The 115,343-nt window shown below is 71.5% G+C and carries 21 protein-coding genes and 2 pseudogenes (1 of these 23 running past the window's edge); 18 read left to right on the forward strand and 5 right to left on the reverse strand.

The features are described 5' to 3' along the window. Window positions 1-7,002: SDR family NAD(P)-dependent oxidoreductase (locus ACFVXC_RS31505; RefSeq protein ID WP_389912107.1), on the forward strand; the 7,002-nt coding region annotated here is incomplete at its 5' end. Window positions 7,003-7,097: 95 nt separating this feature from the next. On the opposite strand, the gene ACFVXC_RS31510 is transcribed toward ACFVXC_RS31505, so the two are convergent. Then, complete coding sequence (locus ACFVXC_RS31510; RefSeq protein ID WP_389912110.1) at window positions 7,098-8,666, reverse strand: ArnT family glycosyltransferase; 1,569 nt, start codon at window positions 8,664-8,666, stop codon at window positions 7,098-7,100. A gap of 262 nt (window positions 8,667-8,928) precedes the next feature. Between ACFVXC_RS31510 and ACFVXC_RS31515 the strand changes: the two genes are divergently transcribed. From ACFVXC_RS31515 to ACFVXC_RS31535, 5 genes are read left to right on the forward strand one after another with little or no spacing between them, the layout of a single operon-like run. Continuing rightward, entirely contained in the window at window positions 8,929-10,365 is a 1,437-nt protein-coding gene (locus ACFVXC_RS31515; RefSeq protein WP_389912113.1) for a class I adenylate-forming enzyme family protein, read from the forward strand. Between the two features lie 59 nt (window positions 10,366-10,424). Further along, complete coding sequence (locus tag ACFVXC_RS31520) at window positions 10,425-11,393, forward strand: ACP S-malonyltransferase (RefSeq protein ID WP_389912116.1); 969 nt, start codon at window positions 10,425-10,427, stop codon at window positions 11,391-11,393. Next, a complete protein-coding gene (locus ACFVXC_RS31525) occupies window positions 11,393-12,664 on the forward strand; it encodes a cytochrome P450 (RefSeq protein ID WP_389912118.1) in 1,272 nt (423 codons plus the stop codon). Before ACFVXC_RS31520 ends, ACFVXC_RS31525 begins: the two co-directional genes overlap by 1 nt. 44 nt (window positions 12,665-12,708) lie before the next feature. Beyond that, window positions 12,709-13,827, forward strand: a complete 1,119-nt coding sequence (locus ACFVXC_RS31530) for an agmatinase family protein (RefSeq protein ID WP_389912121.1) — start codon at window positions 12,709-12,711, stop codon at window positions 13,825-13,827. A gap of 41 nt (window positions 13,828-13,868) precedes the next feature. Further along, on the forward strand, window positions 13,869-14,618 hold the full coding sequence (locus ACFVXC_RS31535) for a thioesterase II family protein (protein ID WP_389912124.1): 750 nt from the start codon (window positions 13,869-13,871) through the stop codon (window positions 14,616-14,618). A 175-nt stretch (window positions 14,619-14,793) separates the two neighbouring features. Here the strand turns inward: ACFVXC_RS31535 and ACFVXC_RS31540 are convergent, their stop codons facing one another. Continuing rightward, complete coding sequence (locus ACFVXC_RS31540; RefSeq protein WP_389912126.1) at window positions 14,794-15,051, reverse strand: hypothetical protein; 258 nt, start codon at window positions 15,049-15,051, stop codon at window positions 14,794-14,796. 217 nt (window positions 15,052-15,268) lie between these two features. Here ACFVXC_RS31540 and ACFVXC_RS31545 point away from each other — a divergent pair, with 217 nt between their 5' ends. Then, entirely contained in the window at window positions 15,269-16,525 is a 1,257-nt protein-coding gene (locus ACFVXC_RS31545) for a sensor histidine kinase (protein WP_389912129.1), read from the forward strand. Window positions 16,526-16,678: 153 nt separating this feature from the next. Then, window positions 16,679-17,341, forward strand: a complete 663-nt coding sequence (locus ACFVXC_RS31550; RefSeq protein WP_389912132.1) for a response regulator — start codon at window positions 16,679-16,681, stop codon at window positions 17,339-17,341. On the opposite strand, the gene ACFVXC_RS31555 is transcribed toward ACFVXC_RS31550, so the two are convergent. Continuing rightward, window positions 17,331-18,629, reverse strand: coding sequence for a sensor histidine kinase (locus ACFVXC_RS31555; RefSeq protein WP_389912135.1), 1,299 nt, complete (start codon window positions 18,627-18,629; stop codon window positions 17,331-17,333). The genes ACFVXC_RS31550 and ACFVXC_RS31555 overlap by 11 nt on opposite strands. A gap of 231 nt (window positions 18,630-18,860) precedes the next feature. On the opposite strand from ACFVXC_RS31555, the gene ACFVXC_RS31560 reads away from it, so the two are divergent. Genes ACFVXC_RS31560 through ACFVXC_RS31570 form a run of 3 tightly spaced genes read left to right on the forward strand, consistent with a single transcriptional unit; the run spans window position 18,861 to window position 23,289 of the window. Further along, complete coding sequence (locus ACFVXC_RS31560) at window positions 18,861-19,415, forward strand: PH domain-containing protein (protein WP_389912138.1); 555 nt, start codon at window positions 18,861-18,863, stop codon at window positions 19,413-19,415. Continuing rightward, window positions 19,412-21,028: a PH domain-containing protein gene (locus ACFVXC_RS31565; RefSeq protein WP_389912140.1), complete on the forward strand. Its 1,617-nt coding sequence runs from the start codon at window positions 19,412-19,414 to the stop codon at window positions 21,026-21,028. Before ACFVXC_RS31560 ends, ACFVXC_RS31565 begins: the two co-directional genes overlap by 4 nt. A 47-nt stretch (window positions 21,029-21,075) precedes the next feature. Further along, window positions 21,076-23,289: an MMPL family transporter gene (locus ACFVXC_RS31570; RefSeq protein WP_389912143.1), complete on the forward strand. Its 2,214-nt coding sequence runs from the start codon at window positions 21,076-21,078 to the stop codon at window positions 23,287-23,289. 92 nt (window positions 23,290-23,381) lie between these two features. Here the strand turns inward: ACFVXC_RS31570 and ACFVXC_RS31575 are convergent, their stop codons facing one another. Continuing rightward, complete coding sequence (locus ACFVXC_RS31575) at window positions 23,382-23,618, reverse strand: DUF5988 family protein (protein ID WP_389912146.1); 237 nt, start codon at window positions 23,616-23,618, stop codon at window positions 23,382-23,384. Window positions 23,619-25,340: 1,722 nt separating this feature from the next. Between ACFVXC_RS31575 and ACFVXC_RS31580 the strand changes: the two genes are divergently transcribed. The 7 genes and pseudogenes from ACFVXC_RS31580 (at window position 25,341) to ACFVXC_RS31610 (ending at window position 115,187) form a co-directional block, all read left to right on the forward strand. Next, complete coding sequence (locus ACFVXC_RS31580; RefSeq protein ID WP_389912148.1) at window positions 25,341-38,378, forward strand: type I polyketide synthase; 13,038 nt, start codon at window positions 25,341-25,343, stop codon at window positions 38,376-38,378. Window positions 38,379-38,431: 53 nt separating this feature from the next. Then, on the forward strand, window positions 38,432-57,709 hold the full coding sequence (locus ACFVXC_RS31585; RefSeq protein ID WP_389912151.1) for a type I polyketide synthase: 19,278 nt from the start codon (window positions 38,432-38,434) through the stop codon (window positions 57,707-57,709). Window positions 57,710-57,839: 130 nt separating this feature from the next. Next, entirely contained in the window at window positions 57,840-82,673 is a 24,834-nt protein-coding gene (locus ACFVXC_RS31590) for a type I polyketide synthase (RefSeq protein ID WP_389912153.1), read from the forward strand. 113 nt (window positions 82,674-82,786) lie between these two features. Then, entirely contained in the window at window positions 82,787-102,913 is a 20,127-nt protein-coding gene (locus ACFVXC_RS31595; RefSeq protein WP_389912155.1) for a type I polyketide synthase, read from the forward strand. Between the two features lie 48 nt (window positions 102,914-102,961). Continuing rightward, window positions 102,962-113,506 (forward strand): annotated as a pseudogene (locus tag ACFVXC_RS31600) (type I polyketide synthase); the annotation flags it as partial. Between the two features lie 192 nt (window positions 113,507-113,698). Continuing rightward, window positions 113,699-114,367 (forward strand): annotated as a pseudogene (locus ACFVXC_RS31605) (alpha/beta fold hydrolase); the annotation flags it as partial. 61 nt (window positions 114,368-114,428) lie between these two features. Continuing rightward, window positions 114,429-115,187: a thioesterase II family protein gene (locus ACFVXC_RS31610; protein ID WP_389912158.1), complete on the forward strand. Its 759-nt coding sequence runs from the start codon at window positions 114,429-114,431 to the stop codon at window positions 115,185-115,187. 150 nt (window positions 115,188-115,337) lie between these two features. Here the strand turns inward: ACFVXC_RS31610 and ACFVXC_RS31615 are convergent, their stop codons facing one another. After that, window positions 115,338-115,343, reverse strand: the end of a protein-coding gene (locus ACFVXC_RS31615) for a response regulator transcription factor (RefSeq protein ID WP_389912160.1). Its footprint extends 648 nt past the window's final position; the window shows 6 of its 654 coding nt (coding positions 649-654); its start codon lies off the right edge, out of view — the gene reads right to left on this strand; the stop codon is at window positions 115,338-115,340.

The following is a 115,343-nucleotide window of genomic DNA, read 5'->3' on the forward strand; positions in this document are numbered from 1 at the left end:
GGTCTTGCTGGGACGTCGTTGGCGTGGGGTTTGTGGGCGTCGGAGCAGGGGGGTATGGCTGGTGCGTTGGGTGAGGGTGATATTGGCCGGATGAGCCGGGCGGGTGTGTCCGCGCTGTCGGCTTCGCAGGGGCTTGCGTTGCTGGATGCGGCGTTGGTGGCGCCGGATGGTGCGTTGGTGCCGATGAAGCTGGATCCTGAGGTCCTGCGGGCGCAGTTCGCGGGCGGCGAGGTTCCCCACCTCTTCCGCACCCTCGTCCGAGGCTCCGTACGCAAGGCGGCGAGCACGGCGGCCGCGGCACCCTCCGGCGGCCAGGGGGAGCGGTCCCTCGCGGAGCGCCTCGCCGCTCTCGATGCCGGTGAGCGTGGGCAGGCGCTGGTCGACCTCGTACGCGCCGACATCGCCGCCGTGCTCGGCTATCCCTCGCCCGATTCGGTCGACGCCACCAAGGCGTTCAAGGAACTGGGCTTCGACTCGCTCACCGCCGTCGAGCTGCGCAACCGCCTCAACACGGTCACCGGGCTCCGCCTGCCCGCCAGCCTCATCTTCGACTACCCGACCCCCGTGGCCCTCGCCGGGCACCTGGAGACGGAGCTCATCGGGACGCTCCCGGAGAGCGCCTCGTCGAGCGCGGCCCCGGACGCCTCCCGCACCGGCGCGCGTACCGACGACGAGCCCATCGCCGTCGTCGCCATGAGCTGCCGCTACCCCGGAGGCGTGCGGACCCCCGAGGACCTGTGGCACATGGTCTCGTTCGGTGAGGACGGCCTCTCCGGCTTCCCCACCAACAGGAACTGGGACATCGACGCCCCTGCCGACCTCCAGGGCGACGAGGGGCCCGCGTACATCACGACCGGCGCCTTCCTGCACGACGCCGATCAGTTCGATCCGGCGTTCTTCGGCATCAACCCGCGTGAGGCGCTCGCCATGGACCCGCAGCAGCGGCTCCTCCTTGAGACCTCCTGGGAGGCCTTCGAGCGCGCCGGGATCGTTCCGGCAACGCTGCGCGGCAGTGCGACCGGAGTGTTCGTGGGTATGTCGTCGCAGGGCTACTCGGCGACCCTGAACGGCGCCGAGGGCGTCGAGGGCTACGTCATGACCGGGGACGCGGCGAGCGTCGCTTCGGGCCGCCTCTCGTACTCCTTCGGTCTTGAGGGCCCGGCGGTCACCGTCGACACGGCCTGCTCGTCCTCCCTCGTCGCGCTGCACCTGGCGGTACGTGCGCTGCGCCAGGGCGAGTGCACGATGGCCCTCGCGGGCGGAGCGGCCATCATGCCGACGCCCACCTCCTTCGCGGAGTTCAGCCGCCAGCGCGGCCTCGCCCCCGACGGCCGCTGCAAGTCGTTCGCCGCCGCCGCCAACGGCACCGGCTGGGGCGAGGGCGTCGGCATGCTCGTCCTGGAGCGGCTGTCGGATGCGCGCCGCAAGGGGCATCAGGTCCTCGCGGTCGTACGCGGTTCGGCCATCAACCAGGACGGCGCGAGCAACGGCCTCACCGCCCCCAACGGCCCCTCCCAGCAGCGCGTCATCCAGGCGGCCCTCGCCGACGCACAGCTGGCGACGCGGGACGTCGACGCGGTGGAGGCGCACGGCACCGGCACCATGCTGGGCGACCCGATCGAGGCACAGGCCCTCATCGCGACGTACGGCAAGGACCGCCCGGCCGAACAGCCGCTGTGGCTCGGTTCGTTGAAGTCGAACATCTCCCACACGCAGGCCGCCGCCGGTGTCGCAGGCGTCATCAAGATGGTGATGGCGATGCGGCACGGCGTGCTGCCGCAGACCCTCAACGTGGACGCGCCGACACCCGAGGTCGACTGGTCGGCCGGTGGCGTCGAGCTCCTCACCGGCAACCGCGCCTGGCCGGAACGCGACGGAGCCCCGCGCCGCGCGGCGGTCTCGTCCTTCGGCATCAGCGGCACGAACGCACACGTGATCGTGGAGCAGGCCCCGGAAGGTCAGGCCCTGGAAGGTCAGGCCCTGGAGGTGCGGGGGCCGGATGCCGTGCCCGCTCAGCCCGCCGGGCCGCAGGTGGTGGCGGGGACGGTGCCGCTCGTACTGTCCGGGCGGACCCCGGACGCCGTACGAGGCCAGGCCGCCCTGTTGCGTGCACACCTCCTGGAACGCGAGGAGGCGGACCTCACCGCCGTGGCCCGGTCCCTCGCCATGACCCGGTCGCGGTTCGAGCACCGGGGCGTCGCCCTCGGCGCGGACCGCGATGAGCTGCTCGCCGCTCTCGACCGGCTCGCTCAGGGCGACACGAACGCCCCCGGCGCGATCGAGGGCCGCACGGGCACCGGCGTGACCCGTCCGGTGTTCGTGTTCCCCGGGCAGGGTTCGCAGTGGGCCGGGATGGCCGTTGAACTCCTGGAGTCCTCCCCGGTGTTCGCCGGGCGGATGCGGGAGTGCGGCGAGGCGCTGTCGGAGTTCGTGGACTGGGATCTGATCGAGGAGCTGAACGGCGACCACTTCGATCGTGTCGATGTCGTCCAGCCGGTTCTGTTCGCGGTGATGGTGTCGCTGGCCGCTGTGTGGCGTGCGGCGGGTGTGGAGCCCGCTGCTGTGGTGGGTCACAGTCAGGGTGAGATCGCCGCCGCCTGTGTGGCGGGTGCTCTCTCCCTGGAGGATGCCGCCCGCGTGGTCGCCCTGCGTAGCCAGGCGATCCTGGAGCTGTCGGGCAAGGGCGGAATGGTCTCCCTCGTGCTGCCCGAGGACGAGACCAGGGAGATCCTGGCGGAGTGGGGCGATCGCATCTCCGTCGCCGCCGCCAACGGTCCTTCCCAGGTGGTGGTGTCCGGTGAGCCCGAGGCCCTGCGCGAGCTCGTCGCACACTGTGAGCAGCGCGAGATCCGTGCCCGTACGATCCCGGTGGACTACGCCTCGCACTCCGCGTACGTCGAGGCGATCGAGAGCCACTTGGCGGAGGCACTCGCCCCGGTGGCCCCCCAGGCGCCGCAGGTTCCGGTCTTCTCGACCCTGACCGGCGACTGGCTTGAGCACGCCGACACCCCGATGGACGGCGGCTATTGGTACCGCAACCTCCGTCAGACGGTCCTGTTCGAGCAGGCAACGCGCGGCCTCCTCGCCGACGGCCACAACCTGTTCCTTGAGATGAGCCCGCACCCCGTCCTCACCGTCCCGGTGCAGGCCACCATCGACGACACCGACCAGTCCACCGCCGTCACCCTCGGCTCCCTGCGCCGCGACGAAGGCGGCGCCCACCGTCTCGCGCAGTCGATCGCCGAGGCCCACGTCAACGGCGCCGAGCTGAACTGGACGAACCTCTACCCCGAGACCCTGCCCGGGGACCGGGCCCGCACCGTCGACCTGCCCACCTACGCCTTCCAGCGCCAGCGCTACTGGCCACAAGCGGCCGCCCCCGGCGTCGGGGACGTCGCGTCGGCCGGGATCGAGGCGGCGGGTCACCCGCTGCTCGGCGCGTCCGTGGAGCTCGCCGACTCGGACGAGCACGTCCTCACGGGGCGGCTCTCCCTCCGTACGCAGCCGTGGCTGGCCGACCACGCGGTGGCCGACACGGTGCTGCTGCCCGGAACCGCCTTCCTGGAGCTCGCGCTGCGGGCCGGGGACGAGGTCGGCTGTGGTCTCGTCGAGGAACTCGCCTTGGAGGCACCGCTGGTCGTGGCCGGCGAAGCGGCCGTGACCCTTCAGGTCTGGCTCGGTGCCCCGGACGACTCGGGGCGCCGACCGGTGACCGTGTCCTCGCGCACGGCGGGCGCCACCGGCGGCGTCTGGACCCGGCACGCGAGCGGCACCCTCGGTGCGTCGGACGTGTCCGACGCTTCCGACGACCTGACCGTCTGGCCGCCCGCGGGGGCCGAAGCCCTGGACGTCGAAGGGTTCTACGACCGGCTCGCGGAGGCCGGGCTCGGCTACGGACCTGCCTTCCAGGGGCTGCGCGCCGCCTGGCGGGGCGCCACGGGAGGCGCGGGCGCGACGGATCCGACCGTCTACGCCGAGATCCACCTTCCCGAGTCCGAACACCGCGACGCCCAGGCGTACGGCCTGCACCCCGCGCTCCTCGACGCGGCCCTGCACGCCGTGGCCCTCGCGCCCTTCGACGACGCCGACGGGGTGCGCCTGCCGTTCGCCTGGAGCGGCGTCTCGCTGCACGCGGAAGGCGCCACGACGCTGCGGGTCCGCGTCACGCGCTCCGCGACCGGCGGCGGTGTGGAACTGCTGCTCGCCGACGACACCGGAGCCCCCGTGGCCCGGGCGGACTCCCTCGAACTGCGTCCGGTCGACACCGGGCAGCTGCGCGCGGCGTCCGGAGCGGGCCATCACGACGCGCTGTTCCGCGTCGAGTGGACAGCCCTGCGGACCCCGGCCGCGCCGACCGCGCTCTCGTGGGCGGCGGTCGGCCCCGACGGACTGAAGCTGGCCGCGCGACTCGCCGCATCAGGTGCGGGCGCGGCCGTGGACAGCTACGCGGACCCGGCGGCGCTGCGTGCGGCGCTCGACGCGGGCGCGCCCGTGCCCGGGACGGTCCTCGTCGCGTTCGACCCCGGCCCCGACGCGGACGTCGCGGACACGGCACGCGCAGGGCTGCACCGTGCTCTCGGTCTGATCCAGACGTGGCTCGACGACGAGCGCCTCGCCGAGTCCCGCCTCGTCCTGGTGACCCGGGGCGCGGTGTCCGTCGACGGCGGCGACGTGCGGGACCTCGCGCACGCCGCGCTGTGGGGCCTGACACGCTCGGCGCAGTCGGAGAACCCCGGCGGCCCCGGGTTCGTCCTCGTCGACCTCGATGACTGCTCCGGCGCCGACGCGGAGGCCGCGGGCAGGCTCTTGTCCGCCGGACTCGCGCTGGAGGAGCCGCAGCTGGCGGTACGGGGCGGCGAACTGTACGCACCCCGCCTGGTCGCGGCGCCCGCTGCGAACGCGACGGCTTCCCCGGATGCGACGGCCGCCCCGGGCACGGTGGCCGCCACGCCCCTCGACCCCGAAGGCACCGTCCTGATCACCGGCGCCACCGGCACCCTCGGCGCCCTCGTCGCCCGGCATCTGGTGGCCGAGCACGGTGTCCGGTACCTGTTGCTCACCAGCAGGCGCGGCCCGGACGCGCCCGGCGCCGCGGAGCTCGTCGCCGCGCTCGAATCCCTGGGTGCCGAGGTGCGGCTGGCGGCCTGCGACGCGGCGGACCGTGATGCGCTCGCCGCCGCTCTCGGCACGGTCCCGGACGCGCACCCGCTCACCGCGGTCGTGCACACCGCAGGGGTCCTCGACGACGGGATGATCGGTTCCCTCACGCCGGAGCGCATCGACGGGGTACTGCGCCCCAAGCTGGACGCCGCCCTCAACCTCGCCGAGCTGACCGAGGGGGAGAACCTCGCGGACTTCGTACTGTTCTCCTCGGCTGCCGCCACCTTCGGCGGCCCGGGACAGGGCAACTACGCGGCGGCCAACGCCTTCCTCGACGCGTTCGCGCACCGCCTGCGCGCCGAGGGAGTCCCGGCCACCGCGCTCGCCAGCGGCCTGTGGGCCCAGAGCAGCGAGATGACCGGGCACCTGGACGCGACGCAGCGCGGCCGGATATCACGCGGCGGAGTCGTGCCGCTGACCTCGGCGGAGGGACTCGCGCTCTTCGACGCGGGCCGCACGTCCGGGCTCGCGCAGGTCCTTCCCATACGCCTGGATCTGGCGGCGCTCCGGGCGGGCGCGCGGTCGGGGGTGCCGCCGCTGCTGCGGCGGCTGGTGCGGGTCACGGGCCGGCGCACCGCCGTGGGCGCGGCGCCCGCGGTCGCTGGAGCCGGGGCCCTGCGCCGTCGCCTGGCCGCGACGGAAGCGGCCGAACGGCCGCGCGTCCTGGCCGCGTTGGTGCGGGAGGAGGCCGCGGCGGTACTCGGCCTCGAATCGGCGGAGCACATCGAGGACGAGCGCGGCTTCCTGGAGATCGGCTTCGACTCCCTCACCGGCGTCGAGCTGCGCAACCGCCTCATGGCCGCAACGGGCCTGCGCCTGCCCGCGACCCTCGTCTTCCAGAACCGCACCCCGAGGGCCCTCGCAGAGCGGCTCGCGGAGCAGCTGGGAGAGCAGCCGGTGGAGGCGGCGCCCGTACAAGGCGAGTCCCGGAGCGACGCACAGCAAGGAGAGCGGACCGGGCAGCCGGAGACGGCCCCGGCCACCCAACAGGCGCCCGCCGCTCCTGCGGCCCCCCGGCCCGCCACCGGCCTCGCCGAGCTGTACGACGAAGCGGCCCGGCAGGGTCGCGCCGACGACCTGATCCCGGTCCTTCGGACGATGGAGCGGTTCAGGTCCTCGTTCACCGATGAGTCCGAACTCGCCGAGCCCCGCGCCTCGTTCCCGCTGTCCCGGGGGCCTGAGCCGGTCGGAGTGGTCCTGTTCACCTCGTACATCGGCCGCTCCAGCGCGTACGACTACGCACGCTTCGGCACGTACTTCCGGGACCGGAGGGACGTCAGCGTCATCACCCACCCGGGCTTCCTGGAAGGGGAGTTGCTGCCCGCCGACAAGGAAACTCTCGTGCGGCTGCACGCGGACACCGTGGAGCGCGAGGCGGGCGGCAAGCCGTACGTGCTCGCCGGGCACTCGTCGGGCGGGCTCGTCGCGCACGCCGTGGCGCGTGAGCTGGAGAGCCGGGGCGCGGGACCGGCCGGTGTGGTCCTCGTCGACACGTACGTGGACGAGGCGGCCCTCGGCGACATGGCCGCCGCGATGGGCCAGCAGCTGAGCGACCGCTACGACAGCGTGCCGGGCGCGGCGGACAACGACTGGGGCGATGCCTGGGTCACCGCCATGGCCCGTTACATGTTCCTCGGTCTGCTGCCGGAACCCCTGAAGGCGCCGACGCTCCTGGTGCGGGCCGGTGAGCCGATCATGGAGTGGACGCAGGAGTACGACTGGCGGCCCTCCTGGAAGCTGGAGCACACCGCGATCGACGTGCCCGGCAACCACTTCACGGTCATGGAGGAGCACTCACGGAGCACCGCGCGGGCCGTGGAGGAGTGGCTGGACCGGCTCTGACCGGCCGCCCGTGAGGGCCTGCCCGTGACTGCCCGCTCATGACGAAGGCCCGCCCCCACAGTGGGGGCGGGCCTTCGTCATGAGGTCGGAAAGGGTCAGGAGAGGTGCCCGTAGCCGGGCCAGATCTTCGACCAGGGCTCCCGCCGGCCGTCCAGGACCCACACCGGCACGCCGTCGACGTAGCTCTCGCCCTCGCCGCCCGCGACGGTCGCGGCCTTGTGGATCCGCGAGAAGTACGGCTTGAGCTTCGCGACGTCCGAACCCACGTACAGGACGGGCCCCGAGGAATCCGGCGGCGCTCCGAGGTACCAGTAGCCGCGGTGGCCGCTGTACGCGGACGGCAGGCCACGGTCGGCGCCGAAGTAGTCGACGGCGCCCGCCTCCTCGTAGTACTGCGTGACGACGACGGCCCGCTTCCGCTCGTCGGCGGGCAGGTCGTCGTACGCCTTCTCGACGGCGTCGATCAGGTGCGGCCAGCGCAGCGTCTCTGCGGAGAGCGGGTTGTTCTCGGGCTGCTCGGTCTTCGTCACCTGGGAGACGGGATAGACGGGCAGCGAGAGGGCGAGCGTCACCAGCGCGGTCACGCCGAACGCCGGCCAGGAGGCGAGCCACCGCCACCAGCGCCTGCCGCCCCCGCCTTCGAGGGCCACCGTGCCCGCCGCCCACAGCGGAGCGAACACGCCCACCACGTAGGCGGGCCGGCCCCCGGTGACGAGGAACAGCGCGGTCAGACCGAGGAACGTCCACGCGAGGAAGCGGTAGGGCGCGAAGTCGGGGGAGCGCAGGAGACGGATCAGGCCGTAGACGAGGACGACGGTGAAGACACCGCCGGACAGCACGATCAGATACGGCAGGAAGCCTGCGCGGCCACCGAGGATTCCCTCGGCGTCCAGGACCGAACGCATCTCCAGCTGCGGCCAGCCGTTCTGGGCCTGCCAGATGAGGCCCGGCACCGACGTGACGACGGCGACGGCCGCGCCGATCCACAGCGTCCTGCGCCGCAGCAGCTCACGCGGTCCCGCGGCGAACAGGGCCACGGCGAGCACGATCCAGTACCCGACGATGAGGTACTTGCCCTGCAGCGCGACGGCCGTGACCAGGCCCGCCCACAGCAGCAGCCGGTCGTCGCGGGACCGCACCCAGCGGATGAGCAGCCAGTTCACCACCGTCCACAGGAACAGGTCGACGGCCATCGTGGACAGCGCGTGCCCGCTGATCAGAACGGCCGGGGCGAAGCCGTAGGCGGCGGCCGTCAGGAGCTGTGCGCGCCGTCGGCCGCCGAACTCGCGGGCGGTGAGGGCCGCGACGAGGACGCCCGCCACGGTGAGCAGCGCGGGCAGCAGCCGCAGTGCGAAGAGCGAGCCGCCAGAGATCGCGTCGATGGCACGGGCGAGCAGCGGAAGCAGCACCGGCTGGTCGGCGTACCCCCAGCTGAGGTGCTGCCCCGCGCCGAGGAAGTAGAGCTCGTCGCCCTGGAATCCGTACCGCGTGCTGACCAGCAGCAGCGCGAGGCCGGACGCGCCGGCGACCGCGCCGGCCCAGCGTCCGGCGAAGGGGGACAGGCCGGTGGAGTCCTGCTCCGGGGGCGCCGTCGTGGATTTTTCGGTGCGCGCCGTGGATTGCGCTGCGCCCTGCACTTCGTCTATTTCTGTATGCGCCGTCATATCCGCCGTCCTGCGGGGGAAAGGCGGCGGGCCTGCCGGTGTGTGGAATTCACCAGAACCTCCGCGGTTACGTAGACCGGTACAGGCTCGAAGGTAGTGCCTGGGGTGGGGGTCAAGTCCATGCAGCAGGGCGGTAATTGGGCAGCTCAGGGGCGCTAGGGGATAGATAGGGGTTCTGTTCGAAGCTAGCGGCGAATAGCTTTGCGGTGCTCGACATTTTCGTGCCTGCTGATTCTCTGAACCGGGAAAGGGGGCGGCTCCGATGACACCGAGAATCTTCACGGGGGATTCGGCGCGGACCTTCGCTGAATTTGAACAGGACACATTGCGGGTCGCGATGGTTCTGCGGGCTGAAGGCATCCGCCCGGGAGACCGGGTACTTCTCAAGGCCGGCAATTCGGCAGCGTGGCTGAACGCGTTCTTCGCGCTGATGCACGTCGGCGCCTCGATCGTCCTCGTCGACCAGCAGGAGCACGCGAAGGAGACGGCCCGCATCGTCGGGCGCACCCGCGCGCGCCTCTGTCTGTACGACGACGACGCGCCCGTGCCCGCCGATCAGGACGAGGCCGTCTATCTGTACAAGCTGCTCGTCGAGGCCGCGGGCCTCGTCCCCACCGAGCAGGCCCTCGACTTCACCGCGTGGTGCGCGCTCCCGGACGGACTGATCATGTGGTCCTCCGGTTCGACCGGCACCCCCAAGGGAGTCGTCAAGAACGGCGGCCGCTTCCTGGAGAACCTGCGCCGCAACGCCGCACACATGGGCCACGGCCCCGACGACGTGCTCCTGCCACTGCTGCCCTTCGCGCACCAGTACGGCCTGTCGATGGTCCTGATCGCCTGGCTCGCCAAGTCCTCCCTCATCGTGGCGCCCTATCGGCGGCTCGACCGCGCCGTCCTCATGGGCCGCCAGTGCGGCGTGACCGTCATCGACGCGACGCCCGCCACCTATCGCAGCATCCTCAACCTCGCCCGCCGCAAGGCTGAGGTGGCCGCCGCCCTCGGTGGTGTCCGCATGTTCTGCAGCGGCGCCGCCCCTCTCGACCCGGCCCTGTCCGACCAGTACGGCGACTTCCTCGGCCACCCGCTGCTCGACAGCTACGGCAGCACGGAGCTCGGCAACATCGCCTTCGCCACCATCGACGACCCGGTCGCGTGCGGCCGTGTCATGGACGGCCTCCAACTGCTCGTCTGCGACGACGACGGCAACCGGCTCCCGGCCGGAGAGCTGGGCGAGATACTCGTCAACACCCCCGACATGATGGCCGGTTACCTCGCGGAGGACGGCACCATCGCCCCCGTCGAGCAGGGTTGGTACCGCACCGGGGACCTCGGTCACCTCGACGCGGACGGCAACCTCTTCGTCGCGGGCCGCAAGCTCGCCGTGCACCGCATGGGCTACACCCTCTACCCGGAGATCATCGAGCGGAAGGTCGCCGCCGCGGGCTGCGCCACCAAGGTGATCGCGTTGCCCGACGAGGCGCGCGGCGCCGAGCTCGTCTTCTTCGTCGAGGACCCCGCCGACCGGCCCACCGCCCACTGGCGCGCCCTCATCAAGGACGCACTGCCCACCTACGAGCACCCCAACCGGATCGTCGTCATCGACAGTTTTCCCCTGAACCGCAACGGCAAGCCGGACCGGCGAGCCCTCGAACAGCGCGCCGCGGAGCGCACCGAGCCCGAACTCGCCGCGTCCGCGTGAGCGTTCACTCCACTTCGCATCAGCTTCGACCCAGCACGCAGGTACCCGTGAGGACCCCGATGACGACCGAGCCGACCGATCCGAACGAGCCGACCCGCAGTGCCGTGGTGTTTCCGGGCATGGGGCCCGCGCGCTTCACCGACGTGGGCAAGTTCATGATGATCGACCCCTTCGTCCGCAAGCGCCTCGTCGAGGCCGACGAGGCGCTCGGCCGCTCGGTCCTCGACGGATTCCGTGCGGAAGGCGACGACTTCGGTGTGTTCGCGCAGATCGCGTTCTTCGTCAACTCCCTCTCACTGGCCGACCGGGCCCGCGAGACCCAGGGTCTCGACCCGGACTACTGCGTCGGCTTCAGCTTCGGCCAGAAGGCCGCCACGGCCTTCAGCGGCGCCCTGCCGTTCGCCGAAGCCGTCCGCCTCACCGCCGAACTCGCCAGTTGCGAAAGGGAGTTCTTCGAGGAGCAGCATCAGGAACTGGTGACGCTCACCATCACCCGCGTACCCGAAGAGGCGCTCAGCGAGATCCTCGTGGAGCTCACCGAGCGCGGTGAGTTCCACGAGGTCTCCGGCTACCTCGACGAGGGCATGTGGATGATCACGCTCCGGGAGCCGGTGCTCGAGTCCTTCCAGCGGCGCATCAGCGCGATCGGCGGCTACTCGCTCTACTCGATGAAGCCGCCCGCGCACTGCCGCGTCCTCACCGACCTGCGCGCGCGAGCGGAGGAGAAGGTGCTCGCCGGGTTCGAGATCGGCGCCCCCGAACTGCCGGTCGTCGCCGACCACGACGGCTCCCTGGTGACCACCGCCGAGCAGCTGCGCGCCATGCTTCTCACCACCTTCGACCACCCGGTCCGCTGGCCCTCCGTCGTCGAGACGCTGCGGGCGCGGGGGGTGGGCACCGTCCATGTCACCGGGCCCGACCGGCTCATCCACCGACTGGACTCGACCACCCGCAGCTTCGAGGTCGTGGCGCTGGGGCCGCAGCAGGCGCTCAGGCCCGCCAGGACCGCCTCTCGCAAGGAGCAGTGATGGCCACGCTGATGGACAGCAGGACGGCCGGCCTGAAGTTCAGCGCCAAACTTGGCGCGACCCGCGCCTTCCTGCACGCCTTCGGTCTCTTCGGTGACCCGTTCACGCGGCTCCTACAAGGGCAGCAGGACCCGTACCCGCTGTATGCGGCGGTACGGAAGCGCGGCCCCCTGCACCGCAGCCACCTCGGCACCTGGGTCACCGGCAGCCACGAGCTCGGCAGCCGTATCCTGCGGGACCGCTCGCTGTTCCTCAACCGTCGGCAGGGCGGCGTGCCCGGCCACGAGCTGATGGACGAGATCCCCTGGGACAGCTCCATCCTCGGCCTCGACCCGCCCGACCACACCCGCCTGCGCCGCCTCGCGCAGCCCGCCTTCGGGCCGAAGATGATCAGCAAGTACCGGATCTCGGTGGAGAAGCTCTGCCACAGCCTGCTCGACAAGGCCGCCGCCTCCGACGGCTTCGACCTCATCGAGGACTTCGCGGGCCCGCTGCCGCTCCTCGTCATCGGTGAGCTGCTCGGCGTCCCGGAGGAGTACCACGACCGGTTCATCCACGCCGGACGGAAGGTCGGGCCCGTCATCGACGGCGTCAAGTCCCTCAAGATGGCGCGGGAGTTCAGGTCTGCCGTCGACGACCTCGACCAGGTCTTCACCGAGCTGATCGCACTGCGCAACCGGGAGCCCGGCGACGACCTCATCAGCCGGCTCACCGCGGCCGAGGGCGAAGGCAAGCTCACCACCGAGGAACTCCTCGCGTTCTGCACCGTGCTCGCCGTCACCGGCTTCGAGACCACCACCAACCTCATCGGCAACGCGGTCCTCGCCATGACCGGTGACCGCGCCCAGTGGGACCTTCTGCGCGACGACCCGGACCTCGCGCCGCGCGCGGTCGAGGAGACCCTGCGCTACGACTCGCCCGCCCTGCAGGCACAGCGCGTCCCGCACGAGGACACCGCCCTGCACGGCCACCACATCAAGGCCGACAGCTCCGTGGTCGTCCTCATCGGCTCCGCCAACCGCGACCCCGAGGTGTACACCGACCCGGACCGCTTCGACCTGACCCGCGAGGACCCCGCCGAACACCTCTCGTTCTCCGGCGGCATGCACTACTGCATCGGCGCCCCGCTGGCCCGCATGGAGGGCGAGACGGCGCTCCGCGTCCTCGTGGACCGACTTCCCGACCTGCACGTGGCGGGGCCGGTGGCGCGCCGCAGCTCGCCCGTCATCAGCGGCTGCGTCCGCCTGCCGGTCACCGCGAAGCCCCGCTGACCTTCCCGTACGACCGCGTACGACCCCTGTATCCGAGGAGAGAGATGAGCGAGACACCCGAGTCCGAGGCCTGGCGGCGGGAGGTCGATCGCTCCACCTTCCCCCGGCGCGAACCCGGCCCGATCGACCTGCGCCGCTACTACGTGCAGCCGTCCTACTCGGGCGTGCCCACCTTCATGGGCGTCCCCCTGGCCCTGAACCAGGAGGACCTGCGGGCCGGAGGCGTCGACGTCGCCGTCGTCGGCTGCCCGGTCGACGTCTCCAGCGGGCACCGCGGCGCCGCCTACGGGCCGCGCGCGATCCGCGCGGACGAGAGGTACCTGTACAGCACCCCCGAGGGCTTCGTGCACTCCGCGACCCGCGTCAACCCGTTCAACGTCCTCAAGGTCGTCGACTACGGGGACGCGGCCGTCGACCCCTTCGACATCACCCGGTCCATGGAGCCCATCCGCGGGCTCGTCCGGGAGATCGCCGAAGTGGGCGCCAAGCCCGTCGTGCTCGGCGGCGACCACTCGCTGCTCTGGCCCAGCGTCGGCGCCCTCACCGAAGTGCACGGCCGCGGCTCGATCGCCGTCATCCACTTCGACGCCCACCCGGACTGCCACGAAGAGCTGTTCGGGCACCGTGCCACCCACACCACGCCGATCCGCAGACTGATCGACGAGGAGATGGTGCCGGGCCCCAACATCATCCAGGTCGGCATCCGCACCATCTCGGGCCCCGACGACCAGCTCTTCAACTGGATGCGACGGGCCGGAATGCGCTCCCACTTCATGGCCGAGATCGAACGCATCGGCTTCCCCGCCGTGATCGACAAGGTCATCGAGGAAGCCCGCGCCGTCGCCGACCACGTCTACCTCTCGCTGGACATCGACGTCCTCGACCCGGCCTTCGCGCCCGGCACCGGGACCCCGGAACCCGCGGGCCTGACCACCCGAGAACTCTTCCCCGCGCTGCGCCGCATCGCGCACGAGACGAACCTGGTCGGCATGGACGTCGTCGAGGTCGCCCCGCACCTGGACGCGGGCTACTCCACGGCCATGAACGCGCGTCGCGCCGTCTTCGAGGCGCTCACCGGGCTCGCCCTGAACCGCATCAAGATCTCCAGCAAGAACTACGCGAACCCGATCGTCGCCGGTGAAGTCCGCTTCCCGCTCGGCTAGCCGGGCGTACGCCCCCTGATGACCATGGATGGAACACCCTCATGACGACAGTCGCCTCCGCCGACCTGTGGGTCCGCGGCTACCACCCGGCTCCGGACGCCGAGCGCCGCCTGGTGTGCTTCCCTCACGCGGGCGGCTCGGCCAGTTTCTACTTCCCCGTCTCCCAGGCGCTGAGCGAGGTGGCGGACGTCAGCGCACTGCAGTACCCGGGCCGCCAGGACCGGCACACGGAGAAGGGCATCGACTCCATCACCGAGCTCGCGGACCAGGCCGCCGACGCCCTGCGCGCCCTGGACGACGAACGCCCGCTGACGTTCTTCGGCCACAGCATGGGAGCCGTACTCGCCTTCGAGGTGGCCCGCCGCTTCGAGCAGGACGGGCGCGGACCCGTGCACGTCTTCGCCTCCGGCCGCCGCGCCCCCTCCACTCACCGCCCGGAGAACGTCCACCAGCGCGACGACGACGGCATCATCGCCGAGATGCGCAAGCTGAGCGGCACCGACCCCAGGGTCCTGGGCGACGAGGAGCTGCTGCGCATGGTGCTGCCCGCCATCCGCAGCGACTACACCGCCATCGAGACGTACCGCGCCGAGCCCGGCACCCGCATCGGCGCCGATGTCACCGTCCTGGTGGGCGACGACGACCCGCGTACCAGCCTCGACGAGGCACGGGCGTGGGAGCAGCACACCACGGGCGCCTTCGACCTGAAGGTGTTCCCGGGCGGCCACTTCTACCTGACCGACCAGGCCCCGGCCGTCATCCAGCTCCTCAAGGCGCACCTCGCCGCGTAGCCCGCACGACAAGTGGGGCGGCACGACAAGTGGGGCGGTCACCCGATTCCGGGTGACCGCCCCACTGTTGTTCTCCCGCTTCCCTGAAAAATGGTGTTTTCCCGCTGCCCTGGAAAAGAATGAACCCGGTGGCCGATTACGGGGGAAATCGGCCACCGGGAAATTATGGGCAACGTTAGCTGTGCACCGATTTGCGCGAGCGTGAACTCACGCTGAACGCGAGGATGATCAGGCCCACCACGCCGATCGCCAGGCTCACCCACGAAGGGGCGTCGTCACCCAGCAATGCCGTGACACCGAATTTTGTGTCCCAGATCCGCTCAGTCAGGAATGATCCGATTCCCTGAACGGCCAGGACGATGCCGACCCACAGCATGTCGCTCCTCAATAAGTTCTGTTCCGGTGACCAAGCTTGCGCTTCAACATGCATCATTCAACCGCTCCTGGCACCCTGCTGTGCAGAGGGAAACGTTGGCACCCGTACCGACGAAAGTAGCGGGTGGTAGTACCGGTTCCGCATCTCGTGGACCTGGCGTGCACCGGCCCGAGGTGCAAGGCACCCGGTGCGGTGGGGGCGCGAGACGGTCTAAGCTCTGCACGACCACAGCACAGCACAGCACAGCGTGGAGCCGACATGCACGGGGGTGCGCTTGTCCACGAAGAACTCGTCGTGGCGGGTGTCTGCCTTTGACGTGGGGCTCCTCATCGCCCTGGTACTGCTCAACGTCCTCGTCGCCGTGTGGAACGGATCCCGGACAGACGGCCACCCCGACTGCGGCCCGTGGGCCGGCCTCGTCCTGCAGGTCCTGGTGTTGCTGACCCTGCTGGTGCGGCGAAGGCGCCCCCTGATGGTCCTGACCGTGGCGCTTGCGGCCTCGGTGACGATGACCGTCTCGGTGTGGCTCGCTCCCGGACTCCTGGTGACATCGGTCGACGGAGCGGGCGTGTGGGTGCCGCTCGCGGCGCCGTTCGCCACGTACAGCGCGGCCGTCTATTCGTCGCGTTCGCGGGTGGCGTGGGTGTTGACGGGGTTGCTGACGTTGGTGGCGACCCGGTTGTGGGAGTTGTCGTTCGCGGTGGCGGCGTCGGGGGTGTTGCTGACAGCGGTGCCGGGGTTGCTGGGGATGTATGTGGGGGCGCGGCGTGGGTTGATCGCGGCGTTGACGGAGCGGGCCGAGCGGGCGGAGCGGGAGCAGTTTCTGCTGGCGGAGCGGGCGCGGGCCGAGGAGCGGGTGCGGTTGGCGGGTGAGATGCACGATGTGGTGACGCATCGGGTGTCGTTGATGGTGTTGCAGGCGGGGGCGTTGCGGGTGTCGTCGTCGGACGAGGTGGTGCGTGCGGAGGCGGAGGTGTTGCGGGCCGCGGGCTGCCAGGCGCTGGAGGAGCTGCGAGACGTGGTCGGGGTGTTGAGGTCCCCGGAGAGCCTGGAGGCTTTGGAATCGGCGGAGTTGGTGATGCCGAGCGCCGGAAGCGCTGTGGGGGCGGCCGGTGGTGTGGAGGCTGAGGGGTTGCGGCTCTCGGTGCTCGTGGAGGAGTCCCGGGCCGTGGGCGTCGATGTCGAGTTCGACGAGGTCGGGGACCGGTCGGTGTGGTCACCGGTGGTGGCGCGTACCGCGTACCGGGTGGTGCAGGAGGCCCTGACGAACGTACGCAAGCACGCGCCGGGCAGCTCGGTACGGGTGGAAGTGCGGCACGGGAGCGGAGAGGTGCGGCTGCGGGTGGCGAACTCGGCAGCCGGTGGCTCGGTGGACACGGAGTTGGCGTCCAGCGGCTCGGGAAGTGGCCTCAAGGGTTTGTGCCAGCGGGTCGAACTGGTCGGTGGCACCTTCGAGTCGGGGCCGGTCCCCGGCGGTGGCTTCTCCGTGGAGTCCGTCCTGCCGGCGGAACGCCGCACCGATGTCTCATGACCCTGATCGCGACAAGTCGGACCTGGCCAGGATCTCGTCGGTAGTGGTCGTGCGGCTGCCGGAGGTCCCTGCGACGATCCCGAGCCGGATATGACCTCGCCCACGTTCACTCGAAGATGATTAGCGGGACAAGTCTTAGGTAGACTGCATGACATGGGGCGCAAAGTCGTAAAGGTGTTGGTCGTTGATGACGAGCCCATGGTCTGCGCGCATTTGAGAACGATTCTCGGATCCGCGGAAGATATCGATGTCGTCGCTGAAGCCCACGACGGTGCGGCCGCCGTGGAGAGCGTCGTGCGGCACCGACCCGATCTCGTTCTCATGGATCTGCGGATGCCGGGGGTCGACGGCCTCACGGCGATCGAAGGCATCATGAAACTCGATCAGCCACCGAAGGTCGTGGCGCTCACCACATTCGACGCCGATCAATACGTGATGCGTGCCCTGCGCAGCGGGGCCAGTGGATTCCTGGTGAAATCCACGCCCCCCGAGCACCTCATCGGCCTGGTCCGCGTCGCCGCCGACGGGCACACGGTTCTCTCGCCCGTCGCCATGCGCCGCATCGTCGCCTCCTCCTCGGACGAGGACGCGGCACGCGAGCGCGCCAAGAACCTCATCGGCAAGCTCACGGAGCGCGAGACGGACGTGCTCACCTGCCTCGGCGAGGGCCTGTCGAACGCCCAGATCGCCACGAAGCTGTTCCTCAGCGAGGCGACGGTCAAGGGCTATGTCTCGCGCATGCTCGTCAAGCTGGAGTGCACGAACAGGACGCAGGCAGGGCTCCTCGCCTACGACGCGGGGCTCGTCACCCGCTGAGCGCGGTCGACGACGAGGAGGACGACCCCGACGGCTTCTCGGGATGGATCCACGTCTCCGTCGTGGGTACATAGGCGGGCAGTACGGATTCGATGCGGAAGCCGCTGCCCGTCGGCCCGAACTCGAAGGTTCCACCGACCAGTTCGACCCGTTGCCGCAGCCCCTTCAGGCCACTTCCCGAACCGCTGGACGCCAACTCCGTGTCCAGCGTCCGCGTCGCCGCGGAGTTGGCCACCCGAAGACGCACCCGTCCCGTCTCATAGCGCACTTCCACCCGTACCGAGCTGCCCGGCGCGTGCTTGCGTACGTTCGTCAGGGCCTCCTGCACCACCCGGTAGGCGGTACGCGCCACCACCGGTGACCACACCGACCGGTCCCCGACCTCGTCGAACTCCACATCGACGCCCACGGCCCGGGACTCCTCCACGAGCACCGAGAGCCGCAACCCCTCAACCCCCACAGCGCTTCCGGCGTTCGGCATCACCAACTCCGCCGACTCCAACGCCTCCAGGCTCTCCGGGGACCTCAACACCCCCACCAAATCCCGCAGCTCCTCCAACGCCTGGCAGCCCGCGGCCCGCAACACCTCCGCCTCCGCACGCACCACCTCGTCCGACGACGACACCCGCAACGCCCCCGCCTGCAACACCATCAACGACACCCGATGCGTCACCACATCGTGCATCTCACCCGCCAACCGCACCCGCTCCTCGGCCCGCGCCCGCTCCGCCAGCAGAAACTGCTCCCGCTCCGCCCGCTCGGCCCGCTCCGTCAACGCCGCGATCAACCCACGCCGCGCCCCCACATACATCCCCAGCAACCCCGGCACCGCCGTCAGCAACACCCCCGACGCCGCCACCGCGAACGACAACTCCCACAACCGGGTCGCCACCAACGTCAGCAACCCCGTCAACACCCACGCCACCCGCGAACGCGACGAGTACACCACCGCCGAGTAGGCGGCGAAGGGCGCCGCCAGGGGTACCCACACTCCTGAGCCGTCTCCCGATGCCACCAGGAGTCCGGGCGCGAGCCACGCCGACAGCGTCATCACCACTGATGCCGCCGCCGCCACACCGAGCACTGTCAGCGGCCACACCCGCCGCACCACCAGCGCCAACACCATCATCACCTGAAGACCAAGCCCCGCCCATGGACCAAACAGGGGATGGTCTTCACGGGGGTAGCCGCTCCACACGGCCACGAAGATGTTCAGCACGATGAGAGCGGCGACGAGGATGGTGTCCTGAACGGCGCTGCGGCCCAACCATCGAATCGGCCATTTCACGGCGGTCACCCTACTGGCGCCCACGCGCCAAGGGTCCATATGTGCGCCATTGGTCAACGTTAAGCGTACGAAAGTGGGTAGTGCGGCCCCGAGGTTGCAACCTTGGTCGCTTCCACTCCACACGAAGCGCTCTGTCTGCCCTCCCATCCCGCTTGTTTGGCTGGTGGGACACGGATCAGGAACAGCGAAGGCGCCCGAAAACGGGAATGGGCGCAGAGGGGCGGAGGAGCAGTGCCACAAGAGACGCGGCAGCCACTGCGAGGCGGCGTGGGGGAGGCGGCTCTTGATGCCGCCCCGCAGCGCCGCCCCGGACTGCCGCGGCCGCGGTATAGCCTCGACCGCCGCGCCGTCTACTGGTGGATGACGCAGAACCTCCTCGTCGTCGTGCCGGTCCTGGCCGCGCTCGGGGCGGCCACGCTGTTCCCCGACACCCCCTCCTGGCTGCGGCTCGTCTTCGCGGTGCTGTGCCCGCTCGGCCTCGGCTATGCCCTGCTGACCCCGTGGTGGCGCTACCGCGCGCACCGCTGGGACGCGGGCAGCGAAGCGGTCTCGGCAAGGTCGGGGTGGCTCACCCGGGAGTGGCGGGTGGTGCCCTTCACCAGGATCCAGACCCTGGACACCAAGAGCGGCCCGCTCCAGCACCTTTTCGGTCTCGCCGCGGTGACCGTGACGACCGCGTCGGCCGCGGGCCCCGTCACCATCGACGGCCTCGACCAGAAGCTCGCCGCCGACATCGTCGAGCGCCTCACCGAGCGCGTCCGCGCCCTGCACGAGGACGGCACATGAGCCGTCGTACGCAGGCGCCGGCCGCACCCCACCCGGCGTACGAGGCGCGCGAAGAGGCCGAGATACCGGCCCAGGAGACACAGACGCGGGCCGAAGAGCCGTGGCAGCGACTGCACCCGCGCATGGTCGCCGTCAGCGTCAGCTGGCTCGTGGGGCCCGCGTTCCCGCTCGTCGCCGCCATGGTCCTCGCCCGGGACCTGCTCAACACCCATGCCTGGATCGTCCTCGGCTCGTACATCGTGGTCGCGGGCGTGCAGGCGGGGCACGAGTGGGTGCGCTACCGCACGACCCGCTACCGGGTCACCGGCAGCACGGTCGAACTGCACGCGGGGCTGCTGTTCCGCACGAAGAAGTCGATCCCGCGTGACAGGGTGCGCAGCGCCGACGTGACCGCCAACCCCGTGCACCGGCTCTTCGGCCTCGCCGCCGTGAAGATCGGCACCGGGCAGCACCAGAGCCCGGGCGAGGACGCCGAGCTTGTCCTCGACGGAATCTCCCGCGAACAGGCCCTGGAATTCAAGGTGCTGCTGCGGCCGGGCGCGTACGGGGCGGTGCGGGAGAGCGGGCAGGAACAGGCGAGCGGGCAGGAACAGGCGAGCGGGCAGGCGCTGCCCGTACCGCTCGCCCGCATGCACTGGTCCTGGGCCCGCTACGCGCCGCTGACGTTCACCACCCTCGCCGGGACGGTGACCGTGGTCGCGGGCGGGGCCAAGCTGCTCGATCTGCTCGGGCTCGACGTGACCAGCGGGCCTGTCGCCAGGTGGAGCTGGGACCGTCTCTCGGCCCTGCCGGTCGGACTGGCCGCCGCCCTCGTGGTGGCCGCTCTGCTCGCCGTGGGTGTGCTGGCCTCGCTGGTGGTCATGGGCGAGGCCTGGTGCGGCTTCCGCCTGGAGCGCGAGCCCGGTGGCGCCCTGCACATCACGCGCGGCCTGCTCACCTCCCGTTCGGTATCCGTGGAGGAGCGGCGGATCCGCGGCGCCGAGCTCACCCAGGCACTGCCCCTGCGCCTGGCGGGGGCGGCCCGCCTGAACATGCTGGCCACCGGGCTCGACAGGGGCGCGAACCGCCTCACGAACCCCGCCCAGCTGATGCCTCCCGCCCCCCTGGACGCCGCGCACCGGGCGACAGCGGACGTGCTCGACGAGCCACGTTCGCCCATTATCGCGGCGGCGCTGTGCGGTCACCCCCGGCCCGCGCTGCGCCGCCGTCTGGTGCGCGGTTGCCTGCTGGTCCCGGCCGCGGTGGCAGCCCTGGCCGGGACCGGCGTGGCGGCCGGGCTGCTGCCCTGGTGGTCCCTCGGGGCCGCGCCGCTCGTCGTGCCCTTCGGGGCGCTGCTCGCCCTGGACGCCTACCGCTCCCTCGGGCACGCGCTGCACGGGGAGTACCTCGTGGTGCGGCAGGGCACCTTCATCCGCCGCTCGGTGGCGCTGCGCCGCGACGGGATCATCGGCTGGACCGGCAGACAGTCGTACATGCAGCGCCGAGCCGGTCTTTTCACGCTGAGCGCCACCACCGCCGCGGGCAGGGGCGCCGTCCGGATACCCGACATGGACGTGGCCGAGGGGCTGCGTTTCGCCGAGGAGGCCCGCCCGGGGCTCGTCGGCTCCCTCTAGACACTCACCGCCTGACCTCTGGACCTCTAGATCTGTTGGAAGGAACCGTGTTCAAAGCACTAGGACGTTTCGTCGTCGGCCATCGCTGGCTGGTGATCCTCACCTGGCTCATCGCCGGGGCCGCCGTGATCGGCTTCGCCCCGTCCCTCACCACCACGTCTGATCAGGCGGAGTTCCTTCCCGGTCACTACGAGTCGATCCAGGCGCAGAAGATCCAGGAGAACGCCTTCCCGAAGGGGTTCAGCCCCTCCGCGATCGTGGTCGTCACTCGCGAGGACGGCAAGCCGCTGTCCGCGGCCGACTCCGCGAAGGTCACCAAGCTCGGCAAGTCCCTGGAAGCCAAGAAGTACGACAAGGTCGAACAGGTCGTCACCACGCCGCCGTCGCCGCACAAGAAGGTGCAGACGGTCATGGTGTCGATGGCCGACGTGAAGGCGGGCGACAAGAGCCAGCAGCACGCGGTCGAGGACATGCGGGACGACCTCAAACCCCTGGTCAAGGGCACGGGGTTCAAGACCGGAGTCACCGGTGACGCGGCCACCCAGCTGGACAACGAGGAGGCGTCCAAGGAAGCCGACGGGCTGATCTTCCTCGGCACCATCGGCCTCATCATCGTGCTGCTGACGATCATCTTCCGCAGCCCGACCATCACGATTCTCACCATCGCGGGGATCACCCTGGTGTCGCAGGTGGCCAACGGCCTCATCGCGACCTGCGCGGAGGTGTTCCACCTCAAGGCCGACAGTTCGGTGTCGTCCCTGCTGATCGTGGTGCTCTTCGGCGTCGGCACCGACTACATCCTGTTCCTGATGTTCCGCTACCGGGAACGGCTGCGGCTCGGCGAGGACCCGAAGACCGCCATGATCTCCGCGGTCGGCCGGGTCGGCGAGGCCATCGCGTCGGCGGCCGGCGCCGTCGCTGTCTGCTTCCTCGCGCTGCTGCTCTCCACGCTCAGCTTCCTCGTGTCGATGGGCCCGGCCCTCGCCATCGCCATCGTGGTGACGCTGATCGCCTGTCTCACGCTGATCCCCGCGATCGTCTCCCTGATGGGCACCAAGGTGTTCTGGCCGTCCAAGTCGTGGCGCCACGAGCCGCGTGCCGCGCGCTTCGGCGCGATCGGCAACGCGGTCGGCCGCCGCCCCGGCCTGTTCGTGATCGGCTCCGGCCTGCTGATGATCGCGGTGGCCATCGGAGCGTTCGGCTACAAGCCGACGTTCGCCTCCGACGAGTCCGCGACGTCCACCAAGGAGTCGCAGGTCGCCCTGCACGCGATGAGCCAGGACCTGCCGGCGGGCAGCACCAACCCCAGCAGCGTCCTGATGCGTTCCACGAAGGGCGAGAAGCTCAAGCCCGCGGACATGACCGCCTTCGTGTCAAAGCTCAAGCAGGTCAAGGGAGTCGGTGACGCCTCCCGCACCCAGCTCAGCAAGGACGGCAGGACCGCCGAGTTCAACGCCGTGCTGAAGATGGACCCCAACGGCCGCGAGGCCATGGACATCGTCCGCGGCCCGCTGCGCACCACCGCCCACGAGGCGGCACCGGCCGGTACGGAGACGAAGGTCGGCGGCATCACCTCCGTCTTCGTCGACATCAACAAGGCCGTCAACCGCGACTTCTCCGTGGTGTTCCCGACGGCGGCCGTGCTCATCATGCTCATCCTCGGACTGCTGCTGCGCAGCGTCGTCGCACCGATCTATCTGATGGTGTCCGTGGCGCTCGGCTTCGGCGCCACACTCGGCGCGACCGTGATCCTCTTCCAGCAGATCGAGGGCAAGTCGGGCCTGACCTTCTTCCTGCCGGTGATCATGTACTTGTTCGTCGTCGCCATCGGCACGGACTACAACATCCTGATGGTGGCGCGACTAAGGGAGGAGGCGAAGGAAGGCCTCAGCCCGCGGGAGGCCACCGCGAAGAGCATCCAGCACGCCGGGCCGACCATTGCCGCCGCCGGTGTGATCCTCGCGGGCACCTTCGCCTCGATGCTGCTCGCCAGCGACACGTCGCTCTCCCAGATCGGGTTCGCGGTCGCCTTCGGCATCATGATCTCGTCGTTCGTGATGGCGATGTTCTTCACGCCCGCTCTCACCGCCCTGTTCGGCAAGGCCGCCTGGTGGCCGCGCCGCATCCGGCCGGACGCCCCGGTCAATGATCAGGATGACCCCGGTCGGCGGGCCCCGCACCACCCGGCGGACCCGGAGCAGGTGCCGGCCCAGGGCGGGTCCCCGTACACCCCGCACTCCTCGTACGACCGTCGCGACTGACGGGTCGTCCGCGCACAGGACTGTGCCCCACCACTCGCGAGGAGTGGTGGGGCACAGTCCTGTGGGGGGCTCCGTACGAGTAGTGGCCCCGGCTACTCGGCGATCTTGGTGCGGCCGACCCAGCGCAGCTTCAGGGGGTCCGCGGTCTGGTCGCTGAACTCGTAGTGCTCGTATCCGTTTTCGAACCGGATCTTGATCTTCTCGGGGGAGCAGATCACCTCACTGAGCTCAGCGAGGACGACGACCGAGCCGGAAAGGCTGTGGGGGCCGCCTTCGAGAAACACGGATTCAGGCGTGACGGCGGGGGAGTTGCTCTTGATTGCTCGCACGGGGCACCTCTCTTCTTGGAACCTCGATCTCGCCCATATTGTTCTGCGCCACAGTGCCCCTCGGAAAGCCCCGAGACACCCCTACGCCACCCCTGCTCTCGCCTCGGCTTGTGAACGTGATCAGGTAATCCGGCGGATCAAGCCAACTTGGCCTGTAAGCTTCCAAGTCACCTGCGACCCGTTGTGGCGGGCGGCCCCGTTTCGTCAAGCGCACGACACCTGAGTGCAATGTACTTACGTTATCGGCCGGTGCGAGTGCGGGCGTGTGAGGTGAAGCACAGCGACTGTGCGTGAGCCCGAAACGGACAGAATGCGGAGCGCGTTCGCGGTGAAACGGGCACGGCTATCCCGTGGTTGCCGGAGACCGGCGGCGGAGTTCGGTGCGTTAATTACTCCGGAGTCAGACGTAGCGGACGCGAACTGCGGAGATCGATGCCAGGTGGCGGAGGTATCAGGCATTCGCGGGGGCATATACGCGGGCGCAATCACCACATCGGAAAGCGCTTCCTGTGCGTCAGCGGAGAAGTGGTTTTCGGCTTCCGCCGACCACATCAAGAGCGTCTGGTGCGGGCTACACCCGCTCGGATACTGTTGGGCCGAGCGCGAAACCATGGGTATCGCGTTTGATCCGACCATGTGCCACCCGCCCGTAGGCTGATCCGGTCTTCTCGGAGTTCGCTTGCTTGGTCCTCCGTATCGACCCCGGCGACTGCGCGGGTCCTATGTGAAGGAGGGATAAGCATCGGCTAGCCATGGCGCGGGTCCCGGCACTTGCGGGAGTACCGCCGCGGCTGCCCGCGTGAAGACCAGGAGGGCCGCACCTGCGCCCGAGCGCAAGTCGCCGTTCTCCTGAGCGTCTTATGTTGTTCTCCAGCTCTCGGCTGTCGGGTCGCCAACACCGGCCTTCGCCTATTCCGTTCCCGGGTGGCGTCCCGTGGAGACGGCCGGGGATTTGCATCACTCTTCCCTACGCCCTCACAGCCATACCCACGCTGGTTCTTCCCTCACCGTTGTTGCCTCCCCCACTCAGCCAACGGAGTCTTGAGTGGTGTGACAGTCGCCGCCCCGACAGGGCGGCGTGACTGCCCCCTCCGATCCTGTGCCCGTCTCCGGGTCATTCCTGTGTTTCCCAAGCCTGTTCCGCCGGCGTTTCTATCGCCGGGCGGCGTATCGGCGTACCCGTACGAGCTTCGGCGTATGCGGTTGACGAGTCAGTTTCAGCCCCTTATTCATTCGGTGTTCCAGAGTGATCGCGCGCGGGGGCCGGACTGTTAACGGACCTCATATGGCTGGATTGCGACGGCCGCATGACGAGTTGGTGCTGCACGGGCGGTTCCGCCAATCCGCTATTCCATGTGCGGACTTCCGCTGCACGATAGGGCAAAAGTCGCTGCACGATGAGGCAAGCGCTGCTCGGCGACTCGGCAAGCGGCGATCCAACCTCTCTCCCTGGTGCGTTAATAACGCGGTAAATTTTGGAAGTCCGCACGGTAAATCGCGTGAGTCGGAACGCCCCTGACCCGCGCCTACGCAGGCTCTGCGAACGTTTTGCGCCTGCGACAGACCGAAAATAGACCGCAGTTGACATTTTCCGGATAGCTGGCTTTGACTTGCGCTCGTTGTCGCGGCGAAGTGGCCGAGAAAATATCGAGCCGATTCAGGCCAACCATGCATGTTTCCAGTTTCAGTTCCAGTGGATGACTGACGAAGGCAGAGGCTGCCATGCGCTTATCAGAAGGGGTGCACACCGGCACTGTCGCCGTCATCGGGGCCGCGTCCGCGGCACCGGTGCGGGCGGAGCGCGATCACGGTGTACTGGCCGAGCTGACCGGTGTGCCGCTGCTCGCGGACCGGACAGACGAACTGGAGTCGGCGTGGACGGCCTGTGAGGACGCGGGTATCGGCGCGGACGAACGGGCAGGTGTCGGTGTCTATCTGGCCGCCGGCACCGAGGGCGAGGACGACGCGGTCGAGCTGGCACGCGTGCTCGGCATGCACGGTCCCTGCCGGACCGGACACGACCCCCTCGCCGATGCCGTAGCCGCCGTGCGTTCCGGCGAGTGCGACCTGGCGCTTGCCGGGGCGGACGGTGCCTTTGCCGTACTCACCCGCGGGGACGGCGCACGGGCGGCGACCTTCGGCTACCGGCTCGACACCGACCACGAGTGGTGCGACGGCGTTGCCGCTCTGGTCGAGGCCGCGCTGCGCGCGGGCAGGCCCGAGCCCGGCCGACCCGCACCGGACGGGCTCGCCGTCCCGATCACGTTGTCGGCGCACAGCCATGACGCGCTGCGGGTGCGGGCCGCCGACCTGCACGCCCTGATCGAAGCCGAACCGAACCTGCCGCTCGTCGACCTAGCCTTCTCCCTCGCCACCACCCGGCCCGCTCTCGCCCGGCGTGCCGTGCTGGTCGGCGGGGACCGCACACGGCTCGCCGGGGAACTGCTCGCCGTCAGCGAGGGACGAATACCGGTGCCGGGGCTCGCGTCCGGGATGCCGGCGCGGGCCGCGGCCGACGACATCGCCTTCGTGTTCCCCGGTCACGGGCCGCAGTGGCCGGGCATGGCCGACGAACTCATGCGCACATCAACGGTGTTCGCCGAGCAACTGCATGCTTGCGCGGAAGCCCTCACGCCGCACGTGGACTGGCCCGTCCTCGACGTCCTGCGCGGCAGGACCGACACACCCTCGCTCGACCGGCCGGACGTGGCGCAGCCCGCGCTCTGGGCGATGATGGTGTCCCTGGCCGCGCTGTGGCGGTCCTGGGGTGTGGCGCCAGGCGCCGTGATCGGCTCTAGCGTCGGCGAGATCCCGGCCGCGACGGTCGCCGGCGCGCTGTCCGTCGAAGACGGTGCCCGGGCAGTGGCGCTGTTCAGCCAAGCACAGGTCCACCTGCTCGAACGCGGCGTGATGCTGTCCGTGTTGGCGTCGGCCGACGAGGTGCGCGAGCGCCTGACCCGCTACGAGGGCCTCGACCTTGCCGCCGTGCACGCCCCGGGCTCGGTCCTGGTCTCCGGCACCGAGGAGGAGGCCGACGCACTCCTGGCCGAACTGACCGCCGACGGCATCAGGGCCAGAGGCATCGCGATCCGTCTCGCGGCCCACGGCCGCCAGGTCGACTCCGTGCTCGACCTGATGCGCGAGGGCCTGGCACCCATCTCGCCCCGCCCGACGGATGTGCCGATCTACGCGGCCACCACGGGCGCGCGGGTCGATCCGCTCACGCTCACCGCGGACCACTGGTGCCGCAACCTGCGCGGCACGGCGGACTTCGAGAGCGCCACGCGCGCCGTCCTGGCCGCCGGGCACCGGCTGCTGCTCGAGTCGAGCCCCCACCCCGTGCTGACCAGGGCCGTGCAGGAGACCGCTGAGAACGTCGCCGTGGAGGCGGCCGTCGTCGGCACGCTGCGCAGGGAGCGCGGCGGCGCCGACCAGATGACCGCCGCGCTCGCCGAACTGCACACGCACGGCGTACTCCCCGACTGGAACGCGGTGTTCGCGGGCCGGGACGCACGCGCGGTGCCGCTGCCCGCCTACCCGCTGCACACGGCGCCCGGTGACGTCCCCGCCCCCACTCTCGCCGACCGGCTCGCGGCCGCTCCCGACCGCACCGAGTTCCTGCTCGACCTGGTCCGTGCGCAGCTGGCCACCATCGTCGGGGACGCCGCGCCCGCCGCCGACGCGGACGCGCCGCTCCTCGAACTGGGCCTGGACTCGGCAGGCGCGGTGACACTGCGCAACCTGCTCAACGCGGCCACCGGCCTGAGCCTGCCCGTGTCGGCCGTGTTCGACACCCCGACATGCCGTGGCCTCGCCGAGCGCATCGACCGTGTCCTGCTCGGCACCCCCGCCGAGGACGACAAGGCGCTGGCCTTCGCGACGGCCGGGGACGACGATCCGATCGCCGTCGTGGCGATGGGCTGCCGCCTGCCCGGCGGCGTGCACAGCCCCGACGACCTGTGGGAGCTGCTCTCCACGGGCGGCGACGGCATCACCGCGTTTCCCACCGACCGTGGCTGGGACCTGGACGGACGCTACGACGAGGACGCCGAGCGGGCGGGCGGCTACTACCAGCGCGAGGCCGGATTCCTGCACGACGCCCACCAGTTCGACCCGGAATTCTTCGGCATCTCGCCTCGCGAGGCGCTGGCCATGGATCCGCAGCAGCGGCTGCTCCTGGAGATCTCCTGGGAGGCGATGGAGCGGGCAGGCATCGACCCGGCAGGGCTGCGAGGCAGTCAGGCAGGCGTGTTCGTCGGCGCGATGACGATGGACTACGGGCCGAAGCTGCACGAGGCCCCCGCGGACCTCGAGGGCTATCTGCTCACCGGCAACACCGCGAGCGTCGCGTCCGGCAGGCTCTCCTACTCGTTCGGGTTCAACGGGCCCGCCGTCACCCTCGACACGGCGTGCTCGTCGTCGCTGGCCGCCCTGCACCTCGCCGTGCAGTCGCTGCGGCGTGGCGAGTGCCCCATCGCCCTCGCGGGCGGTGTCACGGTCATGCCCTCGCAGGGCATGTTCGTGGAGTTCAGCAGGCAGCGCGCGCTCGCCCCCGACGGGCGCTGCAAGGCGTTCTCGGCGAGCGCCGACGGGTTCGGCCTCGCCGAGGGCGCCTCCATGGTGCTCCTCGAGCGGCTGTCCGACGCGCGCCGCAACGGGCACCCCGTACTCGCGTTGATCAAGGGCACCGCGATCAACCAGGACGGCGCGTCCAACGGCCTCACCGCCCCCAGCGGGCCCGCGCAGCGCAGGGTCATCCGGCAGGCGCTCGCCGACGCGGGCGTCCCGGCGGCCGAGGTCGACGCCGTCGAGGCGCACGGCACCGGCACCCGACTCGGCGACCCGATCGAGGCCGACGCCCTCCTTGCCACCTACGGCCGCGAGCACCCCGCCGACAGGCCGCTGCTGCTCGGCTCGGTGAAGTCCAACATCGGCCACACGCAGGCGGCTTCCGGGGTCGCGGGCCTGATCAAGATGGTCCTCGCGCTGCGGCACGGCGTACTGCCCCAGAGCCTGCACATCACCGAGCCCACCCCGCATGTGGACTGGACATCGGGCGCCGTGTCACTGGTCACCGAGACCACGCCGTGGCCCGAGGTCGGGCGCCCCCGGCGGGCCGCCGTGTCCTCGTTCGGCATCAGCGGCACCAACGCCCACGCCGTACTGGAACAGGCGCCCGACGAGACCCCGGTCGAGCCGCTGCCGACGTCCGAGCCCGCCCCCCTGGTGTTCTCCGCGCGTACGGAGGACGCCCTGCGCGCCCAGGCAGCACAACTGGCCACGCCCGCGGAGGCATTGGCGCCTGCCGATGTGGCGGGTGTTTTGTTGTCGCGGTCGGTGTTCGATCATCGGGCTGTGGTGGTGGCGGGTGGTTCCGAGGCCCTGGCGGCGGTGGCCGGTGGTGTGGAGTCCGCTCGTGTGGCTGTTGGTGTCGCGCGGCCTGTGGGCAAGGTGGCGTTCGTGTTCCCGGGCCAGGGTTCGCAGTGGTTGGGGATGGGTGCGGAGTTGGCGGAGTCGTCGCCGGTGTTCCGTGCGTCTTTGGACGCGTGTGCCGAGGCGCTTGCTCCGTATGTGGACTGGTCGTTGCATGACGTGCTGGCCGATGCCGCCGAGTTGGAGCGGGTGGATGTCGTGCAGCCCGCGTTGTGGGCGGTGATGGTGTCGCTCGCGGCGTTGTGGCGTTCGTACGGTGTGGAGCCGGATGCGGTGGTGGGCCACAGCCAGGGCGAGATCGCCGCGGCTCACGTGGCGGGGGCGCTGTCTCTGGATGATGCCGCCAAGGTGGTGGCGCTGCGTAGTAAGGCGATTCTGGCGCTCTCCGGTCAGGGCGGCATGGTGTCGCTGGCGGTGTCGATCGATGCCGCGCGTGAGCGGATCGCGCGGTGGGACGGGCGGATATCGGTCGCCGCGGTCAACGGCCCGCGTTCGGTGGTCGTGGCGGGTGACGCCGACGCACTGGACGAGCTGGTCGAGTCGTGTGCGGCTGATGAGGTGCGTGCGCGCAGGGTGCCGGTGGACTATGCCTCGCACTCGTCGCATGTGGAGCGCATCCAGGATGAACTGGCGTCTGTACTTGCGGGGGTTGAGCCCCTGTCGGCGGATGTGCCGATGCTGTCCACCGTCACCGGGGAGTGGTTGACCGGGACCGAGGTGGGTGCCGATTACTGGTATCAGAATCTGCGCAACACCGTGCGGTTCGAGGAGGCCACGCGCGGTCTGCTCGACCATGGCGTCGGCGCGTTCGTCGAGTGCAGCCCCCACCCCGTCCTCACCTTCGGGGTGCGCGAGACGCTGGACGCGACCGATGGTGACGCCGTCGTCGTGGGCACCCTGCGCCGCACCGACGGTGGCCTGGACCGGTTCCTGCTCTCGGCCGCGGAGGCGTACGTGGAGGGCCTGCCGTTCGAGTGGCGGCAGACGGTGCCGGCCGGACAGCACGTGGACCTGCCCACCTACCCCTTCCAGCGCCGACGGTTCTGGCTGGAGGAGACGGCCCGCCCGACGGGAGCCGTTGACCCCGCCTTTGAGGAGTTCTGGTCCGCGGTGGAGCGTGGCGACCTCGCCACCACCCTTGACGTGCCCGCCGACGCGCCGCTGACCGACATCCTGCCGAGCCTGGCCGACTGGCGGCGCCGCAGGCAGGAGCGGTCCACCGTCGACGCGTGGCGCTACCGGGTCACTTGGCACGCGCTCGGCACAGGCGTCGCCCCGGCCCTGGACGGCACCTGGCTCGTGGTCGGCTCGCCGTCCGAGGCGGAGCACCCGTGGCGTGCGGCGGCCGTCGAGGCCCTGCGCGCCCATGGCGCCGATGTCCTGGAGTTGGCCGGCACGGTGGAGTCGCTGCGCGCCGTGGACGTCGAACCCAGCGGTGTGCTCTCCCTCTTGGCCCTCGACGAGCAGCCCGACCCCGCGTCGCCGACCGTCCCGATGGGCCTCTCCGGCACGCTGGAGCTGGTACGGGCGCTCGGTGACGCCGGGATCGACGCGCCGCTGTGGCTGGCCACGACGGGCGCGGTGTCCGTCGGCCGGTCCGACCCGCTGACCCACCCTGCGCAGAGCCAGACGTGGGGCCTCGGCCTCGCCGTCGGCCTGGAACACCCCGGCCGCTGGGGCGGCATCGTCGACCTGCCCGTGACCCCCGACGCCAGGACCGCGACGAGGCTCGTCTCCGCCCTGGCCGGTCTCGCGGACGAGGACCAACTGGCGATCCGGGCCTCCGGTTCGTCCGTACGACGGCTGTCCCCGGCCCCCGCACCGGCGGCGACAGCGGAGAGCTGGCGCGCGAAGGGCACCGTACTGATCACCGGTGGCACCGGCGCCATCGGCGGCCACGTGGCCCGCTGGCTCGCGGGCAACGGCGCGGAGCACATCGTGCTGACCAGCCGTAGTGGCGCGAGCGCACCCGGCGCGCAGGAACTGGAGGCCGAGCTGACCGGGCTCGGTGTCAAGGCGACCATCGCCGCCTGCGACGCCGCCGACCGAGCCGCGCTCGGCGACCTGTTCGCCCGGTTCGACGCCGAAGGCACCCCGATCCGCTCGGTCTTCCACGCGGCGGGCACCGTCCCGTCGCTGCCGCTCGCCGACACGGACACCTCTGACCTCGCCTACGCCCTGGCGGCGAAGGCAGGCGGCGCGGCCCACCTCGACGAGCTGTGCGCCGGACGCGAGCTCGACGCGTTCGTGCTGTTCTCCTCCGGGTCCGCGGTCTGGGGCAGCGGCGAACTGGGCGCGTACGGCGCCGCCAACGCCTTCCTCGACGGCCTCGCGCAGCGCCGCCGTGCCGAAGGACTGCCCGCCACCTCGGTCTCCTGGGGCATGTGGGCGGGCGGCGGCATGGTGACCGGCGACCTCGACGACCAGCTGCGCCGCCGGGGTATGCGCCCCATGCGGCCCGAACTCGCGGTCGGCGCGCTCGCCACCGCCCTCGCGACGGGCGAGACGACCCTGACGGTCGCGGACATCGACTGGGCCCGCTTCGCCCCTGGCTTCACCGCGGCCCGCTCACGCCCGCTGATCAGCGACATCCCCGACGTCGTCGCCCTCGCCGCGCAGGACGCGGAGGAACAGCCGGCTTCCGGCGGGGCGCTCGCCGACCGGCTCACCGGGCTCGCCGAGGCCGACCGGCAGCGGCTCCTGCTCGACCTGGTACGCGGCCACGCGGCGACGGTGCTCGGCCACGAAGGGCACGACACCGTCGCGCCGGACCGGGCTTTCCGCGAGCTGGGCTTCGACTCCCTCACCGCCATCGAGCTGCGCAAGCGACTCAACACCGCCACCGGCGTACGGCTGCCCGCGACCGTCGTCTTCGACCACCCGACGCCCCAGGCGCTGGCCGACCACCTGTACTCCGTGCTGCTCGGCGAGCGGCAGACCGCCGCGTCCACCGCGTTCGCCGGGACCGCGCCGAGTGCCGCCGACGACCCGATCGCGGTGGTGGCGATGAGCTGCCGCTACCCCGGTGGCGTACGCGGACCCGAGGACCTGTGGTCGCTCGTCCTGGGCGGGCACGACGCCGTCGGGTCGTTCCCGGACGACCGGGGCTGGGACACCGACCGGCTGTACCCGGCCGACGCCCAGGCCCAGGGCCGCAGCAGCACCCTGGAAGGCGCCTTCGTCGACGACGCGGGAGGGTTCGACGCGGGCTTCTTCGGCATCGCACCGCGCGAGGCCCTCGCGATGGACCCCCAGCAGCGCCAAGTGCTCGAACTGGCCTGGGAGGCCTTCGAGCGGGCGGGCATCGACCCCACATCGGTACGCGACAGCCTCACCGGCGTGTTCGTCGGCGCGTCACCGCAGAGCTACGCGGGCACCCTGGAACAGGCGACCCCCGAGATGGACGGCTACCGGCTGACCGGCGACGCGCTCAGTGTCGTATCGGGCCGGATCGCCTACTCGCTCGGCCTGCGCGGCCCCGCCGTCACCGTGGACACGGCATGCTCGTCCTCCCTGGTCGCCCTGCACCTCGCGGTGCAGGCACTGCGGTCGGGGGAGTGCTCGATGGCCCTGGCGGGCGGCACGGCGATCATGGTGACGCCGACGGCCTTCGCCGAGTTCAGCCTCCAGGGCGGCCTGGCCCCCGACGGCCGGTGCAAGCCCTTCGCCGACGCCGCGGACGGCGTCGGCTGGGGCGAGGGCGCGGGCCTGATCCTCCTCGAACGGCTCTCCGACGCACGGGCCAACGGCCACGAGGTGCTCGCCGTGGTCCGGGGCTCCGCGACCAACCAGGACGGCGCGTCGAACGGTCTCTCCGCCCCGAGCGGGCCCGCGCAGCAGCGGGTCATCCTCGCGGCACTCGCGAACGCGGGCCTGTCCACCGCGGACGTGGACGCCGTCGAGGGCCACGGCACGGGCACCCGGCTCGGCGACCCCATCGAGGCGCAGGCACTCCTCGCCACCTACGGTCAGGACCGCCCCGCGGAGCGGCCGCTGCTCCTCGGCGCCCTGAAGTCCAACATCGGCCACACCCAGGCCGCTTCGGGCATCGCGGGCATCATCAAGATGGTGCAGGCGATGCGGCACGGCGTACTGCCCCGCACCCTGCACCTCGACCGCCCCTCCGAGCACGTGGACTGGACGACCGGCGCCGTGGAGCTCCTCTCCGAGGTGCGTCCGTGGCCGGAGGCGGGCCGCCCCAGGCGCGCCGCCGTCTCCGCGTTCGGCGTCAGCGGCACCAACGGCCACGTCATCCTCGAAGAGGCCGACCCCGTACCCCCGGCTCCCCTCGACGAGCCCGACGGCCGGACGCTGGCGTGGCCGCTGTCCGCCCGTGACACGTCCGCGCTGCGCGAGCAGGCCACCCGCCTGGCATCCACCGTGGACGAGCGGCCCGACCTCTCGCCCCTGGACGTCGCCGCGACCCTCACGGCAGGGCGGGCCGCACTCGACCACCGCGCCGTCGTGCTCGGCACCGACACGGCCGAACTGCGCGCCGCACTCGACGCGCTGGCGGCAGACACCGAACACCCGGCCGTGGTGCGGGGCACACCCGACGGCGGCAGGCTCGCCGTACTGTTCTCCGGCCAGGGCTCCCAACGCATCGGCATGGGCCGCGGCCTGTACGAGACGCACCCCGCCTTCGCCGACGCGCTCGACGAGGCGTTCGCCCAGCTCGACCCGCTGCTCGCCGTGCCGCTGCGCGACGTGGTCTTCGGCGACGACCAGGCCATGCTCGACCGCACCGAGTACGCCCAGCCCGCGCTGTTCGCCGTCGAGGTCGCGCTGTACCGGCTGTGGGAGACCTGGGGCCTTGCGCCCGACGCGCTCGCGGGCCACTCGGTCGGTGAACTGGCCGCCGCGCACGTGGCGGGCGTCTTCTCGCTGGCCGACGCCTGCACGATCGTCGCCGCGCGCGGCGCGCTCATGCAGGCGCTGCCCGACGGCGGCGTCATGGTCGCCGTGCAGGCCACCGAGGACGAAATCACGCCGGAGTGCTCCCAGAACGTCGGCATCGCCGCCATCAACGGCCCGAACTCCCTGGTCCTGTCCGGCAGCGAGCTGGAAGTGCTCGGCCTCGCCGACCGCCTCAAGGCACAGGGGCGCAAGGTGACCAGACTGCGGGTCAGCCACGCGTTCCACTCCCCGCTGATGGAACCGATGCTCGCGGAGTTCCGCGGCGTCGTGGCGGGCGTGACCGCCAACCCGCCCGCGCTGCCGATCGTTTCCACGCTGACGGGCGCGCCGGTCGACGCCGAGGAACTGACGTCACCGGACCACTGGGTACGGCACGTGCGCAGGCCCGTGCGGTTCGCCGACGGCATCACGGCGCTCGTCGCGCAGGGCGTGACGACCATGGTGGAGGTCGGCCCCGGCGGCGCACTCGCCGCGATGGGCCAGGACAGCGCCCCCGACGCCGTGTTCGTGCCGACGCTGCGCTCCGAGCGGCCCGAACCCGACGCGCTGACCCTCGCCGCCGCGCGACTCCACGTCCGGGGCGCGCGATGCGACCTGACCGCAGTACTCGGCGGCCGAGGCAACCGCGTCGACCTGCCCACCTACGCGTTCCAGCACGACCGGTACTGGCTGACCGCGGCTGTCGCGCCCACCGGCGACGGGGCGACGACGGCCCTCGGTCTGGCCACGGGCGACCACCCGCTGCTCCGCGCGGCGATCGCGCTGCCCGACACCGGCGGCGTCGTGTTCACCGGCAGGCTGTCCACCCGTACCCAGCCCTGGCTCGCCGACCACGGCGTCGGCGACCGGGTGCTGTTCCCCGGCACCGGCTTCCTCGACCTCGCCCTGCACGCCGCGAGCCACTGCGGGCTCGACACGGTCGAGGAACTGACCCTGCACGCCCCGCTCGTCCTGCCCCAACACGGCGGCACCGCCCTGCGGGTCGCGGTCGGCGAGGAGAACGACGGCGGGCGCAGCATCCGGATCCACTCGCGGGCCGAGGACGCCGACCGGGACACACCATGGACCGAGCACGCCACCGGCGCGCTCACGACGGGCGACGCCCCGGCGACCGAACTGGCGGCGTGGCCGCCGCAGGACGCGACACCGATGGACGTCGACGACGTCTACGACCGCCTCATCGAACTCGGCTACGGCTACGGGCCGGTGTTCCGCGCGCTGCGCGCGGCCTGGCGCCTCGGCTCCGACGTGTACGTCGAGGTGTCCCTGCCCGACGGAACCGGTGGCGAAGGCTTCAGCGTGCACCCCGCCCTGCTCGACGCCGCCCTGCACGCTCCGGTACTGCGCGCCCTCGACGAGATCGGCGGCGGCCCCCGGCTGCCGTTCAGCTTCACGGGCGTACGACTGCACGCCGTCGGCGCCTCGACGCTGCGGGTGCGCTGGTCGCCCACCGGGCAGGACCAGATGTCCCTTGCCGTCGCGGATCCGGCCGGCAGGCCCGTCGCGACCGTCGAGTCGCTCGTGATGCGGCCGGTCGACCTGAAGAAGACCGCGTCGCCGACAGCGGACGCCCTGTTCGCGATGGAGTGGACGCCTGCCGACGGGACCGGGGACAGGCCCGTCCGGCTTGCCGTGCTCGGTGACGAGGACCTTGGTGAGTACGGCCTCGGCGTCGACGCGCCGACCGTGTCCGACTTCGGCGCCCTCGACGGCGTCACCGACCTGCTCGCCCTCTGCCCCCGGCCGTCAGGCGCGGACGGGAAGGCGGCGCGTGAGACCGTCTCCTGGGCGCTGCGACTGGCCAAGGAGTGGCTCGCCGACGAGCGGACGGCCGCAGCGCGCCTGGTCTTCGTGACCCGTGGCGCTGTCGACACCCAGTCGCCCGACCCGGCGCAGGCCGCCGTGTGGGGTCTCGTGCGGACGGCACAGACCGAGAACCCAGGCCGGTTCGCGCTGATCGACCTCGACGCCGCGGAGTCCGCGCCCGCCGTACTGACCGCGCTGGCCCACGAGGAGCCCCAGGCAGCCGTGCGCGCCGGCCTGGTCACCGTGCCCCGGCTCACCCGTGCCACCGCCGACAGCCCGCTCGCCCCGCCCGCCGAGGGCCCCTGGCGCCTCGACATCCGGCCGCGCGGCTCGCTGGACGACCTCACCCTGGTGCCGCACCCCGACGCCCTCGCACCCCTCGCGCCCGGCGAGGTACGCGTCGCCGTCCGCGCGGCGGGCCTCGACGTCCACGACGTGCTGAGCACCCTCGGTGACCACTCCTGCGGCGACATCGCGGGCATCGTGACCGAGACCGGCGCCGAGGTGACCGACCTGACGGTGGGCGACCGCGTGCTCGGCACGGCCACCCAGGGCTTCGGGCCGCTCGCGGTCACCGACCGCGGGCTGGTCGCCCCGGTGCCCGCCGGATGGTCCTTCGCGCAGGCAGCAACCGTACCGATGGCGTTCCTCACCGCCCACTACGCCCTGCGCGACCTGGCGGACCTGCGCCCGGGCGAGTCCGTGCTCGTCCATGAAGCGGCGAGTGCCGACGGCATGGCGGCCATGCAACTCGCGCGGCACTGGGGCGCGGAGGTCTACGCGACCGCGAGCCCCGCCGACTGGGACGCCCTGCGGGAGACGGGCGTGCCCGACTCGCATCTGGCTTCCTCGCTCGACACCGACTTCGCGGCGAAGTTCGACGCGGAGACTGGCGGCAGCGGCGTCGACGTCGTACTGAACCCGCTGGCGAGGGAGGCCATGGACGGCCCCCTGCCCGCGCGGGAGTTCATGGACGCGTTCCTTCGACTGCTGTCCGACGGAGGGCGGTTCGTCGAGCCCGGCACAGCCGACGCCGGCGAACCCGACGACCTGCCGCCCGGCGTCAAGTACGCGACGTACGACCGGACTCAGCCAAGCCCCGAGCGCGCCCAGGAGGTGCTCGTCGAGGTGCTCGCACTCTGCGAGACGGGCCAGTTGAGCCCCCTCCCGGTGCGCGCCCGGGACGTCCGCCGCGCCCCCGAGGCGTTCCGCGACCTCAGCCGGACCCGGCACGCGGGCAAGGCCGTCCTGACCGTGCCCACGCCGATCGACCCGGACCGCCCGGTCCTGGTGACCGGCGGACTCGGCACCCTCGGCGCGCTGGTGGCCCGGCACCTCGTCGCCGACCGGGGCGCACGGAATCTCGTGCTGGCGGGACGCAAGGGATCGGCCACCGAGGGCGCGGAAGAACTGCGCGACGAACTGGTGGCCCTGGGCGCCGAGGTGTCCCTGGCGGCGTGCGACGTCGCCGACCGCGACTCCGTGGCGGCGCTCCTGTCCTCCCTCGACCGGCCACTCGGTGCGATCGTGCACGCGGCGGGCATCGTCGACGACGGCGTTCTCGAATCGCTGACGCCCGCGCGGATCGACCGGGTGTTCGCCCCGAAGGTCGACGGCTTGCAGCACCTGGACGAACTGACCAGGGACGCCGACCTGTCCGCGTTCATCGTGTTCTCATCGGCGGCCGGCCTCATAGGCAGCGCGGGCCAGGCGAGTTACGCCGCGGCGAACGCGGCACTCGACGCCTTCATGCGGCGCCGCCACTCGCTCGGCCTGCCCGGTGTCTCGGTCGCGTGGGGCATGTGGGCGGCCGCGAGCGGCATGACGGCAGAGCTCGACGCGGGTGACCGGGCCCGGCTCAGCCGCTCCGGAATCCGCGAACTGCCCACCGAGGACGCCCTCGCGCTGTTCGACGCGGTCGCGGACGACGGCCGCACGCCACTCGTGCCGCTCCTCCTCGACACCGCCGCGCTGCGCGGACAGGCGGCGGACGGCACTCTCGCTCCGGTACTGCGCGCTCTGGTCCGCGCCCCGGCCCGCCGCGTCACCACGGCGGCACCCGCCGCGACCACGACGTTCGCCGACACCATCGCGGGCCAGTCCGCGGCGGACCGCGAACAGACGGTTCTCGACCTGGTCCTCGGACAGGTCGCGGCGGCGCTCGGCCACTCGACCGACACACACATCGAGCCCGGCCGCCCGCTGCAAGACCTCGGGTTCGACTCGCTGACCGCGGTGGAGCTGCGCAACCGGCTCACCTCCGCCATCGGACTGCGGCTGCCCTCGACACTCGTCTTCGACCACCCGTCGGCCGCCGCGATCACCCGGCATGTGCTCACGCTGCTCCCGCGCACCGAGCACGAGCCGGAGACCGGCGTCCTCGAACAGCTCGACCGCCTGGAGAGCGCACTCCTCGCCCTCAACGACGGCGCCGCGACAAGCGACGGCGCCGCCACGAAGGTCGACCTGCGGCTGCGTGCCCTGCTCGCCAGCTGGAGCGACGCGCGGACCGGTGACACCGACGAGGACGACGCGTCCGACCTCACCTCGGTCACCGACGACGAACTCTTCGGCTACCTCGACGACGAACTTGAGACCTCGTGACCGGGTCGGACCACAACGAACTCGCCCGCCCCGCCGTAAGGAGCACACGCACGATGCAGAACGAGGACAAGCTCCGCGATTACCTCAAGCGGGCGACCACCGATCTGCGCACCGCACGCCGACGCCTGCGAGAGGTCGAGGACCGCGAGCAGGAGCCCATCGCCATCATCGGGATGAGCTGCCGCTACCCGGGCGGCGTCGAGTCGCCGGAAGACCTGTGGCAGCTGGTGTCCGAGGGCCGCGACGCCGTGGTGGAGTTCCCGTCCGACCGCGGCTGGGACGTCGAATCGCTCTACGACCCCGACCCGGAGCACGCGGGCACCTCGATCACCCGGCACGGCGGATTCCTGCAGGGTGCCGCGGGCTTCGACCCGGCCTTCTTCGGGGTCAGCCCGCGTGAGGCCCTCGCGATGGACCCGCAGCAGCGGCTGCTCCTCGAAACCTCCTGGGAGGCGTTCGAGCGCGCCGGCATCGACCCGGCGCAGGCCAGGGACACCAGGACCGGCGTGTTCGCGGGCGTCATGTACAACGACTACGCGACACGGCTGCCGCAGGCGCCCGAAGGGTTCGAGGGCTTCCTCGCCAACGGCAGCGCGGGCAGCATCGCCTCCGGCCGGATCGCCTACACGCTCGGCCTCGTCGGGCCCGCCGTGACGGTGGACACGGCATGCTCGTCGTCGCTCGTCGCCCTGCACCTGGCGATGGTGGCGCTGCGCCGCGACGAGTGCTCCCTCGCCCTCGCGGGCGGTGCCACCTTCATGTCCACGCCGCGTACGTTCGTCGAGTACAGCAGGCAGCGCGCCCTGTCCGTGGACGGCCGCTGCAAGGCGTTCTCCGACAGCGCGGACGGCACCGGCTGGGGCGAGGGCGTCGGCATGCTCCTGGTGGAGCGTCTGTCCGACGCGCAGCGCAACGGACACCCCGTTCTCGCGGTCGTGCGTGGCTCGGCGGTGAACCAGGACGGCGCGTCCCACGGCCTCACCGCGCCGAACGGCCCGTCCCAGCAGACGGTGATCAACCAGGCGCTGAAGAGCGCTCGGCTCACCCCCGCGCAGGTGGACGCCGTCGAGGCGCACGGCACCGGCACCACGCTTGGCGACCCGATCGAGGCACAGGCCCTCATCGCGACCTACGGCGCGGAGCGGGACGCGGACCGGCCGCTGTGGCTGGGCTCGCTGAAGTCGAACATCGGTCACTCCCAGGCGGCGGCCGGGGCCGGCGGCATCATCAAGATGGTCATGGCGATGCGGCACGGTGTGCTGCCCAAGACCCTGCACGTCGACGAGCCGAGCAGCCACGTCGACTGGTCGGCGGGCGCCGTGGAGCTGCTGACGGAAGGCCAGCAGTGGCCGCGGACGGATGAACCGCGCCGTGCCGGTGTCTCCTCGTTCGGCGTCAGCGGCACGAACGCCCACGTCATCCTGGAGGAGGCGCCCGCCCCCGAACCGGCGCCCACAGGGGCCGACGATTCGAAGGCCCCCGCCGTCACTCCGTGGGTGCTGTCGGCCCGGAACCCCGACGCGCTGCGCGCGCAGGCCGGCCGTCTCCGGTCCGCGGTGGAGGCCTCCGCCGACTTCGACCCTGCTGGCGTCGGCTTCTCGCTGGCCACGTCACGGTCCCTGTTCGAGCACCGCGCCGTACTCCTTGCCGAGGACCGGACCACCACCATCGACCGTCTGACCGCGCTCGCCGAGGGGCGTGGTGGCCCCGGTGTCGTGGTCGGTGAGGCGACACCGCACCGGTTGGGTTTCCTGTTCTCGGGTCAGGGTTCGCAGCGGTTGGGGATGGGTCGTGAACTTGCGGCTCGTTTCCCGGTGTTCGGTGAGGCTCTGGATGCTGTGCTTGCGGAGTTCGGGCCTGAGGTCCGTGAGGTGTTGTTCGGTGAGGACGCTGATGCGCTGAACGAGACGGGGGTGACGCAGCCTGCGTTGTTCGCGGTTGAGGTGGCGTTGTTCCGGCTTCTTGAGTCGTGGGGTGTGCGTCCCGATGTGCTGGCGGGGCATTCGATCGGTGAGCTGGCTGCCGCGCATGTGGCGGGTGTGTGGTCGCTTGCTGACGCGGTGAAGGTGGTGTCGGCGCGTGCCGGGTTGATGCAGGCGCTGCCCTCCGGTGGTGCGATGGTGGCGATCCAGGCGACGGAGGTCGAGGTCGCCGCGGACCTGTCGGAGACGGTGGGCATTGCGGCGGTGAACGGCCCGTCGTCGGTGGTCGTTTCCGGTGTCGCGGCTGATGTGGATGTGGTGGCTGAGCGGTGGCGTGAGGCGGGCCGGAAGGTGTCCCGGCTGAAGGTCAGTCACGGGTTCCACTCGCCGTTGATGGAGCCGATGCTGGAGGAGTTCCGGCGGGTTCTTGAGGGGGTGTCGTACGAGGCTCCGGCGGTCCCGATCGTCTCGACGCTGACGGGCCGGTTGGCCACTGCTGAGGAGCTGGCCTCGCCCGACTACTGGGTGCGGCACGTGCGCGAGCCCGTGCGGTTCCACGATGCGGTTGTCGCGCTGCGCGAGCAGGGTGGCGACGTCTTCCTGGAGGTCGGACCCGGTGGCGTGCTCTCCGGTCTCGGACAGCTCAACGCCCCAGAGGCCGCTTTCGTACCCGCACTCCGCGGCGACCGGCCCGAACTCGTCGCCCTGACCACCGCCATCGGCCAACTGCACGTACACGGTGTCCCGGTGGACCTGGCCGCCCTCTTCGATGGCAGCGGCGCCACCCGGGTCGACCTGCCGACGTACGCGTTCCAGCGCGAGCACTACTGGCTGGACGCGCCGGCCGCCGAGGAGAGCGCCGAGCGGATATCGCCGGTGGACGCGCGGTTCTGGGCGGCGGTGGAGGAGGGCGACCCCTCGGATCTCGCCCGCACGCTGGGTGTGTCGTCCGACGACCCGTTGAGCGCGGTGTTACCCCGTTTGTCCGCGTGGCGCCGCAAGCAGCGGGACCGGTCCACGGCCGATGGCTGGCGGTACCGGGTGGAATGGCGGTCGGTGGCGTCCGGTAGCCGGAAGTTGGACGGTGCCTGGCTGGTTGTCGCTCCGGCCGGTGAAGAGCGTGCCGAGTGGGTGCGTGAGTCGCTGGCGCGCAACGGCGTGGACGACGTGCACATGCTGAGTGTGGACGCGGGAGCGGTCGACTGGGCGGAGCAGTTGGGCGATCTGCCGTCGTTGAGCGGAGTCGTATCGCTGTTGGGGTTCGCCGACGCGGGTGTGTCGACTGTGCCCGTGGGTGTCGCGGCCACGGTCGGGCTGCTGCGGGCTCTTGGCGACAGGGACGTACCGCTGTGGTGCCTGACTTCGGGTGCCGTCTTGGCGGGCGCGGGTGACGTGGTCGCCGGGTTCGAGCAGTCGATGCTGTGGGGCCTCGGCCGGGTCGCCGCGCTGGAACACCCCGGCCGCTGGGGCGGTCTCGTGGATCTGCCCGAGGCGCAGGACGGCGGCACCGGTGATCTGCTGGCTTCCGTGCTCGCCGGGACGATCGGCGAGGACCAGATCGCCCTGCGCGGCAACGAGATCCTCGGCCGCAGGCTGGTCCCCGCCCCGCTGGGCGACGCCCCCGGCGAGAGCTGGTCGCCGCGCGGCACGGTCCTTGTCACCGGCGGCACCGGCGCCCTGGGCGGCCACGTGGCGCGCTGGCTGGCCACGCACGGAGCCGAGCACATCGTGCTTGCCGCCCGCCGTGGCAGGGCGGCGGCAGGGGCCGAGGAACTGGAGTCCGAGCTCGTCGAGTTGGGCGCCCGGGTCACGTTCGCCACCTGTGACGTGGCCGACCGGGACGCCGTCGCGGCGATGCTGGAGAGCGTCCCGCCGCTCACCGCCGTCGTGCACACTGCGGGCGTCGAGCGCTCGGCCACCCTGGCCGACCTCGACCCTGACGATCTCACCGGGTTCACAGAGGTCCTGGCGGCGAAGGCCGACGGCGCCCGGAACCTGCACGACCTCCTTGCCGACACGCGGTTGGACGCGTTCGTACTGTTCTCGTCCATCGCCGGAGTGTGGGGCAGCGGCGGCCAGGCCGCGTACGGGGCCGCCAACGCCTACCTGGACGCCCTCGCGGACCACCGCACAGCGGCAGGCCTTCCCGCCACAGCCGTCGCGTGGGGCCCGTGGGGCGGCGGCGGCATGGTCGAGGACTCCGGGCAGGCCGCCCACCTCCGGCGCCTCGGCCTGACCACCATGGCACCCGACGCGGCGCTCGCAGGTCTCGGCTCGGCCATCGAGAACGGCGACGGCAAGATCACCGTTGCCGACGTCGACTGGGACCGGTTCGCCGGAGCCTTCATGGCACAGCGCCCGAGCGCGCTCCTTGCCGAACTCCCCGAGGTGCGAGCCGCGTTCGACACGGCTGCCACCGAGCGGAGCAGCGGAACGTCGGCCCTCGCGCGGCGTCTCGCGGGTCTGGACGCAGCCGAGCAGGAGCGGCAACTCACCGACCTCGTACGGTCCGAGGCCGCCGCAGTGCTCGGTCATTCCTCCGCCGACGCCTTCTCCGCGACCCGTGCCTTCAGGGAGCTCGGCTTCGACTCGTTGACGGCGGTGGAACTGCGCGCCCGGCTCAGCGAGGCCACCGATGTCGCCCTGCCCGCGGCCGTGGTGTTCGATTACCCGACGGCCGCTGCCCTGGCCGCCTACCTGCGCACGGAACTGTCCGGGGCGTCCCCTGCCGCCTCCGCCCCCAACGCCGTCTCCGGCGTGACCGACGAGCCGATCGCGATCGTGTCGATGGCCTGCCGGTTCCCGGGCGGTGTGGCGAGCCCGGAGGACCTGTGGCAGGTGCTTCTGTCGGGCGAGGACGCCGTGACGGAGTTCCCCACCGACCGTGGCTGGGACGTCGAGGCGTTGTACAACCCCGACCCGGACACGGCGAGCGTCGGCACGTCGTACTCCCGTATGGGCGCGTTCCTCGACCACGTCGCGGACTTCGACCCGACGCTCTTCGGCATCTCGCCGCGTGAGGCCCTCGCGATGGACCCGCAGCAGCGGCTGCTCCTCGAAACCTCCTGGGAGGCGTTCGAGCGGGCGGGCATCGACCCGAACTCGCTGCGGGGCAGCAGGTCGGGTGTGTTCGTCGGCACCAACGGCCAGGACTACACGACGCTGATGATGGCCGCGCCGGACAGCGTCGACGGCTACTTCGGCACCGGCAGCGCGGCGAGTGTCATCTCCGGCCGCCTGTCGTACACCTTCGGTCTCGAAGGCCCCGCCGTCACGGTCGACACGGCGTGCTCCTCCTCGCTGGTGGCCCTGCACCTGGCGGTACAGGCCCTGCGCAAGGGCGAGTGCGAGCTGGCGCTCGCGGGTGGCGTGACGGTGATGTCGACGCCCGCCGCGTTCGTGGAGTTCAGCCGCCAGCGCGGACTTTCGGTCGACGGCCGCTGCAAGGCCTTCGGGGCCGACGCGGACGGCACCGGGTGGGGCGAGGGCATCGGCATGCTGCTCGTCGAGCGCCTTTCGGACGCCGAGCGCAACGGCCACCAGGTCCTTGCGGTCGTACGGGGCTCCGCGGTCAATCAGGACGGTGCGTCGAATGGCCTGACCGCCCCGAACGGACCCTCGCAGCAGCGGGTCATCCGGGCCGCTCTGGAGGCAACAGGCCTTACGCCGTCCGATGTGGACGCGGTCGAGGCGCACGGCACGGGTACGAAGCTGGGTGATCCGATCGAGGCGCAGGCGCTTCTTGCCACCTACGGCCAGGACCGCCCCGCAGACCGACCGCTGTGGCTGGGCTCGGTGAAGTCGAACATCGGTCACACGCAGGCCGCCGCGGGCGTGGCGGGTGTGATCAAGATGGTCATGTCGATGCGGCACGGAGTGCTGCCGCGCACCCTGCACGCGGACGAGCCGTCACCTCACGTGGACTGGTCCGCGGGTGCGGTGGAACTGCTCACCGATCAGCGCGAGTGGCCTGCCGCGGACCGGCCGTGGCGGGCGGGTGTGTCGTCGTTCGGATTCAGCGGTACGAACGCCCACGCCATCATCGAGCAGGCCCCGCAGGCCCCGCAGGCCCCCGAGACCGAGCAGGAAGAAGCCCCGGAGCCGCTGCCGGCCGGCACGGTCGTCCCGTGGACGTTGTCGGCCAAGAGCCCCGAGGCACTGCGCGCGCAGGCCGGACGGCTCAAGTCGTTCGTGGACGGATCGTCGGGCCTGGCCGTGGCGGACGTCGCCCGTTCGCTGACGTTCTCGCGGGCGGCCCTTGAACACCGCGCGGTGGTGGTGGGCGCGGAGTTCACCGAGTTCCAGTCGGCTCTGACCGCGTTCGCCGAGGGGCGTGGTGGCCCCGGTGTCGTGGTCGGTGAGGCGACACCGCACCGGTTGGGTTTCCTGTTCTCGGGTCAGGGTTCGCAGCGGTTGGGGATGGGTCGTGAGTTGTCCGCTCGTTTCCCGGTGTTCGGTGAGGCTCTGGATGCTGTGCTTGTGGAGTTCGGGCCTGAGGTCCGTGAGGTGTTGTTCGGTGAGGATGCTGATGCGCTGAATGAGACGGGGGTGACGCAGCCTGCGTTGTTCGCGGTCGAGGTGGCGTTGTTCCGGCTTCTTGAGTCGTGGGGTGTGCGGCCTGATGTGCTGGCGGGGCATTCGATCGGTGAGTTGGCTGCCGCGCATGTGGCGGGTGTGTGGTCGCTGGCTGATGCTGTGAAGGTGGTGTCGGCGCGTGCCGGGTTGATGCAGGCGTTGCCGTCCGGTGGTGCGATGGTGGCGATCCAGGCGTCCGAGGTCGAGGTCGCGGCGGACCTGTCGGAGACGGTGGGCATTGCGGCGGTGAACGGCCCGTCGTCGGTGGTCGTTTCCGGTGTCGCGGCTGATGTGGATGTGGTGGCTGAGCGGTGGCGTGAGTCGGGCCGGAAGGTGTCTCGCCTGAAGGTCAGTCACGCGTTCCACTCGCCGTTGATGGAGCCGATGCTGGAGGAGTTCCGGCGGGTTCTTGAGGGGGTGTCGTACGAGGCTCCGGCGATCCCGATCGTGTCGACGCTGACCGGAGTACGGGCGACTGCTGAGGAGTTGACCTCGCCGGAGTACTGGGTGCGGCACGTGCGCGAGTCGGTGCGGTTCGCCGACGCCGTCGGCACGCTCGTGGACGAGGGTGTGGGTACGTTCGTCGAGGTGGGTCCTGGTGGGACGCTGTCGGCGCTGGGCCAGGAGTCCGCGCCGGAAGCAACATTCGTACCCACGCTGCGTGGCGACCGCCCGGAGGCGCTGGCCGCCACGACGACTATCGGGCAGTTGCATGTACGCGGTGTCGAGGTGGACTGGGAGGCGTTCTTCGCCGGTCGTGGCGCGCGTCGCGTCGACCTGCCGACGTACGCGTTCCAGCGTGAGCGCTTCTGGCTGGACACGCCGGACGTGGACGACGCCGTCAAGGGTGGCGAGCGGATATCGCCGGTGGAGGCGCGCTTCTGGGAGGTCGTGGAGGAGGGCGACATCGCGGATCTCGCCCGCACGCTGGGTGTGTCGTCCGACGACCCGTTGAGCGCGGTGCTGCCCCGTTTGTCCGCGTGGCGCCGCAAGCAGCGGGACCGGTCCACGGCCGATGGCTGGCGGTACCGGGTGGAATGGCGGTCGGTGGCGTCCGGTAGCCGGAAGTTGGACGGTGCCTGGCTGGTTGTCGCTCCGGCCGGTGAAGAGCGTGCCGAGTGGGTGCGTGAGTCGCTGGCGCGCAACGGCGTGGACGACGTGCACATGCTGTACGTGGACGCGGGAGCGGTTGACTGGGCGGAGCAGTTGGGCGATCTGCCGTCGTTGAGCGGAGTCGTATCGCTGTTGGGGTTCGCCGACGCGGGCGTGTCGACTGTGCCCGTGGGTGTCGCGGCCACGGTCGGGCTGCTGCGGGCTCTTGGCGACAGGGACGTACCGCTGTGGTGCCTGACTTCGGGTGCCGTCTCGGCGGGCGCGGGTGACGTGGTCGCCGGGTTCGAGCAGTCGATGCTGTGGGGCCTCGGCCGGGTCGCCGCGCTGGAACACCCCGGCCGCTGGGGCGGTCTCGTGGATCTGCCCGAGGCGCAGGACGGCGGCACCGGTGATCTGCTGGCTTCCGTGCTCGCCGGGGCGAGTGGCGAGGACCAGGTCGCGCTGCGCGGCGGCAAGATCCTGAGCCGCAGGCTGGTCGCCGCGCCCGTGAGCAAGGCGTCCGGCGACAGCTGGTCGCCGCGCGGCACGGTCCTTGTCACCGGCGGCACCGGCGCCCTGGGCGCACACGTGGCCAGATGGCTGGCGGGCAAGGGCGCCGAACACCTCCTGCTGACCAGCAGGCGTGGACCCGAGGCCGATGGCGCGGAGGAGCTGCGTGCGGAGCTGACCGCGCTGGGCGCCCGGGTCACGATCGCGGCCTGTGACGCGGCCGACCGGGACGCGCTGGCCGACGTGCTCGCGTCCGTACCCACCGAATCGCCGCTCACCGCTGTCGTACACGCGGCAGGCATCGAGCGCTCGGCCGCCCTCGCCGCCCTCGACCCGGACGACCTCACCGAGTTCGCCGACGTAGTGACGGCGAAGGCCGACGGCGCGCGGAACCTGCACGAGCTGCTCGCCGACACGCAGTTGGACGCGTTCGTGCTGTTCTCGTCCATCGCCGGAGTGTGGGGCAGCAGCGGGCAGGGCGCGTACGCGGCTGCCAACGCCTACCTCGATGCCCTAGCCGAACACCGCAGGGCGGCGGGCTTTCCCGCCACGGCCGTCGCATGGGGCCCGTGGGGCGGCGGCGGCATGGTCGCGACCGACGAGCAGGCCACGCAGCTGCACCGCTGGGGCCTTGCGACGATGGATCCGGATGTGGCTGTCGCCGGTCTGGCCACGGCCCTTGAGCGCGGGGACGGGAACATCGTCGTCGCCGACGTCGACTGGACCCGGTTCGCGGGCACGTTCATGGCGCAGCGCCCGAGCGCACTCCTGGGCGAACTGCCCGAGGTACGCGCCGCGTTCGATGCCGCTCCCGCCGAGCGGGGCAGCACGTCGGCTCTCGCGCGGCGCCTCGCGGGTCTGGACGCGGCCGAGCAGGAACGTCAGCTCACCGATCTTGTCCGGTACGAGGCTGCCGCGGTCCTTGGTCATGTGTCCGGCGACGCCTTCTCCCCGACGCGTGCGTTCAAGGAGCTCGGTTTCGACTCGTTGACGGCCGTGGAACTGCGCGCCCGGCTCCGCGAGGCCACGGGCATCGCCCTGCCCGCGACCCTGGTGTTCGACTACCCGACGCCCGCCGCCCTGGCCGCCTATCTGCGCGTAGAGCTGTCCGGTGTGGACCCGACGCCCACCACCTCCGCCCCTGTCGGCGTCTCCGGCGTCTCCGGGGTGACCGACGAGCCGATCGCCATCGTGTCGATGGCGTGCAGGTTCCCCGGCGGTGTGACAGGACCGGAGGGCCTGTGGGACTTCCTCCTGTCGGACGGCGACGCGGTGACGGAGTTCCCCACCGACCGCGGCTGGAATATCGAGGCCCTGTACAACCCCGACCCGGACGCGGTGGGGACCACATACCTGCGCTCCGGCGCGTTCATGTCGGACGTGAGCGGGTTCGACGCGGGCTTCTTCGGCATCTCGCCGCGTGAGGCCCTCGCGATGGACCCGCAGCAGCGGCTGCTCCTTGAGACCTCCTGGGAACTCCTGGAGCGCGCCGGGGTCGACTCGGCGTCGCTGCGAGGTGAGCGCGTCGGCGTGTTCGTCGGGTCGAACGCCCAGGACTACGGGCTTGTCCTCGGTGACGCCGCCGAGGATGTGGGCGGCTATGTGGCGACCGGCAACGCGGCCAGCGTCGCCTCGGGCCGTCTGTCGTACACGTTCGGCTTCGAAGGCCCGGCCGTCACAGTGGACACGGCGTGCTCGTCGTCCCTGGTCGCCTTGCACCTGGCGGCGCAGGCGCTACGGACGGGTGAGTGCGAGCTGGCGCTCGCGGGTGGCGTGACGGTGATGTCGACGCCGGGCGCGTTCATCGAGTTCAGCCGCCAGCGCGGACTGTCGTTGGACGGCCGGTGCAAGGCGTTCGGCGCTGGCGCCGACGGCACCAGCTGGGGCGAAGGCGTCGGCATGCTCTTCGTCGAGCGTCTCTCGGACGCCCAGCGCAACGGACATCCGGTCCTTGCCGTCATCCGCGGTTCGGCGGTGAACCAGGACGGTGCGTCGAACGGTCTGACCGCTCCGAACGGCCCCTCGCAGCAGCGCGTCATCCGCCAGGCCCTCGCCAGCGCGGGTCTCACGCCGTCCGACGTGGACGCGGTCGAGGCACACGGCACGGGTACGAAGCTGGGTGATCCGATCGAGGCCCAGGCGCTGCTCGCCACCTACGGCCAGGACCGCCCCGCAGACCGACCGCTGTGGCTCGGCTCGGTGAAGTCGAACATCGGCCACACCCAGGCCGCCGCCGGTGTCGCCGGTGTCATCAAGATGGTCATGGCGATGCGGCACGGAGTACTGCCCCGCACCCTGCACGCGGACGAGCCGTCACCGCATGTCGACTGGTCGGCGGGTGCGGTGGAACTGCTCACCGATCAGCGTGAGTGGCCTGCCGCGGACCGGCCGTGGCGGGCGGGAGTGTCGTCGTTCGGGTTCAGCGGCACCAACGCGCACACCATCATCGAGCAGGCCCCGGTGGCCGAACCCGAGGCAGCTCCGGAGCCGGCGCACGACGGTGGCCTGGTGCCGTGGGTGCTTTCGGCGGGCGACGAGGGAGCCCTGCGCGGCCAGGCCGAGCGCCTGCTGTCCCTGGTGGACGGGCACGCACCGGTTGACATCGGCTACTCGCTCGCGACGTCACGGTCGGTCCTTGACCACCGTGCGGTGGTGATGGCCGCGGACCGCTCCGAATTCCTGGCGGCCTTGACGGCCGTGGCCGACGGCCGGACGACCGGTGCCGTGGCCGGGGGAGTCGCCGGCGAGCCCGGCCGGTTGGGCTTCCTCTTCTCGGGCCAGGGTTCGCAGCGGCTCGGCATGGGGCGTGAACTGGCCGCCCGCTTCCCGGTGTTCGCTCAAGCACTGGACGAGGTTCTCGACGCATTCGACCCGCAGGTGCGCGAGGTGTCGTTCGGTGAGGATGCCGACGCCCTGAACGAGACGGGGGTGACGCAGCCCGCCCTGTTCGCGGTCGAGGTCGCCCTCTTCCGACTCCTGCAGTCGTGGGGTGTGCGGCCCGATGTGCTGGCGGGGCATTCGATCGGTGAGCTGGCGGCTGCGCATGTGGCGGGTGTGTGGTCCCTGACCGACGCGGTGAAGGTGGTGTCGGCGCGTGGTGCGTTGATGCAGGCGTTGCCGTCCGGTGGCGCGATGGTGGCGATCCAGGCGTCCGAGGACGAGGTCGTGGCGGACCTGTCGGAGACGGTGGGCATTGCGGCGGTGAACGGCCCGTCGTCGGTGGTCGTTTCCGGTGTCGCGGCTGATGTGGATGTGGTGGCTGAGCGGTGGCGTGAGGCGGGCCGGAAGGTGTCCCGGCTGAAGGTCAGCCACGCGTTCCACTCGCCGTTGATGGAGCCGATGCTGGACGAGTTCCGGCGGGTTCTTGAGGGGGTGTCGTACGAGGCTCCGGCGGTCCCGATCGTCTCGACGCTGACGGGCCGGTTGGCCACTGCTGAGGAGCTGACCTCGCCCGACTACTGGGTGCGGCACGTGCGCGAGCCCGTGCGGTTCCATGACGCGGTGGTGGCGTTGCGTGAGCAGGGCGCGGAGGTGTTCGCCGAGGTCGGTCCTGGTGGGACGCTGTCCGCGCTGGGGCTTGGTGGTGCGCCGGACGGGGTGTTCCTGCCCGCGTTGCGTGCGGACAGGTCCGAGGAGGTCGCGCTGGTTGCTACGGTCGCCGCGCTGCACACGCGGGGTGTGGTGGTCGACTGGGCGGCGTTCTTCGCCGGCAGTGGCGCCCGGCGCGTTGACCTGCCGACGTACGCCTTCCAGCACCAGCGCTACTGGATGGACGCCCGGCCCGTCGCCGTCGAGGCCGCCACTAACGCGGACGAGGCGAAGTTCTGGGCCGCGGTGGACAGCGAGGAGGCGACCGCGCTCGCGTCGTCCCTGGGCATCACCGACGACGGGGCCACCGACTCGCTCCGCGCCGTGCTGCCGCTCCTGACGTCGTGGCGGCGCCGGAGCCACGAGAGGTCCACGCTGGACAAATGGCGTTACACCATCGGCTGGAAGTCGGCCGGTGTTCCCGCGACGACGCCGCCCTCGGGCACCTGGCTGGTCGTGGCGCCCACCGGTGACGAGCGCGCCGCCGCGCTGAGCGAGCTGCTCGCGGCCGGCGGCCTGGCACTCGCCGTGGTCGAGGCCGACACGGCGGACGGCGCTGCGGTGGGCGCGGACCGCGCGGGCCTTGCCGACGCGCTGCGTGCGGCCGTCGCGCAGGTTCTCGCGAGCGGAGAAGAGGTCGGCGGAGTCCTGTCGCTGCTGGCGTTCGACGAGTCGCCGCACTCCGACCACCCCGCGGTGCCGAACGGCGTGGCAGCCACCCTCGCGCTGATCCAGGCCCTCGGCGACACGGACGTACGAGCGCCCCTGTGGTGTGCGACATCCGGTGCGGTGGCGGCGGTCGCGGATGACACGGTCGCAGGGTTCGCGCAGTCGATGGTGTGGGGTCTGGGACGGGCCGCCGCGCTGGAACTCACCTCACGCTGGGGCGGGTTGGTCGACCTTCCGGAGACGGTGGACGAGCGGGCGGTCGCACGGCTGTGCGGGCTGCTCGGCGGGGCGGAGGACCAGGTCGCCGTACGTGGATCCGGTGTGTTCGCACGCCGCGTCCGCCGGGCCGACCCGGTGGCACCGGACTCCGGCACCGGCTGGACGCCGCGCGGCACGGTCCTTGTCACCGGCGGCCTGGGCGCCCTGGGTGCCAGGGCCGCGCGCTGGTCCGCGGCGCACGGCGCCGAGCACCTCGTCCTGGTGAGCCGTCGCGGCAACGAGGCCGAGGGGGCGGCGGAGTTGGAGGCCGAACTCGTCGGCCTCGGCGCACGCGTCACGGTCGCCGCCGTCGACATCGCCGACCGGGGCGGGCTCGCGGCCCTGCTCGACGGCCTGGCCGCCGCCGGAGACCAGGTCGACGCCGTCGTACACACGGCGGGACTCAACGACAGCACCCCGGTCGGGGCCACCGACCTCGCGCGCTTCGCGGACGTGGTCGGTGCCAAGGTGGCGGGCGCTGCGCATCTGCACGAACTGCTCGCCGACACACCGCTCGACGCGTTCCTCACCTACTCCTCGATCGCCGGTATCTGGGGCAGCGGCGGCCAGGTCGGCTACAGCGCGGCCAACGCCTACCTCGACGCCCTCGCCGAGCACCGCACCGCGCACGGCCTGCCGGGCACAGCTGTGGCCTGGGGTCCCTGGGGCGGTGGCGGCATGGCCGACGACGAGGCGCAGCGGCAACTCTCCCGGCGCGGGCTCCTGGCGCTTGAGCCCGAACTCGCGGTGGGCGCCATCGCCGACGCGGTCGGCGGCGGCACGGCGAGCACCGTCGTGGTGGACGTCGACTGGGCACGGTTCGCTCCCGCGTTCACCATCGGCAGGCCGAGCCCGCTGCTCGCCGACCTCGCCGAAGCACGAGACGCGATCGCGGGCCGGACCGCCGAGGCCGACGGGTCTGCCGCGTCCGCGGGGGCGAACGGGTCCGAGCAGGAAGGGGCGCAGCTGCGGGGCCGGCTCACCGGCCTTGACGCGGCGAAGCAGGGCGAACTCGTACGCGGCCTGGTGGTGGCGCAGGCGGCCACCGTCCTGGGGCACACCACGGCCGGAGCCGTCGATCCCGAACGGGCCTTCCGAGACCTGGGCTTCGACTCGCTGACCGCCGTGGAACTGCGCAACGGCCTCGCTGCCGCGTCGGGCCTGACCCTGCCCGCGACCGTGGTCTTCGACTACCCCACCCCCGCCGTGCTCGCCGACCATCTGCTGTCGGCGGTCCTGGAACCGTACGGCGAGTCGCCCCTGGCACCGACACCGGACACCGCACCGCAGGTCGTGACCGACGAACCCATCGCGATCGTGGCGATGACGTGCCGGTACCCCGGCGGCGTCACCAGCCCGGAGGACCTGTGGCAGGTGCTCCTGTCGGACGGGGACGCGGTGACGGACTTCCCGGCCGACCGCGGCTGGGACCTGGATGCCCTGTACGACCCGGACCCCGCGGGCATCGGCACGACCTACTCGCGCAGGGGCGCATTCCTCGACGGTGTGGCGGACTTCGACGCGACCTTCTTCGGGACCTCACCGCGTGAGGCCCTCGCGATGGACCCGCAGCAGCGGCTGCTCCTCGAAACCTCCTGGGAGGCGTTCGAGCGGGCGGGCATCGACCCGAACTCGGTCCGCGGCGAGCGGGTCGGCGTGTTCGTCGGCTCGAACGTGCAGGACTACGGGCTCGTACTCGGCGATGCCGTCGAGGACGTGGGCGGGCATGTGGCGACGGGCAGCGCGGCGAGCGTCATGTCCGGCCGCCTGTCGTACACGTTCGGACTCGAAGGCCCCGCGGTGACGGTGGACACGGCGTGCTCGTCGTCCCTGGTCGCCCTGCACCTGGCGGCGCAGGCGCTGCGGTCGGGGGAGTGTGAACTGGCCCTCGCGGGGGGCGTGACGGTGATGTCGACGCCGGGCGCGTTCATCGAGTTCAGCCGACAGCGCGGACTGTCCGTGGACGGCCGCTGCAAGGCCTTCTCGGACAGCGCCGACGGCACCGGGTGGGGCGAGGGCGTCGGCATGCTCATCGTCGAGCGTCTTTCCGACGCCCGGCGCAACGGCCACCAAGTGCTCGCCGTCGTACGGGGATCAGCCGTCAACCAGGACGGCGCGTCCAACGGCCTGACCGCCCCGAACGGCCCCTCGCAGCAGCGCGTCATCCGCCAGGCCCTCGCCAGCGCGGGCCTCACGCCGTCCGACGTGGACGCGGTCGAGGCGCACGGCACCGGCACCACCCTCGGCGACCCCATCGAGGCCCAGGCCCTGCTCGCCACCTACGGCCAGGGCCGCCCTGATGACCGGCCGCTGTTGCTGGGCTCGGTGAAGTCGAACATCGGTCACACTCAGGCCGCCGCGGGTGTCGCCGGTGTGATCAAGATGGTCATGGCGATGCGGCACGGCGTGTTGCCGCGGACGCTGCACGTCACCGAACCGTCGTCGCACGTGGACTGGTCGGCCGGAGCGATGGAACTGCTCACCGACCGGCGCGAGTGGCCCGCCGTGGACCGGCCGTGGCGAGCGGGCGTGTCGTCGTTCGGGTTCAGCGGAACGAACGCGCACACCATCATCGAGCAGGCCCCCGAGACGACGTCTCCCGAAAACGAGCCGGGGGAGCCGGGAGAGCCGGGCGTGGTCCCGTGGGTCCTCTCGGCGCGATCCGCCGAAGCACTCCAGGAACAGGCGTCCCGCCTCCGCGCGGAGTTCGAAGGCGCCGACACGACCGTGTCGGTCGCCGACATCGCCCACACGCTGCGGTCGCGCTCGGTGTTCGACCACCGGGCCGTCGTGGTGGGCCTCGGCCGAGAGGAGTTCAGCACCGGCCTCACCGCCCTGGCCGAAGGCCGCGAGGCGCCGAACGTCGTGACCGGAACGGCCGGGAACCGCGGCACCGGAACGGTGTTCGTGTTCCCCGGCCACGGCACGCAGTGGGTCGGCATGGCCCTGGAACTCCTGGACTCCTCACCGGTGTTCCGTACGCGGATGGAGGAGTGCGCGCAAGCACTGGGCGAGTACGTCGACTGGTCGCTCCTCGACGCGATCCAGGACCCCGCCCTGATGGAGCGTCTCGACGTCGTCCAGCCCGCCCTGTTCGCCGTGATGGTGTCGCTCGCCGCCACATGGCGGTCCTGGGGCGTCGAGCCCAGCGCCGTACTCGGTCACTCCCAGGGCGAGATCGCCGCGGCGTGCGTCGCGGGCGCCCTGTCCCTGAAGGACGCGGCACGCCTCGCCGTCCTGCGGAGCAAGGCCCTGACCGCCCTCGCGGGCCAGGGCGGCATGGTCTCGGTCGCGCTCGGCGTGGACGACGTACGGGAACTCCTCGCGCGGTGGGACGGACAGCTCGCCGTCGGCGTGGTGAACGGCCCCGCGTCGGTCGTCGTCTCCGGTGATGTCGCCGCCCTTGACGAGCTGATGGAGGTCTGCGCCGAACAGGGCGTATGGGCGCGGCGGGTCCAGGCGGACTACGCCCCGCACTCCCACCACGTCGAACAGGTCGAGGCGGAGATCCTGGAGGGCCTGGCGGACGTGGCGCCGCGCTCCGGCGACGTGCCGTACTACTCGCCGCTGACCGGCGGCTGGCTGGACACCCGTGACCTGGACGCCTCGTACTGGTACCGCAGCCTGCGGCGGACGGTGGAGTTCGCGGACTCCGTCTCCACCCTGGTGGCGGAAGGCTTCACCACCTTCGTCGAGGTCAGCCCGCACCCGGTCCTGGTGGCGGGGCTCGGCGAACTGGCCGGTACCGACGGCCTCGTGGTCGGCTCGCTGCGGCGCGGCGACGGCGGCAAGGACCGGCTCCTCAACTCGGCGAGCAGGCTGTTCGTGCGCGGCGGCCGGGTAGCCCTGCCACTCCCCGAAGCCCGGCGCGTGGACCTGCCCACGTACCCGTTCCAGCGCCTGCGCTTCTGGCCCACGACGGCGCACATCGCGTCCGGTGACGTGACATCGGCAGGCCTCGGCCGTGTGGACCACCCCCTGCTCGCGGCCGTCACCGAACTCGCGGACTCCGAGGGCCTCGTGTTCAGCGGCAGGCTGTCCCTGCGTACGCACCCCTGGCTCGCCGACTACCGCGTCCTTGACACCGCGGTGCTCCCCGGCGCGGCCTACGTGGAGCTCGCACTGCGCGCCGGCGACCACGTCGGCTGCGCGTCCCTGGACGACCTTGTCCTCGAAGCGCCCCTGGTGCTGCCCGAACGGGACGGCGTCCAGATACGGCTCAGCCTCGACGGCCCCGACGCGTCGGGCGCGACGGACGCATCGGGCTCCGGCAGCCGGACCTTCACCGTGGACTCCCGAAGGGACGAGGGCGGGGAGTGGACCCGCCACGCCACCGGCACCCTGACGGCCGAAGCCCACCCCGTCACCGACGACCTCGTCGTCTGGCCGCCGAGCGAAGCCGAACCCGTCGACCTGGACAGTCACCACGCCGCCGTCGCCGCCTCCGGCCTCGACCACGGCCCCGCCTTCCAGGGCCTGCGCGCCGCCTGGCGCAAGGGCGACGAGGTGTTCGCCGAAGTGACGCTGCCGGACGGCCTCGCCGACGAGAACTTCGGCCTGCACCCGGCTCTACTGGACGCCGCGCTGCAAGCCGTCGGGCTCAGGGCGAGCTCGGACGGGCTGCCGTTCTCGTGGGCCGGAGTGCGACTCCTCGCGACCGGGGCGACGGCGCTTCGGGTCCGGTTGACGCCGCTCGGCGTGGACTCCGTGGCTGTGCTCGTCGCCGACGGTTCCGGCGAGCCGGTCGCCGCCGTCGACGAGCTGAGCCTGCGCCCCCTCTCCGCCGACCAGCTCAACGCCGCACGCTCCGCGCACCGCGACTCGCTGTTCGAGGTGAAGTGGGTGCCGATGCCGGACGCCGCACCCGAAACCGGCACCTGGGCGGTCCTCGGCGACGACACCGCCCGTCTCGCCCACGCGCTCACCGCGGCAGGCGAACCGGTGGACGAACACGCAGACCTCGCCGCGCTCCTGACCGCCGTCGACGCGGGCGCGCCCGTACCGCGCTGCGTGGCCGTGACACCCGGCGAGGGCGCGACAACCCCCCGGGAGGCCACGCACCACACCCTCGACCTGCTCCAATCCTGGCTCGCGGACGACCGGTTCGCCGCATCGCGGCTCGTGTTCCTGACGAGCGGCGCGGTACCGGCGGGACCTGACGAGGCCGTACCGGACCTGGTGCGCGCTCCCGCGTGGGGCCTGGTGCGATCGGCACAGTCGGAACACCCGGAGCGGTTCGTCCTCGCCGACGTGGACGACCTGGCCGACACGGCCGGGAACGGGAAGTCGCTGCGCAGGCTGCCCGCCGCCGTGGCGACCGGGGAACCGCAGGTGGTCATCAGGAACGGCACCGCCACGGTGGCCAGGCTCACGCGGCTCGCCGCTCCGGCCGACGCCCCCGAGCGGACGGCGTTCACCCCCGAAAGCACCGTGCTGATCACCGGTGGTCTCGGGGTGCTCGGCGGCGTGACCGCACGGCACCTCGTCACCCGCCACGGAGTCCGGGACCTGGTACTGACCGGCAGGCGCGGCCCGGCCACACCGGGCGCGGAGGAACTGCGCCGGGAACTGGCCGAACTGGGCGCGCGCGTCACCGTCGTGGCGTGCGACGTCAGCGACCGCGGCGCGGTCGCCACGCTCCTTGCCGAACACCCCGTGACCGCGGTCGTGCACACGGCGGGCGTCCTCGACGACAGCATCATCGAGTCCCTGACCCCGGAGCACGTCGATACGGTGTTCGGGCCGAAGGCCGATGCCGCGCTGCACCTGCACGAACTGACCCTGGGGACGGACCTCACGGCGTTCGTACTGTTCTCCGCCGCCGCCGGGGTGTTCGGCGGCCCTGGCCAGGGCAACTACGCTGCCGCCAACGCGTTCCTCGACGCACTCGCACAGCACCGCAGGGCCGCCGGGCTGCCCGCCACATCGCTCGCCTGGGGCCTGTGGGCCGAGGCCAGCGGCATCACAGGGCACCTCGACGACGCCGACGTACAGCGGATGGCGAGGGGCGGCATGACCCCGCTGTCCTCCGCGGACGGCATGGCACTGTTCGACGCGGCGCACTCGACCGGCGCCGCGACCGCGGTGCCCGCCGCGATCGACCTGGCCGCGCTGCGGGCCCACCCGGAGCAGGTACGGCCGCTGCTGCGCGGCCTGGTTCCGGCACCCGCCCGCAGGGCCGCACGGTCCGGCGACGGCTACGGCGCGGTCCCGCTGGCCCAGCGACTCGCCGGCCTCACCGAGGCGGAGCAGGACCGGACCCTCGTACAGCTCGTCCGCACCCACACCGCGGCCGTGCTCGGCTTCCCCGGACCGGACGCCGTCGAGGCGGATCGGGCGTTCAAGGAGCTCGGCTTCGACTCACTCACCGCCGTGGAACTGCGCAACAGGCTCGACGCCGAAGTCGACTCGCGACTGCCCGCCACTCTGGTGTTCGACCATCCGAACCCGGCGGCACTCGCGGCCCACCTCCGGACAACAGTGCTCGCAGGCGACGGCACACCGGCCGCCGCGGTGCTCAGCGAGCTGAACAAGCTGACGGTCACCATCTCCAAACTCGACCCGGACGACGCTCTGGCCGGGGACATCCGGCTGCGGCTGCGCTCGCTCCTGTCCACCTGGGACGAGAGCGAACCCGAGCCCGCGGCGGACGACTTGACCTCGGCAACCCTCGACGACGTCTTCGACATCATCGACGACGAACTCGGAAGGTCCTGACCAGCGGGTACGGACTCTCACCAACCTGATCTGACCTGATCTGACCCGACGACCTGACCTGACCTGAGCTGCCCGGTGCGGACTCTCATCAAGACGGGCCCGGACTCTCACCCAGAGGGGTATCAAGCACATGCCGACCGACGACAAGGTCCTCGACTATCTGAAGCGCCTGACCGCGGACCTGCGGCAGACGAAGCAACGTCTCCGTGAGGTCGAGGAGAAGGACAGCGAGCCGATCGCGATCGTCGGCATGAGCTGCCGTTTCCCCGGTGGTGTCGAGTCGCCGGAGGACCTGTGGCGTCTTGTCGAGTCCGGTGCGGACGCGGTCGCCGGGTTCCCCGCCGACCGCGGCTGGGACCTGGAGTCGCTCTACGACGCGGACCCCGACCACACGGGCACCACCTACGCCCGCGAAGGCGGGTTCCTGTACGACGCGACGGAGTTCGACCCCGGCTTCTTCGGGATCTCCCCGCGTGAGGCCGCGGCGATGGACCCCCAGCAGCGGCTGCTCCTTGAGACCTCCTGGGAGGCGTTCGAGCGGGCGGGCATCGACCCGGCATCGCTGCGCGGCAGCAGGTCGGGCGTGTTCGTCGGCACCAACGGCCAGGACTACGCGGCGCTGCTGATGGCCGCGCAGGAGGAAGTCGAGGGATACGCGGGCACCGGCATCTCGGCGAGTATCATCTCCGGCCGCCTGTCGTACACCTTCGGCCTCGAAGGCCCCGCCGTCACGGTCGACACGGCGTGCTCCTCCTCGCTGGTGGCCCTGCACCTGGCGGTACAGGCCCTGCACAAGGGCGAGTGCGACCTTGCACTGGTCGGCGGTGTGACGGTGATGTCGACGCCGGGCTCGTTCATCGAGTTCAGCCGCCAGCGGGGCCTCGCCCCCGACGGCCGGTGCAAGGCGTTCTCCGACAGCGCCGACGGCACCGGTTGGGGCGAGGGCGCGGGCATGCTGCTCGTGGAGCGCCTTTCGGATGCCCGGCGCAACGGCCACCAGGTGCTTGCGGTGGTACGTGGTTCGGCGGTGAACCAGGACGGCGCGTCCAACGGCCTGACCGCGCCGAACGGCCCGTCGCAGCAGCGGGTGATCCGCCAGGCGCTGGCCAGTGCGGGCCTGACGCCGTCCGACGTGGACGCCATAGAGGCGCACGGCACCGGTACGAGGCTGGGCGACCCGATCGAGGCGCAGGCGCTTCTTGCCACCTACGGCCAGGACCGCCCCGCGGACCGCCCGCTGATGCTGGGCTCGATCAAGTCGAACATCGGTCACACCCAGGCCGCCGCCGGTGTCGCGGGCGTCATCAAGATGGTCATGGCGATGCGGCACGGCGTACTGCCGAAGACGCTCCACGTCACCGAGCCGTCGTCACACGTGGACTGGTCCGCGGGTGCGGTGGAGCTCCTTACGGACACCCGGTCATGGCCGGAGACCGGTCAGCCCTGGCGGGCCGGTGTGTCGTCGTTCGGCGTGAGCGGCACGAACGCGCACACCATCATCGAGCAGGCCCCGGAAGTCGAGCAGGCCGCGGCGGTCGAGGAGTCGGCTCCCGCTGTTGCCTCGGGGACGGTCGGGTTCGTGCCGTGGGTGCTGTCGGCGCGCAGCGCGGAGGCGCTGCGGGAGCAGGCGGAGCGGGCGCTGTCCGGTGGGCTCGGTCTGGACCCGGTGGATGTCGGTTTCTCCCTCGCGACGACGCGGGCGTCACTGGAACAGCGTGCGGTCGTCATCGCGGACGACGCGGAGACCCGCCTTGCCGCTCTGACCGCGCTGGCCGAGGGCGGTCAGGCGGCCGGGATGGTGACGGGCAGCGCCGTTGCCGGTCTGGTGGGCTTTCTCTTCTCGGGGCAGGGTTCGCAGCGGTTGGGCATGGGGCGTGAGTTGTCCGCCCGTTTCCCGGTGTTCGGCGAGGCTCTGGACGCTGTGCTTGCGGAGTTCGGGCCTGAGGTCCGTGAGGTGTTGTTCGGTGGGGACGCTGAGGCGCTGAACGAGACGGGGGTGACGCAGCCTGCGTTGTTCGCGGTCGAGGTGGCGTTGTTCCGGCTTCTTGAGTCGTGGGGTGTGCGTCCCGATGTGCTGGCGGGGCATTCGATCGGTGAGTTGGCTGCCGCGCATGTGGCGGGTGTGTGGTCCCTGACCGACGCCGTCAAGGTGGTGTCGGCGCGTGCCGGGTTGATGCAGGCGCTGCCCTCCGGTGGCGCGATGGTGGCGATCCAGGCGTCCGAGGACGAGGTCGCGGCGGATCTGTCGGAGACGGTGGGCATTGCGGCGGTGAACGGTCCGTCGTCGGTGGTCGTTTCCGGTGTCGCGGCTGATGTGGATGTGGTGGCTGAGCGGTGGCGTGAGGCGGGCCGGAAGGAGTCTCGCCTGAAGGTCAGTCACGCGTTCCACTCGCCGTTGATGGAGCCGATGCTGGAGGAGTTCCGGCGGGTTCTTGAGGGGGTGTCGTACGAGGCGCCGGCGGTCCCGATCGTTTCGACGCTGACGGGCCGGTTGGCCACTGCTGAGGAGTTGACCTCGGCGGAGTACTGGGTGCGGCACGTGCGCGAGGCGGTGCGGTTCGCCGACGCCGTCGGCACGCTCGTGGACGAGGGTGTCACCACGTTCGTCGAGGTGGGTCCTGGCGGGACGCTGTCGGCACTGGGGCAGGAGTCGGCTCCGGAGGCCGGGTTCGTGCCGGTGCTGCGGAACGACCGCCCGGAGGAGGCGGCGGTGACCGCCGCGATCGCGGAAGCGCACGTGCGGGGCGCTCACGTGGACTGGGCCGCCTATTTCGAGGGCAGTGGCGCGCGGCGGGTGGATCTGCCGACGTACGCCTTCCAGCGTGAGCGCTTCTGGCTGGACGTGCTCCCCTCGGCCGGCGATGTCACGGCGGCCGGACTGGGTTCGGCGGAGCATCCGTTGTTGGGTGCGACTGTCACGGTGGGCGGCACGGATGGCGTGTTGCTGACGGGTCGGCTGTCGGTCCAGTCGCATCCGTGGCTGGCCGATTATGTGGTGCGGGGCGCGGTGTTGTTGCCTGCTGCTGCCTTCGTGGAGTTGGCGGTGCGTGCGGGGGATCAGGTCGGGTGTGACCTGGTGGAGGAGTTGGCGCTGGAGGTGCCGCTTGTTCTGCCGGATAGTGGTTCGGTTCGGGTGCAGGTGTGGGTCGGTGCGGCGGATGAGTCGGGTCGGCGTGAGCTGAGTTTCCATTCAAGTGTGGGTGACGCGGACGATGGTCGTGCGTGGACGCGGCATGCCACGGGTGTGCTGCGTGAGGGTGATCGTTCTGGTGGGGCCTCGTTGGTCGAGTGGCCGCCGACGGGTGCGGAGGCCGTAGGCCTGGACGGGATCTACGGCGAGTTGGCGGAGCTGGGCTTGGACTATGGCCCGGTGTTCCAGGGACTGAGGTCGGCTTGGCGCAAGGGCGATGAGGTGTTCGCCGAGGTCGCGCTGCCGGACGGTGTGAAGGCTGAGGGCTTCGGTCTGCATCCGGCGCTGCTGGACGCGGCGCTGCATGCGATCGGCCTGGCGGGTGGCGACGGTGACTCCGGCGGCCTGCCGTTCTCGTGGTCGGGTGTTCGGCTGCATGCCTCGGGTGCGACGGCGCTGCGGGTGCGGCTGACTCCTGCGGGGGCGGACGGAGTGGCCTTGGCCGTGGCGGATGGGGCGGGCGCTCCGGTCGCGACCGTGGACTCGTTGGTGTTGCGCCCGGTGTCGTCGGACCAGTTCGCTGATGACGGTCAGGGCGACGACGCGCTGTTCGGCGTCGACTGGGTGCCGGTGCCCGTATCGGTGCCCGTGTCCGCATCCGTGTCCGCATCCGTGTCCGTGTCCGTGTCCGAGGGTGATGTTCCGTCGGTCGATTGGACCGATGTGGAGTCGCTCGCGGAGGCGGCGGAGCTGGCTGACTTTGTTGTCCTGTCGTGCCCGGTCACCCCCGGGTCCGATCCGGTCACCGGTGCGCATGAGGTGGCGCACTGGGCGCTGAATGCCGTCCAGTCCTGGTTGGCGGACGAGCGTTTCGACGCGTCGCGCCTGGTCATTGCGACCAACGGCGCTATCGCCACTACGGCCGAGGAGGACGCGCCGAACCTGGCGCAGGCGTCGGTGTGGGGTCTGGTGCGGTCCGCTCAGTCGGAGAACCCGGACCGGATCGTTCTGGTCGACCTCGATGAGGAGACGGCCTCGCTGGACGCGCTGGCGTCCGCTCTGGCCACGGGTGAGCCTCAGTTGGCGGTGCGTGCGGGTGCCGTCAGCGCACCGCGCTTGGCCAGGGTGCGGCGGTCCGTGGTGGACGATCCGGGCTTTGGCTCGGGTGCGGTGCTGGTGACCGGTGCGACGGGCACGTTGGGCGGACTTGTCGCCCGGCACTTGGTCGCGGAGCGAGGTGTGCGGAACCTGCTCCTGGTGAGCAGGCGCGGTGCAGCGGCTGAGGGTGCTGAGGAGCTGCGTGCCGAACTGGTCGCGCAGGGCGCCGAGGTGGCGTTTGCCGCGTGCGACGTGGCCGACCGTGAGGCCGTGGCGGCGCTGCTGGCCGAACATGAGGTCTCCGCCGTTGTGCATACGGCGGGTGTGCTGGATGACGGGACGATCGGTTCGCTGACGCCTGAGCGGATCGACGGTGTGTTCCGGCCGAAGGTCGACGCTGCCTGGCATCTCCATGAGCTGACCCGGGACTTGGGTCTGTCGGCGTTCGTGCTGTTCTCGTCCGCCGCAGGTGTGTTCGGCGGCGCGGGTCAGGGCAACTACGCGGCCGCCAACGCGTTTCTCGACGCGCTCGCCCAGCACCGCCGAGCGGCCGGTCTGTCCGCCACGTCGTTGGCGTGGGGGCTGTGGGCCTCGGCCGATGGTATGGCGGGCAGTCTCGATGAGGCTGATGTGCGGCGGATGACGCGTAGTGGCGTGATTCCGATCGGTTCTGCTGAGGGTTTGGCGCTGTTCGATGCGTCGGGTTCGGCGGGGCGTGCCGCGCTGGTACCGATACCCCTCGACCTGCCGGTGTTGCGTCGGCAGGCGCGTTCTCAGTCGTTGCCGCATCTTCTGCGGGGTCTGGTTCGGGGGGCTGCGCGTAGGTCGGTGGAGTCTGGTCTGGTTGTTGCCGGGTCTGCGTTGGCGCGGTCGTTGGCGGGGCTGTCTGTCGTGGAGCGGGAGAAGGCGCTGCTGGATCTCGTACTCGGTCATGTGGCGGTGGTTCTTGGGCATGGTTCGGCGCAGGCCATCGGAGCCGAGCGTGCGTTCAAGGAGTTGGGTTTTGATTCGCTGAGTTCGGTGGAGTTGCGTAATCGGTTGAATGCGGCGACTGAGTTGGCGTTGCCGGCGACGTTGGTCTTTGACTATCCGACTCCTGTCGCGTTGGCGGCGCATCTTGGTGCGGAGTTGCTGGGTGGTGTGGTCGATGTCGTGGCCAATGTTCCGGTGGCGATGGTGGCTGATGAGCCGATCGTGATTGTCGGGATGAGTTGCCGTTTCCCGGGTGGGGTGGAGTCGCCGGAGGATTTGTGGCGTTTGGTGGCCGGGGGTGGGGATGCTGTGTCGCAGTTCCCGACGGACCGGGGCTGGGACGTGGAGTCGCTCTATGACCCCGATCCGGAACAGTCGGGTACCACTTATAGCCGTATGGGTGCCTTCCTGGACGGCGTCGCGGACTTCGACCCGGGCTTCTTCGGGATCTCGCCGCGCGAGGCTGCGGCGATGGACCCGCAGCAACGACTGCTTTTGGAGACGTCGTGGGAGGCGTTCGAGCGGGCGGGCATCGACCCGAACTCGCTGCGAGGCGGCCGGTCCGGTGTCTACGTCGGTACGAACGGTCAGGACTACGCGGCGCTGTTGATGGCCGCGCAGAAGGAAGCCGAGGGATACGCGGGCACAGGCATTTCGGCGAGCGTCATCTCCGGCCGCCTTTCGTACACGTACGGCTTTGAAGGCCCTGCGGTGACGGTGGACACGGCGTGCTCGTCATCGTTGGTGGCGCTCCACTTGGCGGTGAACGCGCTGCACAAGGGTGAGTGCGAACTGGCCCTGGTCGGTGGCGTCTCTGTGATGTCGACGCCGGGCTCGTTCATTGAGTTCAGCCGCCAGCGCGGTCTCGCCGTGGACGGTCGTGTCAAGGCGTTCGCCGATGCCGCTGACGGCACGGGCTGGGGCGAGGGCGTCGGCATGCTGCTGGTGGAGCGTCTGTCGGATGCTCAGCGCAATGGCCACCAGATCCTTGCGGTGGTACGTGGTTCGGCGGTGAACCAGGATGGCGCGTCGAATGGTCTGACCGCGCCGAATGGTCCCTCGCAGCAGCGGGTGATCCGCCAGGCGCTTGCGAGCGCGGGTCTGGAGTCGGCCGATGTGGATGCCATGGAGGCGCACGGCACGGGCACCACACTCGGTGACCCGATCGAGGCGCAGGCGCTGCTCGCCACCTATGGTCAGGGCCGCCCTGCCGACCGTCCGCTGTTGCTGGGGTCGGTGAAGTCGAACATCGGTCACACCCAGGCCGCCGCGGGTGTCGCCGGTGTGATCAAGATGGTCATGGCGATGCGGGAGGGTGTGCTGCCGCAGACGCTGCACGTGGATGAACCGACCTCACAGGTCGACTGGTCGACCGGCGACGTCGAGCTCCTCACCGAGGCCCGTCCCTGGCCGGACACCGACCGACCGCGCCGGTTCGGTGTGTCGTCGTTCGGATTCAGCGGCACCAACGCGCACACCATCATCGAGCAGGCCCCGGAGCCCGAGGAGGCCACGGCGACCGAGAAATCGGCTCCCCCCGTTGCCTCAGTGCCGGTCGGCCTCGTGCCGTGGGTCCTTTCGGCGCGAAGCAGCGAGGCGCTGCGGGAGCAGGCGGCGCGGCTGCTCTCCGGCATGGTCGACCTGGACCCGGTGGATGTCGGCTTCTCCCTCGCGACGACACGGGCTTCGCTCGAACAGCGTGCGGTCGTCATCGCGGACGACACGGAGAGCAGGGTGGCTGCTCTGACCGCGTTGGCCGAGGGTGGACAGGCGGCGGGTGTGGTGACGGGCGGCGCCGCCACTGTTGGTCTGCTGGGCTTCTTGTTCTCGGGGCAGGGTTCGCAGCGGCTGGGGATGGGTCGTGAACTTGCGGCTCGTTTCCCGGTGTTCGGCGAGGCACTGGACGCTGTGCTTGCGGAGTTCGGGCCTGAGGTCCGTGAGGTGTTGTTCGGTGAGGACGCCGAGGCGCTGAACGAGACGGGGGTGACGCAGCCCGCGCTGTTCGCGGTCGAGGTGGCGTTGTTCAGGCTTCTTGAGTCGTGGGGTGTGCGTCCCGATGTGCTGGCAGGGCACTCGATCGGTGAGCTGGCTGCCGCGCATGTGGCGGGTGTGTGGTCCCTGACCGACGCCGTCAAGGTGGTGTCGGCGCGTGCCGGGTTGATGCAGGCGCTGCCCTCCGGTGGCGCGATGGTGGCGATCCAGGCGACGGAGGTCGAGGTCGCCGCGGATCTGCCGGAGACCGTGGGCATCGCCGCGGTGAACGGCCCGTCGTCGGTGGTCATTTCCGGTGTCGCGGCTGATGTGGATGTGGTGGCTGAGCGGTGGCGTGAGGCGGGCCGGAAGGTGTCCCGGCTGAAGGTCAGTCACGCGTTCCACTCGCCATTGATGGATCCGATGCTGGAGGACTTCCGTCGGGTTCTTGAGGGCGTTTCGTACGAGTCTCCCGCCATCCCGATCGTGTCGACGCTGACGGGTCACCTGGCCACCGCCGATGAGCTTGCCTCGCCCGACTACTGGGTGCGGCACGTGCGCGAGCCCGTACGGTTCCATGACGCGGTGGTGGCGTTGCGTGAGCAGGGCGCGGAGGTGTTCGTCGAGGTCGGTCCTGGTGGGACGCTGTCCGCGCTGGGGCTTGGCGGCGCGCCGGATGCGGTGTTCCTGCCCGCGTTGCGTGCGGACAGGCCGGAGGAGGTCGCGCTGGTGAGCGCGGTTGCCGCGTTGCACACGCGGGGCGTAGGGGTCGACTGGAGCGCGTACTTCGCTGGCAGTGGCGCCCGGCGCGTCGACCTGCCGACGTACGCCTTCCAGCACCAGCGCTACTGGCTGGATGTGCCGGCCGATGAGCGCACCGAGCAGCTGTCGCCGGCGGATGCGTGGTTCTGGGACGTCGTCGAAGACGGTGACCTCGCCGATGTCGCCCGTACGTTGGACGTGCCGTCGGACGCCCCGTTGAGTGCGGTGCTGCCTCGCCTGTCCGCGTGGCGCAGGGAGCAGCAGGGACGCTCCACTGTTGACGGTTGGCGGTATCGGGTCGAGTGGCGGTCGGTGGCTGCTGGGGCTGGGCGCCTGGATGGTGCCTGGCTGGTTGTCGCGGAGGCCGGTGAGGGACGTGCCGAGTGGGTGCGTGAGTCGCTGGCGCGGAACGGCGCGGACGTGCATGTCCTGTACGTGGACCAGGAAGTGGGCCACTGGGGCGAGCAGTTGGGTGGGTTGCCGTCACTGGACGGAGTCGTCTCGCTGTTGGGGCTTGCCGATGCTGGCGATTCGACTGTGCCCGCGGGTGTGGCGGCCACGGTTGGTCTGTTGCGGGCGCTCGGTGATGTCGAAGTGCCGCTGTGGTGCGTGACATCGGGTGCGGTGTCGGCGGGTGCGGGCGACGAGGTTGCCGGGTTCGAGCAGTCGATGCTGTGGGGTCTGGGCCGGGTGGCCGCGCTGGAGCAGTCCGGCCGCTGGGGTGGCTTGGTCGATCTGCCCGAGGCGCAGGATGAGACGACCGGTGATCTGCTGGTCTCGGTACTTGCCGGGTCCAATGGCGAGGACCAGGTTGCGCTGCGCGACGGCGAGGTTCTGGGGCGCAGGCTGGTGCCCGCGCCGCTGGGCAAGGCGCCCGATGCGGGTTGGTCGCCGCGCGGGACGGTCCTGGTCACAGGTGGTACCGGAGCGCTCGGCGCACACGTGGCCAGGTGGCTGGTGGGCAAGGGTGCCGAGCACCTGCTGCTGACCAACAGGCGTGGGCTGGAGGCCGATGGTGCCGAGGAGCTGCGCGCGGAGCTGACCGAGCTGGGCGCCCTTGTCACCATCGCGGCCTGCGACGTCGCCGATCGCGACGCCCTGGCGGATGTGCTGGCGTCGGTTCCCGACGAGTTCCCGCTCACTGCGGTGGTGCATGCGGCGGGTATTGAGCGCTCCGGTGTTCTTGCCGATCTGGATCCGGTTGATCTGGGTGGGTTCGCGGATGTGTTGTCGGCGAAGGTGGAGGGTGCGCGCAATCTGCATGAGCTGTTGGGTGAGCGGCAGCTGGACGCGTTTGTGCTGTTCTCGTCGATTGCTGGTGTGTGGGGCAGTGGTGGGCAGGGCGCGTATGCCGCTGCTAACGCCTATCTGGATTCCCTGGCTGATCACCGTCGGGCGGTGGGGCTGCCTGCGACGGCGGTTGCGTGGGGCCCTTGGGGTGGTGGTGGCATGGTCGCGGGGGCTGGTCGGGATGCGGCGGCGCAGTTGCGGCGTCGGGGTCTGCCGACGATGGCTCCGGAGGTGGCGATCACGGGTTTGGCCACAGCTCTTGAGCGTGGTGATGGCAATGTGATTGTTGCTGATGTGGACTGGGAGCGGTTCGCGGGTACGTTCATGGCGCAGCGGTCGAGTGCGCTGCTTGCTGATCTGCCTGAGGTGCGGGCCGCGTTCGAGGCGACGTCGGCGGATGCTGGGATGTCGGAGCTTGCGCAGCGCCTTGCGGGGCTTGACGAGGCCGAGCAGGAGCGGCAGCTTACGGAGCTGGTCCGGTACGAGGCCGCCGCGGTGCTGGGGCATGTGTCGGGTGATGCGTTCTCGGCGTCGCGTGCGTTCAGGGAGCTGGGCTTCGACTCGCTGACGGCCGTCGAACTGCGTGCCCGGTTGAGTCAGGCCACAGGTGTGGCGCTGCCCGCGACGCTGGTCTATGACTACCCCAACGCCGCGGTGCTGGCCGCGTACCTGCGCACCGAACTGTCGGGTGCGGACGTGGCCACTCCCTCCACTCCCACCGCGGTCTCCGGCGCGACCGATGAGCCGATCGCGATCGTGGCGATGGCCTGCCGGTACCCCGGCGGTGTGTCGAGTCCGGAGGACCTGTGGCAGGTGTTGCTCTCCGGTGGGGACGCGGTGTCGGAGTTCCCGACTGATCGTGGCTGGGATCTGGAGGCGCTGTACGACCCCGACCCGGACGGGGTAGGGACCTCATACTCGCGATCGGGTGCATTCCTGTCGGATGTCGGCGGGTTCGATGCGAGCTTCTTCGGGATATCGCCGCGCGAGGCCCTTGCGATGGACCCCCAGCAGCGACTGCTCCTGGAAACCTCGTGGGAAGCCTTCGAGCGGGCCGGGGTCGACGCAGCGTCGCTGCGAGGTGAGCGCGTCGGCGTGTTCGTCGGGTCGAACGTGCAGGACTACGGCCATGTCCTGGGCGGGGCCGCCGAGGACGTGGGCGGTTACGTGGCGACGGGCAACGCGGCCAGCGTCGCCTCGGGGCGTCTGTCGTACACGTTCGGCTTCGAAGGCCCGGCCGTCACAGTGGACACGGCGTGCTCGTCGTCCCTGGTCGCCTTGCACCTGGCGGCGCAGGCGCTGCGGACCGGTGAGTGCGAGCTGGCGCTCGCGGGTGGTGTGACGGTGATGTCGACGCCGGGCGCGTTCGTCGAGTTCAGCCGCCAGCGTGGCCTTGCTGAGGATGGTCGATGCAAGGCGTTCGCCGCCGGTGCTGACGGCACCGGTTGGGGCGAGGGCGTCGGCATGCTGTTCGTCGAGCGTCTCTCGGACGCGCAGCGCAACGGTCACCAGGTCCTTGCCGTCGTGCGTGGTTCGGCGGTGAACCAGGACGGTGCGTCGAACGGTCTGACCGCGCCGAACGGCCCCTCGCAGCAGCGGGTGATCCGCCAGGCGCTGGCCAGTGCGGGCCTGGCTCCGGCCGACGTGGACGTGGTCGAGGCGCACGGCACCGGTACGAAGCTGGGCGACCCGATCGAGGCGCAGGCGCTGCTCGCCACCTACGGCCAGGACCGCAGTGGTGAGCCGCTGTTGCTGGGTTCGGTGAAGTCGAACATCGGTCACACGCAGGCCGCGGCCGGTGTGGCGGGCGTGATCAAGATGGTGATGGCGATGCGTCACGGTGTGCTTCCGCGCACCCTGCATGTGGATGAGCCGTCGCCCCACGTCGACTGGTCGGCGGGCGCGGTGGAGCTCCTCGCGGAGGAGCGCTCCTGGCCCGAGACCGGTCAGCCGTGGCGAGCGGGTGTGTCGTCGTTCGGATTCAGCGGCACCAACGCGCACACCATCATCGAGCAGGCCCCAGCGCTTGAGCAGGAGGAAGCTCCGGAACCAGTACGTGCCGGCGGGCCGGTGCCGTGGGTCCTTTCGGCAGGCGACGAGGGCGCGTTGCGTGGCCAGGCCGAGCGGCTGATGGCCGTGGCGGACGAGCACGCGCTCGTCGATGTCGGCTACTCCCTCGCGACGACGCGGTCGGCGTTGGACCACCGTGCGGTGATCGTGGCTGCGGACCGGTCCGAGTTCCTGGCCGCTCTGGCCGACGTGGCCGAGGGCCGGTCGACCGGCGCGGTGGTCACAGGGGTCGCTGATGAGCCTGGCCGGTTGGGATTCTTGTTCTCGGGTCAGGGTTCGCAGCGGTTGGGTATGGGTCGTGAACTTGCGGCTCGTTTCCCGGTGTTCGCTGCGGCTCTGGACGAGGTTCTTGGCGCGTTCGATCCGCGGGTGCGTGAGGTGTTGTTCGGTGAGGATGCCGACGCTCTGAATGAGACGGGGGTGACGCAGCCTGCGTTGTTCGCTGTCGAGGTGGCGTTGTTCCGCCTACTGGAGTCGTGGGGTGTGCGCCCCGACATGCTGGCGGGCCACTCGATCGGTGAGCTGGCTGCCGCGCATGTGGCGGGTGTGTGGTCGCTTGCTGATGCCGTGAAGGTGGTGTCGGCGCGTGGTGCGTTGATGCAGGCGTTGCCGTCCGGTGGCGCGATGGTGGCGATCCAGGCGTCCGAGGACGAGGTCGCGGCGGATCTGTCGGAGACGGTGGGTATCGCTGCGGTCAACGGCCCGTCGTCGGTGGTCGTTTCCGGTGTCGCGACTGATGTGGATGCGGTGGCTGAGCGGTGGCGTGAGTCGGGCCGGAAGGTGTCTCGCCTGAAGGTCAGTCACGCGTTCCACTCACCGTTGATGGAGCCGATGCTCGACGACTTCAGCCGGGTCCTTGAAAGCATTTCGTACGAGGCTCCGGCGCTCCCGATCGTGTCGACGCTGACCGGAGTACGGGCGTCCGCCGAGGAGTTGGCGTCGCCGGAGTACTGGGTGCGGCATGTGCGCGAGGCCGTGCGGTTCGCCGATGCCGTGAGCACGCTCGTCGCTGAGGGTGTGGGTACGTTCGTCGAGGTCGGCCCTGGTGGCACACTGTCCGCGCTGGGGCGTGAGTCCGCGCCGGACGCAGTCTTCGTACCGACGCTGCGCGGCGACCGGCCGGAAGCAGCGGCCGCTACGACCGCCGCCGGACAGCTGCACGTGCGGGGCGTCCGAGTGGACTGGGAGGTGTTCTTCGCCGGCCGAGGTGCGCGCCGGGTGGAGCTGCCGACGTACGCCTTCCAGCGCGAACACTTCTGGCCCGACGTGCTGCCGATCATCGGAAACGTCGCGGCGGCCGGGCTCGGTGCCGCCGAGCATCCGCTGCTTGGGGCGACAGTCGCCCTCGGCGGCACGGATGGTGTGCTGCTGACGGGCCGGTTGTCGGTTCAGTCGCATCCGTGGCTGGCTGATTATGTGGTGCAGGGTTCGGTGCTGCTGCCCGGTGCCGCGTTCGTCGAGCTTGCGGTGCGTGCGGGGGATCAGGTCGGGTGCGATCTGGTCGAGGAGCTGACGCTGGAGGCGCCGCTCGTCCTGCCGCAGAGCGGTTCGGTTCGCGTACAGGTGTGGGTCGGTGCCGAGGACGAGTCGGGTCGGCGCGAGCTGACCTTCCACTCCAGCGCCGGTGACACCGACGACGGTCGTGCGTGGACGCGGCATGCCACCGGTGTGCTGTGTGAGGGAGGCCGCTCTGATGGGGCTTCGTTGGTCGAGTGGCCGCCCGCAGGCGCGGAGGCCGTGGACCTGGACGGCTACTACGACCGCATGGCCATGGACGGCTTCGACTACGGGCCGGTGTTCCAGGGGCTGCGCGCCGCCTGGCGCAAGGGCGATGAGGTGTTCGCCGAGGTCGCGCTGCCGGACGGGGTGAAGACTGAGGGCTTCGGCCTGCACCCGGCTCTGCTGGACTCGGCGCTGCACGCGAGCGAGCTGATGACGGGCGCCGACGCCGATCAGTTGCCGTTCTCGTGGTCGGGCGTGCGGCTGCATGCCTCGGGTGCGACGGCGCTGCGGGTGCGGCTGGTGCCCACGGGCGCTGACGGAGTGGCACTGACGGTCGCGGACGGCTCCGGTGCTCCGGTGGCCACGGTCGACTCGCTGGTGCTGCGCCCAGTGTCGCTGGACCAGCTCGCCGGTGACGGTCAGGACGACGATGCGCTGTTCGGCGTCGACTGGGTGTCGGTTCCCCTGCTCGAGGGTGACGTACCGACGGTCGAGTGGACCGACCTGGAGGCGCTTGCTGACTCGGCGGAACTGCCTGACTTCGTGGTTCTGCCGTGCCCGGTCACCTCCGGGTCCGACCCGGTCGCCGGTGCTCACGAAGCGGCGCACTGGACGCTGAACACGGTCCAGTCCTGGCTCGGTGACGAGCAGTTCGACGTGTCGCGTCTGGCCATCGTGACCAATGGTGCGATCGCCGCGACAGACGATGAGGACGTCCGGGATGTCGCTCAGGCGGCGGTGTGGGGTCTGGTGCGGTCCGCTCAGTCGGAGAACCCGGACCGGATCGTGCTGGTCGACCTCGATGAGGAGACGGTCTCACTGGATGGACTGGCGTCCGCGCTGGCCACGGGTGAGCCGCAGCTGGCGGTGCGGGCCGGAGAGGTTCGCGTGCCCCGCCTGTCCAGGGTGCGGCGGTCCGTGGTGGACGATCCGGGCTTCGGTTCGGGTGCGGTGCTGCTCACCGGTGCGACGGGCACGTTGGGCGGTCTTGTCGCCCGGCACTTGGTCGCCGAGCGAGGTGTGCGGAGCCTGCTCCTGGTGAGCAGGCGCGGCGCCACCGCCGAGGGCGCGGAGGAGCTGCGTGCCGACTTGGTCGCGCAGGGCGCTGAAGTGACGTACGCGGCATGTGACGTGGCCGACCGCGAGGCCCTCAAGGCTCTGCTTGCCGAGCACGAGATCTCCGCGGTCGTCCACACCGCAGGTGTGCTGGACGACGGCACCATCGGCTCACTGACCTCCGAGCGGATCGACACCGTGTTCCGGCCCAAGGTCGACGCGGCCTGGCATCTGCACGACCTGACCCGCGACCTGGACCTGTCCGCGTTCGTGCTGTTCTCCTCGGTGGCGGGCATCCTCGGTGGCCCGGGTCAGGGCAACTACGCGGCGGCCAACACCTTCCTGGACGCGCTCGCCCAGCACCGCCGCTCTCTTGGCCTGGCCGCGACCTCGCTCGCTTGGGGCCTGTGGGCCTCGGCCGACGGTATGGCGGGCAGTCTCGATGAGGCTGATGTGCGGCGGATGACGCGTAGTGGCGTGATTCCGATCGGCGCGGCCGAGGGCTTGGCGCTGTTCGACGCGTCGGGTTCGGCGGGGCGTGCCGCGCTGGTACCGATACCCCTCGACCTGCCGGTGTTGCGTCGGCAGGCGCGTTCTCAGTCGTTGCCGCATCTTCTGCGGGGTCTGGTTCGGGGGGCTGCGCGTAGGTCGGTGGAGTCTGGTCTGGTTGTTGCCGGGTCTGCGTTGGCGCGGTCGTTGGCGGGGCTGTCTGTCGTGGAGCGGGAGAAGGCGCTGCTGGATCTGGTGCTGGGTCATGTGGCGGTGGTTCTTGGGCATGGTTCGGCGCAGGCCATCGGAGCCGAGCGTGCGTTCAAGGAGCTGGGTTTTGATTCGCTGAGTTCGGTGGAGTTGCGTAACCGGTTGAATGCGGCGACGGAGTTGGCGTTGCCGGCGACGTTGGTCTTTGACTATCCGACTCCTGTCGCGTTGGCGGCGCATCTTGGTGCGGAGTTGCTGGGTGGTGTGGTCGATGTCGTGGCCAATGTTCCGGTGGCGATGGTGGCTGATGAGCCGATCGTGATCGTCGGGATGAGTTGCCGTTTCCCGGGTGGGGTGGAGTCGCCGGAGGACTTGTGGCGTTTGGTGGCCGGGGGTGGGGACGCTGTGTCGCAGTTCCCGACGGACCGGGGCTGGGACGTGGAGTCGCTCTATAACCCCGATCCGGAGCAGTCGGGTACCACTTATAGCCGTATGGGTGCCTTCCTGGACGGCGTCGCGGACTTCGACCCGGGCTTCTTCGGGATCTCGCCGCGCGAGGCCCTTGCGATGGACCCCCAGCAGCGACTGCTCCTGGAAACTTCCTGGGAGGCCTTCGAGCGGGCGGGCATCGACCCCAACTCGCTGCGAGGCAGCCGGTCCGGTGTCTTCGTGGGCACCAACGGCCAGGACTACGGGACCTTGTTGATGGCCTCGCGCGAGAGCGTGGAGGGATACGCGGGTACCGGTAACGCGGCGAGTGTCATCTCGGGCCGCTTGTCCTACACCTTCGGCCTCGAAGGTCCGGCCGTCACGGTGGACACGGCGTGCTCGTCGTCGCTCGTGGCCTTGCACTGGGCGAGCCAGGCCCTGCACAAGGGTGAGTGCGAGCTGGCACTGGTCGGCGGCGTGACGGTGATGTCGACGCCGGGTGCCTTCATTGAGTTCAGCCGCCAGCGCGGTCTCGCCGTGGATGGTCGTGTCAAGGCGTTCGCCGATGCCGCTGACGGCACCGGCTGGGGCGAGGGCGTCGGCATGCTGCTGGTGGAGCGCCTTTCGGATGCTCAGCGCAACGGCCACCAGATCCTTGCCGTCGTACGGGGATCCGCCGTCAACCAGGATGGTGCGTCGAATGGCCTGACCGCGCCGAACGGTCCCTCGCAGCAGCGGGTGATCCGCCAGGCGCTGGCCAGTGCGGGTCTGGAGTCGGCCGATGTGGATGCCATGGAGGCGCACGGCACGGGCACGACCCTGGGCGACCCGATCGAGGCGCAGGCGCTCCTCGCCACTTACGGTCAGGGCCGCCCTGCAGATCGGCCGCTGTTGCTGGGGTCGGTGAAGTCCAACATCGGTCACACCCAGGCCGCCGCGGGTGTCGCGGGTGTGATCAAGATGGTCATGGCGATGCGGGAGGGTGTGCTGCCGCAGACGCTGCACGTGGATGAACCGACCTCGCACGTGGACTGGTCGACCGGCGCGGTGGAGCTGTTGACCGAGGCGCGTGCGTGGCCGGAGACCGGTCAGCCGTGGCGGGCGGGCGTGTCGTCGTTCGGTGTGAGTGGCACGAACGCGCATGTCATCGTCGAGCAGGCCCCGGCGCTGGAGCAGCAGGAGGAAGGCGCGGAGCCGGTGCGCGACTCCGGGCTTGTGCCGTGGGTGTTGTCGGCGCGGAGTGCCGAGGCGCTACGGGAGCAGGCGGCGCGGCTCGCGTCCTTCGTGGACACGGCTCCCGAGCTGGCCGTGGCGGATGTGGGCCGTGCGCTGGTGTCATCGCGGGCGGTGCTCGAGCACCGTGCGGTGGCCGTCGGTGCCGACCGTTCGGAGTTCCTGGCCTCTCTGGCAGCTGTGGCCGAGGGCCAGGCGACTGGCGCCGTGGTCAGCGGAGTAGCGAGCGAGCCTGGCCGGTTGGGCTTCCTCTTCTCGGGTCAGGGTTCGCAGCGGCTGGGGATGGGTCGTGAACTCGCGGCTCGTTTCCCGGTGTTCGTTGCGGCTCTGGACGAGGTGCTGGCGGAGTTCGCTCCCCAGGTACGCGAAGTCCTCTTTGGTGAGGATGCTGAGGCGCTGAACGAGACGGGGGTGACGCAGCCCGCGTTGTTCGCGATTGAGGTGGCGTTGTTCCGGCTTCTTGAGTCGTGGGGTGTGCGTCCCGATGTGCTGGCAGGGCACTCGATCGGTGAGCTGGCCGCCGCGCACGTCTCCGGTCTGTGGTCGCTGGCGGATGCCGTGAAGGTGGTGTCGGCCCGGGGCGCGCTGATGCAGGCGCTGCCCTCCGGTGGCGCGATGGTGGCGATCCAGGCGACGGAAATCGAGGTCGCCGCGGATCTGCCGGAGACCGTGGGTATCGCCGCGGTCAACGGCCCGGCATCGGTCGTCATTTCCGGTGCCGCGGGTGACGTCGAAATGAGCGCCGAGCGCTGGCGTGAGGTGGGCCGGAAGGTGTCTCGCCTGAAGGTCAGTCACGCGTTCCACTCACCTCTCATGGACTCGATGCTGGGCGACTTCCGCCGGGTCCTTGAAGAGGTGTCGTACGAGGCGCCCGTGCTCCCGATCGTGTCGACGCTGACCGGTGTCCGCGCGTCCGCCGAGGAGTTGACCTCCCCGGAGTACTGGGTGCGGCACGTGCGCGAGGCCGTGCGGTTCGCCGACGCCGTCGGCACCCTCGTCGCTGAGGGTGTGGGTACGTTCGTCGAGGTCGGCCCTGGCGGGACGCTGTCGGCGCTGGGTCGGGAGTCCGCGCCGGAGGCAGCCTTCGTACCCACGCTGCGTGGCGACCGCCCGGAGGCGGTGGCCGCTACGACCGCCGCCGGACAGCTTCACGTGCGGGGCGTCCGGGTGGACTGGGAGGTGTTCTTCTCCGGTCACAGTGCACGGTGGGCGGACCTGCCGACGTACGCCTTCCAGCGCGAGCGCTACTGGCCCGACGTGCTGCCGATGATGGGTGACGTCTCGGCGGTCGGACTCGGTTCGGCGGAGCACCCGCTCCTCGGCGCGACCGTCCCCCTCGGCGGCACGGACGGCGTGCTGCTGACCGGCCGGCTGTCGCTCCAGACCCACCCGTGGCTTGCTGACTCCCTTGTCCAGGGTTCGGTGCTGCTGCCCGGTGCCGCGTTCGTCGAGCTTGCGGTGCGTGCGGGGGATCAGGTCGGGTGCGATCTGGTCGAGGAGTTGACGCTGGAGGCGCCGCTCGTCCTGCCGGAGAGTGGTTCGGTGCGGGTGCAGGTGTGGGTCGGTGCCGAGGACGAGTCGGGTCGGCGCGAGCTGACCTTCCACTCCAGCCCCGGTGACACCGACGACGGCCGCTCGTGGACCCGCCACGCCACCGGCGTGCTGGGCGCAGGCGGGCGCTCCGACGGAGCTTCGCTGATCGAGTGGCCGCCCACAGGCGCGGACGCCGTGAACCTGGACGGTTACTACAACGGCATGGTCGCGAGCGGCTTCGGCTACGGGCCGGTGTTCCAGGGGCTGCGCGCCGCCTGGCGCAAGGGCGATGAGGTGTTCGCCGAGGTCGCGCTGCCGGACGGGGTGGGAGTGGACGGCTTCGGTCTGCACCCGGCGCTGCTGGACTCGGCGCTGCACGCGATCGGCCTTGCGGGTGGCGACGGTTCCTCCGGCGGCCTGCCGTTCTCGTGGTCGGGCGTGCGGCTGCATGCCTCGGGCGCGACGGCGCTGCGGGTGCGGTTGTCGCCCACCGGCGTGGACGCGGTGGCGCTGACGGTCGCGGACGGCTCCGGTGCTCCGGTGGCCACGGTCGACTCGCTGGTGCTGCGACCCATGGCTGCGAAGCCGTCGCGGCCGGGCAGCCGGGAGTCGCTGTTCGGCGTCGACTGGGTATCGGCCCCTCTGCCCGACGGTGACGCACCGACCGTCCAGTGGACCGACCTGGAGGCGCTTGCGGACTCGGCGGAACTGTCTGACTTCGTGGTTCTGCCGTGCCCGGTCACCTCCGGGTCCGACCCGGTCGCCGGTGCTCACGAAGCGGCGCACTGGGCGCTGAACACGGTCCAGTCCTGGCTCGAAGCTGAGCGGTTCGACGCGTCCCGCCTGGTCATCGTCACGAATGGCGCGATGGCCGCCACGGACGATGAGGACGTCCGGGATGTTGCCCAGGCGGCGGTGTGGGGTCTGGTGCGGTCCGCTCAGTCGGAGCACCCGGACCGGATCGTCCTGGTCGACCTCGACGATGAGACGGCCTCGCTGGACGCAGTGCCGTCCGCGCTGGCCACGGGTGAGCCGCAACTGGCGGTGCGGGCCGGAGAGGTTCGCGTGCCCCGCCTGACCAGGGTTCGGCAATCCGTCGAGGCGGACGACCCCGGGTTTGGTTCCGGCCCGGTCCTGCTCACCGGTGCGACGGGCACGATGGCTGGTCTCATCGCCCGGCACTTGGTCGCGGAGCGTGGCGTACGAAACCTGCTGCTGGTGAGCGGGCGCGGCGCTGCGGCCGAGGGCGCCGAGGAGCTGCGTGCCGAACTCGTCGCGCGGGGCGCCGAGGTGACGTACGCGGCGTGCGACGTGGCCGACCGTGAGGCCCTCAAGGCTCTGCTGGCCGAGCACGAGATCTCCGCCGTCGTGCACACCGCCGCCATGCACACCGCCGGTGCGCCGGACGACGGCACGATCGGCTCGTTGACGCCTGAGCGGATCGACACCGTGTTCCGGCCCGAGGTCGATGGGGCCTGGCATCTGCACGAGCTGACCCGCGACCTGGACCTGGACCTGTCCGCGTTCGTGCTGTTCTCCTCGGCGGCGGGCATCCTCGGTGACCCCGCCCAGGGCAACCACGCGGCGGCCAACACCTTCCTGGACGCGCTCGCCCAGCACCGCCACGCCGCCGGTCTGCCCGCCACGTCCTTGGCGTGGGGCCCCTGGGCGGATGTGAACGCCACGGCAGGCAGCCTCGATGAGACGGCCGACGCGCAGCCGACGACCCGCAGCGGTGTGACCGGTGTGACTGCTGTGACCGGTGTGACCGGTGTGACGCCGATCGGCGCGGCCGAGGGCCTGGCACTGTTCGATGCGGCGGGCTCCACGGGGCGTGCCGCGCTGGTCCCAATTCCCCTCGACCTGCCGGTACTGCAACGACAGGCGCGTTCCCGGCCGGTGCCGCACCTGCTGCGCGGTCTGGTCCGGGGCAGCGCCCGCAGGACCGCCGAGTCCGGGGCAGCCGCGTCCGCGCTTGCGCAGTCCCTCGCGGGGCTGACCGAGGCTGAGCGGGAGAAGGCACTGCTCGACCTCGTACTCGGTCACGTGGCCGTGGTCCTCGGCCACAGTTCGGCGCACGCCGTCGTACCCGACCGCGCGTTCAAGGAGCTCGGGTTCGACTCGCTGACCGCCGTCGAGTTCCGCGACCGGCTCAACGCGGCGACCGAGCTGCGCCTGCCCGCCACGCTGGTCTTCGACTACCCGACGCCGGCCGCGCTCGTCGCGCACCTCGGCGCCGAGCTCGCGGGCACACCCGTCGCCGCGGCGCGCACCCGTACGACCGTCTCCGTGACCGACGAGCCCATCGCGATCGTCGGCATGAGCTGCCGCTACCCCGGCGGGGTGAACTCGCCCGAGGACCTGTGGCGACTCGTCTTCGACGGCGGCGACGCCATCAGCGAGTTCCCCGGAAACCGCGGTTGGGACCTGGACGCGATCTACCACCCTGACCCCGACCACATGGGCACCACCTATACCCGCGAGGGCGGCTTCCTGCACGACGCCGACCTGTTCGACCCGACGTTCTTCGGGATCTCGCCCCGCGAAGCCCTTGCCATGGACCCGCAGCACCGGCTGCTCCTTGAGACCACCTGGGAGGCCTTCGAGCGGGCCGGCATCGACCCGAACTCGGTGCGGGGACGCGACATCGGCGTCTACGCCGGCACCAGCATCCAGGACTACGCCACGCTCCTGGGCGCGAGCGAGGAGAGCGTCGAGGGATACGTCGGTACGGGCAACGCGGCGAGCGTCACGTCCGGGCGGCTGTCCTACACGTTCGGTCTCGAGGGACCTGCCGTGACGGTCGACACCGCGTGCTCCTCGTCCCTCGTGGCCCTGCACCTGGCCGTGCAGGCGGTGCGGTCGGGCGAGTGCTCGATGGCCCTCGCCGGTGGCGTGGCGGTGATGACGACGCCGGGCGCGTTCATGGACTTCAGCCGTCAGCGCGGCCTGTCCGCCGACGGCCGGTGCAGGCCGTTCTCGTCGGACGCCGAAGGGACCGGCTGGGGTGAGGGCGTCGGCATGCTCGTACTGGAGCGTCTTTCCGACGCCAGGCGGAACGGGCACCGAGTGCTTGCCGTCGTGCGGGGCACCGCGGTGAACCAGGACGGCGCGTCCAACGGCCTCACCGCGCCGAACGGTCCTTCGCAGCAGCGCGTCATCCGCCAGGCGTTGGCGAGTGCGGGGCTGGAGTCGGCCGACGTGGACGCCATGGAGGCGCACGGCACCGGTACGAAGCTGGGCGACCCGATCGAGGCGCAGGCGCTCCTGGCCACCTACGGCCAGGACAGGCCCGCCGACCAGCCGCTCTGGCTCGGGTCGCTGAAGTCCAACATCGGCCACACCCAGGGCGCGGCCGGAGTCGGCGGCGTCATCAAGATGGTCATGGCGATGCAGCACGGTGTGCTGCCGAAGACGCTGCACGTCGCCGAGCCGACTCCGCAGGTCGACTGGTCGGCCGGTGACATCGAGCTCCTCACCGAGGCCCGCCCGTGGCCGGACATCGACCGGCCGCGCCGGTTCGGTGTGTCGTCCTTCGGATTCAGCGGTACGAACGCGCACGCCATCATCGAGCAGGCGCCGGTCACCCTGACCGCCGTACCGAAGACGGCACAGGAGCCGTCCGTGCTGCCACTGCTGGTATCGGCTCGGGGCGACGACGCCCTGCGGGCGCAGGCCGGACGGCTGCGCACCCACCTCGTGGCGCACCCGGAGCTCGACCCGCTCGACGTCGCCAGCACACTCGCGGAGACGCGAGCCGCCCTCGACCACCGGGCGGTCGTCGTCGGGCAGGACCGCGACGGGCTGCTCACGGCCCTCGACGCGCTCGCCGGTGGGCGGACCGCGAACGGTCTCGTCTCCGGTGTCGCGGCGGGGCGCCGGCCGGCGTTCCTGTTCTCCGGCCAGGGCGCACAGCGCCTTGGCATGGGGCGCGAACTTGCCGCCCGTTTCCCGGTGTTCGCCAAGGCGCTCGACGCCGTGCTGGGTGAGTTCGACCCGGCGGTGCGTGAGGTGCTGTTCGGCGAGGATGCCGAGGCACTGAACGAGACCGGGGTGACGCAGCCCGCGCTGTTCGCGGTCGAGGTCGCGCTGTTCCGGCTCGTCGAGTCCTGGGGTGTGCGGCCCGAGGTCCTCGCCGGGCACTCGATCGGCGAGCTGGCCGCGGCCCACATGGCCGGCGTCTGGTCGCTGGCCGACGCCGCCGCTGTGGTGTCGAGCCGGGGCCGTCTGATGCAGGCGCTGCCCGAGGGCGGCGCGATGTTCGCGGTCCAGGCGACCGAGGCCGAGATCCTGCCGGAGCTGACCGACACCGTGGGCATCGCCGCGGTGAACGGCCCGACGTCGGTGGTGCTCTCGGGCGTCGCCGCCGACGTCGAGGCCATCGCCGAGCGCTGGCGCGGGACCGGACGGAAGGTGACGCGGCTCCGCGTCAGCCACGCGTTCCACTCACCGCTCATGGAGCCGATGCTCGACGAGTTCCGCCAGGTCCTTGAAAGCGTTTCTTACGAGGCTCCCGCGATCCCGATCGTGTCGACGCTGACCGGAGTACGGGCGAGCGCGGAGGAGCTGACCTCGCCGGAGTACTGGGTGCGGCACGTGCGAGAGGCGGTGCGGTTCGCCGACGCCGTCGGCACGCTGCGGGACCAGGGCGTGGACACGTTCCTGGAGATCGGACCCGGCGGAGTGCTCACCGCACTCGGCCAGGAGACCGCGCCCGACGCCGTGTTCGTGCCCGCGCTGCGCGCCGACCGGTCCGAGACGCTCGAACTGGCGACGGCCGCGGGCAGGCTGCACGTACTCGGTGTCACCGTCGACTGGACCGCGCTGACCGCCGGTGGCGCGCACATCGACCTGCCCACCTACGCCTTCCAACGGCAGAGGTTCTGGCCGACCCTGGCCGCGGCGCCCTCCGGCGACGTCTCCGGGGCCGTCGACGCACGATTCTGGGCGGCGGTGGCCGACGGGGACCTCGGTGAACTCGCGGACGAGCTGGCCGTGTCCCTCGACGATCCGATCAGCTCCGTACTGCCCCGCCTTTCGTCGTGGCGGCAGGAACAGGCCGAGAACTCCGCGGTCGACGGCCTGCGCTACCGCGTCGCCTGGCAGTCGGTGAGCGAGCCCCCCGCGGCGCTCACGGGCACCTGGCTCGTGGTCAGCCGGGACGGCGCCGGTGAGGAATCCGTCGCCGCCGCGCTGAGCAGGCACGGGGCGCGAGTGGTTCCCGTACGGACCGGTGGGGCGGTGGACCGGGAATCCCTGGCGGCCCTGATGGCGGCCGAGGCCCGGACAGCGACCGGCGAGCCCGTCGCGGGTGCCCTCTCGCTGTTCGCGCTCGACCCCGAACTGCCCTCCGGTGGCCTGCACCCCACCCTCGCCCTCGTCCAGGCCCTCAGCGACATCGGCCTCGCCGCCCCGCTGTGGTGCGCCACCCGGGGCGGGGTCGCCATCGGCGGCTCCGACGCACCCGCGGGGCCCGACCAGGCGATGGTGTGGGGATTCGGCCGGGTCGTCGCACTCGAACACCCCGAACGCTGGGGTGGCCTCGTCGACCTGCCCGCCACACTGGACGAGCGCAGCGGCGCCCGCCTCGCGGGCGTCCTTTCCGGAACGAACGGGGAGGACCAGGTCGCGCTCCGCGCCAGCGGGGTGTATGGCCGACGGCTCCTGCCGGTGTCATCGGCGCGCCTCGACGACTGGGACCCCACCGGCACGGTGCTCGTCACCGGCGGAACCGGCTCGCTCGGTGGGCACGTCGCCAGGTGGCTGGTGGCGAAGGGCGCCGAGCACCTGCTGCTCACCAGCAGGCGCGGACTGAAGGCCGACGGTGCCGAGGAGCTGCGCGCGGAGCTGACCGCGCTGGGCGCCCGTGTCACCATCGCGGCCTGCGACGTCGCCGACCGGGACGCGCTCGCGGACCTGCTCGCGTCGGTCCCCGCCGAATTCCCGCTCAACGCGGTCGTACACGCCGCCGGCACCCTGGACGACGGCGTCCTGTCCGCGCTCACCCCGGAGCGGCTCGACGCCGTACTGCGGCCGAAGGCCCGTGCCGCGGCCAACCTGGACGAACTGACCCGCGACCTGGACCTGTCGGCGTTCGTGATGTTCTCCTCGGTGTCCGGCACGTTCGGTGCGGCGGCCCAGGGCAACTACGCGCCTGCCAACGCCTTCCTCGACGCGCTCGCGGAACAGCGCGTGGCAGCGGGTCTGCCCGCCACCGCCGTCGCGTGGGGGCCCTGGGGCGGCGGCGGCATGGCCGACGGGCAGCTCGGCGAACAACTGCGCCGCCGCGGCCTTGCCCCGCTGGAGCCCGAGCAGGCCGTCGCCGCCCTTGACCGGGCCGTCCGCCAGGGCGACCCGACGGCCCTCGTGGCGGACGTCGACTGGAGCGTGTTCGCCCCGGCCTTCACGTCGGTACGGCCGAGCCCGCTGCTCCAGGAACTGCCCGGCGTGCAGCGCCCCCAGGGTTCCGCCGAGGCGTCGGATCCGGCCGACGCGGTGGCCAGACTCACCGCGCTGTCCGGCCCTGAGCGCGAACGCGCCGTACTCGACATGGTGCGGGAACTGGCCGCCGCCGTCCTCGGGCACGAGGGCGCCAAGCTGGTCGAACCCGGCCGGGCGTTCCAGGATTTGGGCTTCGACTCGCTCACCGCGGTCGAGTTCCGCAACGTCCTCAACGCCACCACCGGTCTCAGCCTGCCCGCCACGCTCGTCTTCGACTTCCCCACGCCGTCCGCGCTCGCCGCGTACGTCCTCGAAGGGTTGCCCGGAGGAGGGACACCGACCATCGACACCGAACTGGACCGCCTGGAGTCCACGCTGTCCCTCCTCACGCCGGACGACGAGCAGAGCGCGGGTGTGGGAGACCGCCTCCGCGCCCTGCTGTCCATGTGGGACGAAACGCACAACCGCACGGAACCCGCCGAGTCCGGAACGGACGCGCGTACCGCGTCGGCGGATGAGCTGCTCGCGCTGCTCGACGAACAACTCGGCAATTCCTGAGCACGAGCCGCTCCCGCTGCTCCTCCCGCTGCTCCTTCCACCACTCCTCTCGCTGCTCGACGAACCACTCGGTAGGTCCTGAGCCGATGAACTCACCTGAAGGGTCCCAAGACATGTCCAACGAGGAGAAGTACCTCGACTACCTCCGCCGAGCCTCCGTGGACCTCCAGGAGGCGCGCGGCAAGCTGCGCGAGGCCGAGGACCGCGAGGCCGAGCCGATCGCGATCGTCGGCATGGGCTGCCGGTTCCCCGGGGGAGTTCGGTCGCCTGAGGACCTGTGGCGTCTCCTGCAGGACGGCCAGGACGCCGTATCCGAGTTCCCCACCAACCGTGGCTGGGACCTGGAAGCACTCTTCGACGACGACCCCGACCGGCAGGGGACCTGCTACACCCGTGAGGGCGCCTTCATCCACGACGCGCCGGACTTCGACCCGGCGTTCTTCGGTATATCGCCACGCGAGGCCGCAGCGATGGACCCGCAGCAGCGGCTGCTCCTCGAAACCTCCTGGGAGGCCTTCGAGCGGGCGGGCATCGACCCGCACGCGCTCCGCGGCAGCAGGTCGGGCGTGTTCGTCGGCACCAACGGCCAGGACTACCTGGCACGCCTGCTGACCGGCGCACCGGACGGCTACGAGGGCTACCTCGGCACCGGAAACGCGGCGAGCGTCATCTCCGGCCGGCTGTCCTACACCTTCGGTTTCGAAGGCCCCGCGCTGACGATCGACACCGCCTGCTCGTCGTCCCTGGTCGCCATGCACCTCGCGGTGCACGCACTGCGGCACGGCGAGTGCCCGATCGCTCTCGCGGGCGGTGTCACCGTGATGTCGACGCCGGGCGTGTTCATCGACTTCAGCCGCCAGCGCGGCCTGGCCACGGACGGCCGCGTCAAGGCGTTCGCCGACGCCGCCGACGGCACCGGCTGGGGCGAGGGCGTCGGCCTGCTCGTGCTCGAACGCCTCTCGGACGCGGAGCGCAACGGTCACCCCGTCCTCGCGGTGATCCGCGGCTCGGCGGTGAACCAGGACGGCGCGTCGAACGGCCTGACCGCGCCGAACGGTCCTTCCCAGCAGCGGGTGATCCGCCAGGCCCTTGCGAGCGCACGGCTCTCCGCGGCGCAGGTGGACGCGGTCGAGGCGCACGGCACGGGCACGAAGCTGGGTGACCCGATCGAGGCGCAGGCGCTCCTCACGGCCTATGGTCAGGACCGGCCCGCCGACCGGCCGCTGTGGCTGGGCTCGATCAAGTCGAACATCGGTCACACGCAGGCCGCCGCCGGTGTGGCCGGTGTGATCAAGATGGTCATGGCGATGCGGCAGGGCGTGCTGCCGAAGACGCTGCATGTGGATGAGCCGTCGTCGCACGTGGACTGGTCCGCCGGTGCGGTGCAACTGCTGACCGAGTCGCGTCCGTGGCCGGAGACCGGCCAGCCGTGGCGGGCGGGTGTGTCGTCGTTCGGCGTGAGTGGCACGAACGCGCATGTCATCGTCGAGCAGGCTCCTGTGGTGGAGCGGCAGGAGGAAGTCTCGGAGCCGGTGCCTGACGGCGGTCTTGTGCCGTGGGTGCTTTCGGCGCGCAGTGCCGAGGCGCTGCGGGAGCAGGCCGTACGGCTCAAGTCCTTTGTGGACGAGGCGTCGGATCTGCCGGTGGCGGACGTGGGCCGCGCGCTGGTGGCATCGCGTGCGGCGCTGGAGCACCGTGCGGTAGTGGTCGCCGGTGAGCGGTCGGAGTTCCTGGCCTCACTGGCGGCCGTGGCCGAGGGCCGGTCGACCGGCGCGGTGGTCACAGGGGTCGCTGATGAGCCTGGCCGGTTGGGTTTCTTGTTCTCGGGTCAGGGTTCGCAGCGGCTCGGCATGGGGGGCGAACTGGCCGCCCGTTTCCCGGTGTTCGCCGAGGCGCTCGACGCCGTGCTGGGTGAGTTCGACCCGGCGGTGCGTGAGGTGCTGTTCGGTGAGGATGCCGACGCCCTGAATGAGACGGGGGTGACGCAGCCCGCGCTGTTCGCGGTCGAGGTGGCGCTGTTCCGCCTCCTTGAGTCCTGGGGTGTGCGGCCCGATGTACTGGCCGGGCATTCGATCGGTGAGCTGGCCGCCGCGCACGTGGCGGGTGTGTGGTCGCCGGCTGACGCGGCCAAGGTGGTGTCGGCGCGTGCTCGGTTGATGCAAGCCCTGCCGTCCGGTGGCGCGATGGTGGCGATCCAGGCGACGGAGGCCGAGGTCGCCCCGGATCTGCCGGACACCGTCGGTGTCGCCGCGGTCAACGGCCCGAACTCGGTGGTCATATCGGGTGTGGCCGACGACGTCGAGGTTGTCGCCGAGCGCTGGCGCGAGGCGGGCCGGAAGGTGTCTCGCCTGAAGGTCAGTCACGCGTTCCACTCCCCGCTGATGGACCCGATGCTGGACGAGTTCCGCCGCGTCCTTGAAGCTGTGTCCTACGAGGCGCCGACGATCCCGATCGTGTCGACGCTGACCGGAGTACGGGCGTCCGCCGAGGAGTTGACCTCCCCGGAGTACTGGGTGCGGCACGTGCGCGAGTCCGTGCGGTTCGCCGACGCCGTCGGCACGCTCGTGGACGACGACGTGACCACGTTCGTCGAGGTCGGCCCTGGCGGCACGCTGTCCGCGCTGGGGCGTGAGTCCGCGCCGGACGCCGGGTTCGTCCCGGTGCTGCGGAACGACCGCCCGGAAGCGGTGGCCGCCACGACCGCCGCCGGACAGCTGCACGTGCGGGGCGTCCGAGTGGACTGGGAGGTGTTCTTCGCCGGTCGCGCCGCGCGCCGCGTGGACCTGCCGACGTACGCCTTCCAGCGCGAGCGCTACTGGCTGGACGCCGTCCCCGCCGACATGGACGTCGAGCGTCTTTCGCCGGTGGAGGCCCGGTTCTGGGGCGTCGTGGAGGACGGTGACATCGCCGACCTCGCCCGTACGTTGGATGTGTCGTCGGATGCTCCGCTGAGTGCGGTGCTGCCTCGCCTGTCCGCGTGGCGCAGGGAGCAGCAGGGTCGTTCGACTGTCGATGGGTGGCGGTATCGGGTCGAGTGGCGGTCTGTGGCTGCCGGGTCCGGGCGTCTTGATGGTGCTTGGCTGGTTGTCGCGCCGGTTGGCGAGGACCGTGCCGAGTGGGTTCGTGAGGCCCTGGTCCGCAACGGTGCGGACGTGCGGGTCGAGCAGGTGGACCCGGCATCGGTCGACTGGGCGGAGCGGCTGGCCGATCTGTCGGCTCTGAGTGGCGTTGTCTCGCTGCTGGGACTCGCCGATGCTGGCGATTCGACTGTGCCCGCGGGTGTGGCGGCCACGGTTGGTCTGTTGCGGGCGCTTGGTGAGGCGGAGGTGCCGTTGTGGTGCCTGACGTCGGGTGCGGTGTCGGCGGGCGCGGACGATGCGGTTGCCGGGTTCGAGCAGTCGATGCTGTGGGGTCTTGGCCGGGTGGCGGCGCTGGAGCAGTCCACCCGCTGGGGCGGCCTCGTCGATCTGCCCGAAGCGCAGGACGAGACGACCGGAGACCTTCTCGCGTCCGTCATCGCGGAACCGAACGGCGAGGACCAGCTCGCCTTGCGCGGCAACGAGATCCTCGGCCGCAGGCTGGTGCCCGCGCCGATGAGCGCGGACACCTCCGGTGCGGGCTGGACGCCGCGCGGCACGGTACTGGTGACCGGTGGGCTCGGCGCCCTGGGTGGTCACGTGTCGCGCTGGCTGGCGGGACACGGGGCCGAGCACATCGTGCTGGTGAGCCGTCGCGGACGGGCCGCTGATGGTGCCGCGGAGTTGGAGGCCGAGCTCGTAGAGCTGGGCGCGGGTGTCACGTTCGCCGCTTGCGACATGACGGACAAGGAGTCCGTCGCCGGACTCCTTGAGAGCATCCCGACGCTCACCGCGGTCGTACACGCGGCGGGTATTGAGCGCTCCGGTGTTCTTGCCGATCTGGATCCGGTTGATCTGGGTGGGTTCGCGGATGTGTTGTCGGCGAAGGTGGAGGGTGCGCGCAATCTGCATGAGCTGTTGGGTGAGCGGCAGTTGGATGCGTTTGTGCTGTTCTCGTCGATTGCTGGTGTGTGGGGCAGTGGTGGGCAGGGCGCGTATGCGGCTGCTAATGCCTATCTGGATTCTCTGGCTGATCACCGTCGGGCGGTGGGGCTGTCTGCGACGGCGGTTGCGTGGGGCCCTTGGGGTGGTGGTGGCATGGTCGCGGGGGCTGGTCGGGATGCGGCGGCGCAGTTGCGGCGTCGGGGTCTGCCGACGATGGCTCCGGAGGTGGCGATTGCGGGTTTGGCCACAGCTCTTGAGCGGGGTGATGGCAATGTGATTGTTGCTGATGTGGACTGGGAGCGGTTCGCGGGTACGTTCATGGCGCAGCGGTCGAGTGCGCTGCTTGCTGATCTGCCTGAGGTGCGGGCCGCGTTCGAGGCGACGTCGGCGGATGCTGGGATGTCGGAGCTTGCGCAGCGCCTTGCGGGGCTTGACGAGGCCGAGCAGGAGCGGCAGCTCACGGAGCTGGTCCGCTATGAGGCGGCCGCAGTGCTCGGTCATGCGTCCGGTGACGCGTTCTCGGCATCGCGTGCGTTCAGGGAGCTGGGCTTCGACTCGCTGACGGCCGTCGAACTGCGTGCCCGGCTCAGCGAGGCCACCGGCGTCGCCCTGCCCGCCACGCTGGTCTACGACTACCCCAACGCCGCGGTACTGGCCGCCTACCTGCGCACCGAACTGTCCGGCATCGTCCCCGCCGCCTCCACTCCCACCGCGGTCTCCGGCGCGACCGATGAGCCGATCGCGATCGTGGCGATGGCCTGCCGGTACCCCGGCGGTGTGTCGAGCCCGGAGGAGCTGTGGGACATCGTCCTGTCGGGTGGGGACGCGGTGTCGGAGTTCCCGACCGACCGCGGTTGGGATCTGGAGGCGCTGTACGACCCCGACCCCGACGGGGTGGGGACCTCGTATTCACGTTCGGGCGCGTTCCTGGAGGACGTGGGCGCGTTCGACCCGGCGTTCTTCGGGATCTCGCCGCGCGAGGCCCTTGCGATGGACCCCCAGCAGCGACTGCTGCTCGAAACCTCCTGGGAGGCGTTCGAGCGGGCAGGGGTCGACCCGAACTCGCTGCGCGGTGAGCGCGTCGGCGTGTTCGTGGGATCGAACATGCAGGACTACGGCTGGGTGCTCGGCGCGGCTGCCGACGACATGGGCGGCTACGTGGCGACCGGCAACGCCGCAAGCGTGGCCTCCGGCCGTCTGTCCTACACGTTCGGTCTTGAGGGACCCGCGGTGACGGTGGACACGGCTTGCTCGTCGTCCCTGGTCGCTCTGCATCTGGCGGTGCAGGCGCTGCAGAGGGGCGAGTGCGAACTGGCCCTCGCGGGTGGCGTGACGGTGATGTCCACACCGACCTCGTTCGTCGAGTTCAGCCGCCAGCGCGGTCTCGCTGTGGACGGTCGCTGCAAGGCGTTCGCCGCCGGCGCTGACGGCACCGGCTGGGGCGAGGGCGTCGGCATGCTGTTCGTCGAGCGCCTTTCGGACGCTCAGCGCAACGGTCACCAGGTGCTTGCGGTGGTACGTGGTTCGGCGGTGAACCAGGATGGCGCGTCGAACGGTCTGACCGCGCCGAACGGTCCCTCGCAGCAGCGCGTCATCCGCCAGGCCCTTGCGAGTGCGGGCCTGGCTCCGGCCGACGTCGATGTGGTCGAGGCGCACGGCACGGGCACCAAGCTGGGCGACCCGATCGAGGCGCAGGCGCTCCTCGCCACCTACGGCCAGGACCGGCCCGCCGACCGGCCGCTGTGGCTCGGCTCGATCAAGTCGAACCTTGGCCACACGCAGGCTGCCGCGGGCGTGGCGGGCGTGATCAAGATGGTCATGGCCATGCGACACGGCGTGCTGCCCAAGACCCTGCATGTGGACGAGCCGTCGCCCCACGTCGACTGGTCCGCCGGCGCGGTGGAACTGCTCACCGACGAGCGCGAGTGGCCCGCCGCGGACCGGCCGTGGCGGGCAGGTGTGTCGTCGTTCGGATTCAGCGGCACCAACGCGCACACCATCATCGAGCAGGCTCCCGTGGTGGAGCAGGACGAAGCTCCGGAGCCGGTGCGCGACTCCGGCCTTGTGCCGTGGGTGCTTTCGGCGCGGAGTGCCGAGGCGCTGCGGGAGCAGGCGGCGCGGCTCAAGTCCTTCGCGGACACGGCTCCCGAGCTGACCGTGACGGACGTGGGCCGTGCGCTGGTGTCCTCGCGGGCGGTGCTTGAGCACCGCGCCGTGGTGGTCGGTGCGGACCGGTCGGAGCTGCTGAGCGCTCTGGCGGCCGTGGCCGAGGGCCAGGCGACCGGCGCGGCGGTCGCAGGGGTCGCTGATGAGCCTGGCCGGTTGGGATTCCTGTTCTCGGGTCAGGGTTCGCAGCGGTTGGGGATGGGTCGTGAACTTGCGGCTCGTTTCCCGGTGTTCGCTGCGGCTCTGGATGAGGTTCTTGGCGCGTTCGATCCGCGGGTGCGTGAGGTGTTGTTCGGTGAGGATGCCGACGTTCTGAATGAGACGGAGGTGACGCAGCCCGCGTTGTTCGCTGTCGAGGTGGCGTTGTTCCGGCTTCTTGAGTCGTGGGGTGTGCGCCCTGACATGCTGGCCGGTCACTCGATCGGTGAGCTGGCTGCCGCGCATGTGGCCGGTGTGTGGTCGCTGGCTGACGCTGTGAAGGTGGTGTCGGCGCGTGGTGCGTTGATGCAGGCACTGCCCGAGGGTGGCGCCATGGTCGCGATCCAGGCGTCCGAGGACGAGGTCGCGGCGGATCTGCCGGAGACGGTGGGCATCGCTGCGGTCAACGGCCCGACGTCGGTGGTCGTTTCCGGTGTCGCCGCTGATGTGGATGCGGTGGCTGAGCGGTGGCGTGAGTCGGGCCGGAAGGTGTCTCGCCTGAAGGTCAGTCACGCGTTCCACTCACCGTTGATGGAGCCGATGCTCGACGACTTCAGCCGGGTCCTTGAAAGCATTTCGTACGAGGCTCCGGCGCTCCCGATCGTGTCGACGCTGACCGGTGTCCGCGCGTCCGCCGAGGAGTTGGCGTCGCCGGAGTACTGGGTGCGGCACGTGCGCGAGGCCGTGCGGTTCGCCGACGCCGTCGGCACCCTCGTCGCTGAGGGTGTGGGTACGTTCGTCGAGGTCGGCCCGGGTGGGACGCTGTCGGCACTGGGCCAGGAGTCCGCGCCGGAGGCAACCTTCGTACCCACGCTGCGTGGCGACCGCCCGGAGGCGGTGGCCGCCACGACGGCCGCCGGTCAGCTCCACGTGCGCGGCGTCCGGGTGGACTGGGAGGTGTTCTTCTCCGGTCACAGTGCACGGTGGGCGGACCTGCCGACGTACGCCTTCCAGCGCGAGCGCTACTGGCCCGACGTGCAGCCGATCATCGGAAACGTCGCGGCGGCCGGGCTCGGTGCCGCCGAGCACCCGCTCCTTGGCGCGACCGTCACACTCGGCGGCACGGACGGGGTGCTGCTGACCGGCCGGCTGTCGGTCCAGACCCACCCGTGGCTGGCTGATCACGAGATCTTGGGCTCGGTGCTGCTGCCCGGCACGGCGTTCCTTGAACTGGCTGTACGGGCGGGCGACCAGGTCGGGTGCGATCTGGTCGAGGAGTTGACGCTGGAGGCGCCGCTCGTCCTGCCGGAGAGTGGTTCGGTGCGCGTGCAGGTGTGGGTCGGCGCCGAGGACTCGTCCGGCAGGCGTGAGCTGAGCTTCCACTCCAGCCCCGGTGACACCGACGACGGCCGTTCGTGGACCCGCCACGCCACCGGCGTGCTGGGGGCGGCAGGTCACTCCGTCGGGGCCTCGCTGGTCGAGTGGCCGCCGACGGGCGCGGAGGTCGTCGACCTGGACGGCTACTACGACCGCATGGTCGAGGGCGGCTTCGGCTACGGCCCGGTGTTCCAGGGACTGCGGTCGGCCTGGCGCAGCGGAGACGAGATGTTCGCCGAGGTCGCGCTGCCCGACGGTGTGAAGGCTGAGGGCTTCGGCCTGCACCCGGCGCTGTTGGACGCGACGCTGCAAGCCATCGGGCTGATGGGCGAGGCCGACGCTCCCGGCAAGCTGCCGTTCGCATGGTCGGGCGTGCGGCTGCATGCCTCGGGTGCGACGGCGTTGCGGGTGCGATTGGTGCCCACAGGTGCTGACGGAGTGGCGCTGACGGTCGCGGACGGCTCCGGTGCTCCGGTGGCCACGGTCGACTCGCTGGTACTGCGCCCCGCCGCACCGGTGCAGGGCGCCGGTGACGACCGCGATGACGCGCTGTTCGGCGTCGACTGGGTGTCGGTGCCCCTGTCCGACAGCGACGTACCGGTAGACGTACCGACGGTCGAGTGGACCGACCTGGAGGCGCTTGCGGGGTCGGCGGAACTGCCTGACTTCGTGGTTCTGCCCTGCCCCGTTGCTTCCGGGTCCGACCCGGTCGCCGGTGCTCACGAAGCGGCGCACTGGGCATTGAACACGGTCCAGTCCTGGCTCAATGACGAGCGGTTCGACGCGTCGCGCCTGGTCATCGCGACCAATGGCGCGATCGGTGCCACAGCTGATGAAGAAGTACGTGACGTCGCTCAGGCGGCGGTGTGGGGCCTGGTGCGCTCTGCTCAGTCGGAGAACCCGGACCGGATCGTGCTGGTCGACCTCGATGAAGAGACAGTCTCGCTGGACGTACTGCCGTCCGCGCTGGCCACCGGTGAGCCCCAGTTGGCGGTCCGAGCGGGCGCTGCCAGTGCGCCGCGCCTGGCCAGGGCCCGCCGGTCCGTGGTGGACGACCCGGGCTTCGGTTCGGGTGCGGTGCTGCTCACCGGTGCGACGGGCACGCTCGGCGGTCTTGTCGCCCGGCACTTGGTCGCGGAGCGAGGTGTACGGAGCCTGCTCCTGGTGAGCAGGCGCGGCGCCACCGCCGCGGGCGCGGAGGAGCTGCGTGCCGAACTGGTCGCGCAGGGCGCTGAAGTGACGTACGCGGCATGTGACGTGGCCGACCGCGAGGCCCTCAAGGCTCTGCTTGCCGAGCACGAGATCTCCGCGGTCGTCCACACCGCAGGTGTGCTGGACGACGGCACGATCGGCTCACTGACGCCTGAGCGGATCGACGGTGTGTTCCGGCCGAAGGTCGACGCGGCCTGGCATCTGCACGACCTGACCCGCGACCTGGACCTGTCCGCGTTCGTGCTCTTCTCGTCCGCCGCCGGTGTGTTCGGTGGCGCGGGTCAGGGCAACTACGCGGCGGCCAACGCGTTCCTGGACGCGCTCGCCCAGCACCGCCGCGCGATCGGTCTCGCCGCGACCTCGCTGGCTTGGGGCCTGTGGGCCTCGGGCGGCGGCATGGCGGGCAGCCTCGACGAGGCCGACGTACGGCGGATCACCAGCGGCGGCGCGATCCCGATCGGCGCGGCCGAGGGCCTGGCGCTGTTCGACGCGGCGACCTCCACAGGGCGTGCGCTCCTCGCGCCGGTTCCCCTGGACCTGTCGGTTCTGCAGAAGCAGGCCCGCTCCCACCCCGTACCGCACCTCTTGCGCGGCCTGGTGCGTGGCGCGCGCAGGACGGTCGACCCCGCCGCAGCCCGGACCGCCCTTGCGCAGTCCCTTGCCGGCATGACCGAGGCCGAGCGCGAGAAGGCGCTGCTCGACCTCGTCCGTACCACCGCCGCCGCTGTGCTCGGCCACAGCTCGGCGCACGCCGTCGCACCCGGCCGCGCGTTCCAGGAACTGGGCTTCGACTCGCTCAGCTCCGTCGAACTGCGCAACCACCTCAACGCCGCCACCGAACTGCGCCTGCCCGCCACGCTGGTCTTCGACCACCCGAACCCGGCCGCTCTCGCCGCGTTCATCGGCACCGAACTCGCGGGCGCGCCCGTCGTCGTGGCGCCCACCCGCAAGTCCGGCGCCGTGACCGACGAGCCGATCGCGATCGTCGGCATGAGCTGCCGCTACCCCGGCGGCGTGAACTCGCCCGAGGACCTGTGGCGACTCGTCCTGAACGGCGCCGACGCCATCAGCGAGTTCCCCGTCAACCGTGGCTGGGACCTGGACGCCCTGTACAACCCGGACCCCGAGCACATCGGGACCTCGTACACCCGCGAGGGCGGCTTCCTGCACGACGCCGACCTGTTCGACCCGACGTTCTTCGGGATCTCGCCCCGCGAGGCCCTCGCCATGGACCCGCAGCAGCGGCTGCTCCTTGAGACCTCCTGGGAGGCCTTCGAGCGGGCCGGTATCGCCCCGGAGACGGCGCGAGGCAGCGCGACCGGCGTGTTCGCGGGCGTGATGTACCACGACTACGTGGCCCGATTGCGTTCCGTCGCGCCGGACGTCGAGGGCTACCTCGGCACCGGCGGGGCGGGCAGCGTCGCCTCCGGGCGCGTCGCCTACGCACTGGGTCTTGAGGGGCCCGCCGTCACCGTCGACACCGCGTGCTCCTCGTCCCTCGTGGCCCTGCACTGGGCGATCCAGGCACTGCGCCAGGGGGAGTGCTCGATGGCGCTCGCCGGTGGCGTCGCCGTGATGGCGAGCCCGGCGACCTTCGTCGACTTCAGTCGCCAGCGCGGCCTGTCCGCCGACGGCCGCTGCAAGTCGTTCTCCGACGACGCCGACGGGACCGGCTGGGGCGAGGGCGTCGGCATGCTCCTCGTGGAGCGGCTCTCGGACGCCCGCCGCAACGGACACCCCGTCCTCGCCGTCATCCGTGGTTCCGCGGTGAACCAGGACGGCGCGTCCAACGGCCTCACCGCGCCCAACGGCCCGTCGCAGCAGCGTGTCATGCGCCAGGCGCTCGCGAGCGCGGGCCTGACCCCGTCCGATGTGGACGCGGTCGAGGCGCACGGCACCGGCACCACGCTCGGCGACCCCATCGAGGCCCAGGCACTCCTTGCCACCTACGGTCAGGACCGCACCGGTGAGCCGCTGTGGCTCGGCTCGATCAAGTCGAACATCGGTCACACGCAGGCCGCCGCCGGTGTAGCCGGTGTGATCAAGATGGTCATGGCGATGCGGGAAGGTGTACTGCCGCAGTCCCTGCACGTCGGCGAGCCCTCAACGAACGTGGACTGGTCCGCGGGCGACGTCGAGCTCCTGACCGAGGCCAAGGTGTGGCCGGCTCTCGGCCGACCGCGCAGGGCGGGCGTGTCGTCGTTCGGCGTGAGCGGGACGAACGCGCACACCATCATCGAGCACGTACCGAGCGAGGACCGCCGTCCGGCCCCGGTCGGCGGCGCCGCCCCGGTCGGCGGTGCTCCGGCCGACCGCGCCCTGCCGTGGGTACTGTCCGCACGGAGCCCGGAGGCGCTGCGCGAGCAGGCGATCCGGCTGCGCGAGCACGTCACGGGCGAGAGCGCGGGCCGGCCGGGAGCCGGTGCGCTGGACGTCGGCTACTCATTGGCGACGACGCGGTCGGCCTTCGACCACAGGGCTGTCGTCGTGGGCGATGACCGTACGACGCTCCTTGACGGGCTCACCGCCCTGGCCGAGGGACGGCCGTTCCCCGGACTGGTCGCCGGGTCCGTCGCCGTGGGTGGTGTGGGCTTCTTGTTCTCGGGTCAGGGTTCGCAGCGGTTGGGGATGGGCCGTGAGCTTGCGGCTCGTTTCCCGGTGTTCGCCGAGGCGCTCGACGCCGTGCTGGGTGAGTTCGACCCGGCGGTGCGTGAGGTGTTGTTCGGTGAGGATGCTGAGGCGCTGAATGAGACGGGGGTGACGCAGCCTGCGTTGTTCGCGGTCGAGGTGGCGTTGTTCCGGCTTCTTGAGTCGTGGGGTGTGCGCCCTGACATGCTGGCCGGTCACTCGATCGGTGAGCTGGCTGCCGCGCATGTGGCCGGTGTGTGGTCGCTTGCCGACGCTGTGAAGGTGGTGTCGGCGCGTGGTGCGTTGATGCAGGCACTGCCCGAGGGCGGCGCCATGGTGGCGATCCAGGGGTCCGAGGACGAGGTCGCCGCGGATCTGCCGGAGACCGTCGGTATCGCAGCGGTCAACGGCCCCACCTCGGTGGTCGTCTCAGGGATCACCGCTGACGTGGAGACGGTCGCGGAGCGCTGGCGCGAGGCGGGCCGCAAGGTCACCCGCCTCCGCGTGAGCCATGCCTTCCACTCCCCGCTCATGGAGCCGATGCTCGACGAGTTCCGTGAGGTGCTCAAGGGCGTGTCGTACGAGGTGCCCGCGCTCCCGATCGTGTCGACGCTGACCGGCGTCCGCGCGTCCGCCGAGGAGCTGACGTCGGCTGAGTACTGGGTGCGGCACGTGCGCGAGTCGGTGCGGTTCGCCGACGCCGTCGGCACGCTCGTGGACGAGGGCATGGCGACCTTCGTAGAGATCGGCCCGGGCGGGACGCTCGCCGCCCTTGGCCAGGAGTCGGCCCCGGAGGCCGGGTTCGTCCCGGTGCTGCGGAACGACCGCCCCGAGGAGCCCGCGCTGGTCTCCGCCGTGGCCCAACTGGGCACATGGGGCGCACGGGTGGACTGGGAAGCCTTCTTCGCCGGTCGTGGCGCGCACCGAGTCGACCTGCCCACGTACGCGTTCCAGCACCAGAGCTACTGGCTGGACGCCGGGGTGTCGGCAGGCGACCTGGAGGCCGCGGGGCTCGGCTCGGCCGGTCACCCGCTGCTCGGCGCGTTCGTCGACACGGCCGACTCGGACGGGCAGATCTTCACCGGACGGTTGTCGGTGGCGACCCACCCATGGCTGGCCGATCACGTGATCCAGGGCTCGATCCTGCTGCCCGGCACGGCGTTCCTCGAGCTGGCGGTGCGCGCAGGTGACCAGGTCGGGTGCGACCTGGTGGAGGAGTTGACGCTGGAGGCGCCGTTGGTGGTGCCCGAGCGCGGTGGCGTACGGGTGCAGGTGCAGGTCGGCGTGGTGGACGAGGCCGGTCGGCGTTCGGTGACGGTGCACGCGCGGGAGGACGGCGGTGACCTGTGGGTGCGGCATGCGAGCGGTGCGCTCGTGAGCAGCACCGAGACGCCGTCGGCCGACGTGGGCGCCTGGCCGCCGGCCGGGGCCAAGGCCGTGGACCTGGACGGTCTCTACGACCGCATGGCCGACGGCGGTTTCGGCTACGGGCCGGTGTTCCAGGGACTGCGGGCCGCGTGGCACAAGGGCGACGAGGTGTTCGCCGAGGTGGCGCTGCCGGACGGTGCGGGAGTGGACGGCTTCGGTCTGCATCCGGCGCTCCTCGACGCCTCGCTGCACGCCATCGGACTGATGGGCGAGACGGACGGTCCCGGCAAGCTGCCGTTCTCGTGGTCGGGTGTACGACTGCACGCCTCGGGCGCGACGGTGCTGCGGGTGCGGTTGACGCCCGCAGGGCCGGACGGGGTGTCCTTGGCGGTCGCGGACGGCTCCGGCGCCCCGGTGGCCACGATCGACTCGCTGGTGCTGCGGCCGGTGACGGCGGCGACGCTGTCGCGGCAGGGCCTGGATTCACTGTTCCGCCTGGACTGGGTGCCTGCCGCCGTGTCGGCCGGGAGCGCCGGTCCGGTGGCGGAGTTCGCGGACTGGGACGCCGTGCGATCGGCGCTCGACGCGGGCGAGTCGCTGCCGGACGACGTCGTGGTGCGGTGCGGGTCCGGCGACGTGGACGGCGTGCGCTCTCGGACGCTGAGTGCCCTGGAGCTGGTGCGGGGCTGGCTGGCCGATGACCGGTGCGTGGCGTCGCGGCTGGTCCTTGTGACGCGTGGCGCTGTCGCCGTGGGCGCCGAGGACGACGTGGCGGACCTGGCATCGGCCGCGGTGTGGGGGCTGGTGCGGTCCGCCCAGTTGGAGGACCCGGATCGCCTCGTCCTTGTGGATGTCGACGACGGCGGGGACGGGGACGGCTGGCGGCCGGCGCTCGCGACCGGCGAACCCCAGGCCGTCGTGCGGGACGGCCGGGTGTACGTGGCCCGTCTGGCGCGGGTGCGACCGGAAGCGGCCGGCACCGAACCGGCGTTCGGCCCGGACAGTTCGGTCCTTGTGACCGGCGCGTCGGGCGCCCTTGGCGGTCTCGTCGCCCGGCACCTCGTCGGCAGCCACGGCGTCGGACGACTGGTCCTTGCAAGCAGGCGCGGGGCGACGGCGGAAGGCGCCGAGGAACTGCGTGCGGAACTGCTCGCGCAGGGCGCCGACGTGACCTTCGCGTCGTGCGACGTCGCGGACCGGGACGCGCTGGCCGCGCTCCTCGCCGAATACCCCGTGACGGCTGTCGTGCACACCGCCGGTGTGCTCGACGACGCCACGATCGGCTCGCTGACCCCGGACCAGGTCGACACCGTGTTCCGGCCCAAGGTCGACGCGGCGAACCACCTGCACGAACTGACCCGCGACCTGAACCTCGACCTGACGGCGTTCGTGCTGTTCTCCTCGGTGGCGGGCACCCTGGGCGCGACCGGTCAGGGCAACTACTCGGCGGCCAACGCGTTCCTCGACGGCCTTGCCCGGCGCAGGCGCGCCCAGGGCCTGCCCGCGACATCCCTCGCCTGGGGCCTGTGGGCCGACGGCATGGGCGCCAAGGTGGCGCAGTCCGCCTCGGCCGGCCTGTCCGCCGAGGAGGGCGTCGCGCTGTTCGACGCCGCCGTCCGCGGGACCGACCCGGTCGTCGTACCGATGCGGCTCGACCTGCGGGCCGTACGGGAACTCCCGGCGATACCGCCGGTGTTCAGCGGTCTGGTGCGGACCACGACCCGCAGGGCGGCAGAGAGCGGAGGCGACCCCGCCGCGGCGCTCCGCGACCGCCTCGCGTCGCTGGCCGTTGACGAACGCGAGCGGGTGCTCCTCGACCTCGTCCGCACCCAGGCCTCAGCGGTGCTCGGCCATGCCGGTCCCGAGGCGGTCTCGCTCGGCCAGGCATTCACCGAGCTGGGCTTCGACTCGCTGACCGCCGTGGACCTGCGCAACCGGCTCAACCTGGCCACGGGCCTGCGCCTGCCCGCCACGCTGGTCTTCGACTACCCGACCCCCGCGGCACTCGCCGGGTTCATCGGTACGGAGTTCGCGGGCGCCCCCGTCGTCGCGGCACCCACCACCATGGTCGTGGCCGCGACCGACGAGCCGATCGCGATCGTCGGCATGAGCTGCCGCTACCCGGGCGGCGTCCGCTCGCCGGAGGACCTGTGGCGACTGGTCTTCGACGGAGCCGACGGCATCACCCCGTTCCCGACCGAGCGCGGCTGGGACATGGAGGCCCTCTACGACCCCTCGGGCGAACGCGACGGCAGCTCCTACACCCGCGAGGGCGGCTTCCTGCACGACGCCGACCTGTTCGACCCGACGTTCTTCGGGATCTCGCCCCGCGAGGCCCTCGCCATGGACCCGCAGCAGCGGCTGCTCCTCGAAACATCCTGGGAGGCCTTCGAGCGGGCCGGTATCGACCCCAGGTCGCTGCGGGGCAGCGCGACCGGCGTGTTCGCGGGCATCATGTACCACGACTACGCCTCCCAGCTGCACGGCGTGTCGAAGAGCAGTGAGGGCTTCCTCGGTACGGGCAACGCGGGCAGCGTGGCCTCCGGCCGCGTGTCCTACACGTTCGGCCTCGAAGGCCCCGCGATGACCGTGGACACGGCGTGCTCGTCGTCGCTCGTCGCGCTGCACCTGGCGGCGCAGGCACTGCGGTCCGGAGAGTGCTCGCTCGCGCTCGCGGGTGGTGCCACCGTCATGGCGACGCCCGGCGCGTTCGTCGACTTCAGCCGCCAGCAGGGTCTGTCCGCCGACGGCCGGTGCAAGTCGTTCTCCGCCGATGCCGACGGCACCGGCTGGGGCGAGGGCGTCGGCATGCTCGTACTGGAACGTCTCTCGGACGCCCGGAGCAACGGACACCCGGTGCTCGCGGTGGTCCGCGGCTCGGCGATCAACCAGGACGGCGCGTCCAACGGTCTCACCGCTCCGAACGGTCCCTCGCAGCAGCGGGTCATCCGTCAGGCCCTCGCCAGCGCGGGCCTGACGCCGTCCGATGTGGACGCGGTCGAGGCACACGGCACCGGCACCACGCTGGGCGACCCGATCGAGGCGCAGGCGCTGCTCGCGACCTACGGGCGGGACCGTGCCGGTGAGCCGCTGTGGCTGGGCTCGCTGAAGTCCAACATCGGTCACACCCAGGCAGCCGCGGGCGTGGGCGGCGTCATCAAGACGGTGATGTCACTGCGGCACGGCGTACTGCCGAAGACGCTGCACGTCGGAGAGCCCTCGCCGCACATCGACTGGTCGGCGGGAGCCGTGGAGCTGCTGACCGAGGCCAAGGCGTGGCCCCAGGCGGACCGGCCCCGACGGGCGGGAGTTTCCTCCTTCGGCTTCAGCGGCACCAACGCGCACGTCATCATCGAGTCCCCGTCGGACGTCGACACGCCGCAGACCTCCCAGACCCCCGAGGCGCCGGCCGGTCCGTGGCTCCTCTCCGGCCGTACCGAGAGCGCACTGCGCGACCAAGCGGTGCGACTGCGCGACCATTTGACCGCGCGTCCCGACGTCGACCCGGCGGAGGTCGCCCGCGCGCTCGCGACCTCGCGGTCCGGATTCGAGCACCGAATCGCCGTCGTCGGCCATGACTTGGCCGACCTGACGGCCGGACTCACCGACGCCGTCGAGGGACGGCCGGGCAGCGGAGTCGTGCTGGGCGTCACCGATGAGCACAGGATCGGCTTCCTGTTCTCGGGTCAGGGTTCGCAGCGGCTGGGGATGGGCCGTGAACTGGCCGCCCGCTTCCCGGTGTTCGCCGAGACATTGGACGAGGTCCTTGGCGCGTTCGATCCGCGGGTGCGTGAGGTGCTGTTCGGTGAGGACGCCGACGCGCTGAACGAGACGGGGGTGACGCAGCCCGCGTTGTTCGCGGTCGAGGTCGCGCTGTTCCGGCTCCTCGAGTCGTGGAACATCCGGCCGGACGTGCTGGCCGGGCACTCGATCGGGGAGTTGGCCGCCGCGCACGTGGCGGGTGTGTGGTCCCTGGCAGATGCCGTGAAGGTGGTGTCGGCGCGCGGTGCGCTGATGCAGGCGCTGCCGTCCGGTGGCGCGATGGTCGCGATCCAGGCGACCGAGGACGAGGTCGCGGCGGACCTGCCGGAGACCGTGGGCGTCGCAGCGGTCAACGGCCCCACCTCGGTGGTCGTCTCAGGGATCACCGCTGACGTGGAGACGGTCGCGGAGCGCTGGCGCGAGGCGGGCCGGAAGGTGTCTCGCCTGAAGGTCAGTCACGCGTTCCACTCCCCGCTGATGGAGCCGATGCTCGACGACTTCCGCCGGGTCCTGGACGAGGTGTCCTACGAGGCACCCACCATCCCGATCGTGTCCACACTGACGGGCAGGCCGGCCTCCGCACAGGAGTTGGGTTCGCCCGAGTACTGGGTGCGGCACGTGCGCGAGTCCGTGCGGTTCGCCGACGCCGTGGCCGACATGGGCGCGGACGTCCTCGTCGAGATCGGCCCCGGTGGCGTGCTGTCGGCGCTCGGGCAGGAGTCCCTGCCGGACGCGGCCTTCGTGCCGGTGCTGCGCGGCGACCGGGCGGAGGAGGGCGCCCTCATGACGGCGCTCGCCGAACTGCACGTGCGAGGAGTGCACATCGACTGGACCGGCTACTTCTCGGGCAGTGGCTACGGAGTGGAACTGCCGACGTACGCCTTCCAGTACCAGCGGTTCTGGCCCGACACGAGCATGCGGCCCGCCACCGACGCGAGCGGGCTCGGGCTCGGATCCGCCGACCACCCGCTGCTCGGCACCGCGGTCGCGCTCGCGGACGAGGACACCGTCCTGTTCACGGGCAGGCTGTCGCTGCGGACGCATCCGTGGCTCGCCGAGCACGAGATCATGGGGTCGGTCCTGCTGCCCGGCACGGCGTTCGTCGAGCTTGCGGTACGCGCCGGTGACCAGGTCGGTTGCACCTCGGTGGAGGAGCTGACCCTGGAGACGCCGCTGGTGCTTGCCGAGCACGGCGGTGTGCAGGTCCAGGTACGGGTCGGCGCGCCGGACGAGTCAGGACGGCGCCCGGTCGCGGTCCACGCCAGGGACGAGAGCGGCGACCTGCCGTGGGCCCGGCACGCGAGCGGTTTCCTCGCCGGTGACGGCGGTGCTCCCGCCGACCTCGGTGAGTGGCCGCCGACGGGCGCGCAGACCGTGGACCTTGACGGTTTCTACGACGGAATGGCCGACGGCGGCTTCGCCTACGGTCCGGTGTTCCAGGGCCTGCGCTCGGTGTGGCGCAAGGGCGACGAGGTGTTCGCCGAGGTCGCACTGCCCCAGGACACGGCCGTCGCCGGGTTCGGCGTGCACCCGGCACTCCTCGACGCGGTGCTGCACACAGTGGCGTTCGGCGTGCTGCCCCCGGTCGAGCACGGACGGCTCCCGTTCGCGTGGACGGGGGTCCGCCTGCACGCCGAGGGCGCCACGACGCTGCGGGTGCGGGTGACCGCGGTCGGACCTGACGCGGTGGCCCTGGCCGTCGCCGACGGCTCCGGCGCCCCGGTCGCGACCGTGGACTCGCTGGTGCTCCGCGCGGTGTCGCCGGGTTCGCTGGAGACGGCACGCGGGCACGAGTCGCTGTTCCGGCTCGACTGGGTAGCCGCTGCGGCGGCGGCCGGAAATGCCGGTTCCGTGGCGGAGTTCGCGGACTGGGGCGCCGTGCGATCGGCGCTCGACGCGGGCGAGTCGCTGCCGGAGAACGTCGTGGTCCGGTGCGCGCGGTCCGGTGATGTGGACGCGGGCGTGATACGTCGGCAGGTGCACACCGCGCTCGAACTGGTACAGGGCTGGCTGGCCGACGACCGCTGCGAGGCGTCGCGTCTTGTGCTGGTGACGAGCGGCGCTGTGGCGGTGGGCGCCGAGGACGACGTGGCGGACCTGGCATCGGCCGCGGTGTGGGGGCTGCTGCGGACGGCGCAGGCGGAGAACCCGGACCGCTTCGTCCTCGTGGACGTCGACGACGAAGACAGCTGGAAGCCGGCCGTCGTGGGCGCGGAACCCGAGCTGGCCGTACGCGCCGGTGAGACATTCCTGCCGAGGCTCGTGCGGGCCCGTCCCGCGGTGGAGGAGGGGGCGGGCTTCGGCTCGGGGCCGGTCCTTGTGACCGGTGCGAGCGGGATGCTCGGCGGCCTCGTGGCGCGGCACTTGGTCGTACGGCACGGAGTGCGGCAGCTGGTGCTCGCCAGCAGGCGCGGCCAAGTGGGCACTCTGCGCGGAGAATTGGAAGCGCTGGGTGCCGAAGTCGCCGCCGTGGCCTGTGATGTGGCGGACCGGGACGCGGTGGCGGCGCTGCTCGCCGAGCACCCCGTGACGGCCGTCGTGCACGCGGCGGGCGTCCTGGACGACGGTGTGATCGGGTCACAGACCCCGGAGCGGATCGACACGGTGTTCCGGCCCAAGGTCGACGCGGCGTTGAACCTGCACGAGCACACCCGGCACCTGGACCTCGCCGCGTTCGTGCTGTTCTCGTCCGCGGCGGGCACGCTGGGCAACCCCGGCCAGGCCAACTACTCCGCCGCCAACGCGTTCCTGGACGCGCTCGCCCAGCACCGGCGAGCACAGGGCCTGCCCGCGACATCCCTCGCCTGGGGCCTGTGGGCCGGAGAGGACGGCATGGGCGCCCGGATGGCCGAGAGCGGCGCCGCGGGCCTGTCCGCCGATGAGGGCATGGAGCTGTTCGACGCGGCGGCACTGGGCGATGACCCCGTCGTCGTACCGATGCGGCTCGACCTGCGGGCCGTACGGGAACTCCCGGTGATACCGCCGGTGTTCAGCGGTCTGGTCCGTACGACGGCTCGCAGGGCGGCGGAGAGCGGGGTCGACCCCGCGGCAGTACTGCGGGACCGGCTCGCGGCGCTGCCGCCGTCCGAGCGGACGTCCGCCCTGGTGGACGTGGTGTGCACGCACGTCGCGGCCGTACTGGCGCTCCCCGGCGCCGGAGCGGTCGACGAGCGGCGCGCGTTCACCGAACTGGGCTTCGACTCGCTGACCGCGGTCGAACTGCGCAACCGCCTCGGCGCCGCCACCGGCCTGCGCCTGCCCGCCACCGCGATCTTCGACTACCCGACCGCGCTCGACCTGGTCGGCCATATCGCGGAGGGGCTCGTCGTCGAAGAGCCCGACGGGGTGGCACCGCTGCTCGCGGAGCTGAGCCGCATCGAGGCGGGCCTCGCCTCGATCAAGCCCGGCGACGACGAGGACGACCGGGTCGGCGCCCGTCTGTCGGCGCTGCTCGCCGTGTGGCGCGACAGCCGTGCCGACGCCGCCGCGCAGGAGTCCGACGACCTGGAAGCCGCGACGGACGACGAGGTGTTCGACCTGCTCGGCAAGGAGTTCGGCATCTCCTGACCCGCCCGCTCGCCCCGGCCACCGCACTTGCACGAACACTCCCTGGAGTTGAGAACGATGGACAACGAGGACAAGCTCCGCTATTTCCTGAAGCGGGTCACCGCCGACCTGCGTGACACCCGCAGGCGCCTGCGCGAGGTCGAGGAGGGCGAGCAGGAGCCGGTCGCGATCATCGGTATGAGCTGCCGCTACCCCGGTGACGTACGTTCCCCCGAGGATCTGTGGGAGCTGGTCTCGAACGGCCGCGACGGCGTGACGCCGTTCCCCGCCGACCGTGGCTGGGGCGACGTCGAGCTTTCCGACCCCGAGGACCCGGACCGCGCGTTCCGCACCGAGGGCGGGTTCCTGCACGACGCGGCCGAGTTCGACCCCGGCCTGTTCGGGATATCGCCGCGCGAGGCCCTGGCGATGGACCCGCAGCAGCGGTTACTCCTGGAGACCTCCTGGGAGGCGTTCGAGCGCGCCGGGATCGACGCGTCCTCGCTGCGCGGCAGCAGGACGGGCGTGTTCGCCGGGGTGATGTACCACGACTACACGTCGCGGCTGCGGTCGGTTCCGGAGGGAGTCGAAGGCTTCCTCGGCACCGGCAGCTTCGGCAGCGTCGCCTCCGGCCGAGTGTCGTACACGTTCGCGCTCGAGGGGCCCGCCGTCACGGTGGACACCGCCTGCTCGTCCTCCCTGGTCACGCTGCACCTGGCGGCCCAGGCGCTGCGTTCCGGCGAGTGCACGCTCGCCCTTGCCGGCGGTGTCACCGTGATGGCGACCCCGGACACGTTCATCGGCTTCAGCAAGCAGCGGGGCCTGGCCGCGGACGGCCGGTGCAAGTCCTTCTCCGAGGACGCCGACGGCACCGGCTGGGGCGAGGGCGCCGGCATGCTGCTCCTCGAGCGGCTCTCCGACGCCCGGCGCAACGGCCACACCGTCCTCGGGGTAGTGCGCGGTTCGGCGGTGAACCAGGACGGCGCCTCGAACGGTCTCACCGCGCCCAACGGCCCCTCGCAGCAGCGCGTGATCCGGCAGGCGCTCGACAGCGCCGGACTGACCGCCGACCAGGTCGACGCGGTTGAGGCGCACGGCACCGGCACCACGCTCGGCGACCCGATCGAGGCCCAGGCGCTCCTCGCCACCTATGGCCGGGACCGCCGCGCCGACCGACCGCTGTGGCTCGGCTCGGTGAAGTCCAACATCGGTCACACGCAGGCCGCCGCGGGCGTCGCGGGCGTGATCAAGACGGTCATGGCGATGCGGCACGGTGTGCTGCCGCGGACCCTGCACGTCGGCGAGCGCTCCCGGCACGTCGACTGGTCGGCGGGCGCCGTGGAACTCCTGACCGAGGCGCGACCGTGGCCCCAGACGGGGCAGCCGCGCAGAACGGCGGTGTCGTCCTTCGGCATCAGCGGAACCAACGCCCATGTCGTCCTCGAACAGGCCCCGGCAGAGGACGCCGACGGCGAGCAGGACGGCGAGCAGGACGGCGAGCAGGACGACCAGCTCGGCGGGCCCGCCGAACTGGCCGACCCCGTCCTCGCCGACGCCGTGCCGTGGGTCCTCTCCGGCAACGACCCCGCCGCCCTGCGCGAGCGAGCCGCCGCCCTCATCTCCCACCTGGACGGACCGGACGGCCGGGACGAGACGCCGGTGGACATCGGCTACTCGCTCGCCGTGAGCAGGACAGCCCTCGAACACCGCGCCGCCGTCGTCGGTGCGGACCGCGCGGAACTGCTGGCCGGTCTGGAGGCCCTGGCGGCCGGTGGCGAGGCATCGAACCTGGTCCGCGGCACGGTCGGCTCGCGCGGCAAGCTCGCGTTCCTGTTCAGCGGGCAGGGCAGTCAGCGGGTGGGCATGGGGCAGGAGTTGTACGGGGAGTTCCCGCTCTTCGCCCAGGCCCTCGACGAGGTCTGCGCGGGCCTGGACCCGCACCTGGACCGGCCGCTGCGTGACGTGCTCTTCGCCGAGCCCGGCACCGAGGCCGCCGCCCTGCTCGACCTGACCACCTACACGCAGCCGGCGCTGTTCGCGATCGAGGTGGCGCTGTTCCGCCTCGTCACCGCGTGGGGACTCACCCCGCAGTTCCTCGCGGGCCACTCCATCGGGGAACTCGCGGCAGCGCACGTGTCGGGAGTGTTCTCCCTCGCCGACGCCTGCGAGCTTGTCGCCGCCCGTGGCAGGCTGATGGGCGCGCTGCCCGAGGGCGGGGCGATGCTCTCGCTGCGCGCGGACGAGGACACCGTCCGCGGCCTCGTCGCCGAGCACGGCGGCACGGTGGACATCGCGGCGGTCAACGGCCCCGAGTCCACGGTGATCGCGGGCGACGCCGACGCCGTGGCCGCGATCGACGGCGCGTGGCGGGAGCGCGGCGGCAGGACCCGGTACCTGCGGGTCAGTCACGCGTTCCACTCGCCGCACGTGGACGCCGTCCTCGACGACTTCCGCGCCGTCGCCAGGACCATCACCTACGGCACCCCGGCGATTCCGATCGTCTCCACCCTGACAGGTGCCCTGCTCACCCCGGAGCAGGCACGCGACCCGGAGCACTGGGTACGTCATGTCCGCGAGGCCGTCCGGTTCCTCGACGGCGTACGGAGCCTGGGCGAGCAGGGCGTCACCAACTTCCTGGAGCTCGGCCCCGACGCGGTACTGACCGCGGCGGGCCGCGACTGCGTCGACGAGGGCGCGCTCCTTGTCGCCGGGGCGCGCGCGAACAGGCCCGAGGGCGCCACGCTCACCTCGGCGGTCGCGGCACTGCACGTGCGGGGCGTAGCGCTCGACTGGCAGGCGGTGTTCGCGGGCCGCGGCGCCCGGCGGACCGATCTGCCCACGTACCCGTTCCAGCGCACCAGGTACTGGCTGGACGTCGGTACGCACGTCGGCGACGTGGCATCGGTGGGCCTGCGGCCCGCCGACCACCCGCTCCTCGGCGCCGCGGTCACCCTGGCCGACGAGGAGGGCGCCCTGCTCACCGGCAGGCTCTCCCTGGTCACGCACCCGTGGCTGGCCGACCACACCGTCGGAGGCGTGGTCCTCGTACCCGGCGCCGCGTTGGTGGAGTTGGCGATCAGGGCGGGCGACCAGGTCGGGCTCGACCACGTCGAGGAGCTGACACTGGCGGCGCCGCTGGTCCTGCCCGCGGACGGCGCCGTGCGGCTCCAGATGTCAGTCGGGGCCCCGGACGAGTCGGGGCGCCGCGCGCTGAGCGTCTACTCGCGGGCCGACGACGCGGCCGACGACCAGCCGTGGACCCGGCACGCGTTCGGCACGCTGACGGCGGGAGCGGCGGGTGCTGCGGCCCCGATCGCCGAGGGGGCGGCGGCCTGGCCGCCCGCCGGAGCGGAGCGCATCGACACCGAGGGCCGCTACGACGACCTCGCCGATTCGGGCCTCGGCTACGGACCGGCGTTCCGCGGGCTGCGTGCGGCCTGGCGCCGCGGTGACGAGGTGTTCGTCGACCTTGAGCTGCCCGACCAGGACAGCGCGGGCTCCTTCGGGCTGCACCCCGCACTGCTCGACTCCGCACTGCACGCCATCGGCCTCGGCGACTTCGTCACCGACACGGAGCGGCTGCACCTGCCGTACTCCTGGCGCGGGGTGCGGCTGCACAGCAGCGGCGCGTCGGCGCTGCGGGGGCGGCTGTCCCCGGCGGGCGCCTCGGGCGTCGCGATCGCCCTGACCGACGGCAGCGGTGCCCCCATCGCCTCGGTCGAGGAACTGTCGCTGCGCCCCCTGACGGCGGACGGCCTCACCGGCGACCGCCTCGACTCACTGTTCCGCGTCGACTGGACGCAGGTACGGCCCGCCGACTCGCCCTCGCCCCGCTGGGAGGTTCTGGGAGACGGGCACCTGGGGGACGCGGACCTGGCCGCGCTGGCGGAGAACGGGGTGCCGGACCTCGTGTTCGCCCCCGTGCCCCCGGCCGCCGACCCCGCGGAGGCGACGCACAGGGCACTGGCCCTGGTGCGTGCCTGGCTCGCCGACGACCGGTTCGGCTCGGCGCGGCTGGTGTTCGTCACCGGCGGCGCGGTGGCGGCAGGACCCGACGAGGAAGTCCTCGACCTGGCCAACGCCCCGGTGTGGGGCCTCCTGCGCGCGGCACAGTCCGAGCACCCCGGCCGGTTCGTGCTCATCGACACCGACACCGACTGGTCGACTGCCACGGCCCATACCCTGCTGGGCGCCGTCGCGACCGGGGAACCCCAACTGGCCCTGCGCGCCGGTGAACTGCACGCGCCGAGGCTCGTGCGGGCCCGTCCCGCGGTGGAGGAGGAGGCGGGCTTCGGCTCGGGGCCGGTCCTTGTGACCGGTGCGAGCGGGATGCTCGGCGGCCTCGTGGCGCGGCACTTGGTCGTACGGCACGGGGTGCGGCAGCTGGTGCTCGCCAGCAGGCGAGGTCAAGTGGGCGCTCTGCGCGGAGAATTGGAAGCGCTGGGTGCCGAAGTCGCCGCCGTTGCCTGTGATGTGGCGGACCGGGACGCGGTGGCGGCGCTGCTCGCCGAGCACCCCGTGACGGCCGTCGTGCACGCGGCGGGCATCCTGGACGACGGTGTGATCGAGTCGCTGACCCCGGAGCGGATCGACACGGTGTTCCGGCCCAAGGTCGACGCGGCGTTGAACCTGCACGAGCTGACCCGCGATCTGAACCTGTCGGCATTCGTCCTCTTCTCCTCCGCCGCGGGCACGTTCGGCAACGCGGGGCAGGCCAACTACTCCGCCGCCAACGCGTTCCTGGACGCGCTCGCCCAGCACCGGCGAGCACAGGGCCTGCCCGCGACATCGCTCGCCTGGGGCCTGTGGGCGGACGCGAGCGGCATGACCGACGATCTCGCCGAGACCGACCGGGGACGCCTCGCGCGGGCCGGTGTCACCGCGCTGTCCGCCGAGGAGGGGCTGCGTCTCTTCGACGCCGCCCTCGCGCTGCCGTCCGCCGTGGCCGTGCCCATGCGCCTCGACCTGGCGCCGCTGCGGGCCCGCCCCGACACCGTCCCCCCGCTGCTCCGCTCGCTGGTGCGCACGGCGCGCCCCGGGGCCGTCAAGGCCGACGGGGGCCTGGCGGCGCGGATCTCCGCGCTGCCGGAGGAGGAGCGCCTTCCCGCTCTGCTCGACCTCGTACGCACCTGTGTCGCCGCCGTGCTCGGCCACGATTCCGCCGCAGCGGTGGAAGCGGAGCGGGCCTTCGACGAGCTCGGGTTCGACTCGCTCACCGCGGTCGAGTTGCGCAACCGGCTCGACGCGGCCACCGGCCTGCGCCTGCCCGCCACGCTGGTCTTCGACTATCCGACGCCCCTTGCCCTCGCGAAGCACCTGCGCGCCACGCTGCTCGGCGACGACGAGACGCGCACGCCGATCATCCGTACGGCCGCCGCCGACGACGAGCCGATCGCCATCGTCGGCATGAGCTGCCGCTACCCCGGTGGAGTGCGCTCGTCGGAGGACCTGTGGCGCCTCGTAGCCGAGGGCCGTGACGCGGTGTCCGACTTCCCGGAGAACCGGGGCTGGGACGTGGAGTCGCTCTACGACCCCGACCCCGAGAACACCGGCACCAGCACCGTCAAGTCGGGCGGCTTCCTCCACGACGCCGCCGAGTTCGACCCGGCGTTCTTCGGCATGTCACCGCGCGAGGCGCTCGCCGTCGACCCGCAGCAGCGACTGCTCCTGGAGACCTCCTGGGAGGCGTTCGAGCGGGCCGGTATCGACCCGAAGTCGCTGCGCGGCAGTGCTACCGGCGTCTTCGCGGGCGTGATGTACAACGACTACGCCGCCAGGCTCGGGCGCTCCCCGGAGGGATTCGAGGGCCAGCTCGGCGTCGGCAGTTCGGGCAGTGTCGCGTCCGGCCGCGTCTCCTACGTGTTCGGCCTCGAAGGCCCCGCGGTGACCGTGGACACGGCGTGCTCGTCGTCGCTGGTGTCGATGCACCTCGCGGCCCAGGCGCTGCGCTCCGGTGAGTGCACGCTGGCCCTCGCGGGCGGCGTGACGGTGATGGCGAGCCCGGCGACCTTCGTGGAGTTCAGCAGGCAGCGTGGCCTGGCCCCGGACGGCCGCTGCAAGGCGTTCTCCGACAGTGCCGACGGCACGGGCTGGGGCGAAGGGGTCGGCATGCTGGTCCTCGAACGTCTTTCGGACGCCCGGCGCAACGGTCACCAAGTCCTCGCGGTCGTACGAGGATCCGCGGTGAACCAGGACGGCGCGTCCAACGGCCTCACCGCGCCGAACGGTCCCTCGCAGCAGCGCGTCATCCGCCAGGCGCTCGCGAACGCGGGCCTGACCCCGTCCGATGTGGACGCGGTCGAGGCACACGGCACCGGCACCACCCTGGGCGACCCCATCGAGGCCCAGGCACTCCTTGCCACCTACGGCCAGGGCCGCGCCGGAGAGCCCCTCTGGCTGGGCTCGCTAAAGTCGAACATCGGCCACACGCAGGCCGCCGCCGGTGTCGGTGGCGTGATCAAGATGGTGATGGCGCTGCGGCACGGGGAACTCCCGAAGACGCTGCACATCACCGAACGCTCCCCGCACGTCGACTGGTCGGCGGGCGAGGTCGAGGTACTGACGGAGACCCGGCCGTGGCCGGCTCTCGGCCGACCGCGCAGGGCGGGCGTGTCGTCGTTCGGCGTGAGCGGGACGAACGCACACACCATCCTTGAGCAGGCACCCGACGAGACCCCCGCTGACTTGCCGTCGACGTCCGGGCCGGTTCCATCCGGGCTGGTGCCATCCGGGTTGGTGCCATCCGGGTTGGTTCCCCTGGTTTTCTCCGCGCGTACGGAGGAAGCCCTGCGCGCCCACGCTTCCCAACTCGCTTCGGTGGCTGATGGTTTGGCTCCCGTGGACGTGGCGGATGCCCTGCTTTCGCGGTCGGTGTTCGATCATCGGGCTGTGGTGGTGGCGGGTGGTTCCGAGGCGCTGGCGGCGGTGGCCGGTGGTACGGAGTCCGCTCGGGTGGCGGTTGGTGTGGCGCGGCCGGTGGGCAAGGTGGCGTTTGTGTTCCCGGGGCAGGGTTCGCAGTGGTTGGGGATGGGTGCGGAGTTGGCGGAGTCGTCGCCGGTGTTCCGTGCTTCTTTGGACGCGTGTGCCGAGGCGCTTGCTCCGTATGTGGACTGGTCGTTGCATGACGTGCTGGCCGATGCCGCCGAGTTGGAGCGGGTGGATGTCGTGCAGCCCGCGTTGTGGGCGGTGATGGTGTCGCTTGCGGCGTTGTGGCGTTCGTACGGTGTGGAGCCGGATGCGGTGGTGGGTCACAGTCAGGGCGAGATCGCCGCGGCTCACGTGGCGGGGGCGCTGTCTTTGGATGATGCCGCCAAGGTGGTGGCGCTGCGTAGTAAGGCGATCCTGGCGCTCTCCGGGCAGGGCGGCATGGTGTCCCTCGCGGTATCGATCGATGCCGCGCGGGAGCGGATCGCGCGGTGGGACGGGCGGATATCGGTCGCCGCGGTCAACGGCCCGCGTTCGGTGGTGGTGGCGGGTGACGCCGACGCACTGGACGAACTGGTCGAGTCCTGCGCGGCCGATGAGGTACGCGCCCGCCGGGTTCCCGTCGACTACGCCTCCCACTCCCCGCATGTGGAGCGTATTCAGGAGGCGTTGGCGGAGGTTCTTGCCGGGGTCGAGCCGAGGCCCGCGAGTGTGCCGATGCTGTCCACGGTCACGGGGGAGTGGTTGACCGGGACCGAGGTGGGTGCCGATTACTGGTATCAGAACCTGCGCAACACCGTGCGGTTCGAAGAGGTCACGCGCGGCCTGCTCGACCACGGCGTCGGCGCGTTCGTCGAGTGCAGCCCCCACCCCGTACTCACCTTCGGCGTGTCCGAGACGGTGGAGGCCACCGGCGGTGACGCCGTCATGGTGGGCACGCTGCGCCGGGACGAGGGCGGCCTGGACCGGTTCCTGCTCTCGGCCGCGGAGGCGTACGTGGAAGGCCTGCCGTTCGAGTGGCGGCAGACGGTGCCCGCCGGACAGCACGTGGACCTGCCCACCTACCCCTTCCAGCGCAAGCACTACTGGCTGGACGCTCCCCGTGATCTGCGTTTCGTCGAAGCGGCAGGTGGTCTCGGCCTGGCGGACGCCGACCACCCGCTGCTCGGCGCCGCCGTGGAACTCGCCGACGAGCAGGGCCTGGTGCTCACCGGGAGGCTGGGCACGGACACCCACCCGTGGCTCGCCGACCACGCCGTCGCACAGACGACGCTCCTGCCCGGCACCGCCTTCGCGGAGATCGCGCTGGCGGCGGGCGGCAGGCTCGGACTCGACGAGGTGGAGGAACTGGCGCTCGCCGCGCCCCTGGTGCTGCCCGAACGCGGTGGGGTGCGGCTGCGGGTGACGGTCGGCGGCGACGACGGCTCGGGCCGACGGGCGCTGAACATCGACTCCTGCCCGGACGACCCGGCCACCGTCGCGGACTGGACCCGGAACGCGACCGGCTTCCTCACCACCGGAGCACCCGCCGAGCCGGCCACCGTCACGCAGTGGCCGCCCATCGGCGCCGAGCCCGTCGACATCGACGGCCTCTACGACAGCCTGGAAGGAGCCGGGTTCGCCTACGGGCCCGCCTTCCAGGGCCTCAGGGCGGCATGGCGCGACGAGGGCGCCGTGTACGCCGAGATCAGTCTTGACGAGGACCAGCACCGGGACGCCGCGTCGTTCGGGCTCCACCCGGCGCTGCTCGACGCCGCGCTGCACGCCTGCATGCTCGGTGGCCTCGTCGAAGACGCCGGTCGGCCCCGGCTCCCGTTCTCCTGGAGCGGGATCCGGTGGCACGCGACCGGTGCCACGGCGGCGCGGGTACGGCTCACACCTGCCGGACCCGACGCCGTCTCCCTGGAACTGACCGACGTACAGGGGAACCCCCTGGCGACGGTCGCATCCCTGGTACTGCGGCCGATCGCCGCCGGCCAATGGGGTGCGCGCCACCGCGATTCACTGTTCCGGCTGGAGTGGGTGGCCGCACCGACCCGTGCGGCCACCCCCGCTCCCGTCCGCGGTTGCGCAGTCGTCGGCCCGGACGACCTGAAGGTCGGCGCGGGCCTGGCCGCCGCCGGTATCGCCGTCGAGGAGCACGAAGACCTCGCCGCCCTCGCCGAGACCGGAGTACCGGGCCTTGTCGTCGTCCCGTGCGTCGAGGACGACGCCGAGCCGGTCGCCGCGGCCCGCACCGCCGCCCTGCGCGCGCTGCGCCTCGCCCAGGAGTGGCTGGCCGACGACCGGTTCCTCGAATCCCGCCTCGTCTTCGTGACCCGCGGGGCCGTCGCGACCGGCCCCGACGACGACGTGGCCGACATCGCCGACGCGACGGTGTGGGGCCTGATCCGGTCCGCACAGTCCGAGAACCCCGACCGGTTCACGCTGGTCGACGTGGACGGGGACGGCACGTCCTGGCCGGTACTGCCCGCCGCCCTCACCGCGTCCGAGCCGCAACTCGCGGTGCGCACCGGTGACGTCCTCGTGCCGCGCATCGCACGGACCCGGCCGTCCGACACGGACTCCGCAATCGAGTTCGCGCCGGGCGGCACCGTCCTGGTGACCGGCGCCACCGGCATGATCGGCGGCCTCGTCACCCGGCACTTGGTGGCCGAGTACGGTGTCCGGCACCTCGTCCTCGCGAGCCGTAGCGGCGCCGCCGCGTCCGGCGCCGACGACCTGCGCGCCGAACTGACCGCCCTCGACGCGCACGTGACGTTCGCAGCCTGCGACGTCACCGACCCCGTCGCGCTGGCGGAGCTCCTCGCCGCCGTGCCCTCGAACCACCCGCTGACCGCAGTGGTGCACTCGGCGGGCGTCCTGGACGACGGCACGATCAGCTCGCTGACCCCGGAGCAGATCGACAAGGTGTTCCGGCCCAAGGTCGACGCTGCCTGGAACCTGCACGAGCTGACCCGGGACCTGGACCTGTCCGCGTTCGTGCTGTTCTCCTCGGCGGCGGGCATCCTCGGTGGCCCCGGCCAGGGCAACTACGCGGCGGCCAACGCGTTCGTCGACGCGCTCACCCACCACCGCAGGGCAGCCGGACTCCCCGCCACGTCACTGGCGTGGGGCCTGTGGGAGACGGCAAGCGCGATGACCGGCGACATGGGGGAGACCGACGTGGCGCGGCTCTCCCGCTCCGGGGTCGCGGGCCTGACCGAGGAGCAGGGCCTCGCGCTGTTCGACCTCGGATGCGCCGCGGGCGACGCGGTCGTGGTGCCGATGCGGCTCGACCTCGGTGCGTTGCGCGGCGGGCCCGACGAGGTGCCTCCGCTGCTGCGCGGCCTCGTGCGCCCGAGGGCCGCCAAGGCGGCTGCCGTGAGCGAGGAGCCGTTGGCGCGGCGGCTCGCCGGTCTCACGGAGGAGGAGCAGATACAGGAACTCCTGCTGCTCGTCCGGGACCAGACGGCGGCCGTGCTCGGCTACGAGCCGCAGGAGCTCGATGTCTCCGGCGCCCTGACCCAGCTCGGCCTCGACTCCTTGACCGCGCTGCAACTGCGCAACCGGCTCGCGGGCGCGACCGGGCTTCGCCTGCCCACCACCGTCGTGTTCGACCAGCCGACAGGACCGGCGCTCGCCGGGTACCTCCGGCGTGAACTCGCGTCGGGTGCCGCGGACGACACCGGGGGCGACGCCCCCGCCGCGACCGCCGCCCTGGCGGTGGAGGACACGCTCACCGGTCTGTACCGGCAGGCCTGCGACCTCGGCCTGTACGAGGAGGGGTGGCAGATGGTGAACGCCGCCGCGCGGGTGCGGCCGGTGTTCGAGACGCCGGACGAGGTGCCCGCACTGCCGCCGGTCACCCTGGCGACCGGACCTGGAATCCCACTGCTGTGCCTCCCGCCGACGATGGCGCCCTCAGGGCCGCACTACTTCGGCCGGTTCGCCCCCGTGTTCGCGGGCGAGCGGGACGTGACCGTGCTGCCCAACCCCGGGTTCGCCGCCGGAGAGGCGCTGCCCGCGACCAGGGAGGCGGTCGTACGCTTCCAGGCCGAGGCCGTGATGAGGCAGGCGGGCGACCGCCCGTTCGTGCTCGTCGGCTACTCGTCGGGCGGGTGGCTGGCCAACGCGGTCGCCGCGCTGCTCGAGAAGGAGGGCGGCACACCGGTGGCGGTGGTGCTCGTCGACACCTACACCGCGACGACCTCGTTCGAGGGCAGGCTTGAGGAGGCACTGCGGCAGCGGGCTGCCACCAGCGAGGCGTTCGAGCTGATGTCCGGCGCGCAACTCACCGGGCAGGGCGGCTACTTGCGGGTGTTCGGCGACTGGGAGCCCGAACCGATCGACGCGCCGACGCTGTACGTGCACGCCACCTTCCCGCCCGGGGAGTCGCAGGCACTGGACACCGAGGACGACTGGCGGCCGCGGTGGCCCCTGCCGCACGAGGACGCCGACGTCCCCGGCGACCACTTCACGATCATGGACGACCACTCGGAGTCGACGGCGCTCGCCGTACGGACCTGGCTGGCCGACGACCGGCACAACGCCGACACCAACTCCCGCTGAGCGCGACAGAGACAGCGGAACGCCGAGTACGACAACCACCACAGCAGAACGGACGATCAACATGACTGTTACCGACGGCAGCGACCTCTGGCTCCGCCGGTTCCACCCCGCACCGGACGCCCCGGTACGGCTGGTGTGCTTCCCGCACGCGGGCGGCTCGGCGAGTTTCTACTTCCCCGTCTCGGCCGCGCTCGCGAGCGACAGCGACGTGTCGGCCCTCCAGTACCCCGGCCGCCAGGACAGGCGGATGGAACCGAACGTCGACGACATCGGCGTCCTCGCCGACCGCATCGCGCCCGTGGTGGCGCCGCTGTTCGACCGGCCCGTCGTGTTCTTCGGGCACAGCATGGGTGCGATCCTCGCCTTCGAGGTCGCGCGCAGGCTCGAGGAACAGGGTCACGCGCCCGCGATGCTGTTCGCCTCCGGCAGGCGCGCACCGTCGACGCGACGCCAGGAGAACGTCCATCAGCGGGACGACGACGGGATCGTGGCCGAGATGAAGGCCATGAGCGGCACCGACGCCCAAGTACTCGGCGACGAGGAACTGCTGCGGATGGTGCTGCCCGCGATCCGCAGCGACTACCGGGCCATCGAGACGTACGGTCCGGTGGACGCGACCGTCGGCTGCCCGATCACCGCGCTGGTGGGCGACGACGACCCGAAGACGACGGTGGCGGAAGCGGACGCGTGGCGCTCCCACACGACAGCCGCGTTCCGCATCCAGACGTTCCGCGGGGGCCACTTCTACCTCAGCCCGCGCGCGGCGGAAGTGATCGCGCTGACGCGTGAGGCGCTGCGCGGTGCCGTAGCCGTCGGATAGGCGCAAGGGAACGGGGGTTGGGCGAGCAGGTGGTCCAGCCCCCGTCGAGCCCGGCCGCGCCGGTCCGCCGGCTGCCGTCCGCGTACGACATCACCGCGTATGACATCACCGTGTCCGACATCACCCCGTACGACATCACCGTGTACGTCCTCAGAT

Source organism: Streptomyces sp. NPDC058257, assembly GCF_042881845.1.
Taxonomy (GTDB): domain Bacteria; phylum Actinomycetota; class Actinomycetes; order Streptomycetales; family Streptomycetaceae; genus Streptomyces.

Bases quoted from the DNA above. Each gene is read 5' to 3' on its own strand.
- ACFVXC_RS31520 (WP_389912116.1), top strand. From the start codon at position 10,425: ATGACGACCGAGCCGACCGATCCGAACGAGCCGACCCGCAGTGCCGTG.
- ACFVXC_RS31580 (WP_389912148.1), top strand. From the start codon at position 25,341: ATGCGCTTATCAGAAGGGGTGCACACCGGCACTGTCGCCGTCATCGGG.
- ACFVXC_RS31510 (WP_389912110.1), bottom strand. From the start codon at position 8,666: ATGACGGCGCATACAGAAATAGACGAAGTGCAGGGCGCAGCGCAATCC.
- ACFVXC_RS31590 (WP_389912153.1), top strand. From the start codon at position 57,840: ATGCCGACCGACGACAAGGTCCTCGACTATCTGAAGCGCCTGACCGCG.
- ACFVXC_RS31565 (WP_389912140.1), top strand. From the start codon at position 19,412: ATGAGCCGTCGTACGCAGGCGCCGGCCGCACCCCACCCGGCGTACGAG.
- ACFVXC_RS31595 (WP_389912155.1), top strand. From the start codon at position 82,787: ATGTCCAACGAGGAGAAGTACCTCGACTACCTCCGCCGAGCCTCCGTG.
- ACFVXC_RS31515 (WP_389912113.1), top strand. From the start codon at position 8,929: ATGACACCGAGAATCTTCACGGGGGATTCGGCGCGGACCTTCGCTGAA.
- ACFVXC_RS31535 (WP_389912124.1), top strand. From the start codon at position 13,869: ATGACGACAGTCGCCTCCGCCGACCTGTGGGTCCGCGGCTACCACCCG.
- ACFVXC_RS31550 (WP_389912132.1), top strand. From the start codon at position 16,679: ATGGGGCGCAAAGTCGTAAAGGTGTTGGTCGTTGATGACGAGCCCATG.
- ACFVXC_RS31525 (WP_389912118.1), top strand. From the start codon at position 11,393: ATGGCCACGCTGATGGACAGCAGGACGGCCGGCCTGAAGTTCAGCGCC.
- ACFVXC_RS31585 (WP_389912151.1), top strand. From the start codon at position 38,432: ATGCAGAACGAGGACAAGCTCCGCGATTACCTCAAGCGGGCGACCACC.
- ACFVXC_RS31610 (WP_389912158.1), top strand. From the start codon at position 114,429: ATGACTGTTACCGACGGCAGCGACCTCTGGCTCCGCCGGTTCCACCCC.
- ACFVXC_RS31540 (WP_389912126.1), bottom strand. From the start codon at position 15,051: ATGATGCATGTTGAAGCGCAAGCTTGGTCACCGGAACAGAACTTATTG.
- ACFVXC_RS31530 (WP_389912121.1), top strand. From the start codon at position 12,709: ATGAGCGAGACACCCGAGTCCGAGGCCTGGCGGCGGGAGGTCGATCGC.